This is a genomic window from Flavobacterium yafengii (assembly GCF_030010375.1).
Lineage (GTDB): Bacteria > Bacteroidota > Bacteroidia > Flavobacteriales > Flavobacteriaceae > Flavobacterium > Flavobacterium yafengii.
On the sequence record NZ_JASCRY010000001.1, the window covers coordinates 1 to 115,343 of the forward strand.

A 115,343-nucleotide genomic window follows, 5' to 3' on the forward strand; every position below is an offset into this window, starting at 1 on the left:
GGTATCGTCTGGATGTCTTTTTGAATTCCTCAAAACAACAAAAAGCTCCGCTTTACCGAAGTTCGCATTAGGGATTACTTCACTTTTATTTTAATCCGAGTTCTGTGAATTTCATTTAAAGTGAATAGACCACAGTCCCGTTGAGTCTCAAACTCAACCGGACGAAGACTTCTAGCACATAGCCCGAATCATTATATAAAGAAAGGCGATTATCTTTTTTTGATTCGCCTCTCTTTATATAATAAGGAACGCTCAAAATAAATTTCTAATCGAAACGTATGGCTTTTACCGGTGAAATTTTGGTTATTATATAGGAAGGAATTAATAATACCAAGAAACAAACGGTCACGGTAAGCAGATTCAACAACAGTATGTATCCCCAATTTAAGTATACCGGCGCTTGATTGACGTAATAATTTTCAGGAGGAAGTTGAATTATCCCGAATTGTTGTTGGATTAGTAGTAATGAGATACCAATTAGATTCCCCCAGAAGAGCCCTCTTACTATAAGATAGAAGGCATTGTACAGAAATATTTTTCGAACTGACCAATTATTGGTGCCTAACGCTTTTAGAATTCCTATCATTTGTGTTCGCTCCAGGATAAGCACTAATAGCGCCACTACCATATTGATTGTAGCGACAAGAATCATGACAACTAATATAACGATGATGTTGAAATCGAATAGTTGCAGCCACTCGAATATATAACTGTATTTCTCAATTATAGTTTTGGTGTCTAATGTTGATGCCGTTTGTGCATAGACCTGCTCTCCCGTAGCTTCTATAGTATTAAAATCATCTACAAAAACTTCGAAAGCTCCGATTTGGTCTGGAGCCCATTTATTAATACGTTGCATATGGCGAATATCTCCTATTATATAGGTAGCGTCGAATTCTTGAAAACCAGAATTGAAAATTCCAACAATATCAAAATTCCTCAGGTTATACCCTTTCTCTTTCATGAAGAAAGTATTGAATGCATCACCCACTTTTAAATTCAGTCTGTTTGCAATAAACTGAGAAATCACAACTTCTTCGTTTAAATCCCCATTGACATTTGGAATTCTTCCTTGTATAATGTATTCCTTTATATTATCCCATTTATAATCGTTCCCCACTCCTTTGAAAATAATCCCTTCGAAAGCAGTTTCCGTTCTAATTATTCCAGCTTTACTGGCAATGGCTTGAATATGCTCAACTCCGGGAACAGATGTAAACTTTGGATAAAAATCTTGTTTTTTAGAAATGGGTGTCAGCGTAACTTCGGATTGATTGTTGTCGTAATTCGAAATAATGATATGTCCGTTAAAGGCTGAAACTTTCTCTCGGATTTTTTGTTGCAGTCCAATTCCGGTTGCTACTGAAACAATCATCATAATCATACCAATGGCAATTGCTGAGATTGCAATTTTTATAATTGGCGCAGATATGCTACTTTTATAATCTTTAGCAGTTATAAGTCGTTTGGCGATGAAATATTCTAAATTCAATTTGATTGCTTTTCTAATTTGGATTTGCTTCGCCAGTTTGCGTTGCTAAAGCCAAAAATACAGCTAAAACACGAATTACACTAATTGGCATTAATTTTATTTGAATCTATATATGAACTCATTTTTTAAAATATCGCTTAGTATTATATCCTTAACCATCGTTTCGACTTCCTGTTCTGCCAGAAAAACTGACGCAAGGAAAAATGTAAAATCGGATTTAGAAATAGCTGAAGACAATCCAAAAACAGAAATAAAGACTGGAGCTGATAATTACAACAATTATTTACCATTATTAAAGGATAAGAAAATTGGCGTTGTCACTAATCAAACCGGAATTCTATCTAATAAAACGCATTTAGTAGATTTTCTATTAGAAAAAAACATTGCTATCCAAAAAATATTTGCACCAGAACATGGTTTTCGCGGAACTGCAGATGCAGGCGAACATGTAGTTGATGGGAAAGATTCTAAAACTGGACTTTCAATTATTTCGCTTTATGGCGATAATAAAAAACCGAAACCAGAACAACTAGCCGGAATTGACATTATGGTTTTTGATTTGCAAGATGTAGGCGCACGATTTTATACTTATATTTCTTCGTTACATTATATCATGGAAGCCTGTGCCGAAAATAATATTCCGCTTTTAATTCTAGACCGACCAAATCCTAACGTAAGTATTGTAGACGGGCCAATTCTTGAAACTGCATATACCAGTTTTGTGGGTATGCATCCTATCCCGTTACTTCACGGAATGACAATTGGCGAATATGCGCAAATGATAAACGGTGAAAAATGGTTAAAGAATGAAGTGCAATGCAAATTGACCGTTATTCCTTGTATTAATTACAATAGAAAAATGAATTATAGTTTACCTGTAAAACCTTCACCGAATCTTCCGAACGATCAAGCCGCAAATCTTTATGCGAGTTTGTGTCTTTTTGAAGGTACAAATGTGAGTGTGGGAAGGGGAACTGAAAAACAATTTCAAATATATGGTTCTCCTTATTTACCAAAAAGTGATTTTAGTTTTATTCCTAAACCAAATTTTGGCGCACAAAAACCAGTTTACAATGGTATCGAATGTTACGGAGAAGATTTATCTAAAGCTAAAAAAGTAAATCGATTGGAATTAAAATGGATAATTAAAGCGTATCAAACCACAACAGACAAATCAAAATTCTTTAATCCTTTTTTTACCAAACTTGCAGGAACCAAAAAATTGCAACAGCAAATAGAAGCGGGAACTTCGGAAGATAAAATCAGAGAAAGTTGGAAGAAAGGGTTAATAAAGTTCAAGGAAATGAGATCGAAATATTTGATATACTAGTCGAATGTTTTTAAAGTCAAAAGTCCTAAATTCGCTTCAAAATAGCATTTAACTTTCAAACCCTTCTCTTTATGACTTTAAGAGTTTTGACTTTATGACTAAAAAAGTGGCAATTTCTTCTTCATTTCCTCTACAATATTAAAAGCAGCCGGACAAATAGCTACGTTTTTCAATGTTAAGTCTGTGATTTGTTGAAACTTTTTTCTATCCGTATGTGGAAATTCTCTACATGCTTTTGGACGAACATCATAAATCATACATGCATTTTCATTATCCAGAAAAGTACACGGCACACTTTGTAACACATAATCTCTGTCTTCGTCAATGCGAAGATATTGCTCGATAAACTGTTGTGGTTTTTGTCTAAGATATTTTGAAACACGCTCAATATCCGCATCCGTAAATAACGGACCAGTAGTTTTGCAACAGTTCGCACACTTTAAACAATCCGTTTTCTTGAATTCAGCGTCATGCAAATCCTGCATCACGTAATCCAAATTCTTTGGTGTCTTCTTTTTCAGCTTATCGAAATACTTTTTGTTTTCGATATGCTTATCTTTGGCTTCTTTAGGAAGATTGTTTAAAATAGTGTTCATTCGTAAATTTGTTTTTTCGGTTATTCGATAAAACATTCCGCAAAATTACTTAAAACAAATCAACAAATCACCAAATTAACACATCAACTACAATGAAAGACCTTTTTGGCAAAGCCATACTTGATTTTCAAACTAATAATTCCCCGGAAGATTTAATCACAGAAACCTCCATTTCCGAAGAAGATGAAATGAGTGTTGAATATCTATTTCGTTCTTATAATGAAATGCCAAAACTGGAGCAGAAAGCCTTAGAACTTGCGAAGGGAAAAATTTTGGATGTAGGTTGTGGCGCAGGAAGTCATAGTTTGTGTTTACAAAACGAAAGAAATCTTGATGTTTATTCGATTGACATTTCTCAGAATGCAGTTGAAGCCTGCAAACTTCGTGGATTGAAAAATGTTCAAGTTCAAAATATCCTTGAAATGGATTCTAATAATCCTGAAAATAAATTTGACACCATTTTATTATTGATGAATGGAACCGGTATTTTTGGAACACTAAAAGAAACGACTACATTTTTACAGAAATTAAGGAGTTTGCTAAATCCAAACGGACAAATTCTAATTGATTCTTCAGATATCATTTATATGTTTGATAATGATGAAGATGGTGGGAAATGGATTCCTAGTAAAGGATATTACGGCGAATTGACCTTTACTATACGTTATAAAAATGAAAAAGAAGACCAATTTCCTTGGCTCTACTTGGATTATAACACTTTACAAAATGCGGCTTTCGCCAATGGATTACAAAGCGAGTTAATTCTTGAAGGGGAACATTATGACTATTTAGCTAAACTTTCGATTTAAAAGAACATTATAATATGGAAAACTCAACATTAGAAAAATTACGTTATCCTATCGGAAAATTTATCGCCCCGGAAATTTATTCAAGCGATTATCTCAATACTAAAATAGCAGAAATCGCCAGTTTCCCAGAACGATTAAAAAAAGAAGTACTTCATTTAACCGAGGAACAACTCGAAACACCGTATCGACAAGATGGCTGGACTATTCGTCAAGTAATTCATCATTGTGCCGACAGTCACATGAATTGTTTCATTAGAATCAAATGGGCGCTGACCGAAGATAATCCAACAATAAAATTCTATCATGAAGATCGTTGGGCTGAATTACATGATAATTTGACAATGCCTATTCAACCTACTCTTTCTTTTCTGGAAGGTTTACACTTTCGCTTGGCATATTTAATGAATAGTCTATCTGAAGCAGACTTAGAAAAAACTTTTATTCACCCTGAAAACAACAAGGAATTTAAAATTAAGGAAACAATTGGAACGTATGCTTGGCATGGAAACCACCACTTAGCACATGTCACGGAATTAAAAAAACAAAAAAGTTGGTGATCGAACTTTTAAACTTTTTTCTCCACTAATAAAAAAATTCCAAATACAACTTAGTTTGCATTTGGAATTTTTATTTTTTAAGGAATATTCAAATATTTATGCGTTTGAAGGGAAACACGCCATTTTGGGTTGTTCATCACATAATCTACAATCAGCGGAGTCATTTCTTCCTTTTTACTCCATTCAGGCTGTAGAAATAGAATCGCATTACTATTCACTTTTTCAGCTTGCTCTTCGGCAAAAATAAAATCATGCTTGTTATAAATGATAACTTTCAACTCGTGTGCATTATCATAAACCGTTTCTGTTGGTAATTTGTTTTTCTTTGGAGACAAGCAAATCCAATCCCAAGTTCCTGTAAGCGGATACGCTCCTGAAGTTTCAATATGAACCTTTCTATTCTTTTCTTTTAACTTTTGCGTCAGCAAATTCATATCCCACATTAAAGGTTCTCCACCAGTAACAACGACAGTTTCTGAATATTTGCTTGCATTTGTAACTATTAAATCGATACCTGTTGGAGGATGTAATTCAGCATTCCAGCTTTCTTTAACATCACACCAATGACAACCCACATCACATCCGCCTATTCTAATAAAGTATGCAGCTGTCCCAGTATGAAATCCTTCCCCTTGAATAGTATAAAATTCCTCCATCAATGGAAGCATAGCCCCTTTATTAACCTCTAACTGTATTTCTTTTGATAACATTTATTTTATTTAAAGTGCAAAGATAGTTAATTTGAAAAGGAGTTAATTTGAAAACTTAGACTAAAGTAAACTTTCAAAGGGATAAATAATTTAATAATCCCATTCATGAAAATAAATTTTAAAAAAAACTGTAAATATTAATCATAAAAAAACCGATAGCCAAAAGACTATCGGTTTTTGATATTAAAAAATTTAGTTATTTTAAAATTTTTATAGATTCCAAAGCATAATTATTTGTTGGATCTAAGGCTAATGTTTTTTTAAAATATTCAATCGCTTTAGGTTTATCTGTATTAGCAAAACTTGCTGCCATATTATTATAGCTTTCAATAATTTTAGCTTTTACAGCTGGTTTAGCAAGTTCCTCAGCTCCTAACTCTGTAGTTTTTGCAACATAATCTTCATAGTTCTTAACCATGACATCATCTTTTTCAAGCAATCTGTTTGTTCTTGCTCTGTATAGATAGGCTTCTAGATAAGCTGGAGAAGCTTCCAATACTTTCTCAAAAGCTGCATCTGCTTTTTGTAATGCAACAACATCTACCTTTACATCTTTCCCTTTATTAATATTAGCATAATAATTTGCTAAACCATAATATACATTGTCATCTAGAAAATTTGTTGATTCTTTAGTATTTGCTCCAAATTCAAATATAGCAGCAGATTCATTGTATAATTTTTGTGTAAATAATTTTTTACCAACTTCACTTAAATCCTGTACTGCTAAAGGCTCCATTTCTATGGCCTTTTTGATATCTGCCATACCTGAACTAAAAGCGCTCGGATCTATTGATAATCCATCAGCACTAGTTCCTTTTTTAATTTTAGTCAAACCCAAATATAAATAATCTAAAGCGATAGCTTTATTTCCTGGTGCAGTGATAAAACTTTCCAATGATTTAATAGCCACATCCACATTTCCATTTTTATAAGCAGCATATCCTAAATAACGATATATTCTTGGATTAACCTTATCTAATTCAATCATTTTATTAGCCTCAGCTTCAAGAGCTACATAATCTTCAATCAAGATAAGAAAATCGGCACGACGCATTCTTGAGTGAATAGAATAGTCCGTAAGAGACATGTATTTGTCATAATGACCTATTGCCGTTTTATAATTTGCAGCAGCTTGAGACGGTTTATTACGTGCGATTTTATAATATGTTTCAGCTAACTCTCTGTAAACCGGTCCATAATTAGGATTTATTGCAATTACTTCGTTATATGCTTTTAAAGCTTCATCATACGATTTAGCACCTTTCAACAAAACACCTAATTGCATTTTAGCTCTTAACAAAGTATTATCTGCTTGAAAAGCACTTCTATAAGCAACGTAAGCTTCATTTTGTTTCCCATCCCCATAATAAGCATCTCCTAAAGCAAGTTGCAATTGAGCATCTTGAGAATTATTTATCACAGCACGATTCAAAATTGCAATTGCACTTTTATAATCCGGTTTTGCAGCATTCATGTAAGCTCTAGCGATGTAAACATGCTCTTGCACGTCTTTTTTTCTCATGTCTTTAGTCGCCAAAGCAAATTTAGCTTGTGCACCAGTCACATCATTTTTATCTAAATCCATTTGACCTAAACCAATATAATTCAATTTAGCCTCATCAGATGCATTTAATCCATTTTGAAAATAAATCTTAGCAGAATCTTCCACACTTTGTGTAAGATACACATTCCCTAAAGTAAAGAAAGCAGCACCATTACTTGGTTTTGTTTTGATAATCGATTTTAATATCGTTTTTGCGCTTTCAAATTGCTCTGCATCGATAGCCTTTTTTGCCTGATTAATATCTTGTGCTTGACTCGCAAAAGCGGAAGCCAACAATGCAACACTAAAAAATTTTAATTTATTCATTTTAATTGTAGTTAATTTATTTTTTATCATTTTGGCCTTTTCCTATTATTGTAAACTTCCTTGTAGGAATACGAACAGGTAGCAATCCAGATTTTAAAATTATTCTTTGTCCGACATCTCCAGCAACAAATGAGGCGAAGCCCATTCCTAATCCAGAAAAACCTTGACAATTGATTATATACAAATCACGTGCCAAAGGGTATTTTCCTTCTGCTATATTATTTTGTGATGGAATGTAATAATTATCACCATTAAGCCCTTTTACACTTAAAGTAGCTACATCATCAACGTATTTCTGCATAGCTGGGAGTGGCTGTGAAAGCCAATTAACACCAACTACACCTATCATACCATCATTTTCAGAAACATATTTTATAACTTCATCATTAGATTTAAATGAGAAAACACCTTTTTCAGGGATAGCATTTATACCTGCCAAAGAATTCATGTAACGGACTGTACTTGAGTTTAGGTTATCAAAAACCAATCCTTTGATTGACGCTACTGACTTACCTTGCATAAAACTAATAACATCTTTTAACGCTACTAGAGTATCTTTATTGCTTTTATTAGAGATAAAAGCTACAGCATCGGTAGCAAAAACAGTTATTTTAGGATTAATTTTTCTTTGTTTAAAAATTTTCAATTCTTCAGTAGTCAAATTTCTAGATAAGATAGCTATTGCAGCTTTTTCATTAAATAAAGAGTTAACAGTTTCAGATTCAGATTTAGCAACAAGTTTTACTTTAGCCTCATATTCATTTTCAAATACAGCTACTTGATCTTCAATAATAGGAGCCAAAGTTTCATCTACGTAAATTGTAGTCGATCCTTTCAGTATAGTTTCATTGTCTTTTTTATTAGTAGCTTTATTACAAGCTAACACTAAAATTACCAGTGAAAATAAAATGAAATACGGAAGTTTTGAATGATTTTTCATGATCTAGTTATTATTATCATTAATAATTCGAAAGAATCTAAAAGAAGCATATACAATAAGTAAAGCCCCAAAAGCAATTCTATAAGTAGGTTCCATTGCTAGAGGGAAATTCTTCATAAAGATAATAAATAAACCTAAAACAAGGTAAACCAGAAAAAACAAAATTCCTAAAACAAGAAGAAATCGCTCTTTAAGCGATTTCTTCTTAATATTATTAAGTATGTTATTTAACATTATTCTGCAGATTGAATAGTAATTGGAAGAGAATAAAGTACTCTCACTTTTTTACCATTTTGCTCACCCGGTGTCCATTTAGGACATTTTTTCAAAACACGGATAGCTTCTTTACCTGTTCCATAACCGATATCTCTAATTACTTTAATATCAGTCAAAGAACCGTCTTTTTCAACTACAAAAGTAACATAAACTTTACCTTTTAATCCTTCTTCTTCTGGAGTTTGATAGTTATTACCAACAAATTTGTAAAATTTATCGATTCCTCCTGGAAAATCAGGTTTAACCTCAATACCAGCAGTGTTATAAATTTGGTTATCAACTTCTTCAACTACAGCTGCAGTTCCGGTACCTACCGGCTCAACAGTTAAAACAGCATCTGGATCTCCTTTAATAGTTTCAGCACCTAATTTTTTATCTTTAATTTCGACAGTTTTAGGTGGCTCTTCAGTTACTTCCTCCGCTTTTGCAACCACTGGTTTAACAAATTTTACCTGATCTACTTTTGGTGGCGGTGGTGGCGGTGGTGGAACATCTTTTTTTATTTCTTCTTTAGGTGGTAATTTAATACTAACAATTTTAGTATCTAAAGTCTCATCACCTTCCGAAGAATCTGGTAGTAAGCTTAAAATAAGCGGCATACTAACAGCTAGAGCAAAAACAATTGCACCAAAGATAAGTGCTCTAACAGTAGTCTTGTTATTTGATTTTCTTAGTTCGTAAGCTCCATAAGCTTTATTACGACCTTCGAATACAATATCAAGCCATTGGTTTGTGAATATATCTAATTTCATTTTTCTTAATTATTAGGTTATAGAGTAAATACGAAAATCTTATTTACCTTCTAACAATTTTAGTTCCTCTGGAGAAAAATCATTTACAATTGCATTTGAAGGTACTCCAACAATAGCCATTTCATCTAGTATGTCTACTAAATTACGGTAATTTGATTTTTTACTTGGTTTGATAATTACTATTAAACCTTTGTCTTTGTTCCCAGTGTATTCAACTACTGATTTTTTTCTTTTCAATAATTCTTTACGAATACCCTCTTTACCATAGGAAATATCTTTAGGACCAGCAATTGGAGTTGCTAATAAACCCATATAATAAACCATCTTATCATTGTCTCCTAGTAAAACCGTTAAAGTACGGTTTTCATCAACCTTGATTGGTTTATCAGTAGGATCATCTTCTTTATCAGGCAAACCCAAAGGCATCGATTGCGGTTTAGACAACGTAGTCGTAAGCATAAAGAACGTAATCAATAAGAACGCCAAATCTACCATAGCAGTTAAATCCACTTTTGAGTTTGACTTTTTACTTCTTACTTTTCCACCTTTTTTGCCTCCACCGTCGCCGGTATTTAATTCAGCCATTTTAGTGTATTTTTTTAATTATTTTTCTGTTGCTCTCAAACCTGTAACTAGAAAGAAGTTATTGATTTTCTGGTCTTGTAAAATATCCATAACTTTTTTAATTGCAGGATATTCTTCTTTTGCATCACCTTTTATAGAAAGCTGCAATTCTTTGTCATTAACATCAATATTTGCAATACGAGAATTGTATATCCACTCATGCAATTGATTATCCAATGAATCTTTAGGAATCCCTGGTTGTAAACCCGGTTTACTTCTGTCCGCAGTCTTCATTGCAATCAGTTGCTTAAGATTGGTAATTGGAACTCCAATACCTTCCATTAAAGCAAATTTTGCAGATTCTTCTTCCGTAAATGCAACACCGTATTTTTGACCCATCAACTCAAGTGCCTTTTTTCTAACTTCTCTTCCCTTTAAGTCAAAGAAAACTTTTCCTTTTCCAACAGTTATAGTAGCTAAATTATCATCCGGCAACTTTGATTGAACTGTTGACGCAGGAGTATCAACTGGCAATGCTTCTGGTATCTTAGCTGTTGCTGTCATTACAAAGAACGACAACAAAAGAAAAGCGACATCACACATAGCCGTCATATCAGTAGACCCTGCTTTTTTTTGCATTTTTATAGCCATTAATATTCTTTTTTATACTTACAAGAAAATAGAATCTGTTTTCCAGACCTCTATTTCCCTGTAAATTAAATTATTAATTATTTTTGTGTACTTCTGAAGTGTCTGTAAGTATTTACAATTGTATTACCTGCCTCATCAATAGAGTAAGTCAAAGTATCAATTTTAGAAGTAAAGAAGTTGTAAGCAATAATTGCTAAAGCAGAAGTAGAAATACCTGTAGCAGTATTAATCAAAGCCTCAGAAATACCATTTGCAAGTGCAGCTTGATCCGGAGTACCAGCAGCAGATAAAGCACTAAATGCTTTAATCATACCCGTTACCGTTCCTAACAAACCTGCAAGCGTACCCAATGATACCATTGTAGAAAGTACAGTCATGTGCTTCTCTAACATTGGCATTTCTAATGAAGTAACCTCTTCAATTTCTTTGTGAATAGTTTCAGCAGCAGCTTCGCTATCTAAACCTTCTTTTTTAACTTCTTGGTATTTCAATAAAGCTGATTTTATTGGATTTGCAACAGAACCTTTTTGTTTGTCACATGAAGCTATAGCTCCTTCAATGTTACCTGCTTTAATGTCTTTTTGTACACTTGTCATGAATTGATCAAGATTTCCTGTACCAGCTGCTTTTGAAATTACAGCATAACGCTCAAATGAGAACACAACAACCATTAATAACAATCCTAACAATACCGGTACAATAGGACCTCCTTTATAAACCATTGCTAACATATTTCCTGGTAATGGGTGACCTGTATTAACACCGCCTTCAAAATTAGCGCCATTACCCATTATGAAATTCCAAATTAACCATCCAACAAAAATACATGCTACTATAATGATTCCTGAAATCATTCCTCCTCCGTTTGCACCTTTTTCTTTTTTAACGTTTGCCATTTTTTTTAATTTTAATAGTTTTAAATAAATTATCTTAGTTATATTAAACTTGTAGTAGAGCAAATTTATATTTTTAGTTTAAATAAAAAAACTTTTTTTAATTTTATTATAATTAAATTTATTTCAAAAACACATTTGCAATTTACTGCTTTGCATTTATATCAAAATACTCAAATAAATCTACTCTTTTACAAAAAAAAACGTATTTTTTTATGATATATTAACACAATATTTCAAAAAATAACTCTCTTTTATCAAAACTAATATTTTATATTATTAACAATAAAAAAGCAGGAAAACTGCAGTATGCACTAAAATTTCAGGTTTTGTAAAAAAAATAATACCTTGCAGATGATTTAAATCTAAACTTATTATGAGCAGAAAAGAAGATTTCATACAACAAATTACAGACGGATATAGCTCTAAAGGAGAAAGCATTACTCTTGGCGGAGCAATATTAGACGGTGAAGCATTACCCAATGCACAGGTGAAGATACCCTTAAAAACCTTAAACCGTCATGGATTAATTGCAGGAGCTACCGGAACAGGGAAAACTAAAACTATCCAAGTACTCTCTGAACAATTATCATCCTTTGGAGTACCAGTATTGATGATGGATATAAAAGGTGATTTTAGTGGCATCGCAAAAGAAGGCGAAGAGAAACCATTTATTACTGAACGCCATACTAAAATAAACATACCTTATAATACCGCAAGTTTTCCAGTTGAATTATTGACTTTATCTGAACAAAATGGTGTTCGTCTTAGAGCTACTATCTCTGAGTTTGGACCAGTTTTGTTTTCTCGAATCCTAAATCTAAATGATACTCAAGCTGGCGTTGTTTCTGTTATCTTCAAATATTGTGATGACAATAAAATGCCTTTATTGGATTTAAAAGACATCAAAAAAGTAATCAATTATATCACTGAAGAAGGAAAAGATGAAATTGAGGAAAGCTACGGCAAGATTTCTACTTCAACAACGGGTACCATCCTTAGAAAGATAATAGAATTAGAACAACAAGGTGCCGAACTATTTTTTGGCGAAATGTCTTTTGACGTTGACGATTTAATGCGCATTGACGAAAATGGAAAAGGATACATCAATATCTTAAGATTAACCGACATTCAAGACAAACCAAAACTATTTTCAACATTTATGCTGAGTTTATTAGCTGAAATCTACCAACAAATGCCCGAAAAGGGAGATTCAGACCAACCAGAATTAGTTATTTTTATTGATGAAGCTCATTTAATTTTTAATGAGGCCAGCAAAGCATTATTAGAACAAATAGAAACGATAGTAAAACTTATTCGCTCTAAGGGAATTGGGATTTACTTTATCACACAAAACCCAATGGACATTCCAAGTGGCGTTTTGGCGCAATTGGGTTTAAAAATCCAACATGCTTTGAGAGCTTTTACTGCCAATGATCGAAAAGCTATCAAACAAACTGCAGATAATTACCCCACATCTGAATTTTATAAAACTGATGAAATTTTAACCAGCCTTGGAATTGGAGAAGCGCTCGTTACCGCATTAAACGAAAAAGGAATTCCAACACCACTTGCAGCAACAATGATGCGTGCCCCGATGAGCAGAATGGATATTTTAACTGAAAGTGAGATTCAAGAAATCAACAACAAATCTAAACTGGTAAAAAAATATAGCGAACTTATTGACCGCGAAAGCGCTTATGAAATGCTAAATAAAAAAATTACTGTTATTGAAGAAGCTGCTGCAGAACAAGAACAGGAAAAAGCATCTGAAAAAGAAGAAAGCAAAGGTCCGAGTACTGCGAGCGTAGTAGGCAAATCTGTTTTAAAAGTATTGACAAGTGCTACATTTATAAGAGGTGCTTTTGGTGTTTTGACAAAAATGTTTAAAAAATAAAATTCCACATTACCCTTTTAGAATTAAAACACTAGAAAGGTATTTTAAAAAGTAACAATTAAAAATGAAAAAATATTTTATTCAAAAAGCTCCTTTTATAGTTCCAACAACTGACGGTAAACTAATCGAAGAGCATCACGGAATTGTTACCACAAACAATCCCGAAATTTCGATTGCACACATGATTGCGCCTCCTAAGTGGAGCGAACCTTTTCAAACACCTGAATTTGAAGAATACACCTATGTGATAAAAGGAAGAAAGCAATTCATCATCGAAGATGAAATTGTAATTCTTGAAGCGGGTCAATCAATAAAAATTGAGAAAAATACTCGAGTGCAATATTCCAATCCTTTTGACGAACCTTGTGAATATATTGCTATTTGTAAGCCTGCTTTCGATTTTACTAAAGTTCACCGTGAAGAATAAACAGTGTGGGTAAAATAAATACTATCGTAAATATACAAGCAGTAGTTTAAAAAAATTATTGTAACAACTCTAAAATTTTATTCTCTACCGTTTCGGTATTCCAAATATTCTCGATGTTTTCCATTTTCAAAACTTCTTCCATAATAGCATTTTGATAATCCCCAATAGCCAAAGCTTCTGTATAAGGACGATCACTAAAGGTAACTCTACTATAAAGCGGAATCCATTTTTCAGGATATTTATCTGAAAATGATTTTTCTATTTTCTTTTGCAATAAGAATTTCTCATCAGCCGTTTTAGAACTCATTTCCATAAAATTGCGATAAGAAAGTTCTGCAATGGCATCAGCATTAGGTTTACGGGATTTTTGATATTCAGAGAAAATCGTTTTCCAATCATCCCCGTATTCCTCAATCATATCATAAAGAATCGAAATGTCCTCAAAACCCGCATTCATTCCTTGCCCGTAAAATGGAACAATGGCATGACAAGCGTCACCTATTAAAGCGATTTTATCTTCATATGTCCACGGAAAACACTTCATCGTCACTAAAGTACTTGTTGGGTTTTTGAAAAAATCCTCAGTCAGTTTAGGAATTACATCAATAGTATCCGGTAAGTTTTTCTCAAAAAAAGTTTCTACCTCTTTTTGGTTTTTCAAAGAAGCAAAAGAATTTTCTCCTTCAAAAGGCATAAATAAAGTACATGTAAAACTACCATCTAAATTAGGCAATGCAATCAACATATACTCTCCTCGAGGCCAAATATGAAATGAATTCTTATCTAGTTTATGCGTTGCATCCGAGTTTGCAGGAATGTTTAATTCCTTATATCCAATAGGTAAAAATTCTTGTGAATAATCAAACATGCTTTGACGCTGCATCCGATGACGGATTCTGGAAAAAGCTCCATCGGCACCAAAAACCATATCATATTTCTTTTCTTCCCAAGCACCTCTTTCGGTTTCACCGATGTGCAAAGTAGCATCATCTAAGGTTACATCCCAGATTTTATGTTCAAAAAAGAATTCGGCTCCTGCGGCTTCCGCCAAATCGATCATTTTTCTATTCAAAGTTCCTCTGGAAATCGAGTAAATAGATTCGCCTTCTTGTCCGTAATTTTGAAAATTAAGTTTATCAACAAGATGAATGGCCCTTTTATCCATTGGGATGGCAATTTCTCGCACGGCATCTCCCACTCCTACGCCATCAAGCGCTTTCCAACCTCGGTTAGACATAGCTAGATTGATAGAACGGCCAGAAAATTGAATTTGTCTAATATCTGGGCTTCTATCGAAAACATGAACCGTATGACCAGCTTTGCGAAGGTAAATAGCTAATAAAGATCCAACTAATCCAGAACCTACAACCGCTATTTTTTTGGGAATTTGCATTAATTTTTTATAAAAAGTTAAGCAAAATTACTGATTTTATTAGACTAAGAACTTTAAAACTATTAATTTTTACGTGGAATAAAAACCAATTTTGTTGAAGTTCTAACAATCTCCTCCTTATTCAGCATCATTCTTCTAAATTTTCCAGTATTATAAAGCTCCGCTTGATCACTGTAATGCGCACTTAAAGGGTTTCCTGATTGCCCTGTTGGAAGGATGCTCCAGCTGTTTTCGATATCCGAAAAATCAATAATCCTTCTTGTTGACGGACCTCCTTTTACGATATAATTTCCATCATCGGTAAAATCAAAAAACAAATTATTAATGACTTCTGTAGCACCCGAAACCTCAAAAGGACCTACATTGAAAATCCTTCTTAGCGCAGCCACTTTACCCAATGGATGCTGATGTTCTACCGTATGAACTTTATTCCAAGTCCAATCAGCAACCGAAGTTCCCAATTGTTCTTCTAAAGCTACTATTGATTCTTTAAACGATTGTGATATAATTTTACTTCGGGTTTCTTTTTCATTTTTAGTACTTATATTATCCCACCAAGGCGACGCTGCATTCACAATTTGTTTTGCAATAATTTGCTTCATAATATGTGTTCCTAAAAATTGCTTGAAATGAGCTGCACCAAGTTCATCTTCGAAAGTATTTTTTAAATAATTAAAAATCCATTTATTGTAAATTGTTGGTGCAACATCAGCAAGATTATTCGAACCTTTCCATTCTTTCAAAACAGTCAAAGCTTCTTTCTCGTTTTCAGAAAGTGTTTTCTGATCTATATTTGAGATTAACTGTTTCACCACTTCGGGAGCAACTGATGACGTATTATCAAAAATCATTTCCCCCACAGCAGTTTTATCCCAATTTGATTTTGGTTCTAATAACTGCGTAATTCTTTTTGCTCTGTCTTCAGGAAGGTAATACCCTGGATATAAAAATCCATCTATGGGTTCCGGCTGATTATTCGCAGAATACACATAATTCCATTTCGGATTTACCGCCGATGGATTTTTGGAGAAATCCAGATACTCTTTAATGTCATCTTTTCCACTCGCGCCATCCAAAATAAAATTAGGATTTACGCCCGCATTATGCTTGTATAATTTTCCCGTTGCCCACCAAGCCACATTTCCTTTGGCATCACCATACATCACATTCAATCCTGGCGCCGCTATTAAACTGACCCCTTTCTGGAAATCGGCTTTACTTTTAGCGTGCGAAAGTTGATAAACAGCATCTAGAATTTGTATGGGTTGCTGCGTATAAATCCAAGACATCGCAACAGGTTTATCTTTCATTAAACCATCAATCAAGTCATTAACAACCGGCCCGTGGCGAGTCACTTTTACATTCAAAACCACATCAGCAGAATCTTTTACTTTTATTGTTTTTTTTCGAATTTCATACGCACTGAAACCAGTTGGTGTCTTATAAGCATTTGCATCATTTGGATTATTCTCCTCTTGGTACAAATCAATATCATCATTCTCAAACATAGTCAAACCATACGCATACTCGCGATTGTGCCCCAATAAAGGATACGGAGTTCCAGCCAGATAACAGCCATACAATTCAAAATCTGGCGTTACAAGATGTGCTTCATACCAAGTTCCCGGTTGCGAAAACCCAATGTGTGGATCATTAGCAAAAATGACTTTGCCGTTTTTAGTTTTCTTTGGAGCAATAACCCAACTGTTACTTCCTATAAAAGGAGAAATTGGAGACTGATCTAAAATAGAGGCTACCGACTTTGAAATAGCGCTATATTCTTGAGCAGTTTCTTTTGCATTTTTAATTCGGGTGGTATTAAACGAACCATCAATACCAAAATCTTTGAGATACTCCATTCCGTATTTGTTTCGAATATCAGTCAATAACGGATCTGATTTTTGAGCCATCGCAAAACTAAAAGACATATAACCAAAAATATTATAAACGTCTTTAATTGTAAATTTCTCTTTCTTAACCCCAACTAAACTAAACTCTATTGGCGTTGTTCCTTCCTCTAAGTATTGATTAATTCCATCTAAATAAGCTATAGTCAATTGATAACTTGGGCTGTTTTTATCCAAAGCTGCAATTGCTTTTGCTGAAGCTTCTTCAATTCCAAGTCCTGCAAAGAATTTATCATTTTTTAGTGCCACTGAGCCAAAAATCTCCGATAATCGTCCCGGAGCAATGCGACGCATCAATTCCATTTGCCACAATCGATCTTGCGCATGAACATAACCCAAAGCCATCATTGCATCCTTTGAATTTGTTGCATAAATATGTGGAACGCCAAACTCATCAAAATAAACTGTCGTTTCTTTTTGAATATTTTTAAGTTGCAATTTGCCTTCATATTTTGGCTTTAGATAAAATCCATAAATAATTAAAGCCACAACTAAAACTGCCACTACCGAAAGTAAAACGAGAAGAACTATTTTAAGTTTTTTCATATTTAAATAAATTGATAAACAAATATATACGATTTGAAAGTTATTTAAAATAATTTATTTAAACGAGTGCGGTTCTGGTAAAATCGATTAAATACCATTATTTGTTTAATTTATTTTAAAATTAATTAAACAAAAAGTATATTTGTTCCAAATTAAAAAGATATGAAACACATTTCTAGAGATGATATTTCTCAAATGGAGAAAGTCGAAAGATTGAATTTAATTAATTCTTGCACCGGTTATAAATCAGCTAATCTTCTGGCTACAAAATCCCTTGATGGAAAATCTAATGTAGCAATTTTTAGCAGCGTGACCCATTTAGGAAGCAATCCGGCACTAATAGGATTTATCATGAGACCAACAACCGTTCCCAGAGATACATATAAAAACATAAGAGAAAATGGTTATTTTACCGTAAATCATATTACTGTAGATATGATTGAAGATGCGCACCATACCTCAGCAAATTATGAATTAGGCATTTCTGAATTTGATAAAACTAATTTAGAAGAAGAGTACAAACCTAATATTGAAATCCCTTTTGTGAAAGGAAGCCCAGTTCAATTGTATTGCAAATATGTGAATGAATATTACATCAAGGAAAATGATACGATTCATATAATTGCCTCTATTGAAAATTTATTTTTTGAAGAAGAATTAGAACATAAAGACGGTTGGTTACAAATTGACAAAGGAAATGTTATAGCACTAAATGGTCTTGATGGATATTGTTTACCTAAATTAATAGACCGCTTTCAATACGCAAGAAAAGAACTTCCAACCACTTCCTTTTTTAAAAAATAAAAAATGACAAAACTACGGCTAATCCTTGGTGATCAGTTGAATTTAGAACATTCTTGGTTTCAGGAAAATGATGACAATACTATTTATGTCCTTGCCGAAATGCGTCAGGAAACCGACTATGTAAAACATCATATCCAAAAAGTGGTGGCATTTTTTCTTTCGATGAGAAATTTTCACACCACAATACAAGCACTCGGACACCAAGCGGTCTATCTTCAAATTACCGATACCGATAATCCACAGGATTTAGAAAAAATCATTGCCGTTTGTATCGAAAAATATAAAATAGAAAAATTTGAGTACCAGTTACCTGACGAATATCGGTTAGATCAACAACTAAAAACGATTTGTTCCAATCTAAAAATCGAATCAGAAGCTTTTGACACTGAACATTTTTACACCACGCGTCATGAACTTTCTGATTTTTTTGAGGGAAAGAAATTGTTGTTGATGGAGAATTTTTATCGCAACATGCGAAAAAAACACCACGTTTTAATGAATGGATCAACTCCTGTGGGAAACCAATGGAATTTTGATGCCGATAATCGTAAAAAATACAAAGGTGAAGTTCCAGTGCCATCAGAAAAAAATTTTCACGCCAATGTTTCTGAAGTTGTTTCCCAAATCAAAGAAGCTACTATCGTCACTTTTGGAAATATCGATGTAAATAATTTCAGTTGGCCTACTTCCCGTCAGCAATCTTTAGAGGTATTAGATTATTTCTGCGCTAATCTGCTGAAACATTTTGGGGATTATGAAGATGCAATGCATACCGATGAAAAATTCCTTTTCCATTCTCGTTTGTCTTTTGCTATGAACAGTAAAATGCTTTCGCCAAAAGAGGTAATCGAAACTGTCATTGCTTTTTATCATGCCAATGAAACTGAAATAACCCTTTCACAAGTAGAAGGATTTGTGAGACAAATTCTGGGTTGGCGTGAATATATTCGAGGAATTTATTGGAAAGAAATGCCCAATTACGCCCAAATGAATGTCTTGAAAAACGACAACAAATTACCGAATTTTTTCTGGACGGGTAAAACCAAAATGAATTGCATGAATCACGCTATCAATCAAAGTTTAGACGAAGCTTATGCACATCATATTCAACGGCTCATGGTAATAGGAAATTTTACACTACTGACACAAATTAATCCTGACGAAGTAGATGCTTGGTATCTGGGCATTTACATAGATGCTATTGAATGGGTCGAAATGCCTAACACCCGCGGTATGTCACAATACGCAGATGGCGGAATTATTGCTACAAAACCCTATGTTTCTTCCGGAAGTTACATCAATAAAATGAGTAATAATTGTGCCAAATGCCATTACAATGTCAAAGAAAAATTTGGAGAAAAAGCGTGTCCTTTCAATTCGTTATATTGGAATTTTCTAGATGAGAAAAAAGAGTATTTTAAAGGAAATCAACGCATGGGAATGATGCTGAATTTATTGAATAAAATAAATCCCGAAGAATTATACAAAATCAAAGTTAAAGCCAATGCCATTATCCAAAATATGGATTCTTATTAAACTGAAACATCCATAAATAAAAAGAGTGTATAAATTCGATACGAACTTATACACTCTTTTTTTATTAAAAGAATAAATCTATTCCTTTTTACTTCCGTCTATAATAGCTCCTGTTCCCGCACCAATACCAGCACCGGCAACACCACCAATTATAGCTCCTTGAACTTTTTTCTTACTTATAATTGCCCCTGTTGCTGCTCCAACTCCAGCTCCAATTACGGCACCTTTAGCAGTACTGCTCCAACCTTTCTTTTGTGTGGTTGTTGTAGTGGTAGTTGTAGCCGATGGTTTATTAACAACGATAACTTCTTTTTGAGTCTCAATTTTAGTTTCCTCAATTTTAGCCATTTCAACCTGCATGGAATCAATAACTCTTTGTTTTTCAATTTCTACTTTCATGGAATCGACAGTCGCTAGTTTTGCTTTTTCAATTTCCATTTTCCCTTGATTTTGACAAGAAACAACAACTGCAGCTATTAGTATAAAATATAATGCTTTCATAATTTTAAGTTTTGTAATTAATAACTCTACAAAGAAACATTTAAAACCATCAATAAACTTTATACAATTTAAACTATTTTTTATATAATTCAATGTCTGAATTATTTTTGAATCCCCGATTTCAATATTTGTCCAAAGTGATACATGTCTTCAAAAGAACAATACAATGGAACTGGCGCCAATCGAATAACATTAGGTTCGCGCCAATCCGTGATGACGCCATTTTTCATAAGATAATCAAACAAACTACGCCCTTCCCCATGAAGTAGTACTGATAATTGTGAAGCTCTTTCTGATGGATTTGACGGTGTAATGATTTCGAAAGTACTATCGACTTCTTTGTCTATTTCGTGCAGAATGAATTCTAAATAGGAAGTAATTGCATCTCTTTTTTGAATTAAAGCGTCCATCCCAATTTCATCAAACATTTCTACAGATGCTAAATATGGCGCCAGAGAAAGTACCGGTAAATTACTTATTTGCCAACCATCGGCTCCATGAATTGGATCAAAAGTGGGTTCCATTTTGAAACGACGCTCTTTATTATGTCCCCACCAACCCGCGAATCGTGGCAACTCCGAATTGTTGTGGTATTTCTCATGAATGAAACATCCCGAAGCATTTCCAGGACCTGAATTCATGTATTTGTAACTGCACCAAGCTGCAAAATCCGCATTCCAATCGTGCAATTCCAGTTTTATATTTCCTGCGGCATGCGCTAAATCCCAACCAACATAAGCACCTACTTTATGACCCGCAGCTGTTATGGTTTTCATATCAAAAACTTGTCCTGTGTAATAATTGACACCGCCTATTAAGACCAAAGCCAACTCCTCACCTACTTCTTCAATTTTAGCCAAAACATCTTCTAAGCGAATGTTGTGTTCTCCTTCGCGACGCTTGATTTCAACAATAGCATCTTCCGGTTTGTATCCATGAAAATGAACCTGACTTTGAAACATATATTGATCCGAAGGAAATGCTTTTTCTTCGCAAATAATTTTATATCTGGTTTTTGTAGGTCGGTAAAAAGAAACCATTAACAAATGAAGATTGACCGTAAGCGTATTCATCACGGTAACCTCACTTGGTAAAGCGCCCACAATTTTACTCAAAGGATTTGCAAATCGTTCGTGGTAATCCCACCACGGTTTTTCACTGTAAAAATGACCTTCAACAGCTAAACTTGCCCAATCATTCATCACCTCATCTACATAATTTTTAGTACGTTTGGGCTGCAATCCCAATGAATTTCCCGTAAAATAAATTACTTTTTTTCCATTTACCTGCGGAAAAATAAATTCATCTTGGTATTTATGTAATTGATCTTGCGAATCGAGTTGTTTTGCAAATTCAAGGGTGTTTTCGAATGCCATATTTTGTATTTTGTTTGTAAAAGTAGTAAAAAAAGGCTGATAGAGAAAAGACTTATCTCTGATTGACGAGAGTCAAAATAGTTAAAATTCCGAATAAGAAAAAATAGTTCCCTAATACTATACTGAAATAAAAAACAACTCGTTATTATTAATATTCAATTGAATTTAAAATTCTTACCCATGCTCAAAAACAGTTTGAACGTTATTATTATTGCTATCGCCGTGGTAATCTCCTCGTATTTATTTTCGAATGCTTTCCAGAATCGAAATAAAAGTAATGATACCATAAGTGTTACTGGCTCCGGAAAGAAAGATTTCGTCTCGGATTTGATTGTTTGGAACGGTTCTTTTTCTAAAAAAAGTGCGACTTTGAAAGAAGCCTACGCAGCATTGGATTCTGACAGAGAGAAAATAAAAAGCTATTTATCAGGCAAAGGAATTGCTCCGAATGAAATGGTATTCTCAGCAGTGAATTTTAATAAAGATTTTGAAACGACTTACAACGAAAACGGAACCACAAGGCAGCAAATTTTCACTGGATTTACCTTAACCCAAAGCGTGAGCATCCAATCTAAGGAAGTAAATAAAATTGAAGAATTATCCCGACAATCTAGTGAGTTAATCAATTCTGGAGTGGAATTTTATTCTTCTCCTCCTGAATATTACTACACTAAACTTGCCGAATTAAAAATAAAAATGATTGCCGAAGCCACAAAGGACGCCAGTATCAGAGCAAAAAGTATTGCTGAAAATGCAGATGCGAGTTTAGGAAATCTAAAAAAATCAGATATGGGTGTTTTTCAAATTACGGGTCAAAACTCATCGGAAGATTTTTCTTACGGAGGTTCCTTCAATACGCAATCCAAAAACAAAACGGCTAATATTACGGTACGACTGGTGTATCAAGTGAATTAGGAATTCAAATCAGGAATCATCCCGAAATTGTTTTGTGTGAGGGATGGAAGTGGCATCCTTTATTTTCTTTCTTTAAGAAAATAAAGATACAGCGTACAGCCCGACCCTTGGGGCACACCAAAAAAAAATCTCGCCATTACTGACGAGATTTTGTTATTTAGAATATGATGTAATTCAGATTAGATGATTAACATCGCGTCACCGTAAGAATAGAATTTATACTCTTCTTTGATTGCTTCGGCATAGGCTTTTTTCATTAAATCATGTCCGCAAAATGCTGAAACCATCATTAATAAAGTTGATTTTGGCGTGTGGAAATTAGTAATCATACACGTTGGAATCGTGAAATCATGTGGAGGAAAAACGAATTTATTTGTCCATCCATCAAAAGGATTCAAGGTGTTTTGTGACGACACTGAACTTTCAACGGCACGCATAGAAGTAGTTCCTACGGTACAAATACGTTTCTTTTTAGCTTTGGCTTCATTCACAATATCACATGCTTCTTGAGTAATTTTTAATTCCTCAGAATCCATTTTGTGTTTTGATAAATCTTCAACCTCAACCGGATTAAAAGTTCCCAAACCTACGTGAAGCGTTACTTCGGCAAATTTAATTCCTTTGATTTCCAGTTTTTTCAATAAATGTTTCGAGAAGTGCAATCCTGCAGTTGGCGCTGCAACAGCTCCTTCTTCTTTAGCATAAATGGTTTGGTAACGTTCCGCATCTTCCGGAGTTACGTCTCTAGAAATGTATTTTGGGATTGGAGTTTCTCCAAGTTCTGTTAATTTATTTCTGAATTCTTCATAAGAACCGTCGTAAAGAAAACGTAATGTTCTTCCACGAGAAGTCGTGTTGTCGATAACCTCAGCCACTAACGAATCGTCATCTCCAAAATATAGTTTGTTACCAATTCTGATTTTACGAGCAGGATCAACTAAAACATCCCAAAGTCTTTGCTCAGAGTTTAATTCTCTAAGTAAAAAAACTTCGATTCTTGCTCCTGTTTTTTCCTTGTTTCCATACAAACGCGCTGGAAAAACCTTAGTATTATTCAAAATTAAAACATCGCCGTCATCAAAATAATCGATAACATCTTTGAACATTTTGTGTTCTATAGTTCCTTTCTTACGATCAATAACCATTAGACGCGCTTCGTCTCTGTTTTCAGCTGGATATTCGGCAAGAAGTTCTTTAGGTAAATCGAATTGAAAATGTGATAATTTCATTTGATAAAGTTATGAGTTATAGATTATGAAGTATGAGTTTTGAGGTCATACTTCTAAATCGTGTGCAAATATACGATTGTGAGATAGGCGTTGTCAAGTGTTTTGCTGTTTAATTTAGTTTCGAACTTGCAAAGCAACAAAGCGACAACGGTTTAGCCCCGTAAACATTGAGAATTAAGAAGCGATTTCAGTCACATTAAAATCTAATTTTTTCATGTCTTCCCAAAAATCAGGGTATGATTTAGAAACTACTTCCGCATTTTCGATGATTATTGGCACTTTTAAAGCCAAAGGTGCAAATGCCATCGCCATTCTGTGATCGTTATACGTAGCTATTTTAATATTATGATTGATTTCATTTGAAGCCACAAGTGTCAAGCTATCATTGGTAACTGATATATTTGCTCCAAGTTTTGTCAGCTCAATTCGTAGTGCTTCCAGTCTATCGGTTTCTTTAATTTTCAAGGTGTGAAGTCCTGTAAGATGACAACCAATTCCTAAACCAAGGCAAGTAACTACAATGGTTTGAGCAATATCTGGCGTATTGTTTAATTCTAAGTTTAAAGTTTCAGGCTTAAAATTAGGCAGTTTAACCAAAGTCATTTTGTTTCCATCAAAATGCGTTTCAACACCCATTTGTTTGTAGATTTCAACCAAAGCCGAATCGCCTTGTAAACTAGTTTCTCTATAACTGGTCAATGAAATAGTCGCATTTTCTGCCAAAGCTGCTAAACTAAAAAAGTAAGAAGCAGAACTCCAATCGGATTCTACAGTCATTACTTTCGATGCTACTTCTTGTTTTGGATAGACGGTAATTACATTTTCTTCGAAACTGGTTTTGATATCTAAATCATTCAACAAAGCCAATGTCATTTTGATATATGGAACAGAAGTGATTTCTCCTACCAAGGTGATTTCAATACCGTTTTCCAGTTTTGGCGCCACTAACAACAATGCCGATATGTATTGACTGCTTACATTTGCAGGAATAGTAACTTTAGAGGCTGTGATTTTTTGTCCTTTGATTCGAATAGGCGGATAACCTGCTTCTTTCTCGTAGGATATTTTTGCACCTAATTGTTCCAAGGCTTCCACCAAAACTTTTATTGGACGCTCCGTCATTCGCTGAGAGCCAGTCAAAACTACTTCTCGACCTTCGTTTACAGCAAAATAAGCTGTTAGAAATCGCATCGCCGTTCCAGCATGATGAATATCAACTATTCCCTCGTTTCCTTTCAATGCTTTTTGCATTACTTCACTGTCATCAGAGTTGGAAGTATTAGCCAAAGTAATATTTGGAAAAAGTGCTTGTAACAATAATAGTCGGTTGGTTTCGCTTTTTGAACCGGTAACTGCAATTTGAGCTTGTAAATTAGAATGGGAAGTTTGTAACAGTAAATTCATGTTTTTAATTATGAGTTATGAGTTATAGCTTAAGCTTTCGACTCAAATAATTTAAGGACGCAATTTACCACTACTCATTCACAATTCATAATTTACAATTCACAAATTATTTGAGTTTTTCGTTGTTTTTGTGACGGTCTTTGTCACGAATAGACTTTAAATCCATCTTTTTATCGAAAGCAGCCTGCAAATCGATTCCTGTTTGATTTGCTAAACACAATACCACGAAAACCACATCGGCTAATTCTTCGCCTAGATCTTTATTTTTATCGCTTTCTTTTTCAGATTGTTCGCCGTAACGACGGGCAATGATTCGGGCTACTTCGCCTACTTCTTCTGTAAGTTGCGCCATATTGGTCAATTCGTTAAAGTAACGAACGCCGTGTTCTTTTATCCAAGTATCTACGTCGAGTTGGGAATTTTTTAGGTTCATGATTATAGTTTTTTAAGTACTATTTTTTCGTTTTGTTTATCAATAATTTTTTGAAAGAAATTTTTTAAATTACTATAATATTCTGCTTCCATAATAGCAGTATTTATTTCTTTAGTAACAATGATTTGAATTTTATTCCCTTCTACCTGAGTATTAATTACAAATAAAATTACATTGTCTTCGGAAGCTATCTTTATTGATTTCGTAATAGATTCCACTATATAACCATCTGGAATTTCTATATTTATGTTGTATTTTTCCTGCTTTGGATACCCAAAATAAATTGGCATTTGCCTTTTCTCCTGAATAAATGGATTTTTCTTTAACGTAAAAAACAATAGAGGATTAATAAACATTTTACCTCCTATAATTTCACAATGATTTTCTGAGGTAAAAGTAAAAGTTTCTGTAACAGGTTTTGACATATCAGTATCTCTATTTTCAACACTGTAGTCATTAATCAGTATTCCATCCAAATTATTTTCTGATTTTTCAAGATAATTTTCTTCATTTTGTCTGGCATTTTTTTCTCTAAAACTATATGCTTCATAGTCCATTTTTTGAACTCTAAACTTACCTGTAATGACCCCGAGATTATTAACTTTTGTCATCAAAGTATAATTAACTTTAGATGGCATAGTTGGCACAAGATTAATCTCTTGAGAAGTTCCATCTTGCTTAAGAAGTCGCCCAGTCCAGTTCAATACATTCAAGGGCAAAATATTCTGTGTCGTATATTTATGTGTTGCATCTAACAAAATTTGTTTTCCATCAAGATCAGCTGCTGCAATTACATAATTAAAAACTGTTCTATTGGGAAAAGCAGGAACGCCATATTCTACAGTACTTACCAAAACAGGATTGACATTTATACCCGCTAACTTCAACATTGCTATCAAGATAAAATTTATTTCAGCGACATTTCCTGTTTTGTCCAGATAGGCTTGTTTTACTCCTTTTTCTGTAAAATAACCATTTTCTCTGTTCCAATTCATTTTACTTTGAACAAATTTAAAAATGATGTCTAATTTCTCCTTATCAGAAACAGCATTTTTAAGTATCAATTTAACATCTTTGAGAAGATAGAGTTGTTCATTAAGTTCCTTTCCGAAATTTTTATTTTCAAAAATAGTTTTCGCAACCCCTTCCCAAGTTATTGAATAATCCTTGACGGGTTGTTCAGGAAAACGAGTTCTTTCTAACTCATTTTGAATAGAAGATTTATAATTTCTAATATTATCAACATAATCTTCTTCTTTGATTGCTGGGATATTCTCAGTTATGAAAGTACTATTGATTTGCTTATAACTAAAACCGGCCGTTTGATTGTTTTTATCTTCATAATTTTGTGATCCATTAACAACTTTTTCTTCTGCATTAATTTTTATGAATCCAGTTCGAAGAGTTTTATAAATAAAAAACTCCGGCACTTCTGTATTGTATTCAGAATAGTTGATGGGAATATCATATTGATTCTCAAAAACGGGAAACTTTACAATATTTTCAGATTTTATAGTATATTTAAATTCTATAACAGAGCCAACTTTTACATTTGGCATTGATATCGTTGCTTGGTTCCAATATTCGTTTACATTTTTCTTGAAACTTCCTTCATTATTCAGTTTTGTTTTTACTACAGTACCATTTTCTAGATTATACGTTACCGCATTAGAAAATTTCACAGATTCATCATTCATATCTTTGTACCCTACATAATAAGGCACTTGGAAATTTGCCCAACTCAGTCCTTCTTTTTTATATATTTTGATTCGATACCAATATTCATGATTTACCATAAAACCATTTTTCAAATTATAACTAAAAAAAGTTCTTGCTTTTTTGGTCAAAATGGCAGCATTTGCCGTTGTATCTTCGGGATGAGATTTTTCTAAAAGTTCTTTAGTAGAAACTTTTCCTAATTCAAAATTTTGCGATTTTGCCTTCGTAATGATTATAAAAATAAATATCGAAAGTATAACTTTGATTATTTTCATTTAACTATACTTTTTTAAGCACTATTTTCTCGTTTTGTTTTTCAATCATTTTTTGATAAAACTCTTTTAACATTGGATAATAATCTGCAACAACGATTGGTACGTTTATTTGATGCGTAAGTACTAACTGAATCGAGTTGCCAGATGTATTTATCATAAATTTAAATCCTCCCAAATTATCCTCCATATTTAAAAGTAGCGGAGTAGGAATTGTTTCGACTTTATAACCGTCTGGGATTTTAATTGTAATGTTATATTTATCGATAAAAGGAAATCCATAATCTACAGGATAAGCCCTATTTTCTTGTTTAAAAGGATTTTGTTCTACAGCAAAAAACAGCATTGGATTTATATAAATTGCACCACCAATGTTTTCACTAAAATTTGAACTAGAAAACGAAAAATTCTCCACAATTGGAAACTTTAAATCATTTTCGTTTGTTCTCGAATACTCACTTATCTCTATTTTATTGTTATCATTCTCTAACTTTTCAAGATAAACATCTTCTTTAACATTCTTGATATTTCCTCTGAAAATAATCGCATTATAATCTGTTCTTTGACGTTTCAACTTTCCAGAAACTTGTCCGTTAATATCAATCTCATAGTTCATCATTACTACGTCATTTGATGGGGCCTTCGGCATTAAATCTACTTCTATAGAAGTACCGTCATTGCGTATCAATCTTCCTACCCAATTCAAAGCCCTCAATGGTAAAACATTTGGAGTTGAAAATCGATCCGTAGCATCTAGCAACACCAACCCTTTAGGCGTTTCAACTGCAGCAATAACATAATTAAAAGCAGTTCTATTAGGAAACAGTGCAATTCCGTTAGAGCGAGTACTCACTAAAACAGGATTTGCAGTTAATCCCGCATAACGCAACATGGCTGTAAGCATCAGATTAATTTCGGCTACATTACCCGTTTTGTCTTTATATGCTTTTTTCACCCCATCATTGCAGGAATAACCATAATAATCATTCCATTTCACAGTTTCTTTTACATGATTAAAAATTGCTAAAAACTTTTCTTCAGGTGAAGAAAGCCCTGCAATAACAACTTTTAAATCTTCCTCAAAATACCCTGTTTTATTCAATTCAGGCCCAAAATCATCATAATCATAAATTGTTTTAGTCACTGATGCCCAATCGGTTGACAAAGTCTTGTAAGGTTGATTCGGAAATTTTACAACAGAAAGTTCGTGAGAAACACTTGTAGTGTAGTTTGCAATATTATTCACATAAGCTTCCTCTTTCATAGCAGGAAGATTTTCTGCAACATAAACAGTTCTAGTTTCTAAAAATTCTAACTTTTCTTGGGAAGAAGAACTACCCACACTCTCTCCCGGTCTTGCTTCTGACCTGTAAGAATAACTTAAAGATTTATTACTATTTTCCTTGGTGATTTTCGGAGAAATAAAGCCTTTTATGTTTGGATTATACACAAAATATTCTGGAATAGAGGTTTTAAATTCAGAGTAGTTCACAGGAATACTAGATTGAAAACTCCATTCTGTTAATTCACTAAAACGAGATGAACGTATTCTATATTTAAATTCAACAACTGAGCCTACTTTTATATTTGGCATAGTGATTTTTTTTCGTCCCCAATATTTATTAACTTTTTCATCAAACTCACCATCACTCTTCAGTTTTACCTTCTCAATCTTACCATTTATTAAATTATAAGTAATAGCATCCGAGAAAAAAACCGTTTCTTTCGCATTACTACCAATGTAATAGCTTACTGCTTTATTTGCCCAATCGTATCCTTCTTTTTTATAAATTTTAATACGAGTTGTAACTTCTGTAATCATTATAAAACCATCATTTTGATTATACTCAAAATCAACTGCTCCTTTTTCGAAGAGAATAGCAGCAACGGTGGCAGAATCTGTCGGGTTATTTTTTTCCTGAAGTTCCTCAACTGAAACTTTCCCTAATTTAAATTCTTGTGCATTGCCTTTTAAAAAAAATAAAGTAAAAAAAAGAATAATGAAGAGTTGGTTACATTTCATAGTTTTATTGGTTTTGGGTTAGAATAATTTTGGCATTATCATTTTTTGAAATTTGTTCTATAAAAAGACGATATTCGTCATATTCTTTGTTCGAATACAATCCTTTTTTGACGAATAAGGTTCTTCTATAAACCAAATTAGCGGCATCCGTTTTTATAATCTCAGTTTTATAATTACCGAATTTACTGTTCAGTTCATAATTTTCAGGTAAAAATTCAGTAGAAAAACCAGAAGGAAGAGTTATAGTTATCTCATCTTCGTCCAAAAAACCTCTTTGTATCTCTAAAGGATTTTTACGGTTCCTTATTCTCTTGACATAAGCATTTGTTTTATTAAAGGCATTAACAGCAAATATCAACTTATTTGGGGTAAGACTTCCATAATTCACAGCTTCTATAGCTACATTTTCAGTTAAACGAATCTTATCTTTATCATTAGAAAATGATATTTTATTGATTTTTAAATTATTAATATGTCCCCAATACTCTTTATAATGCGCCTCTTTTTCGGTTGGCTGTCTATTTTCAATAAGCGCTTTTTGATTGTATTGTGATCCTTCCGAAGCAATTGTTATTTTTCCAGAGAAATCTCCATTTGCTGATAAGGCATACTCTCCTTTACTAATTTGAGTGTTTCCATTATCTTCATAAACTTTGGTTCTAACAATCTCGGCTCCATCCGGTTTTATTACTAAAACCTCTCTATCATCTGTAAAAGTACCTTGATATCCAAAGGGATCATCTTGACTGGTACATTCTAACCAAGTGTAATTATTTCTATTTGGAATAGACAAAATAACGTGATTCCCTTGCATAGATACAAAATTAGACTGAATACTTAGTTTTTTCCTATCTCCATAGAGAATAGTATAATAAGATGGCACATTTACCACATCCAGTAAGGCCTTAGTATAATTAGTCAATGCTTTACAATCACCATATCCCAAACGATCTACATCACTGGCAAGCATAGGTTTCCATCCACCAATTCCAACTTGAATACTGATATATCTTACTTTTTGTTGTACAAAATTGTAAATTAATTTTGCTTTTTTAATTGGGTCTTTTTCATCTCCAACAAGGGCCTTTACTTTCATTTTGGTTTCATCTGGTAAATCAGTTGTTCCCAATAAAATTTTATCAGAATACCATTGTCCAAACTCCTTCCAAGTCTTTGCATTTCCGTCAACTCCTTCTAAATGAAACAACTCTAATCCCATCATCACATTTGGAAAAACCGAACTAAAACTAGGGCTGTAGTCTTCTTGTTTTTGAGCCAGAATATTGGTAGCAGTATATGAAAGTTGCGTTGCAGTATCAATCGTTTTATCACTTTTGGAATTAGAAAAATTGAATTCCATTTTCTTAAAACCTAAATTATCAGGATATTTTACATTCAAAATACTTTTTTCGACACTTACAAAATAATCACTTGAAGGATACCATTTCGGAATAAAAGCGGTAGTAGAAGTTTCTATTTCGCTATCGAAAACTACTGTAAAGGGATATTGAACAGGGGTGTAATCTAAATAAAGATAACGATTATCTGAAAAAAGTGTGCCGCCATCAACTGCACTTTGATCCTTGAAATCTTTACGCTTAATTTTTTTTATTTCTTTTCCTAAAATATCATAAACAGTTGCTTCGATATTTCTAATATTGGTTCTTTTATCATAACTTTCAATAGCGTCAATTGTACTCAAGCCTTTTTCATTTAGAACCGTCACCACTCTTTTAGTGGTAATATTCATGCTTCTTTGTGAAGCAATAGCAATGTCTATTTGATTCAAACGAACCACAGCATTGGCATTTTCTTTTAAGCTATCGGAAATGTTCAAAGAGTTATATTCTAGCTTTTGAGCAAAAATGAAAGAAGTAAAAAACAAAAATAGGAAAGAGATATTTTTAAAAATCATAAAATTCTTTTTATCAAAAATATAAGATTTTTTCGATTAAAGAAAACTTAAGCCCTATTTTTACTATCGATGATTATGGTAACGGGACCATCATTCAGCAAAAGCACTTTCATATCCGCACCAAAGTTGCCCGTTTGTACCTTTTTACCTAGTTCTATTTCTATTTTTTTTACAAATTTCTCGTACAATGGGATAGCAACTTCTGGTTTTGAAGCTTTTATGTAGGAAGGACGATTGCCTTTTTTAGTAGAAGCATGTAATGTAAATTGGCTTACCACAATAATATCTCCGTCAATATCTTTAACGGATAAATTCATGACATCGTTTTCATCGCCAAAAATGCGGATGTTAGTAATCTTATTAACCAACCAATCTATATCTTCTTGAGTATCGGCATCTTCAATACCAACTAAAACCAACAGTCCTTTTTGGATATCGGCTACAATTTTATTATCGATAGTTACGGAAGCTGAGGAAACTCTTTGAAGGACTATTTTCATTTTTAAAATTGAAATTGATTTTTGATATTGTTATTCCCTCGTTTTATCACTGATTATTCTATCTTCATTATGAATATCAGTACGATAATGTTCATCATCACCTTCCAGAATTTTAAGATAACTTCTATAACGAGACCAAGCGATTTCGTCTTTTTCCAATGCGGCTTTAATAGCACAATGCGGTTCGTCTTTATGCAAACAATTATTGAATTTACATTGGTCTTTCAATTTGAAAAATTCAGGAAAATAGCCACTAATTTCTTCTTTTTCCATGTCCACAATTCCAAAACCTTTGATACCTGGCGTGTCAATAATTTTAGCATCAAAAGACAAATCATACATTTCGGCAAAAGTAGTTGTGTGTTGTCCTTGCTTGCTTGCTTCAGAAATTGTCTTTGTTTTTAAATGTAAAGAAGGCTCCATTGCATTTACCAAAGTTGATTTGCCTACACCGGAATGTCCAGAAAACATACTCACCTTACCAATCATCATTGCTTTCAATTCCTCAATTCCTTTCATTTCAGTCGAAGAAACGCGCAAACATTTATATCCAATTTCTTGATATACATGTTGCATATACAATTGTTCGTCTAGCGTGGCATCGTCAAAAGTATCAATTTTATTAAAAACCAGTATCGTTTCAATTCCATAGGCTTCTGCAGTAACCAGAAAACGGTCAATAAAATTAAAAGTTGTTGGCGGATTATTAATGGTGACTAACAAGAAAACCCGATCAATATTAGACGCAATAATATGCATCTGATGCGATAAATTCACTGATTTTCGAACAATATAATTCTTCCTGTCGTGAATTTTATAAATGGTTCCCGTAACTGTATCGGATGATTCTTCTAATTCATAATCCACAACATCGCCTACAGCGATAGGATTGGTACTTTTGATTCCTTTAATTCGGAATTTACCTTTCATACGGCATTCAATAAAATCACCTTGTTCGGATTTTACGGTGTACCAACTTCCTGTAGATTTGTATACGAGTCCTGTCATTTAGGATTTTTGATTGAAGATTAACGATTTTAGATTTCTGATTTAAAACCTAAGACTTTGCAAAGATAATTCTTTGTTTTAGGTTTAAAGTTTAAAGTTTAAAGTTTTTCACTTTGAACAACTTTACATACAATTAAAAATAGAAAATCCCCACAACTTTTGACAAAAGCTGTAGGGATTAATATTTAAAAAATACGGACTAAGCGTTCAATACTTTTTCTTGGTGACCAATACTTTCCTGGTGGATCGCTTTGAACATTTTCAGCACAAATTCTTCAGTCAATCCTTTTTTCTCGCCTTCCAAAATCATTTTTCCTAGAATTTCGTTCCAACGATTGTTTTGCAATACAGCAACGTTAGCATCTTTTTTCACTTGACCTATTTCGTCAGCTACTTTCATACGCTTTCCTAATAAATCCAATAAAGTAGCATCTAAAACATCAATATTAGCTCTTAATTTTGCCATTTTTTGAGTAAACTCATCCGATACATCATTTACTTTTCTAACTTTCAAATCAATAAAAATTTGTTTCAAAGCATCTGGCGTAACTTGTTGTGCAGCATCACTCCAAGCATTGTCTGGATCATAATGCGTTTCGATAATCATACCATCATAATTCAAATCCAAAGCTTCTTGAGTTACTTCAAGAATCATTTTGCGATCTCCTGTAATATGAGATGGATCAATAATTAAAGGTAAATCAGGGAATTTATTTTGCAATTCGATAGCAATCTGCCATTCTGGAATGTTTCTGTATTTTGTTTTTTCGTAAGTCGAAAAACCTCTGTGAATTACTCCTAATTTTTCAATTCCTGCCATGTATAAACGCTCAACACCACCCAACCATAAAGACAAATCTGGATTTACCGGATTCTTAACCAATACGATTTTTTTAGTTCCTGCTAAAGCATCTGCAATTTCTTGCATTGCAAATGGATTTACGGTCGTTCTGGCACCAATCCACAATACATCAATATCATATTCCAAAGCTAATTTTACGTGAGCAGCATTTGCCACTTCCGTTCCCATTAGCAATCCTGTTTGCTCTTTAGCCTTTTTCAACCATTTCAATCCTATCTCACCAACACCTTCAAATCCTCCCGGACGTGTTCTAGGTTTCCAAATTCCTGCTCTAAAAACACTTACATCTGAATCTTTCAATTCATGCGCAATTTTCAATACTTGCTCTTCTGTTTCAGCACTACAAGGTCCTGCGATCACAAATGGATGAGTCAAATTGAATTCATTCAACCAATTTCTCATTTCTTTCTTGTTTTCCATTTTTTTTAAATTTTATTTTATTATTTTATTGTGTGTTGTTATTTTTGACTGTAACCGGCAACTGAATGCTGATTACTTTTTAACATTCATTCCGTTTAATATTTCTTTTATTTTATTGACACTTAGCATTTCATTGTAAATCGCATCGTAATCTTCCTTTTCTAATAATTCTTTAAATTTTGATAAATTCGAAATGTATTCATCCAATGTTTTTACAACCTGTTTCCTGTTTTGTTTAAAAATAGGCGTCCACATTGCTGGGGAACTTTTGGCCAAACGAACCGTGCTTTCAAAACCGGAACCTGCCATGTCAAAAATATCCTGTTCATCTTTCTCTTTATTGATTACCGTTTTTCCAAGCATAAAGGCGCTGATGTGTGATAAATGCGACACATAAGCAATATGTTTGTCATGTGATTTCGGATCCATATAACGGATTCTCATTCCCATCGCCGTAAAAAGCTCCAACGCCTTTTCCTGTAATTTGAAAGTTGTTTTCTCTACTTCACAAATAATATTCGTTTTACCTTGAAACAATCCTTTTATCGCTGCCGAAGGTCCTGAAAACTCCGTTCCTGCAATAGGATGCGTAGCAATAAAATTTCTCCTTTTAGGATGATGGGCAACCACTTCACAAATAGGTGTTTTTGTAGAACCTACTTCAAAAACAATCGTATTATCCCCAACAACATCCAATACTTTTGGCAAAACAACTAGCGCCACATCAACAGGAACCGAAACGATAACAAAGTCTGCATCCACTAAATCTTCAAATGCAGCACCAGAATCCACAACTCCTAAAGCTATGGCTTCCGCCAAATGACTTTCGTTGTTATCAATTCCATAAATTTTGGCTTCCGGATGCAGCGTTTTAATGTCCAATACCATCGAACCGCCTATTAATCCTATTCCAATTACGTATATTTTCATGTATTAAAATCTATCAATTGCTTCCTGTACTTTTTCTTCTTTTACACAAAGTGCAAATCGAATGTATCCTTCACCATTACTTCCAAAAATGGTTCCCGGTGTAATGAAAACAGATTTGTCATATAAAATATCATCAATAAATTTCTCTGCTGATGTAATTCCGTCTGGCAATTTTGCCCAAACAAATAATCCAACTCCTTCTTTATATACTTTACAACCCAACTTCTCAGCTAGTTGTTCGGTAAGAATTCTGCGTTTTCTATAAATCGCATTCATCGATTCAAACCAAGTCTTGTCACTTTTCAAAGCTTCAATTGCTCCTTTTTGAATCCCGTAAAACATTCCGCTATCCATGTTGCTTTTTACTTTTAGAACAGCATCAATACAAGCTGCATTTCCTAAAACCATTCCAACTCTCCAGCCTGCCATGTTAAAAGTCTTACTCAAAGAATTCAATTCTAAAGCCACGTCTTTGGCGCCTTCTACTTGTAACAAACTCATCGGATTGTCATTTAAAACAAAACTATACGGATTGTCATTGACTAATAATATCTGATGTTTTTTGGCGAAAGCCACTAACTTTTCGAACAACTCCAAACTTCCTCTTGCTCCTGTTGGCATGTGCGGATAACCAATCCACATGATTTTCACTTTTGATAAATCTAATTTCTCCAAAGCTTCAAAATCTGGTTCCCAGTTATTATTTTCTTTTAAATCATAATAAACTGGAATTGCTCCCACTAAATTCGTCACCGATGTGTACGTTGGATAGCCTGGATTTGGAATCAGAACCTGATCTCCTTCATTCAAAAAAGCCAGTGAAATATGCATAATTCCTTCTTTGGAACCCATCAAAGGCAAAATTTCGTTAGCAGGATTCAACGCTACTTGAAAGTTGTTCTGATAAAAATCAGCCATACCTTGTCTCAACTCCGGCACCCCTTGATAACTCTGATATTGATGCGCATTTTCATCTTTCATTGCCAATACCACTGCATCAATCACCGCTTGTGAAGGCTGTAAATCAGGGCTTCCAATTCCCATATTGATAATTGGTTTCCCCTCAGAAGCCAATTGTCTTACTTCTCTCAGTTTTGAGGAGAAATAGTATTCTTCAATTGTACCGAGACGTTTTGCTGTAGTAATCATCATTTTATTTTTTATTATATCCTAAATTCCTATCAGAATTTCTCCCTTGGAGATTTATAGTTTTGTGTTTTTATATTCGCCTAATACTTTGAAATACTCCGCCATGATAATCAATAGTGACTTTGCTTTTGCATAATCTTCGTATCTTTCAAAAGTAACATCCACAAAAAAGGAATATTTCCAAGGTGTTTCTATTTTTGGCAACGACTGAATTTTAGTTAAATTCAATTTACAGTCGCTCATTACATTCAGCACTGCAGCTAAACTTCCGCGTTTGTGATCCAATTCAAATTTGATGGACGCTCTGTTGATTTCGTTTTCCGGCACAAATGAATTTTCCTTTTTTATAATCACAAAACGAGTCATGTTGTTTTTAATCGTTTGAATCTCCGGAGCCAAAATTTCTAAATCGTACATTTCCGAAGCCGTTTTACTGGCAATTGCAGCAATCCCTTTTAATTGCTTTTCCTGAATTCTGCGAGCCGTTTCAGCAGTATCTTTATCTTCAACTAATTTTATGTTTGGATATTTTTTCAAGAATTCCATACATTGTAAAATAGCCATAGGATGCGAATGTACTTCCAGAATATCTTCCATTTTCTGACCTTTTAAAGCCATTAAATTTTGATGAATTCTTAAATAATGTTCTCCTATTATGTGCAAATTATTTTTATCAATCAACGCATAATTAGGAATAATTGGTCCTGCAATAGAATTTTCTATCGCCATAACTGCCTGATCTGATTTACCTGAAAGTAGATTATCCACCAACTCTTCAAAGGACAAACATTCGTCAACAACAACAGCTTGATTAAAATATTCCTGTGCCACCTGATGGTGAAAAGAACCCGTTATGCCTTGTATTCCAATTATTTCATTCATTTTACACGCTTTTAAGCAAAAAAAAAATCCCGATTTTCATCGGGATTGTATATTTATAGTATCAATTTAATTTTATAATCAAATAACCATACAACAATCCCTTTCCACTTTCCAGAAGAAATAATAAGAGTTGCTAAAATAAAATCGGTTATTCAACATGCTGTCGCTTTTTTGTATTAATTTCTATGCAAATGTAGGACATATTTTAACCCAACCAAAAAAAACGTTTGATTATATGTAACAAAAAAAGAATTCTTTGTGAAAACTACTTTTTATTACAAAATACCTAAAAAAGAGACTTCTAACCTACCGCTTATTACCGATTTCTAAATGCTTTTTTCAACTAATTCTAGCTCAAAAAGCATTTAAGCGGTTAAATTCGCCGAAAGCCATTTTTTTCCTTCAGAAATTCGGGTTACTACCATCGCCGAAACCAAATCGCCATTCGCATTCAATAATGTCGCCATAGGATCAACCAAAGTCCCCACAATCATTGCCGCTGGAAGTGCCTGCTCCATTGGAAATCCATAAACGGTTATCGCAAGAATTTCTCCTATATAACCTCCATTTGGAATTCCGCCCTCGACTACCGAAACAATTACAGTAATTCCTAACGCCATCAGCAACGTATTTGGATCTGTGAAATCTTTACCAAACATGGCAAAAATAACCGCAATTTTTATAATGGACGACATACTCGAACCATCTTTATGCAAAGGTGCACCAAGTGGAATAACAACATTCCTGATATGACTTGGGATATTCATTTGTTCAGCTCCTTCCAAATTGGCAGGAATTGTTGCAATGCTGCTGCAAGTTCCCAATGCCGTTAATGAAGGCGTAATATTATTTTTCCAAAATACTTTAAATCCTAATTTTCCTCCAGCGATAAAAGCGTACAAACTAAAAAATACGACAAAGTAAAAAGCGCAAACTGCATAATAAAGTCCCAAAGGTTTCGCATAAGCGCCAAATAATTGCGGTCCAAAAATTCCAACTTGATACGCAAAATAAGCACCCAAACCTATTGGAGCCGTTTTCATGATTATGTGCAACAATTGTTTCATCACTTCATTCCCTGAATTCAGGAACCTACTAAAATCCTTTCCTTTTTCTCCTGAGCGTAAAGCTGCAAATCCTATTAGAAATGAAAAAATAATTAATGCCAACATACTTTTTCGAGAAAGCAGTTCATAAAAATCCCCTGCTGTGAGCAATTGGGTAATTTGTGATCCTGCAGTACCACTTTGAATACTTTCCAAAGGAAATTTAGAAATGATGATATCTTGATGAATAGGAAAAAGTAATACTCCAACAATCATTAATAGTGCCGAAATAAGCACAGTGCTTAAAAACACACCAATAACAATTACAAATAATTTCCCGAGTTTCTCTGATTTTTCTAAATTGGCAATCGAAGATGCAATCGTAAAAAATATCAACGGTATAATTGCTGTAAACAATAAATTCAGAAATATATCGCCCAAAGGCTTAATCACTTCTACTCCTTTTCCAAAAACTAAACCCAATATACTTCCTGCCAGAATTCCGCCAAGTAGCAATAAAATACTTTTGTAGTTTTTCAAGAAACTGCCCGATTGTGTATTTTTCAAATTCATATCTATATAGTTTATGGTAAATATATAAATCTAAAATAGAATATCATCCCGCTTTGTAAAACTTTGACAAAGGTCTTTTTAGCTATTGGCTACAAAAAACAATAAATCAATACTTTTTCTGTTTACTTTTGCAACAAATAAAATTCCATGTCAATAGAAGTTACTAATATATCCAAAAGCTACGGTGCCCAAAAAGCACTGGATAACATTTCATTCTCGATTAATAAAGGAGAAATTGTTGGTTTTTTAGGTCCAAATGGAGCCGGAAAATCGACTTTAATGAAAATATTGACCACGTATATTAATGCTGATGAAGGTTCTGCAATTGTAAATGGAAACGATGTAAACACCCAACAAAAAGCCGTTCAGCTTTCCATTGGCTATTTACCGGAACACAATCCGTTGTACTTGGATTTATATGTACGTGAATATTTAGCTTTTAACGCTGACGTGTATAAAGTAGCTAAATCTAGAATTGAAGAAGTAATCCAATTGACTGGTTTAAGTGCCGAAAGTCATAAAAAAATAAGTCAATTGTCCAAAGGATATCGTCAACGCGTGGGACTTGCCAATGCTTTATTACACAATCCTGATGTTTTGATTCTCGATGAACCAACAACTGGTTTAGATCCAAACCAATTGATGGAAATTCGTAATGTGATTAAAAACGTAGGGAAAGACAAAACCGTTTTCCTTTCTACACACATTATGCAGGAAGTCGAAGCCATTTGTGACCGCGTTATTATCATCAATAACGGTAAAATTGTTACCGACAAAAAACTAAACAACTTAATTTCCGAAGACAAGGAACAAGTTATCGAAGTAGAATTTGATTTTAAAATAGAGGAACAAGCCATTGCCAAAATCGAAAATCTTGTTTCTTATAAAAATACGCACGATATGATTTGGGAATTGACTTTCAAAGCCGATAAAGACATGCGTCCGGCAGTTTTTGATTTTGCCAATGCCAATGGTTTAAAAACATTGCAGCTCAATCAGAAAAATAAAAACTTAGAGGCCGTATTTAGAGAGATTACGAAGTAGTTTAAAACTAAAAAAAGCTCGTTTAAAATCAATTTTAAACGAGCTTTTTTATGAAATACGATTGGGGAATTAAAAAACCTTACTCGCTATTTGTCGAATATTTTCTGATTTTCCCATAGAATAATAATGTAACACAGGAACTCCGGCTGCTTTCAATTCTAATGATTGTTGAATCGCCCACTCTATCCCCACTTGTCTGATGTCAGCATTATTTTTACAATGATCAACCGCATGAATTAAATCTTCTGGCAAATCGATTCTGAAAATTTGCGGTAATACTTGCAAATGTCTTTTTACGGCAATGGGCTTAATCCCTGGAATAATAGGAACCGTAATTCCCATTTCTCTTGCTTTGGCAACAAACTCAAAGTATTTAGCATTATCAAAAAACATTTGTGTCACCACGTAATCAGCACCGGCATCCACTTTTTCTTTCAATCTTTTTAAATCGGATTGTAAGGACGGAGACTCCAAATGTTTCTCTGGATATCCCGCAACTCCAATACAAAAATTGGCTTTATTATCAACATCCATTACATCGTGCAGGTATTTTCCACAATTCAATTGATTGATTTGTTTCACCAAATCAACTGCAAAATCATTCCCTCCCTGTTTCGGAATAAAATATTGCTCGTCTTTCATCGCATCACCACGCAAAGCCATCACATTATCAATTCCTAAATAATGACAATCAACTAATAAATATTCGGTTTCTTCTTTGGTAAAACCACCGCAAAGCACATGAGGAACTGTATCTACATTATATTTATGTTTTATGGAAGCACAAATCCCAAGTGTTCCAGGTCGCATTCTAGTCAGTTTCTTATCTAGTAAGCCATTGCCTTTATCCACATAAATATACTCTTCGCGAGAAGTAGTTACGTCTATAAATGGCGGTTTGAACTCCATCAACGGATCAATATTATCGTATAATTCCTGAATGCTTTTCCCTTTTTGAGGCGGAATAATTTCGAAGGAGAATAAAGTTTCTCCTTTTGCGTGTTCTATATGTTGTGTTACTTTCATTTTAAGTCTTAAGGTTTGAATGTCAAAAGACGAAAGTCACGTCCTTTGGACTTTATGACTTTTGACTTTATGACTGTGTTTTTAATCTGCAATATTTGGGTTCAGCCATTTCATGGCTACTTCGGTCGAAACACTTCTTCGTTTGGCATAATCAATAACTTGGTCTTCTTTTATTTTTCCAAGTCCAAAATACTTGCTTTCCGGATTCCCAAAATAATAACCTGATACCGATGAAGCTGGCCACATCGCCATACTTTCCGTTAAAGTCACTCCTATTTCTTGTTCTACATTAAGTAATTTCCAAATCGTAGGTTTTTCTAAATGGTCTGGACAAGCGGGATATCCTGGTGCCGGACGAATTCCTTTATAAACCTCTTCAATCATTGCCTCTGTACTTAAATTTTCATCAGCAGCATAACCCCAAATTTCCTTACGGATTCTTTCGTGAAGGTATTCGGCAAAAGCTTCTGCAAAACGATCTGCCAATGCTTTCACCATAATCGAATTATAATCATCCAAATCTCTTTCAAATTCAGCTGCCCATTCGTCAACACCAAAACCGGTCGTTACACAAAACGCACCCATATAATCCTTTTTACCACTGTCTTTCGGAGCAATAAAATCCGACAATGCAATATTTGGAGCACCTTTGGTTTTTTGTGATTGCTGACGCAAAGTCAAGAATTTCTCTAATACTTTTCCACTTTCATCACTCAATTCAATATCATCATCATTCACTTGATTCGCAGGAAAAATTCCGTAAATTCCTTTGGCAGTCAATTTCTTTTCTTTCAAAATAACGTCCAACATTTCTTTGGCATCCGCAAAAACAGAAGTAGCTTGTTCTCCAACAACATTATCAGTAAGAATCGCCGGATATTTTCCGAACAATTCCCATGTTCTAAAAAACGGTGTCCAGTCAATATACGGAACCAAAACATCCAAATTGACTTCGATTGTTTTTGTTCCAATAAAATTAGGTTTCATTGGATTGTAATTTTCCCAATCTAATTTCAGTTTATTGACACGAGCTTGCTCAATAGTCAAGAAATTTTTGTCGCGTGAACGATTCAAAAATGTCTCTCTAAAAGCATCATATTCTGCTCTGATGTCACTTGCATATATTTTTTTCTCACTGTTCAACAAATTTCCGGCAACCGTTACGGCTCTCGAAGCATCATTTACGTGAATAACAGTTTCTCTATATTGTGGTGCAATTTTTACGGCAGTGTGCGCTCGTGAAGTGGTTGCTCCACCAATCATCACTGGAATTTTTATGTTTCTTTTATCTAATTCCTTAGCCAAATACACCATTTCATCAAGTGACGGTGTTATCAATCCGCTTAATCCAATAATATCAACGTTGTGTTCTATAGCTGCAGCGATAATTTTCTCAGGCGCAACCATGACACCTAAATCAATGATTTCATAATTGTTACAAGCCAAAACAACTGAAACAATATTTTTTCCAATATCGTGTACGTCGCCTTTTACCGTTGCCATTAATATACGACCTGCAAAACTCGAAACACCATCTTTTTCGGCTTCAATAAATGGCAATAAATAAGCTACTGCCTTTTTCATTACACGCGCTGATTTCACCACTTGTGGTAAAAACATTTTTCCCGAACCAAATAAATCTCCAACGACATTCATTCCTGCCATTAGGTTGATTTCGATTACTTCGATAGGTTTTGTTGCTGCCTGTCTCGCTTCTTCTACATCAATTTCTATAAATTCATCGACTCCTTTTACTAACGAGTGTGTCAATCGTTCCTGAATAGTTCCTGAACGCCATTCTTGAACTGCTTTTTCATTACTCTTGACATCTCCTTTTACATTTTCAGCAAAGTCCAACAATCTTTCGGTTGCATCATCGCGACGGTTTAGAATTACATCTTCAACTCGTTCTAAAAGATCTTTTGGAATTTCGTCGTAAATGGAAAGCATTTCCGGATTCACGATTCCCATTGTCATACCATGTTGAATCGCATGGTACAAAAACACCGAGTGCATCGCTTCTCGAACCGTGTCATTTCCCCTAAACGAAAAAGAAACATTACTTACACCACCACTAATGTGTGCATGAGGAAGATTTTCACGAACCCATTTGGTTCCTCTAAAGAAATCCAATGCGTTCAAGCGGTGTTCTTCCATACCTGTTGCCACTGGGAATATATTTAAATCGAAAATGATGTCTTGCGGAGGAAAACCCACTTTGTTTACCAAAATATCATACGAACGTTGGCAAATTTCTATTCGGCGTTCGTAATTATCAGCTTGTCCAGTTTCATCAAAAGCCATAATAATTGCCGCAGCTCCGTAGCGTTTAATCAATTTAGCATGATGAATGAATTGCTCTTCTCCTTCTTTCAAAGAAATAGAATTTACGACACTCTTTCCTTGAACTACTTTTAGTCCCGCTTCAATAATATCCCACTTCGAGCTGTCAATCATGATTGGAACTCTTGAAATATCTGGTTCAGCAGCGATCAAATTCAGGAATTTTGTCATGGCATATTCGCCATCGAGCATTCCTTCATCCATATTAATATCGATGATTTGTGCGCCACCTTCCACTTGCTCTTTAGCAATGCTAAGTGCCTCTTCGTATTTTTCTTCCTTGATTAATCGAAGGAATTTTCTAGAACCTGTTACATTCGTACGTTCACCAATATTCACAAAAACGCTTTCCGGCGTAATGATTAAAGGCTCTAATCCCGATAATACAAGGTTTCTTCTAGTTTCTGCTTGTGCCATTTTTATTTTGTTTGATCCTTCACGATTTCAGCAAACGTTCAGGTTTCGTATATCTTATTATTATTTTGGGCGTGACCCAAAAAGGGTCGGGCTATTCGCTGCAAGTCCTCGCTCTTCCTTCGTCAGGCTGTTGGCTTTTCGCTGCTATCCCTCACGCGGGCATCCTTGGTTACATTGTTGCTGTTGATGCTCTAGGTTTATAATCCTTGGCAATATCAGCAATCAACTTGATGTGCTCTGGCGTTGTTCCGCAACAACCACCTATGATATTGACTAAATTATCGTCTAAATAGCTTTTAATTTGTGCTTGCATTTCTTGCGGTGTTTCATCGTATTCTCCAAAAGCATTTGGCAATCCTGCATTAGGATGTGCCGATACATTGAACGAAGTATTTTGTGACAAAGTTTGCAAATAAGGCTTCAGCAAATCAGCTCCTAAAGCACAATTGAAACCTACACTCAACAACGGAATATGCGAAACTGAAACTAAAAAAGCCTCAACAGTTTGACCTGAAAGTGTTCTTCCTGATGCATCTGTAATGGTTCCGGAAACCATGATTGGAATATCGATATTGCGTTCGTCTTTGACTTCTTCAATGGCGAAAAGTGCGGCCTTTGCATTTAACGTGTCGAAAATAGTTTCTACTAAAAGTAAATCACTTCCTCCGTCTATCAACGCTTCTACTTGTTGTTTGTAAGCAATGCGCAAATCATCGAAAGTTACGGCTCTGTAACCCGGATCATTTACATCTGGAGACATGCTCGCCGTTCTGTTTGTTGGCCCTATTGAACCTGCTACAAAACGAGGTTTATCAGGATTTTTAGCTGTAAATTCATCGGCTACTTCACGGGCGATTCTTGCCGATTCGTAGTTGAGTTCGTACACCAAATCTTCAAGATGGTAATCAGCCATTCCGATAGTAGTTCCAGAAAAAGTATTGGTTTCAACAATATCCGCTCCTGCTTCAAAATAAGCTGCGTGAACGGCACGAATCGCTTGTGGTTGCGTTAATGACAATAAATCGTTGTTCCCTTTTAAGGAATGTGGAAAATCTTTGAAACGTTCTCCTCGAAAATCTTCTTCAGAAAAATTGTAGCGTTGCAACATGGTTCCCATTGCTCCATCGAGAATGAGTATGTTTTTTTTGATGGCTTCTTGAATACTTGACATTTTATTTTTTTTGAATTGTTGTGTTTTAATGGTTAAAATGAAACCAAAAAATCACAAATTTTTACTCTTTAGCCCCGATTGAAGTGGAAATCCTTTTTGTTTTTTTCTTTAAAAAACAAAAAGATTGCAACGCAAAGCGGGAACGTTAATGGCAGAAAAAAGCCAATTATTCGCTCTAAAAAAATATCGATATGTTGTCAAGAAAAGGTTTGAGAAATACTAAGTGAGTATTCGTGTGTTATCTATCTTAGATACTGAAACTGGTTCTGTATAAAGTAGAATGTAGCACCTTCTTTAAAGATAAAGGGTTGCTAAGGTTTCATTGGGTCTTTCCCTCCGCCTTTCGTGATAACTTTCAATAAATATATGAACAGTGCAAAGTAAAGACATAGCGCTAATACTTGCAAGTATTAGCGCTATATTTTTTAACTAGTTTTTATTAAGTTGTTAAACTATGGCTTTCACCACGGCTTTTGGAGCTTCTTTACGAGTTCCGTCAAATCCGTCAACACCAGAAACTGTAGTATATTTCAATACGTATTTCTTACCTGGATTGATGATTTGGTAGGCTGCCTGACACATTAATGTTGCTTCGTGGAAACCACAAAGAATCAATTTCAGTTTTCCCGGATAGGTATTTACGTCACCAATGGCAAAAATCCCTGGAATGTTCGTTTGGTAATCCAAAGCATTATTTACTTTGATGGCATTTTTTTCAATGTCTAATCCCCAGTCTCCGATAGGACCTAATTTTGGTGTTAATCCAAAAAGTGGAATAAAATAATCCGTCGCAATGGTTCTATGTGCGCCATTTTCCTCAATATCAATTGACTCTAAATGTTCAGCTCCATTCAAACCAACTACTTCTGCCGGCGTAATCATTTTTATTTTTCCTGAGTTCTTCAATTCTTGTACTTTTTCTACAGAATCTAAAGCGCCTCTAAATTCGTTTCTACGGTGAATCAAAGTCACCTCAGAAGCAACATTCGACAAGAAAATACTCCAGTCCAAAGCAGAATCTCCTCCTCCGGCGATTACTACTTTTTTGTCTCTGAATTTTTCCGGGTTTTTGATGAAGTATTTGATTCCTTTATCTTCGTAAAATTCGATGTCTTCGATTAATGGTTTTCTTGGTTCAAAACTTCCTAAACCACCTGCAATTGCTACCACAGGAGCATGGAATTTTTTCCCTTTATTAGAAGTCACAATAAAACTTCCGTCTTCTTGTTTTTCAATCGTTTCAGCACGTTCTCCCAGCGTGAATCCCGGTTCGAACTGCTTGATTTGTTCCATTAGATTATCTACCAAATCTCCGGCTAATACTTCCGGGAAACCTGGGATATCATAAATAGGTTTTTTGGGATATAATTCAGATAATTGCCCGCCTGCTTGTGGCAAAGCATCCAGAATATGACATTTCAGTTTTAACAATCCTGCTTCAAAAACTGCAAATAAACCTGTTGGTCCGGCTCCTATTATAAGTATGTCTGTTTTAATCATTTTTTTATTCTTTATGTAATGTAATTGTGCTAAACTATTTAATTGCAAATTAACGATTGATTTTTACGACTTTAAATGATAAATATCATTCGTTATTTTGCTCTGCTTTTATTCTTTATTTTTTAATGCTTCGGTGATTTCATTCATTTTTTGTACTTTTTCTTCGAAATTTCCTTTTAGTGTCTTGCGATATTCATTTAGGTTTTCGACCATTTTATTGATATCGTCTGGAATGATTTCTTCAAAAAACTCCCGTAATCTTTTGGCAGTTGTCGGTGATTTTCCGTTGGTCGAAATAGCGATTTTGACATTCCCTTTGGTTACAATTCCGCCCAAATAATAATCACATAAATCTGGTGTATCAGCAATGTTACAAATCAAATATCTTTTTCGAGACAAATCAAATACGCGTTTATTGACTTTCAAATCATCGGTACAAGCTATAACCATGTGGCGTTTTTTCAACATTTTTTTCTTGAACTTGACTTTAGTCAATTTCACCGAAGGATGTCTTTCCACCAACTCTTCCAGTTCTGGCAAAAACCTTGGCGCCACCACCTCAACATTCGCGTTTGGACTCGATTTCAACATGAAAGATAATTTTTCTAAACCCACATTTCCTCCACCTACAATCAACACATTCAGGTTTTGTAGTTTTAAAAAAACAGGATATAATTCATTTCTTTCCATTCTTATCTTATTTCAGATGCTATAAATTCTTCGTAAAATCCTTTCAACTTATTACTTTCTTTGACCACTTCGCCAATGACAATTATTGCTGGCGAACTTAATTTGTTTTCCACAACCACTGCTTGGATTGTGTTAATCGTTCCAACTCCAATTTTTTCCTGTGGAGTAGTTCCGTTTTGAATAATCGCAACGGGAGTTTCTCCTTTGGATTCCTTTTGGAATAAAGAAACAATTTGTGATAATTTACTCATTCCCATCAAAATCACAACTGTTGCCGATGATTGCGCTGCTAACGCTACATCATTTGACAAATTCCTGTCGGAAGTCGTACCTGTAATTACCCAAAAACTTTCCGAAACACCTCTTTTTGTCAAAGAAATTCCTTGATAAGCGGGAACTGCAATCGAAGATGAAATTCCGGGTACTACAAATGTAGGGATTCCAAAACTTTCTGCGAATTCTATTTCTTCGCTTCCACGTCCAAAAATAAATGGATCTCCACCTTTTAATCGAACGACATTTCCGTACGTAAGCGCATTATCAACAATCAACTGATTGATTTGGTCTTGGGTATATTCATGACAGCCTTTTCGTTTGCCCACAAATATTTTGATGGCATTTTTTGGTGCATGAATCATTATTTCATCATTGGCCAGCGCATCATACAAAACCACATTTGCTTCAGCAAGTGCTTTTACTCCTTTCAGAGTAAGCAAATCTGGGTCACCGGGACCAGCGCCTACTAAAGTTACTTTGGGTTGTATTGTATTATGCATCAGCTAAATCTTTTGCTCTGTATTTTTCTATTTTTTCAAAAAAGGCAACTCCTTCTTGAATGTATTTTTGTGCAAATTCTGCAGAAGGCTCATTCGCTTTAATTTGATAAACCAAATCTTTGAAGCTTGAATCCAACTCGATTTTATTACTTTCGATAAAAACAGTATCAAATAAATTGATAATTCCAGCGTGGTGATTTGTTTTTTCGTTTTCGGCCAGTAAAATTGCTTTGGCACCGTTGACAAAACCTGCGTAGGCTAAATAAATCGCATCCGACCATTTTTTATCTTCGAAAGCTTCTTGTGCGAAAGTCAATTTATCTTTGGCTTCCAATAGTAAAGTAGCCACTAAATCAATTACTACACCTGCGCATTCTCCTACTCCAACTGCTTTTACGTAGTTATCGGCATTTCCCCAATCTACAAAATCAGCCTCGGTAAGGTTTGTTATATCTGCTAATGGTTTCAAAAACTCATAGAAATATTTCTCTCCTTTTGCATCGTAATAATTCAAGAATGATTGTCCATTTCCATTGGCATCAAAATCATTTAAGATAAAACGCAACGCATCGGGTCCTCTTCTACTTGGAATTTTAATCACTTTATCCGAAAATCTTCCGTTTCCGTTTCCTAAATTTCCTCCACCTAACAATACCTGAAGTGCTGGAGCAACCAGTTTTCCTGCATTGATTGACATTCCTTGAAAACCAATTTCGGACATATTGTGCTGTCCACAAGCATTCATACAACCGCTAATTTTTATGGCGATTTGTTGATTGTTGCTGTATTGTGGGTATTCTGTTTTTAATACTCTTTCTAATTCATCCGCAATACCAGTGCTACTTGCAATACCTAAATTACACGTATCCGTTCCCGGACAAGCCGTGATATCTCCGATAGTATCATATCCTAAAGCAACAAAATCTAATTTGGCTAATTCTTGATAAAAGAACGCTAGATTTTCTTCTTTAATATTACGTAAAACGATGTTTTGTCGTAATGAAAAACGCAATTCATTAGCACCATAATTTTTAATCAAATCGGCTAATAATCTTGCTTTGTCTGTATAAAAATCTCCTAAAAGCACTTTAATACCAATAGCAACATATCCTGCTTGTTTTTGTGCAATCACATTTGATTTTTTCCAAGCTTCAAAAGCTTCAACATCACCAATCGTTACTGATGGCACTGCCAACAAAGGTTCTGTAATTGGTCCTTCAAAAGCAGTAGTATCTATTTCGTATGTATGAAACGGCAAGGCTTTTTTCTCTTCGTCAACCAAACGCAAAAACTCTTCACGACCTAAATCTTTGATTAAAAACTTCATACGTGCTTTCAAACGTTTTGCTCTTTCTCCGTAACGGTCAAAAACCCTAATTATACCTTCGGCAGTTGGAATGATTTGGTTCACCGGTACAAATTCTGAAAGTAATTCAGCGTGACTTGGTTGAGAACCTAAACCTCCGGCAAACATTATTTTGAACCCTTTTTCGCCATTTACAATTTTTGGAATAAATCCTAAATCGTGCAAATAACTCAGCGCCGTATCTTTATCAGAAGAGGAGAATGATATTTTGAACTTACGTCCCATTTCTTGACAAATTGGGTTACGCAATAAATATTGAAACAAACCATGCGCATAAGGCGAAACGTCAAAAGGTTCGTCAACATCTACACCAGCTAATTCGCTTCCAGTAATATTACGCACTGTATTTCCACAAGCTTCTCTCAAAGTGATATCATCTTTGGCCAACTCAGACCAAAGTTCAGGTGTTCTATCTAAACTAACATAGTGAATTTGAATATCCTGACGGGTTGTAATGTGTAAACGTCCCGTGGAATATTTATCTGACACTTCAGTAATACGCTTCAATTGCTCGCTAGTCACTTTTCCGTATGGCAATTTAATACGAATCATTTGCACGCCTTCTTGACGTTGACCGTAAATACCACGTGCCAAACGAAGACTGCGAAAACGCTCATCGTCAATTTGTCCACTTCGGAATGAATGAATTTTTTTCTCTAAATCTATAATCTCTTTTTGGACAATCGGGTCTTCTATTTCGGTTCTAAAACTTTGCATCTTTTTTAGCTTTGGGCTATTGGCTTTGGGCTTTTAGCTGTTAATCTATATCTTTTAACTTATTTATTTTTTTAGCAAAAGCTAAAATTATTTTATAAAACCAACGCCAGCTGTTGTATTGGTTGTAGCATCTATTAAGATGAAAGCTCCGTTAGATTTATTATCCGTGTAAGCATCAAAATAAATGGCTTTGCTCAATTTAATGGTTACTTCTCCAATTTCATTTATCGCTAATTGAGTCGCTGGAGTTGTTCCAGAATAATCGGTTGCGATTACGTTTTTTACACTATCAATCTTTGCCAAAACTCTATTGCTATTGTGTTGTACATAATATTTTGCACCTGCCACTAATTTTTTACTGTCCATCCAACAAACAGTTGTTGTGATGTCTTTTTCAATTTTAGGAAGTTCATTAGATTTTACAATCATATCACCTCTGGTTACATTGATGTCATTATCTAATTCGATAGTGATAGAAGAACCAGCCGTAGCTTCATCAAATTGTTTATCAAAAAAGTGAATATTCGTTACTGTAGATTCCGTTAAAGAAGGAAGCACCGTTACGGCATCTCCTACTTTAATATTGTTCCCGTATAATTTCCCGGCATACCCTCTAAAATCGTGATATTCCTCTGTTTTTGGTCGGATTACTGTTTGAACAGGGAAACGTGCGATCCCGTTTTCGTAGATATCGTTTGGTTCCAAAGATTCCAAATGTTCCAAAACCGTCTGTCCTGTGTACCAAGGCATATTCTCCGATTTATCGGCAACATTACCGCCATTGATTGCACTTAACGGAATGTAACTTACATTTTGTTCTTTGAAAGCACTTTTTGCATTTAATGCCTGAAAGTCTGCTTTGATTTTGTTGTATACTTCTTCTGAATAATCAACTAAATCCATCTTGTTTACCGCAACAATAACATCTTTTACTCTCAATAAATTATTGATAAAAAAGTGACGGTAGGTTTGCTCAATAACCCCTTTGCGAGCATCAATCAAAATAATTGAAACTTGTGAAGTTGAAGCTCCTGTAACCATGTTACGTGTATATTCAACGTGACCTGGAGTATCGGCAATAATGTAACTTTTCTTTGCAGTCGAAAAATAAATGTGAGCCACATCAATCGTGATTCCTTGTTCTCTTTCAGCAACCAAACCATCTGTAGCCAATGAGAAATCTAAATAATCGTATCCTTTTTGCTTGCTGCTTTTTTCTATTGCTTCAATCTTATCTGTAGTCAACGATTTTGTATCGTATAATAATCTCCCAATTAATGTACTTTTTCCGTCATCTACACTTCCTGCTGTTGCTATTTTTAAAACTTCCATTCCTTGTTTTTTGTTTGAAGTTTAAAAGTTTAAGGTTTTCAAAACACCTTGTACAAACTTCTAAATTTGATTTTTTTATTTTAAATGTTGAATTTTAAATGTCTCGGAACAATTTATAATTCATACCTTATAATTATTTTCTAAAAGTACCCTTGTTGTTTTCTTTTTTCCATCGCAGCTTCAGAACGTTTGTCATCAATTCTAGCTCCTCTTTCAGAAATAGTTGAAGATCTAATTTCGCCAACCACTTCCTGAATAGTTGCTGCATAAGAATCAACAGCAGCAGTACAACTCATATCACCTACAGTTCTAAAACGAACAATTCTTTCTTCGATTTCTTCATCTTCTTCTTGGTATACAAAAGGAGAATGAGACCAAATCATACCGTCTCTCAAGAATACTTTACGTTTGTGCGAAAAGTAAATTGATGGAATTTCGATTTGTTCTTGTTCTATATAACTCCAAACATCTAGTTCCGTCCAGTTCGAAATTGGGAAAACACGAACGTTTTGACCATTTTCAATTTTTCCGTTCAAAAGATCAAATAATTCTGGACGTTGGTTTTTTTCATCCCATTGACCAAAATCATCACGAACAGAAAAAATACGTTCTTTAGCTCTTGCTTTTTCTTCATCACGACGCGCGCCACCAATACAGGCATCAAATTTAAATTCTTCGATTGCATCCAAAAGTGTCGTCGTTTGCAAACTGTTTCTGCTAGAATATTTTCCAGACTCTTCTACAACTTTCCCTTCATCTATAGCGTCCTGCACATTACGAACGATTAATTTCAATCCTAATTCAGCTACCAATTTATCTCTAAAGGCAATCGTTTCCGGAAAGTTATGCCCTGTATCTACGTGTAACAATGGAAAAGGAATTTTAGCAGGAAAAAAAGCTTTCTGTGCTAAACGTACCAATGTAATTGAATCTTTTCCACCAGAAAAAAGCAATACTGGTTTGTCAAATTGAGAAATTACTTCTCTGAAAATGTATATCGCTTCGCTTTCTAAAGCGTTTGTTTTTAATATCGTACTCATTTTTTTAATTTAAAGATTTAAATGATTTGAAAAATTGCAACAATCATTTATAATTTATAATTCATAATTTAAAATTACTTCTGGTGCAAACCGCATTCTTTATGACTGGATTCCCACCACCATCTGCCCGCTCGTATATCTTCATCAGGAGTAATTGCTCTGGTACATGGCGCACATCCTATACTTACAAATCCTTGTTTGTGCAATGCATTTTGTGGTACATTATTTTTTTCTAAATAATCTTCTACTTCTTTCAAAGTCCATTTTAACAATGGATTGAATTTTATAATATCGAACTTCTCATCGTATTCAAAAACTTCTAAATCATTTCTGTTTTCTGATTGCTCTGCTCTCAGACCGGTAATCCAAATTTCATTTCCTTTTAACGCTTTGGTCAACGGCGCCACTTTTCGAATAAAACAACATTCCTTTCTATTCTCCACCGATTCGTAAAAGCTGTTTGGGCCTTTTTGATTTAACAAATTTTCTACTTCAGAAGCTTCCGGGAAACAAACCTTAATTTCTTTTTTATACTTTTTCAATGTCTTATGAAAAACATCATAGGTTTCTTGAAACAGTCTTCCTGTATCTAAAGTAAAAATGGTAATTGGTAAATCGTTTTGACCAATTAAAGCTGTAATCACCTGATCTTCCTGTCCAAAAGAAGTCGAAAAAACAACTTTATCTTTGAATTCATTAGCCAAAAAAGCAAGCGTTTCCTCGATGGATAAGCTTCTTGTTTTTTCTAATAAAGTGTTTGTTATCGCTATGCTCATAATTTCGTTTCTCTTTATAATAATTTAGACAGTGTTTTTAAACTCAAAACAATAATTAAAACGCCAACTAAAATCATCATAGGCTTTCTCTTTATTCTATTAACTAAAATAGCGGCAATTGGAGCAGCTATCACACCACCTAAAATCAATCCTATAATCACTTGCCATCCTTGAATCCCTCCAAAAAGCATGAATGTTACACCGCTGGCAAAAGCTACTGCAAACTCCGCTGCATTTACAGAACCAATAGTATATCTGGGATTTCTACCGCGTCCTAATAAGGTAGAAGTAACAATAGGTCCCCAGCCACCACCGCCAACAGCATCCATAAAACCTCCAAAAGAAGCTAGAATATTTAATCGTTTGGTTTTCTTTTTAATAATATTTTTTTGCATTGCTTTTCTGATAATTATAACTGCCAGCGCTATCATATACACCGCAATAAAAGGCTTTATCGCATCCCCGTCAATTACATCCGACAATAAATAAGCACCTGCAATAGAACCTAAAACACCCGGAATCAACAAATGTCTCACTAATTTTTTATTGATATTCCCAAAGCGATGATGAGAAATAGCAGAAGCTCCTGTCGTAAACATTTCAGCAACGTGAACACCTGTACTGCTGATTGCCGGAGGAATTCCATACGCCAATAAAAAAGAAGTAGAAGTTGCTCCATAACCCATTCCTAAAGTTCCATCCACTAATTGCGCAAATATCCCGATGCAGAAAAAGATTAGGAATTCCTGATTGAAACCTGCCAAAAAGCCATTCCAGGAAAACTCAGCATAATGATTGTAGACTAATGTAGAAAACAACCCTACCAACAAAACAACAGGGATTATAACCCACAAACGCTCGGCGAAAGTAGTTCCCGATTTTGCATTGATATTAATCTCTTTCAATTCTTTGCTCATGCTTTTAAAATTCAACTGTTTTAATTATTTAAATCCATTACCCTATCGGAATAGTAGATTACTGTGCAAAAGTAAAACTTTTAACTTAACTACAAAAAATTTTTTTGATTTATTCTCTAAAATGCGATATCCGCGAGTGTATTGTTTTCCAATATCATAAGTGTATTGTCACGAACTTCTGTCATTAGTTTATGAACAGAGCAATTGGCTTCGTCAACACAATCGTCACATTTTTCATAAAAATTATGGCTAACGCAAGGCAGCAAAGCGATTGGCCCTTCAAGAATGCGATATACATGAGCCATATTAATGTCTTTTGGGTCTTTTATCAGATAGTATCCTCCACCTTTACCTTTTTTGGCTCCCAAAAAACCAGAATAACGCAAGAGTAATAAAATACTTTCCAAAAACTTAATCGAAATGTTTTCACTTTTTGCAATATCCGCAATTGGAACCGGGATTTGATTCTCTTGACGAGCCAAAAATGACAAAGCTTTTATTCCGTATTTTGTTTTTTTTGAAAGCATTTAAAAGATATAAAATTGAAGATTAACGATTTTTGATTGCAGATTTCAAAGCTATCTGAAATCAACATTCTTTTTATATTGTAACAACAAAAATATACTTTTTGATTTAAGAATAGTGAATGGAGATTAACGATTTTTAATTTGTAGTTAATCTGCAATCAAAAATCGTTAATCTGCAATCAAAAATCCTTACGAAAGAGCCTGCTCCAAATCAGCAATTACATCTTTCACGGTTTCTAATCCTACTGAAACGCGTACTAAACCATCCGTAATACTTACCGCTAATCTTTCTTCAACAGTTAATTTACTGTGAGTTGTAGATGCTGGATGCGTAACAATTGTTCTGGTATCTCCCAAATTTGGTGACAAGGAACATAATTTTATTTTATCCAAAAAGGCTCTTCCCGCTTCAATTCCGCCTTTTATCTCAAATGCAACGATGTTACCTCCTAATTTCATTTGCTTTTGAGCAATTTCGTATTGCGGATGCGATTTCAAGAAAGGATACTTCACTTTATTAACCTGAGGATGGCTTTCCAAAAACTCAGCTACTTTCAAGGCATTTTCACAATGTCTATCTAAACGAATCGCTAAAGTTTCTAAACTTTTTGATAATACCCAAGCGTTGAATGGGGATAAAGAAGGACCGGTAAGTCTCGAAAATAAATAGATTTTTTGAATCAATTCGGCATTTCCAACTGTTATACCCCCCAAAACTCTCCCTTGACCATCAATTAATTTTGTAGCTGAATGTACCACTAAATGTGCACCCCATTTTATCGGTTGCTGTAAATAAGGTGTAGCAAAACAGTTGTCAATAATCAAAATCAAATTATGCTTTTTGGCAATAGTCCCTAACAGTTCCAAATCGATAATATCTACCGCTGGATTGGTTGGAGATTCTGCAAAAAGAATCTTTGTATTTGGTTTTATAAAACTTTCAATGGTCTCTGGCTTATCAATATCAAAATACGATGTTTCAATTCCCCATTTTGGAAAATAATTGATAAACAATGAATGTGTCGCTCCAAAAACACTGCTTGCCGAAACAATATGGTCTCCTGAGTTCAACAAAGCCGCTAAAGTTGAATACACGGCTGCCATTCCAGAAGCAAAAGCAAAACCCGATTCAGCACCTTCCATTTTACAAATTTTCTCTATAAATTCGTTGGTATTTGGATTGCTGTATCGGCTATAAATATTTCGATCTTTCTCCTCAGCAAAAGAAGCACGCATATCTTCGGCATCCTCAAATACAAAACTTGATGTTAAGTATAAAGGAACCGAGTGTTCTTGAAATTGCGTTCTTTCTAATTGGGTACGTATGGCTTGCGTTTCAAAACCAAATTCTTGTTCGTTCATTTTATTTTTAGTTTAAAGTTTAAGGTTTAAAGTTGTTTGGATATTCAAATCCAATCTTTAATTAAACTATAATGGTTTATTGTTCAAAACCACTTTATAATGTATCGTTGCGGTTGGCTCTAATGTTTTAGAAACCGAACAGTATTTTTCGAAAGAAAGTTGTGCGGCTCTTGCTGCTTTTTCTTCATTAATAGGCCCTTCCAAAAAGAATACTACTGTAATATCCTTGAATGGTTTTGCGTCTCCTACTTGTACACGTTCCCCTTCAACCTCTGCTTTGAAAGAAGTGATTTCCTGACGTTGTTTTTTCAAAATCGAAATCATATCAATAGCGCTGCAACCCGCAACACCCATCAATACTAATTCCATTGGACTTGGACCTCTATCGTCTCCGCCAAATTCTGGTCGGCTATCTACATTTACAATGTGTCCTCTTTCATTTTTTAATTCAAAGTGGAAATTGTCGTTTACTCTGTTTAGTGTAATTTTCATTGTTATCTTTTTCCTCTCCCCGGCCCTCTCTCCAAAGAAGAGAGAGCCGAAACTGGAGAATTTTTACTGTTTATTTTTTTCAATCTTAAATCAAAAATCGTTACCAGAGAGCTTGCTCGAACTGGCGAAGCAATCTGCAATCTTAAATCATTATCCTTTATCTGATAATCTCAAAATATCTCCAAAGACACCTCTTGCCGTTACTGCTGATCCTGCTCCTGCGCCTTGAATCACGATAGGTCGGTCTCCATACGATTCTGTGTAAATTTCGAAGAAAGAATCAGAACCTTTCAATCCGCCTAAAGCCGTATCTGATGGCACAGAAACTAATTTCACTTCCAGATTTCCTTTGTCATTTTGCAAATCGCCTGACAATTCGCCTATGTATCGCAACACGTGATTTGGTTTTTGTTCAGCTTTTATTTTAGCATAAATTGGATCAAACTCCGTCAGTTTATTTAGAAAATCAGAAACATCACCTTCCCGTAAATGTTCTGGGATTAAATTTTCAATATCAATTTCTTCAAACTCATTTTGCAAGTCTAATTCTCTTGCCAAAATCAATAATTTTCGACCTACATCATTTCCACACAAATCTTCTCTTGGATCTGGCTCGGTATATCCATTATCAATTGCTTCTTTCAATATTTCGCTGAACGGCGCGTCTTTAGCAGAAAAATTATTGAACAAATAACTCAATGTTCCAGAGAAAACACCTTTAATCTTCGTGATATTTTCTCCTGAAAGGTGTAATAATTTAATCGTATCAATCAACGGCAATCCGGCTCCAACATTGGTTTCATAAAGATAACTCTTTTGATTATCCGCAAGTACTTTTCGTAGTTTTTTATAAAAACTATAACTTAACGTATTGGCCACTTTATTAGACGATATCAAATCGAAACTGCTTTCTGCCAGAGGAATGTAATTTTCAACAAATGTGGCACTTGCCGTGTTATCAATCGCAATCAAATTCTCTAAGTGATGCTCATTCGCGTAAGCAATTACATCATCGATAGTATAAGAAAATCCATTGTTTTGAATTTCATTTTTCCAGTTTGGAGTAACGCCGTTTTTATTCAACAATACATTACTTGAATTGGCAATAGCAAAAACATTCAGTTTGATGTCTTTTCTTTTCTCGATAGTTGCCGCCGATTCCAATATTTGGTTAATCAACGTTCCGCCCACTAATCCATGTCCGAAAATAGCAATATTGATTTTCTTTGAAACACCAAAAATCTCCCCGTGAATCACGTTTAAGGCTTTGTTCAGTTGCGATTTTTTCACAACCAAACTCACGTTTTTACCCGTAACGGTATTATTGAAAAGAATCGGGACAATTTTATTTTTTATCAAAGCCGTATAAGGCTTGTGAAACGTACTCAAATCCTGGCCAATGATAGAAATTACCGAAACATTATCAGTAACCGTGATTTTATTCACATCTTTTGAATAGAAATCATTTTCGAATTCTTTCTCTAATTCAATCATTGCTTTAGTCGCTTTATCAGCAGCAACTACCAAACCTATTCCTCTTTCTGAAGAACCTTGAGAAATGATGCTTACGCTAATATCATTGTCTCCCATCACTCTAAAAATACGGGCATCAACACCAGTTTTCCCTAGCAATCCTCTTCCTTCCAGATTTACTAATGATACATTTTCTAGTACCGAAAGTGTTTTAATTCCTTCTTTGCTAGAATTGGATGTGATTAATGTTCCTTTGTTTTCGTGATTGAATGTGTTCAAAATACGAAGCGGAATGTTTTTTTCCAACAAAGGAATAATGGTCTTTGCATGAAGAATTGTCGCGCCAAAATTAGCCAACTCATTCGCCTCGTTAAAAGTCAAATGGTCAATTTTTTTAGCATCAAGTACTAAATCCGGATTCGCGGTATAAATTCCGTCTACGTGTGTATAATTCTGTAATTCGTCCGCATTTAAGTAATTCGCGATCAAAGAAGCCGTGTAATTACTGCCATTTCTTCCTAAAGTCGTCGTATCATTATTGTTATTAGAACCGATAAAACCCGTAACAATGTTCACGGTTGTTCCGTTATTTTGTTTGAAATAATTGATGACATTTTTCTTCGAAATTTGTTCTAAAGGTTGCGCATCACCAAATTTTGAATCGGTTTTTATCAATTCTCGAGTATCCGCAAAACGGGCATTTATTCCATTTTCAACCAAAATAGCTGTCAGTAATTTTGCAGAAAGCAATTCCCCTTTTGATAAAATTTGATCTTTAATTTTGTTGCTGTAATCGCCAATTAAACTTACACCTTCGAATAATTTTTCCAAGACATTGAATTCCTCAGACAAATCTACGTCTTGATAATCGTCTTGTTGGTACTTTTTGAAATCCTCAAAAAGCGGTTTGTAATCTCCGTTTTTAGAAGCAATGCCTAAAATTTCTTCTAATTCATCTGTAGCATTTCCTCTTGCTGATACTACAATTGCAATTTCTTCTCCTTGATTTACTTTATCGGTAATAATCGCAATCACTTTATTTATTCCGTCGCCATTCGATAAAGATTTACCTCCAAATTTTAATATTTTCATTGTGTTGTGTTTTTTTTGGCTTAGAATATATCCTGAAGCAAATTGTCTAATTGTTTGTATTCTATCAAAAAAGCGTCGTGTCCGTGAATGGAAACTATTTCCTGATAGGTGACATTATTTTTATATTTTTTTAATTCCTCGTAAGTGGCTTTATTTTCATTAGCCGTAAAAAACAAATCTGAATTGATTCCGATAATATGAATATCAGCTTCAATTTTTGATGTTATTTCTTCGAATGAATTGCTGTTTCTGGTAATATCTATCGTTTTCAACAATTGATTCATCATTTTATAAGACGAAATTTGAAAACGTTTTTGAAGCTTTTTACCATGATGACTCAGCCAGCTTTCTACATTGAAAATGGCTAATTCCTCATTAGTGGTTCTCTGAAATTTTGCAGTAAAAGATTCTGGAGTTCGGTAGCAAAGCATCGCATGAATTCGAGCATCTTCAATAGGTTTTGAAGAATTATTCAAAATTTGCTCCTGCAAAAAGCAATTGGCAATTAACCAGTCTGTCGATTTCCAATCGGTTGCAATAGGAATTAAATGCTGCGTGATTTTTGGTTCTAAAGCAACCAGTTCCCAAGCAATTCCTCCGCCAACAGAACCGCCAATAATAGCATAAAGCTGTTTGATTTTAAGAAAACGAATGCCTTCAATAAAAATTCTGGCAATGTCTCTGGTAGTAAAATCCGAATAATTTTCAATGATGACATCATCAAAACCATTTCCGGGAACATTAAAAGCCAGTATCGTATATGTATTGGTATCGATGGTTTTGTGTGCTCCAATCAAATCATTCCACCAACCGTTATCTCCCACAACTTGGGAATTTCCAGTCAATGCATGATTTACCAAAACGATTGGAGCTGTATGTAAAACTGGTCCAAAAACTTGAAAACTTAAGTTTAAGGTAGCATAAAAAGCCCCACTTTCGGTGGTGAAATTTTGTAATGTAATAGATGTTGGTTTATTTTCCAATTTCAAATCTTTTATGATTTTTGATTTGTGTCTGGAAATATTAGAAAGAAAGCTAGAAGTGAACTAGAAGAATTCTTTGTGTTATCTTTCCTTTAGATTCTGAAATAATTCAGAATAAAGGTAGAATGCAGCACCTTCTTCGATAAATCGAAGGGTTGCTAAGGCTTCATCGGGTCTAATCCCTCTGCCTTTCTTTATAACATTTCAATACGTTTTTGAACTTAAAGGCACAAATTAACCACTATTTTTTTAAACAACCAAATTTTTATCAAATTGGTTCTAATTGATTTATTGCAAATTGACTTGAAAAAATCGTACGCAATCATCATCCCGACAAAAGATAAAAACAAAATAGCATGGTTTTATCTTTCATCGAAATCATAATTTGAGATTTACTATCGAAGATTCAAAAGCTAAAATAAAGATCATTTTTTTAAATAAAAAGTTCTTCATTTTCTTTTGAATACATTTGAAACAGTAATGAACTCGGCACTATTTTTTGTGCCAAAGGATCATTTTTTGATATTTCAAATCTTGGATTGGTCAATTCATTTTTTGAATCGTTTTCCTTTTCTGTTTTGGTTCTGAAACCAAAGCCTTTTAATAACCGTAATGTCTTCGGGAAATGTTTTAATGTGCTCATACTATTTGAATTTACGATGTTAGTTTTGTTTTAAATTATTTTTTGATTTCTGAAATGTTTCTATACTTCCAAACTAATCTGAATGAAAAAAACCCTTTTAGATACGTATCCAAAAGGGTTTTTAAGTTGTGCTATAAACTTATACTTTTGGAATCAACAGACACGAATGCACATAATGGCATTGGCGCAAATCATATTTTTGACTTTAAAATTATTTGTATTCTGGATTTTCAGGTTATTCATTCTATGATTAATATTGTTTTATTTTCAGCTAAATAGAGTTCAAAAAAAAAGCCTCCCATTTTCTTGGGAGGCTTTTGCTATATAAATTTTAATTTAAATTTAAGCAATAGACAACCCACAGGACTTTTCCTGAATGGCTTTTGACATATTACACACATTAAATTTCATCTTTCGTTTTTTATTATAACAAATATGCTAACTATTTCTGAATTTTCCAAATAAGTTTTAAAAAAAATACAAAGAAAATCCAGCCTCGCATTCCCTTTTGTATTTATATATGTAGAGGAAAAGATTTATCAGCAAAAAAAAGTTAAGATTAATTTGCAATTCAAAATGGTTTCATACATTTGCACCCGAATACAAGAGGAAAAATTTGAACTGATTGCAACCTCTTCATAATGAAATCAATTCATTATGAATACTGAAATTTTTTCAGTAGAAAAAATGCTAAAGCAGAAACTCTTCTTTAGTCTTTTTCAGCAATTATTTTTTCTCGCTTAATTTTAAAATAATAATAATTATGGCCTATTTATTTACGTCAGAATCTGTAAGCGAAGGACATCCAGACAAAATTGCAGATCAAATTTCGGATGCATTAATTGATAATTTTTTGGCATTTGATGCTGACTCAAAAGTAGCTTGCGAAACTTTAGTAACTACTGGCCAGGTAATTTTGGCTGGTGAAGTAAAATCAAATACCTATTTAGACGTACAACAAATCGCTCGTGACGTAATCAGAAAAATTGGTTACACAAAAAGCGAATATATGTTTGAAGCCAATTCTTGTGGAATTCTTTCTGCTATCCACGAACAATCTGCTGACATTAATCAAGGTGTTGATAGAGCAAATCCAGAAGAGCAAGGTGCTGGAGACCAAGGAATGATGTTTGGTTACGCTACCAATGAAACGGAAAATTATATGCCATTGGCACTTGATTTATCTCATAAATTATTGCAGGAATTAGCTATTTTAAGACGTGAAAATAACGAAATTACATATTTGCGTCCTGATGCTAAATCACAAGTAACTTTAGAATATAGCGATGACAATAAGCCAACTCGTATTGACGCTATTGTAATCTCAACACAACATGATGATTTTGACGAAGAAGCTACAATGCTTGCGAAAATCAAAAAAGACATCATCGAAATATTGATTCCAAGGATTATTGCAAAAAATCCTGCTAGCGCGCATTTATTCAATGATGCTATTCAATACCATATTAACCCAACCGGAAAATTCGTAATTGGAGGACCGCATGGAGATACTGGATTGACAGGAAGAAAAATTATCGTTGATACTTACGGTGGAAAAGGTGCTCACGGTGGTGGTGCATTCTCTGGAAAAGATCCAAGTAAAGTAGATAGAAGCGCGGCTTATGCTACACGTCATATCGCTAAAAACTTAGTTGCAGCGGGTGTTGCTGACGAGATTTTAGTTCAGGTTTCGTATGCAATTGGTGTGGCTAAACCAATGGGTATTTTTATTGATACCTACGGAACATCAAAAGTAAACTTGACCAATGGTGAAATTGCCAAAAAAGTAGAGGCTATTTTTGATATGCGTCCGTACTTTATTGAGCAACGTTTGAAATTAAGAAACCCAATCTATAGCGAAACTGCTGCTTACGGGCACATGGGACGTACTCCAGAAACGGTTACTAAAACTTTTTCTGCTCCAGGTGGAAACGAAAAAACAGTTACTGTTGAATTGTTTACTTGGGAAAAATTAGATTTTGTTGACCAAGTTAAAACTGCTTTTGGATTGTAACTTTGGCTTTAAAACCTTAGAAATTTAAATCTAATTATATATCAAACCCCGAATTCTGCTACTGCAGACTTCGGGGTTTTTGTTTGGCTATATGCGGTATTTTTCTTTACTTAGTAAAAAATAACTTACCAAAATAATGGCTAAATTCCCTTCTTTCCAAAGCGTATTGCAAGCTTCACAAAAAACCATTTCCAGATTCCCGCTAGAAACCATACTAACGATTTTAGGGACGGTATTCGCAATTTTACTCTCAGAAGAAAGAAATGATACAATGGAGAATTTTTATACTAAAAGCATCATGTGTTGCTCGCTGTGTTTGGTTTTATTTCTTTCCGTTAGCTTATATTTCTCAGCGATTCACAAAAACAGTTGGATTCGATTTTTGATCAGTTTGATACTTGGTGGATTAGTAACTGCTTTTATATTTAGCTTTTCGGAAAAAATTACAGATGTAGAAGCATTACAATTTTTAGTACTCAATATTGCTTTGCATCTATTGGTCTCATTTTCCGGTTTTATATCAAAAATCTACAACCAAGAAGAGTTTTGGGAATTCAACAAGCAGCTTTTTCTTCATATTCTAACCGCTGGTTTGTATAGCGTTGTGTTGTATTCCGGATTATCCTTGGCTATTTTAGCGGTACACCATTTATTCAATGTGGATTTTTATGACAGAATATATCTTCACTTATTTTTCATCATCGCAGGGATATTTAATACGGTTTTCTTTTTATCTGGCGTTCCTGAAACCAACAACGAATCGTCTCCACTTATTTTAAAGTATCCAAAAGGTCTTAAAAATTTCACTCAATATGTTTTGCTTCCATTAATCAGCATTTACTTGGTGATTTTGATTTGTTATGAAACTAAAATCTTAGTCACACTTTCTTTACCTGTGGGCTGGGTTTCTAATCTCGTTTTGGTTTTTGCCATCTTTGGAATACTTTCTTTTTTACTCGTACATCCTATTGCCGAAGAAACTGGAAATCTTTGGATGCGAACCTTTAACCGTTGGTTTTATTATTTATTAGTCCCGTTATTGGGATTGTTGTTTTGGGCTATTTTATATAGAATCCACTTATACGGATTCACACATGAGCGTTATTATGTATTGGCATTGTCAATTTGGTTAACCATTGTAGTAGCTTATTTTATAATCAAAAAAGAGCCTAAAATAAAGTTCATTCCTATCACGATGTGCATAACAGCTTTACTTACTATTCTTGGACCGCAAAGTGCAGATTCAACATCCAAAAACAGTCAGCTTTCTAGATTTGAGTCCTATTTGCAAAAAATAGAAAAGGAAAAACTCACTTTCGAACAAGAGCAAGATTTAAGCAGTATTGTAGATTTCTTAGAAGAAAACTATGGCTCAGAAGTACTTCTTCCATTTACAAAAGACAAACTAACTGCTCTGATTAAAAAGGACAAAAAACCAAATTCTTCCCAAATCATGGAAGCATTGGGGCTCTATTATCGCTCTCCATACGACCAAAAAGAAAAAAACAACAAAGAATATTTTTATAATTTTTACGAAAACAACAATCAAAATATTGAAAACATTCAAGGGTATGATGTGTCTTTTTCCATTTTGAATAATAAAGATTTAGAATGTAACGAATGTGTAAAAATCGACAATAAGTCTTACTCCATTATTTCTACTAAAAAAGAATACGGAGTAGACTTACAAATCAATCAGGACATTGTTCCGTTGAAAATTGTGGATTTTGTGAACCAAACTCCTGCTTTCGACAAAAATGAAAACTGGAACCAAAAGATTACACAAAAAATTGAAACTCCTAAATACACGATTTTAATATACTATATAAACGTAAGTGGAGATAGAAAAGGAAATAAAAAAACGGTAGATCAGTTCCAAATCAAAGTGTTATTGGGGATTAAAAACTAAAAAAAAGCCTTTGAAGAATAAACTTCAAAGGCTTTTTATCTTCTGGCAAATCTACTACAAGTTATACTTTAAAGAAAAAATCACATAGCGCGGTTGTACGGTATACTGTGAGGTTCTGGTGGCAAACTGGCTAAAGTTATCATCATTTAATGAGGTTGTGTTCAATAAATTAGTTCCGCTTACTTTATATTCTAACTTGCTGCCTTTCTTTTGATAAATTAAACTGGCGGTCAAGAAATCGTATTCATTATTGACCGTTTTAGTGTTGTTGTAGTAATGATAAAACTCATACTCCGCTACAAAAGAGAAACTGTTCAAGAAGAAATAATCCAGTTTAGCAAAGGGTTTTTCGGTGTAAAAAGTAGTATTGTTGTAATCGTTGGTTACAATATTATACCCCAGCTCCAGGTTAGGCATGTTTTTAAAATTCGTAGACGCTTTCAAAGTATAGTTTTGGGTAAAACTCTCGTTTGTTGACAGCACATTATTCTGGATGTTATTGAATTTAGACCAATTGAGAGAAGCTCCCAAAGAGGCTTTGTAATTCTTCAAAAAAGAACGTCCGTAAGAACCATTTCCTGACAGTGTTTCATCTGCAAAATCAGAATTAAAAGGAGATGACGTTTGATTGACTCCGTCGAATACGGCACGAGTTTTTATCGCATCGACTCTTTTCGAATACGTGGCAAAAGCAGTAATGTTCTCAAAATTGAACATGTTGTATTTAAAGTAACGCAATGAATGTACTTGTGCGGTGGCATTTTCTAAAAGTCGGTTTCCTCTGGTCAGGCTGTTATAATTTGACAAAATAAATCCTTCAGCCAGCTGATTAATATCGGTGAAATTATTGGTATATGAAAAATTATAGGTTAATGTTTCTGCTTTTTTGATTTGATAAATCGCTAAGAAATCAGGCAACGCTCTGAAGAAATTTTGGCTGTTACTGGTTCCTAATTGCTCATTTGTCATGTTGTAACTGTGTAAACTCACTCCTGGTGTAAACGTAAATTTTCCGCTTAAAATCTTATAATGCAATCCTAAAAACGTGTCATTAAAATTATAATTCACATCATTCGTATTCGTTACATCATTTAAATTATTGACTATTTCATTGTCTAAAATTTGGAAAATACTGGAATTGAAATTTTGATGGGAATACGTATTTCCTAACGTCACATTGATGTTACTTTTTGGGGTGACCATGTAATAATAATCCAGTTTAGCGTCTATCTTATTGGTTTTTACAAAGCGACTTTGATTGATACTATTTCTGTTTTGTCCAGTAACATATCCGGCCAAACTAAAAGGTTGAAATTTCAGATTCGCATTGTAAAAAGGATCCTCCTCTTGGTACAAATGTTGCATTTCGAAAGCAAAAATATTTTTATCGCTTTGCGTATAATACAAACTCAAGTTTTGATTCACTGAAATTGGCTCTTGTTTCTTTACCGTATTGATGTTTTCAAGTGCTACATTATTCCCTACAATAGATTCTCTTAAAAGTGAATTATTCTCATCTTGCTTGGACAATTTAGTCAAAATATCATAATCAAATTGAAGCCGCGCACTTGGTTTATAGCTGGAACTCAATTTGAATAATCCCAAATTGCTTTTTTGAGTTGCGGTTTCCTGACGATTTTCTGTAGAAAGAATTTCAGAAGAATTAGGCTGTAAAATATTCGTTTGTGACTTTGTTTCTAAATCCGTTAGTGAAGAGGACAGAATTCCAAAACCGCTTAAAGTCCACGCTTTATTTACATTGTAGGAGAAATTTGTAGCTCCAAATTTAGTCTCAATTTCCTTGGCTCTATTATTTCTTAAAAGCGAAATTCCTAAATCATTCGAAGACACATTAAAACTAGAACCGCCTTTTTGCATCATGCCTCTAAAACCGCCGGTGAATTTAAAATAATCCTGAACTGTCAATGGCAATTCCCCAATATTATTGAAATTCGTAATTAAATTGATGCTGTATTTTGGACTGTAATAAAACAATTTTGGGTTGATCAAATACCGACTTTCCTCGTGTGCAACTCCTATTCCTGCGGTCATATCTCCAAACCAGAAATTTTTCTTTCCTGATTTTAGTTTGATATTCATCGCAACATTATCCTGATTGTTCTCTACTCCTTTGAGCGCACCAATTTCGCTGTAGTTTCTCAATACTTGGATTTTATCAATGGCATCCGCCGGAATATTTTTGACGCCCAACTTCGTGTCGCCATCAAAAAAGTCTTTTCCTTCCACCATTAATTTGGACACTTTTTTTCCTTCGACTTCAATTTCGCCATCAGCGTTGACCTCAACTCCGGGTAATTTCTTGAGAATATCTTCCAGTTTCCGTTCTGTTCCGGATTTAAAAGAATCGGCATTATAAACAATAGTATCCCCTTTTATTGATACTGGCATTTCCCGAACAATTTCGACACCATCCAATTCAATTCCGCCTTCTTCCAATGCAATGTTTTTAATGCTATTTTCTGAAGTAGTGGTAATTTCCAGCTCTTTATTCTGCATTCCCAAATAACTAATTTTTAAGCTATACGCTGTATTTGGTTTTAGATTAAGAAGAAATTTTCCTTTGTCATTTGTTATGGCATAGGCATCCATTGCCTTTGTAGCTTTATTTACCGCCATTACATTGGCCATTTCGAGACCTGCAGCTTTTGAATCGGTGATGAGACCTTCAAATTTAATGGATTGAGCAAAGGAAAATGAAGTAATAAGAAAAAATAAAAAAAAATATTGTTTTTTCATTGATTGGGTTTATGGAATGGATAAAAAATACATTTTTTTAATGACTTGTTTGAAAAATGACATTTCCATCTTTGTCTTTCATACTGTCTAATTTTGCCTTTTCGATGGCATCAAATTCAGCCTGAGTGACTTTTTTGCTAGTATTCGGAACTTTAATTTTAGCAACTTCTTTGTTGCTCAAAGTTACTTTAGAACAAAGAATAATCACATCTTCTTCATTGATTTCTAAAATCAATCCTGGCAAACCCCAGTAGTTCAGAGGGCCAAGACTTACTGGTATTTCAGGAGCATACCATGCTGTTATTACTTTGTCTTTGGGTTCTTCCATAGGAAAAAGACTTATTTTATTCTCTTGTTTTTTTAGAAAATCTTGATATTCCTGCTTTTGTTTTTCAGTTACAGGAACAGTAACTTCTGCTTTATAACAAGAATAATCACCAATTTTTTTGGTTTCATTTACTAATATCCAATTTAACTTTTCAAGCGTATCAACGATTAGAAATTCTTTACCAAAAATCTCATCCTCTACAACTTTTGATTTGTCCTTGAGGTTTATGTATTTTTTTCCAACGCCTGAAAAAGTAACCTTAATAGACATTGTCGCATTCCCAACCTCAGGTTTTTCTAATTCTTCCATTTGTTCATATAGTCCTTCTTGTTTATTAAAAATAAATAAGTATTTTTTTTCAGAAGATTTTTTTAAAGCTTCCTGAATCATCTTATCAAATTCAACATCTTTTTCAATCTTACTATCGGAGTTTTTAACTTTTTGCTTTATGATTGTTTTCGAAAAATACTCCGCTTTACCCTGGAATTCTTGTGCGCTTACACCAAGTACTGCCAATAAACAAAACAAAACAATTGTAGATTTTTTCATGATTTTTATTTAAACCTTTATTATCCTCCAATTCTCATTCTCATTCCGCCATTTCCACCACGTCCTTGGTTCATGTCTCTGAACTCTTCCATTTTCTTCAATACGATTTCATCAAATTCTTTTTGAGTCGTTACTTTTCCTTTCGTTGCCGCTTTTATTTCGGTTTTAACTTTAGGATTCAGAACCACTTTCGAACATAAAATGACCGTTTTACCGTCATTTACTTCCAATATTAAACCTGGCAATCCCCAGTAATTTTCCGGCCCTTGATTCACTGGAATTTCCGGAGTATACCAAGCTGTAATTGTAACTTCTTTCGGCATATCCAACTCATCCAAAAGACTCGTTTTCTTGGCTGCATCCGCTGGTTTGGTGGTTGTGGCATCTTCTTTTTTGGGTCTAAAATTTCTAAAATCCGTTTTACTTGCAGGACGTACAGCAGTGGCTTTGAAACAATTGTAGCCACCAATAACACGGGTTTCACTTTCCATTTTCCATTGTAAATTAGGCAACGAATCTTTTACAAGAAACTCTTTTCCCATGAATTCTTTATCAACGGTATAGGATTTATCTTTTACATTTTTATAATACGTCCCGCCACTGCCAGTCATAGACATCATCATTCGCATTCCGCCACCACCTTGACCTGGAGTATCCAATTTTTCTTCTTCTTTATATATCGATGCCGATTTATCAAAATTAAGGATGAATGTCTTTTCGAACATCTTCTTCATTCTTTCCTCGATCATTTTTTGCATATCCGGAGTCATCTCCTTATTACCTTCCATTCGCGTTTTAAAATCGGAAGTACTTGTTTTCGATTCGTAAACTGCCATTCCTTGAAATTCCTGAGCGTGAAGTCCCATAAATGATGCAACTGCTAATACTAATGTGAAAATTACTTTATACATACTTTTGGATTTTAGTAAATAAGACTGAAAAATACTATTTTTGTTACAAGTATTCTGTTAAAATAATAGTAAGACACCCATAATTATAGAAGGTTTAATTGTAATTTCGCTTTCATGAAGAAAGTAATGCTATTGCTGTTTATCGCCTCGTTTTCAGTAATATTTGGTCAAGACCAAAAACTGACTCCCTTTAAAATTGACTTCATTCGTTTTGATGGAGATGCGTTTTTAGGATACGATTCTTTTGGTTTTTATTACACCATTAAAAACAATGTTTTTTCTAAAATTAATACGCGAGATACCTTAGAATATAAAAATATTTCTTTGGGAAAAATCACCAAAGTTGACTTGCAAAACCCGCTTAAAATTGTATTATTTTACGAAAATTTCAACACTGTTATCATTTTGGACAATCAATTGAATGAAACCCAAAAAATCAATTTTTCAGAAAGTATAATTCCTATTGTGGTTTCAGCAATTGGGATTGCTTCTCAAAATCAGTTGTGGATTTACAATAGCATGAATCAGCAACTGGGACTTTATGATTATTTAAACAATGACTACAAGACCATTTCAGTTCCTTTTACAGAAAGCATCAGGAATTATTCTTCAGATTTCAATGTCTTTCATTGGGTTGACAATAAAAACAACTGGTACGTATGTGACATTTTTGGAAAAATAAAAAGTAAGGGGATAATTCCTGATTTTGATTCCATTGTAATTATCAATGAGAGTCAGCTTATTTATTCCAAGGACGCTGTTTTGATTTTATATGATTTAGAAAAAGGAAAAAAAACTGAAATTGAAATTTCAGAAAAAACGTTTAAAAAATTCTATTACAAGGACCAAATTTTATCTATTTTTACATCAGCAGGAATTACAAATTATAAAATCACAATACCGTAATGCACATAGCAATAGCAGGAAATATAGGTTCCGGAAAAACAACTTTAACTCGATTACTAGCGAAACATTTTAAGTGGGAACCACATTTTGAAGATGTAGTTGACAATCCATACTTGGATGATTTTTACCATCAAATGGAACGTTGGTCGTTTAATTTACAAATTTATTTCTTGAATAGTCGTTTCCGTCAGGTGATGCAAATCCGCGAAAGCGGTAAAAAAATCATTCAGGACCGAACTATTTATGAAGATGCGCATATTTTTGCTCCTAACTTATATGCAATGGGCTTAATGACCAATCGCGATTTCCAGAATTATTCTTCTCTTTTTGAATTAATGGAATCTACGGTTAAAGCACCCGATTTATTGATTTATTTAAGAAGTTCTATCCCTAATTTAGTCGGACAAATACACAAACGCGGTCGTGAATACGAAAACTCAATTTCTATTGATTATTTGAGTCGCTTGAACGAAAGATATGAAGGCTGGATTCAAACCTACGACAAAGGAAAATTAATGATTATTGATGTTGATAACATCAATTTTGTTGACAATCCAGAAGATTTAGGAAGTATTTTTAACCGTATCGACGCAGAATTGAACGGATTATTTTAGAATCCTCTCCCCAACCCTTTCCGAAGGAAACTAAACATAAAAACAAAAATGCCTCACAATTGCGAGGCATTTTTTATTACAAAGATTTCCAAAAATCTACATCTGTTTTATTAAGCTTATTGCCTTCTCTAAATTATAAGCGCCATAAATTGCGTTTTTATCAAAAACCATCATATAATTATAATTAGATCCAGAAAGACGAGCCCAAGATTTCCCCAGCCTTAACTTTGCTGCGGTATCCGGATTATTTAAATGAGAACCTTTGGTTTCAACAACGATTACTTTATTAGTTTTAGTTACCAAAATAAAATCAGGATAATGATTCGATTTATAACCATTCAAAGAGAATCCTTTACCTCTTCCTAAATTACGATGCCAAAAAGCAATATTTGATGAACTGGAAATTTCCAAAATAAATTGTTCTTCTAATCCGTTCATATCTCCTTCGTGAACATACAATGAATTACCAATGTCATTCCCAATTCTTGGCGGAATTATGGCTGTTTCAAATTTCCAAGTGGGTTGCGTTTTAATTTTAGGGATTTCGAGCCAATCATTAAACTTCTCTTCTGCATAAATATCGGCTAATTGATTAATTTTTTCCTTAATCGAATCAGAATAAGTTAGTTTATATTGATTGAAATCTATCAACTCTTGTGCGGACATATTCTCTAAAATTCTATTAACGTATTTCTTAATTTCATTATCGGCAATAGGTGGTAATTTATCAATTTGCTTGACTGTAAAATGTGCTAAATCTTTAATTTGTCCTTCCTTAGGTTTAGCTAAAATGTATTCCGTCATTTTTTCCTGAACTACACTTTCTATTTTGAACGAAACCATTTTATAACCGCCATCATTCGTTTTTTCAGTATCAATTTTATATAAATCCGAAGAAATACTTTTAAAAGGAATTTGAATATCTTTATCTGAAAGCTTAAAGTCTTTCAAAAGATTCACCCTGTCTAACAATTGTGTGTCACCTTGTTCCATTAAGAGAAATTCATTTTGAGGAACTTCAACTACAAATTTTGGCAATACAATTGCTGAAGCTTGTTCAGCCACACTTTCCCGCATTTTATATTGTTTCACTTTCATACCAACCTCTGAATATATTTGTTGAACGGTGTTTGAGTTTTCTTGATTGGCAATTTGAATCTCCATTTTTAGACTATCTTCAATTGCCATTTTTTCCATTTCAAATACAGCAATATTAGGAGAGTTGATAATTTCATTGGGATTGAAATGAATTTTTTGAACATCAATCACACCTTCTTCTACAACTTCTATCTGCTCAGGAAAAAAGAAATTATCTAATGTTTCTTGCTTCACTTCTTCTTTTACAAATTCTGGCATTATATCTTTTTCACGATAATCTTTTTCGCTAAAACCTGATTGCTGCAAACCTTTGATGATATTTTGCAAAGTGTTTTGAAACTTTACCGAAGCCGTAATTACATACGATAAATTTAGCATCGTGCTGTTATGTTTCATCACGTAAGGCTGACGTAAAACACGACCCAAAATCTGTGTAACATCAACTTCCGAAGATTTATCAGCCAAAGAAGCCAAGATATAAGCAAACGGACAATCCCATCCTTCTTTCAACGCATTGATCGTAATGATGTAACGAACAGGACAATCCGCACTCATTAAATCTACGTTTTTCAACTCGTCTTTATTGGCAGTTTTGATTTTTATCTGTTCTTCAGGAATTCCAACAGCAATCAATTGGGCTTTCAATTTGTCAAAAGTCGTATTATCTTCTTTTCCTTTGGGTTGTGCCTGAAACAAAACTATTGGACGAATGTACTTTCCTCCATTTTCTTCCAAAATTTTAGCTTCTGTTTCTAATTTGTTTTGCAAATGCAACGCACTTTCTATAACGCCTTCAATGTTTTGATGATTGTAAACAATAACCGGCAACTTTACCATGTGTTCTTTTTTGAGTTCAATAGCAGAAACTAAACTCACAATATTGGCATTCTGTTTAGGAGTTGCTGTCAAATCCAAAATAAAACTCGGGTTGAGATTATTCAACATTTCAACACTCAAATCACTTTCGGCATTGTGACTTTCATCGACGACCAAAATTGGATTTAAACTTCTAATAACATTAATTAACGCTTCTTTTTCAGTACCTTCTAAAACAATTTCATCATCAATCAAATCTGAAAAACTGGATAAATTAGAATTTTGCTCATTAAATTTTCTGTCCTCTTTATTCTTGGCTCTTATGGATGCAAAATTCACCACCATTATGCTCAATTGTTCTTGAACCGATGATGGATTGAAATTAGCTCCTTGCAATAAATCTCGTTTTTCATACACTTGAACTCGGTGATTGAACAATGAGTTCAGTTTCTGACAATACGGATGATCGGGATTAGAAAGATTTCGTACCGTTTGATCTAATAAATTGCTCCAAGGTACCAACCAAACAACTGCTCTTGCCTTAGTTTCTGGCATTGCATCAAAAACAGTTTTCAATGCATTGCAGGCAATAAAGGTTTTTCCTCCAGCGGTTGGCACTTTTATGCTCAAATGAACGGCATTTGGAACGGTATTTTGATACGGACGCATTCCTTCACCAGTTAATGGATTGAAGAAACCCACTTTTTCCTGCCAAAAAGAATTGAAAGCTTTATCTGCTTTTTTATAGTTTTGCAAATACTCGAAATACTGTTGCAAATCGTCTATAACTTGCTTTTGATAGGTTTTTAGTTCCATAGTTAAAAACGAGTTATATCTCTCGGAATTTTCTTGAATTCAATATTTTTGGCTCTCATAAAAGTTTCCGGCAACAAGCAATTATCGGCATAAATAATATAGCGCTCTGCTTTTTGTTGAACGTAATCTGCTAAAGATTCATAATCCAATGTTGTCAGACTGTCTTTTTCATAGATAAAATAGTAAGCAGTGTCGTTGTGAATACCTAAGTAAACCTTTCCCGTTCTGGCTCCCTCCCCTTCGGGGAGGGCTGGGGTGGGGATTCGAGTTTCAGTAAACCAAACATATTCCCTAATTTTCTCTATGCCAACCGTTTCGTTTAGATTGTTATGTTCGTCAAATAAAGGTTCTCCCAAAGTATAATAATCAAAACTGCCACCTGTTCCTTCTTTATCGGCATAACCATTGATGACTCTTTTGACACGCTCGGCAGTAATAGTTTCAGCATAATCCTCCATTTCTATCAAAATAAACTTGCGATAGCCTCCGTCTTGTTTGTTAAGGCTTAAAACGGCATGGGCTGTCGTTCCTGAACCTGCGAAACTGTCTAGGATTATTGAGTTTTTATTAGTTGAAAATGATAATAGATATTTTATTAGAGTGTACGGCTTAGGGAAATCAAAAATTCTTTTTCCAAAAATATTTGTAATATTTACTGAAGCTTGTTGATTCGAACCTACTTCAATCCCTAAATTATCATTTGGTATTTGGCCTTCGGTGCTTTCTAAATAAAGTTTTCCATAAGGAGTTTCCATTTTACCAGATGCCCAATAAAGTTTGTCTTCTTCTTCAAGTTTTCTAAACTTTTCCTCTTTTATCATCCATGGACCATTGAGTATATTCCCATTAGGAGTAATAACATTAAAATAATTTTTCCCTCTTGTTTTGTGAAATAAAATATCTCGTCTAAAATTCCCTTTGTTGTCAATATATCTATACTCTTTCTTTGCTTTATCTGTTAAAGAAACCTTACTAAAACTAATTGAGTTCTTATTTCTTGCATAAGTTATTATATACTCTTTAACGTTAGCTATTTGCCCTATATTTGCTTGATTATCTGTTTTTCTCCATGAAATTTGAGAAATGAAATTACCTCCACCAAAAATCTCATCCATTATTAATTTAAGATTAGCCTGTTCATTATCATCGATAGAAATAAAAATGGCTCCATCTTTTGCCAATAATTTATGAAGTAGTTTCAACCGTGGATACATCATACACAACCATTTATCATGTCGAGTTAAATCTTCACTTTCCTTACCAACAACTTTCCCTAACCATTTTTTAATCTTCGGAGAATTCACATTGTCATTATATACCCAGCTTTCGTTTCCTGTATTGTATGGTGGATCGATGTAAATGCAGTTTACTTTTCCTTCGTATTTGGGTAATAAAGATTTCAACGCTTCAAGGTTATCCCCATTGATAATAAGGTTTCCAGAATCGGTTATAGTATTGGTTTTTTCATTTTCAGAGAAACCATATTCGTGATCAAGGACTTTATAGGGAACTTCTTGATGATGATTGATAATTTTGTCTTTACCAATCCAGTTTAGTGTAGGCATTCTTAATTAATTTTTTCAAATATAATTAAATAATCGGTCGTAAACAATCTGATTTTTGCAATCACTTTTATTTAATCGGACGAAAGTAACTTTCCAATTATGGAAAAAAGAGTTCGGAAATCGGAAATGAAACAAGAAATTTTTCTTTTAGGGAATCGTATAGAGGAAATTATCAAAGAAAAAGGTTTGAAGACTAGGGAAGTTGCCCACGATGCTGATATGGACGTGGAGAATTTAAGAAAGTACATTAAAGGAAAACAAGAAATGAAAGTGGGAACTATGCTAAAGATTGCATTCGCATTAAATGTTGATCCTGTCGAATTAATCAAAGATTTAAAAATCAGCAAATAAACCGTACATTTGCAGTCCCTTAACAAAGAATATTGAAATATTTCTTTATATTTACGTATGTTTAGAAGAATAAATAACGATAAAATCAGCAATGTTTTAAATTATTTTGCGTCACAGATAGACTATTTATCTATGACCAAAACGTTGAAACTATTGTACATTCTGGACGAAACTTCCATTAAGGAAACTGGTACTCCTGTAACTTGGTTAGATTATAAAGTTTGGGAAAACGGTCCAGTTGCCATAGATGTTTATAATGAAATCAAACATCAAGAAGTCTTTTGTTATCAGGGAAAAGAATTGTCATTACTACATTCCATTCAACTAGAAAAAAAATTCAATACTGATCGAAACTCTGAAGAGGTTTTTTTAAAACCTAAGGGTAATTTTGACGAAACCATTTTTAATAGATATGAATTAAATCTATTAGAAACCATAGTTTTTAAATATGGAAATTGGAATGCAACAGAGTTGATTAACTTTCTACACGAAGAAGGTTCACTTTGGCACAAAATGGTTTCCGAACATAATTTAATCAATCATTTTCAGCAAATAGGAAAAAGAACCAATCACTCGATTGAATTTAATGATTTATTGGAAGACAATCCTGTTTTACAAATGGCTGCGAAATCTTCTTTTGAAGCTTTATCTTTTCAGGAAAGCATAAGCTAGATTTGATATGCTTGACGAAATTTTACAACAAGGACATTTAGTTTTGATTGAAGACTATCAATTTCAGGATGGTAATGGCAGTAAAGACAAATTTCTGATTGTATTAAATCGTAATGATGAGTTTGCTTATATCATTCATACTTTAACAACATCACAAAACAAATTAAGTTTACCTTCTGATAATTTTGGCTGTTTAGTTACTGAAAACATTCCTTACTTTTTTATTCAAAAAAACACTGCATTAGGAGAAAATCAATTTAGTTTTGATAAAGACACATTTATATTTTTCAGAAATAATGTCCGCAAAGAAAATTTAGCTTCTTTCCTGAAATATGACGAAAGTAACATCGTTTTAAAAGAAAAATTACCAAAACAATTTTTAAAAAGACTTTTAAAATGCATGCTAAAATCTAACTTTATCGACCTAAATATTGAAAAAGAATTAATCAAAATTAAGGATCAACTTTAAAATTAAAAATGCCCCGCAATCGCGAGGCATTTTTAATTTATAGTTTTCAGCTGATTATTTCAAAGAGTCTATTTGAGTTTGAACTTCTTCATCAGTTCCTTCAAATTTTTGAATAGTAACTTTCCCGTTAATACTTGTTTTAATAGTAGCTTTTACTTTTCCATCAACATTTGTTTTTTCAATAGAAACTTCTTTGGAAACCATTTCAGTTACTGTTCCAGAAGTATTCATAAATTTACATGTTTTACTGTCACATCCTTTTGCGAGACATTCTTCTTTAGACATTGAAGCACACATTTCAGTCGAAGCACAACAAGCTGCTTTACCAGAAATTGTATGACTTCCGTTTCCTAAAATTGGAGCAATTACCAAACCTATCAAACACGTCAATTTAATCAAAATATTCATTGATGGTCCAGATGTATCTTTGAACGGATCACCAACAGTATCTCCAGTTACCGCCGCTTTGTGCGCATCAGAACCTTTATATGTCATTTCACCATTAATCATAACCCCTGCTTCAAAAGATTTCTTAGCATTGTCCCAAGCACCTCCGGCATTGTTTTGAAAAACAGCCCAAAGTACACCAGAAACGGTAACTCCAGCCATATACCCTCCCAGCATTTCGGCAATTAATTGATTGTTATCCGCGTACACTAATTTCCCTAATAAAACAATCGCAATTGGAAAACCAATAGTCAAAATACCCGGCAACATCATTTCGCGCAAAGCAGCTTTGGTAGAAATATCGACACATTTTGCATATTCCGGTTTTCCGGTTCCTTCCATAATTCCAGGAATTTCCCTGAACTGACGGCGTACTTCATACACCATATCCATCGCGGCTTTCCCAACAGAATTCATGGCCAAAGCAGAGAAAACTACCGGTATCATTCCGCCTACAAATAACATTGCTAAAACAGGCGCTTTGAAAATATTGATTCCGTCAATTCCCGTAAACGTTACATAAGCAGCGAATAAAGCCAGTGACGTTAATGCCGCCGAAGCGATAGCAAATCCTTTTCCAGTTGCTGCAGTTGTATTTCCTACAGAATCCAAAATATCGGTTCTCGTACGTACTTCTTTTGGTAACTCACTCATTTCGGCAATTCCACCGGCATTATCCGATATGGGTCCGAAGGCATCGATTGCCAGTTGCATTGCCGTTGTTGCCATCATCGCTGAAGCTGCCAACGCCACACCATAAAATCCAGCAAAAGCATACGAAGTCCAAATCGCAGCAGCAAATAACAATACCGTTGGAAATGTAGAAATCATCCCTGTTGCTAATCCTGCAATTACGTTTGTTCCAGCTCCCGTACTTGATTTTTGTACAATTGCCATAACTGGTTTTGTCCCCAATCCTGTGTAATATTCCGTAACAGATGAGATAACGGCTCCAACCACTAATCCGACGATTGTAGCATAGAAAACGCGCATTGATGAAATTTCTTTAGTCCCTTCGCCGAAGAAATCCATTTTCATCGTTTCTGGCAACATATATTGTACTAAAAAGAAACAAGCGATAGCTGTTAAAATAATTGAAACCCAGTTTCCTATATTCAATGCTTTTTGAACTTGTGCTTCTTTTGCATTATCATCTGTAATTTTTACTAACATCGTCCCGATAATAGAGAATAAAATTCCAAAACCTGCGATTGCCATTGGTAATAAAATAGGTCCTATTCCGCCAAAAGCATCTTGAATATTTCCGCCCATGTCTTTGATTACATAATTCCCAAGAACCATCGCCGCTAAAACAGTCGCTACATAAGAACCAAATAAATCGGCTCCCATTCCGGCAACATCTCCCACATTATCCCCTACGTTATCTGCAATTGTAGCCGGATTACGAGGATCATCCTCTGGAATTCCAGCTTCTACTTTTCCCACTAAATCAGCACCAACATCGGCAGCTTTTGTATAAATTCCACCACCAACTCTGGCAAACAAAGCGATAGATTCTGCTCCAAGAGAAAATCCGGCTAATGTTTCTAGTACAATGGTCATGTCTTCTGTTGAAGTCCAAACTCCATTCATAAAAAAGTGAAAGAAGAAAATAAAGAAAGTAGTCAATCCTAAAACGGCTAAACCCGCAACTCCTAATCCCATTACGGTTCCGCCACCAAAAGAAACTTTCAAGGCTTGCGGCAAACTAGTACGTGCGGCCTGTGTGGTTCTTACATTTGTTTTTGTTGCTATTTTCATTCCCATATTTCCCGCTAAAGCAGAGAAGAAAGCTCCAAAAATAAAAGCAACTACTATTAATATATGTGTAGTAGGAACGATAAATGAAATTCCTGCTAAAACAACACTTGCTCCAATTACAAAGAAAGTCAATAACCTATATTCTGCTTTCAAGAAAGCCAAGGCTCCTTCGTAGATGTAATCTGAAATCTCTTTCATCTTACCGTCACCCGGATCTTGTTTTAAAACCCATGCACGTTTTGTAAACATAAATGCCAGTCCAATAAATGCCATGGCTATTGGCAAATAAATCATTATTGTATTCATAATTTTGGTTTGGTTTTTGGTTAAAATTAATAATGTAACAAAACGAATTTAAACAAAAAAGCAACACTCTTAACAGAATGTTGCTTTTTTTATAAAAATTATAGAAGTTATTTAATACTAAATAATCCTTCTGGCTTGTTCTCAATTTGATTAAAACGATCCGTACACTCTTTAATAATAGCATACGCTTCATTTACATCTCCCCAACCTTCAACATCCACTTGTTTGTTTTCAAGATCTTTGTACACTTGAAAGAAATGTTCAATCTCTTTTAATAAGTGTGGATTAATATCTGACAGGTTTTCCAATGAATTCCAGATTGGATCTGAAACCGGTACACAGATTACTTTTTCATCCGGTCCTTTATCATCTGCCATGTGGAAAACACCAATAGGTTTTACTTCCATTACACATCCAGGAAAAGTTGGTTCAGTTACCAAAACCAAAACATCTAATGGATCTCCATCTAATGCTAATGTTTCCGGGATAAATCCGTAATCAGCCGGATACATCATCGAAGAGAATAACATTCTGTCAAAACGCATTCTTTTTATTTCGAAATCATATTCGTATTTATTTCTACTTCCTCTTGGTATTTCGATTAAGACATCGAAAGTTGTTAATTTGTCTGCAGTCATTTTAGTTTTTTCTTTTCTATATTTATGGGTGCAAAAGTAAGGAAAGTATCCCTTTTTACAATAAAAAATTCATGTTATCTCTTGATTAAATTTTAACAGTGAGTACTTTAGTAAACCACTGTCCTATTTCGTTTCTTTAAATAATGATGCCACAAAAGATAGGTTGCATAAGAACGATACGGACTCCATTGTATTGCATGAATTTCCATGGCGTCTTTATCGTGAATATCCAGCAATTCCTTTATGGTATTTACGACCGCAATATCTCCTAATGGCAATAAATCTGGGGATTGCAAACAAAACATTAAGTAAATATCGATGGTCCAGTTTCCTATTCCTTTGATTTTGATGAGTTCTTCGCGCACTTGCTGAGCCGTTTTCGTTGGCAAACTTTCTAAATCAAGATCTTTATTTAATAGCGCTGTCGCCAAAGCTTTGATATAAGACGTTTTTTGTCGGCTTACGCCAAGATTCCTAAATTCCTCGTCTGATACGTGAAGAAGAATTTCCGGTGCTATGGCTTTTTGACTGCCTTTTATTTTTAAAAAAGTGGCTTTGGCGGAATCTATAGATACTTGTTGTTCCAAAATCAACAATACCAAAGTCTCAAAACCTTGTGGTCGTTTGGGAATGGTTGGCATTCCGTATTGTTCAATAATAGCTTTGAAAATAGTGTCTTTTTCTAAAAGATAGTCGATGGCTTCTTGCATAATCTAATATTTTTTTAGCCCGGATGGAAACGGCATCCTTTTTATAAGGCGATTTTTATTCGCCTTATAAAAAGATATAGTGAACAGCCGGAATAGCTCCTAAAAATTAAACCCAAACGATCCTTTTACAGTAAAACGATTTGTATCCGGCGTGTTGAGATAATTGCCTCGCCAAGCGAAATCGATACGGAATACTTTGAAGATATTCCCAATTCCGGCGCTATATTCCCAATACACTTTTTCGGGCGCATTATAAATTAAACCCGAGGCATTAATTGCTCTATTTTCATCAGAAATGGTTCCATAAACCCCTTTCACGGATACAATTTCCCTCCAATTGAGTTTGCGCATAAACGGAATTCTAGAAAAAAGACGACCATTGAAATTGTGATTCCATTGCAAAGTAGCATACTGGTCTGACACAAATTCATAGAAATTAAGATTACTGAACGTGTTTTCGATGGTGAAATAGGTTTGATTCCCAGGAATAACACTCAGTAATCCTAACGGCACTTTCCCGAAGGTTTTCCCCACTTCCATAATAATATTCGTTCTTCCTAAAGGTCCAATTATTATAGGTTGTTTGTAATACAATTGAAATTTGTCATATTTGAAATCGCTGTTTAATAGCCCTTTGAATCCATGACTGTAATTTACAAAAAAGCGACTGAACGGACTGTCAACATTGCTTCTTTCTACTCCAAAACCTATGGTTTTTCGCTTGGGCGAATATTCGATCTGAAAGTTCGCTTCGGATTGCTTCACATCACTTTTAGTAACTAAATTGGCTATATCCGTATAATAATCCAAGCTAAAAGTAGGCGATGCCGACGCCAGTGTACGGTACGAAATACCGGCCTGAAACGTTACGTTTTTTATGGGTTCTATTTCTATGGCCATATTGGTCAAATTGATATTGGTCAATTTCCCATTGCTGCCAGATGAAAACACAGAGGACGAAGCAAAACTTCGGCCTAAAACATCATTTGTGGTAGTCAAACTAGCGCCTATTTGTTCTATGTCACGCCTATTTCCTCCGGATAAAATGATGCGATTTTTCTTGTCGACCATCCATTTCCCGGAAATTCCATATTTGAATTTATCATCGTCAAATCCATACGCCGTGTAGGCTTGAATACGCCAAGGATCATTAGGTCCAAAATAGGTTCTTCCTCCTACTCGCAACCGCACACCTTCTACCTCATTGTACCCAAATGTGGAAAAAACAGGCCCATAATCGAAGTTTTTAAACTCAACATAACCGCTTCCAAGTATGGAAACCAAGCTATACAATTGTTTGAATTTATTTACGGTTTGCAACGTATCCAGCATTTTATAAACGCCCAATTCATCCTTGCTTAGGTTTTCGAAACGGTTTTCATTCCAATATTCATCCGATTTATTGTAGACTTCGTCATCCATATAATTGACCTCATCTTTATAAAAAGCTACTGGTAGCTCTTTATTGAATTGATGATTTCTATAAAAACTGGTTCGTTTCCCGTAAACTCCTTTAGAATTTTCTTTTTTGTTTAAAGCAAAGTCAGACATTAGATAATCCTTGGTCAATAAGAAAACAGAATCACTGACCACTTCAAATTCCTGCTCTAAGTAAATATCTTTTACCCAGTTGATATTGGCGCTTTTCGTAACTGCCATATTGATTTTCTTGATGGCAAATGTGGAATCATTCACCCAAAAATCTCCTTTGAAAGTCAATTCGTTTTTTCGCCTTGGATAAAAAACAATATTATAACACCATTTTTTATCTATATACGCACTGTCTTTCAACACATAATTATAGACATCAATCCCCGTTTTAGATAATGGACTGGTAAAGCTTTTGTCAAAAAAAGTCAAGTAATTGTTGTAGATATTGTAATCCGAATACAAGTCTTTTACAAAAGTTAAAATTTGTTGATTCCCATTGAAACCAGACGTTTTATTGGCTTTTATTTTCTCTTTTACCTTCTTTAATTTATTATCTCCATAAACATCATTTAGTGATTCATTTATAAAAATAGGCAAATAGGTTTTCCCAGTTACTCTGGAAGTATCCATTTGATCGAATATAAACTCCATTCCTTTGAAAAGCTTGCTTTTCATGAAAGCGCTGTCAATAGAATTCATGTCAAATTCTATTTTTTCATACTTTTCCATCTGGTATTGGTCAAACAAATAGAGTCCGTTTTTGCGTTTTCTTTCCCAAATTTTTCTGAGAATGTCTAGTGCAGGATTATTTTTTTTAGACGTTTTACCGGCAAAAACAACTACTTCACTCAAACTTTCGGCTTCGCTTAACTGAATTTTGAAATTATAATTTACAAGTTTGTCCAAAATAATTTCTTTCTCAGAAAAACCTACTGAAGATATCAGCAAAATGGAGTATGATTTTTGGGATTCGAGGTAAAACTTACCGTCTTCATTAGTCACAATCCCTTCACTGGAGCCTTTAAAAACCACATTTGCAAAAGGAATAGGCTGATTTGATTTGTCTACCACAATACCGCTCACTTTAGTTTGTGCAAAAACTGCGCTTGCAGAAACCAATAGAAAAAACAAGAGAAATAAGAGATTCTTTTTCATAATCATTCAAAAAAAAAACTTCATCAAATAAATAATTGATGAAGTTTCAAATATAGGTATTTAGACATCTCGATTATTTGAAATTTAGACCGTCGACTGTTAAAGTTTATCTAAAAATCAAAATCTAAAAAAATCTATTTTTTATACATTACTTTTTTAACCGCTTTTACCACATCACCTGCATTTGGCAACCATTCTTTCAGTAATACTGGAGAGTAAGGCGCTGGAGTATCTGCAGTTGTGATACGTTGAATAGGCGCATCCAAGAAATCAAAAGCACGTTCTTGAACAATATAGGTAATTTCAGAAGCAACACTTGCAAAAGGCCAAGCTTCTTCAAGAACCACCAACCTGTTTGTTTTTTTAACCGATGTTAAAATCGTCTCATAATCCATAGGACGTACGGTTCTCAAATCGATAATTTCACAAGAAATTCCTTCTTTGGCTAATTCGTCAGCAGCAATATGCGCTTCTTTGATAATTTTTCCAAAAGAAACGATAGTCACATCAGTACCTTCACGTTTGATATCAGCAACTCCAAGTGGTATTGTATATTCACCATCTGGCACTTCCCCTTTATCACCATACATTTGTTCTGATTCCATGAAAATCACAGGATCATTATCACGAATGGCTGCTTTCAACAATCCTTTTGCATCATAAACCGTAGATGGAACTACCACTTTAAGACCCGGAGTGTTCGCAAACCAGTTTTCTAATGCTTGTGAGTGAGTCGCTCCTAATTGTCCTGCCGAAGCTGTTGGACCACGAAAAACGATTGGCACATTAAATTGTCCACCAGTCATCTGACGCATTTTGGCAGCGTTATTTATAATTTGGTCAATCCCTACTAAACAGAAATTGAATGTCATATATTCTACAATCGGTCTGCATCCGTTCATTGCTGATCCTACTGCAATACCAGTAAAACCAAGCTCTGCAATAGGAGTATCTATAACTCTTTTCTCGCCAAATTCAGCAAGCATTCCTTTAGATGCTTTGTAGGCACCATTGTATTCTGCAACTTCTTCACCCATTAAGTATATGGACTCATCGTGACGCATTTCTTCGCTCATCGCTTCGCAAATGGCCTCTCTAAATTGTATCGTTCTCATATTATATGTTGTATGTGTCTAATTTTCGAAAAGCAAAAATAAATATTTTATATCACTTAAAAGCATAAATTACTTTAAATTAATCAGGATTTATAGTGATAATTTTCAGGAGCTATTTCCGGCTATCCGCTGTATCTTCCTGTGGCTAAAGGAACCACAGGAAGGATGCCGCTGCTATCCGGGCTACGAAATCGTAATAGTATTGAAAAATATTATGCATGCATAGTATATTATTCGAATTATTATTTTAAATTTGTCAAAGCTTTTTAGAAAAATCAAAATATATACTTATGAAAATATTAGTTTGCATCAGTCACGTTCCTGATACTACTTCAAAAATTAACTTTGTCAACGGTGATTCTGAATTTGACACCAATGGAGTACAATACGTAATCAATCCAAATGACGAATTTGGTTTGACACGTGCCATTTGGTTTCAAGAACAACAAGGCGCAACTGTAACTGTTGTAAATGTTGGAGGACCAGAAACCGAACCTACTTTAAGAAAAGCATTAGCAATAGGTGCTAACGAAGCTATTCGTGTCAATGCAACTCCTACTGACGGATTTTTCGTTGCCAAACAACTTGCTGAAGTAATCAAAAACGGAGGGTATGATGTAATTATCGCCGGAAAAGAATCTTTAGACTACAATGGCGGAATGGTTCCTGGAATGATAGCAGGAATTTTAGGATACAACTTCCTTAATTCTTGTACCAACCTGACAGTTGACGGAACAAACGTAAAAGCAGTTCGTGAAATTGATGGTGGAAAAGAAACCGTTACTACTACTTTACCATTAATCATTGGTGGACAAAAAGGACTAGTGGAAGAAAAAGACTTGCGTATTCCAAACATGAGAGGGATTATGACTGCAAGAACTAAAGCCTTGACAATTCTGGAGCCAGTTGACGCTACTGTAAATACAAAAGCAGTAAAATTTGAAAAACCAGCTCCTAAATCAGCAGTAAAATTAATCTCTGCTGACAATCTAGATGAATTAATCAATTTATTACACAACGAAGCGAAAGTAATCTAACTGTCATAAAGTCGAATGTCGAATGTCAAAAAGATAGAAGTTTACACTAATTTCCCTTTATGACTTTAAACTTTAAAACTTTAAGACTAAAATAAAAAATCATGTCAATATTAATATACGCGGAATACGCAGAAGGAAAATTTAAAAAAGTTGCATTCGAATTAGCTTCTTACGCAAAAAAAGTAGCAGAAACTTTAGGAACAACCGTTACCGCAGTAACCGTAAATGCCGGAGATGTTTCTGAATTATCGAAATACGGAGTAGACAAAGTATTGAAAGTAAACAACGATAAATTATCAGGTTTTACAGCAAAAGCATACGCCGATGTTATCAAACAAGCTGCTCAAAAAGAAAACGTAAAATTAGTTTTACTTTCATCAACTACAGACAGTATTTATCTTTCCTCACTTGTTGCAGTAGCTTTAGAAGCTGGTTATGCATCAAATGTTGTTGGGTTACCAGTGAGTACTTCGCCTTTTCAAGTAAAAAGAAATGCTTTTTCAAACAAAGCGTTCAATATCACTGAAATTGCAACTGATGTAAAAGTGCTTGGACTTGCTAAAAATTCTTATGGTGTTTTTGAAAATGCTTCTACATTGACTCAAGAAGATTTTAACCCAACTATTGGAGACAATGATTTTGGTGTAAAAGTAGAATCAGTAGAAAAAGGTTCTGGAAAAGTTTCCATTGCTGATGCTGACATAGTAGTTTCTGCTGGTCGTGGATTAAAAGGTCCTGAAAACTGGGGAATGGTAGAGGAATTAGCTACAGTTCTTGGAGCTGCAACTGCTTGTTCAAAACCAGTTTCTGATTTAGGATGGAGACCTCACGGAGAGCACGTAGGACAAACAGGCAAACCGGTTGCTACCAACTTATATATAGCGATTGGAATTTCGGGAGCAATACAACACATTGCAGGAATCAACTCTTCTAAAGTTAAAGTTGTAATCAACAGCGATCCGGAAGCACCATTTTTCAAAGTAGCTGACTACGGAGTTGTTGGAGATGCTTTTGAAATTGTACCAAAATTAATAGAGAAATTTAAAGCTTTCAAAGCTCAGAATTCCTAAATTATAGAAAATCATTAAATCGATTTAATTGCTACTTGAAAACAAGATATTTGTATCTTTGCTTTTAAGTAGCATTTTTTTTAACAAAAAATGAAACTTGATTTTCATCAAAAATTAAGTACGTTGTACTTACCCATTTAAGAATTATGAGCTTAGTTAAATTATCCATAAAAGGAATTTCATACAGTCAAACTCAAAACGGAGCGTATGCTTTGATATTGAATGAGGTTGATGGCGAAAGAAAATTACCCATTGTAATTGGTGCTTTTGAAGCCCAATCGATTGCTATTGCATTAGAAAAAGAAATAAAACCACCACGTCCTCTGACTCATGATTTATTTAAAAATTTTGCAGAACGTTTTGATATTGTGGTAAAACAAGTCATTATTCATAAGCTAGTTGATGGTGTTTTTTATTCGAGTATCATTTGCGAAAGAGATAAAATAGAGGAAATTATCGATGCCAGAACATCCGATGCAATTGCGTTAGCGTTGCGTTTTAATGCCCCTATTTTTACCTACAAAAACATCTTGGACAAAGCAGGAATATACTTGAAAGCGAATCCGTTGGAAGCCAATAAAGACTCTCAAGAAATTGACGATGTGCTTTCTAATCCAGAAACTTTTGGTCATGAGGAAGAAAGCAATCAATCTGGAGAAACCTATTCTAAACACAGTTTACAGGAATTGAATGAGCTGTTGGATCAAGCGGTTTCACATGAAGATTACGAAAAAGCAGCAAAAATTAGAGACGAAATCTCAAAAAGATAACTTTAATCTTGATTTTCATTGATGTATTGTTTCATAAAAAAAACGATTAACCACATAAAAAATGCAGTTGCATTTAATGCTGCACTTGTTATAAATTTTTAGTAACAGCTGTTATAAAACTAATCTATGAAAACAAAATTTGTCTTAATTACCGCAACCTTATTTATTTCTACAATTGTATTTTCTCAAGACTATTATTTACACTGCGGAAAAATTCTGAATACCCAATCTGGCAAAGAGTTATCCAACCAAACCATAGTTGTTTCTAAAAACAAAATCATAAAAATACAAGATGGGTTTGTATCTAAATCTAAACCCGAAGACATTGAAATCGACCTAAAAAACAAATACGTTTTACCTGGTCTTATCGATTTACACGTACATATTGAAGGAGAACACGACACCAAAAGTTACATGTCAAAATATTTAGACAACGAGGCTGACGTTGCATTTCAAGCGGTTCGTTGTGCAGAAATCACGCTTCTGGCCGGATTCACCACCGTACGTGATTTAGGAGGAACCGGAGTTAATATTTCCATAAGAAATGCTATTAATAAAGGAATCGTAAAAGGTCCAAGAATATATACTGCAGGAAAATCGATTGCCACAACAGGTGGACATGCTGACCCAACCAACGGAAGCAACCGAAAACTTGTAGGTGACCCAGGTCCACATGAAGGCGTAATCAATTCTCCTGAAGAAGCAGTAAAAGCGGTAAGAGAACGCTATAAAGAAGGAGCCGATGTTATTAAAATTACAGCTACAGGCGGCGTTTTAAGTGTTGCTAAAAGTGGTAAAAATCCCCAATTTACTTTAGACGAAATTAAAGCTATTACTACAACTGCCAAAGATTATAATATGCTTACTGCCGCTCATGCCCACGGTGATGAAGGAATGCAAAGAGCCATATTAGGCGGTATAAAAACCATTGAACACGGCACCTTTATGAGTGAAGAGACAATGGAATTGATGAAAAAATATGATGCTTATTTAGTTCCTACCTTGACTGCTGGAAAAGAAGTTGAAAAAAATGCAGAAATTACTGGTTTTTATCTTGACATAGTAGTTCCAAAGGCCAGAGAAGTTGGTCCACAATTGAAAGCTACTTTTGCAAAAGCATATAAAAAAGGAGTCAAAATTGCTTTTGGAACCGATGCCGGAGTTTTTGCTCATGGTACAAATGCAAAAGAATTTGGCTATATGGTTGAAGCCGGAATGCCTGCACTAGCTGCTATACAATCTGCAACAATAACAAATGCCATGTTATTAGGTATTGGAAATGAAGTAGGTCAAATCAAAGAAAACTTTTTGGCAGATATTATTGCAGTTGATGAAAATCCCTTAAATACTATCAAAACATTGGAAAAGGTCATATTTGTAATGAAAGACGGAAAAATATATAAAAACTAAACTTGCTACCGCAAAATAGAATAAAGATACAATGAAGCAATATTTAGACTTAGTACAACACGTAATGGAAAACGGTTGTCAAAAAGGAGATCGTACGGGAACAGGAACAAAAAGTGTCTTTGGTTACCAAATGCGTTTTGATTTAAACGAAGGTTTTCCAATGGTTACTACTAAAAAACTACACCTAAAATCTATTATCTACGAATTGCTTTGGTTTTTAAAAGGCGATACAAATATTAAGTACCTTCAAGAAAACGGCGTTAAAATTTGGGATGCTTGGGCTGATGCCAATGGAGATTTAGGCCCCGTTTACGGACACCAATGGCGCAACTGGAATAGTGAAGAAATTGACCAAATCTCAGAATTGATTAAAGAATTAAAAACCAATCCTAACAGTCGCAGAATGTTGGTTTCGGCATGGAATCCTTCGGTTCTTCCTGACACTACAAAATCATTTGACGAAAATGTAGCCAATAATAAAGCCGCTTTGCCTCCTTGTCACGCTTTCTTTCAGTTTTATGTTTCTGACGGCAAGCTATCGTGTCAATTATACCAGCGAAGTGCTGATATTTTCTTAGGCGTACCTTTTAATATCGCTTCTTACGCATTACTCACGATGATGATTGCACAGGTTTGCGACTTGGAGCCAGGGGAATTCATTCACACTTTTGGCGACGCACACATTTACAACAATCATTTCGAACAACTCGAATTGCAATTGTCCCGTGAGCCAAAACCATTACCAAAAATGATTTTGAATCCCAATATAAAAGACATCTTCGCATTCGATTTTGATGATTTCACACTCGAAGGCTACGAACCGCATGCCTTGATAAAAGGCAGTGTTGCGGTATAGCGTAATAAAAAAACGGTGTTTTAGTTAAACTACTAAAACACCGTTTTCATTTCCTGCAAATTCATTCCATTTGAAAGAATCTGCTTCTGGATCATTCACAAATGTACCGTCAATAACGTATTTGAATTCATAGGCTGCATCTTTGTTTAAATCGAATACTCCTTTGAAAGTACCATTTTTTAATTTGCTTAAAGCACCTTCAGCAACACTCCAATTATTGAAATCTCCTACAACGGAAGCTTGACTTGCCTCTTTTGCCGTAACAGAAAAAGTAACTTTACAAACTGGTTTTGTTTTAACGAATTGTTTCTTGATTGCCATAACTATTTCATTTATAGATTTATAAGGCAAAGGAAATAAAAGAATTTGAACTTCCAACAGACACCCTAAGATTTAACAGAATAGATCAAACTATGTTAATTTACGAATAATTCAATAATTATAGGCAGGGTAAATTTGTTATTCAAAAATCAGAAAACGTTTTCATTCTAAATAATCTACAAGCAAAATAGTGACTTTCCAAAATAAATTTTACCTTTATAAACTAAATTTTGATCAATGGAAAAAGAACTACACGAACAGTACGAATATGCAAGGAGAAGAATTAAACAAAAAAAAAGACTGTATTTTCATTTTGTTCTTTTCGTTTTAGGGAGTTTGCTTTTATTTATTGCTAATAAATTTTTCGAAATTGCCGTAGATTCTCACTGGTCAATTTGGGTAATTACCATATGGTTGTTCCTCTTTATTTTACATTTTATAAAAATTTTCATTACGGATCGTTTTATGAATAAAAATTGGGAAAGAGAACAAATAGACCGACTAGTTGCTTTACAACAAAAAAAACTGGATCAATTACAAACACAGGTCAACAACGACGACCTTAAATAACAGTAAATCAATTATGATAATAATGATTGCGGCCGTTGCCGAAAATAATGCTCTAGGTAAAGACAATGAACTGGTTTGGCATTTGCCAAATGATTTCAAAAGATTTAAATCCCTTACCTCCGGACATCATATTATAATGGGCAGAAAAACATTTGAAAGTTTTCCAAAACCATTACCAAACAGAACCCACGTTATAATCACCAGACAGAAAGACTATCAAGCCGAAGGCTGTATCATAGTAGACAGTATGGACAAAGCATTAGCCATTTGTCCCAAAGACGAAGACACATTTATAATTGGTGGTGGCGAAATTTACACTTTAGGGTTTCCTTTTACCGACAAAATAGAAATTACACGAGTGCATCACAACTTTGAAGGCGATGCGCATTTCCCTGAGATTAATGATGATGAATGGAAAATAATTATTTCGGAATTTAATGAGAAGGACGAAAAACATCTCTACGATTATTCCTATCAGACATTCATTAGAAAATAAAACAAAAAAACATCCTTTTTACGGGATGTTTTTTTTAACCATTAATTAAAGAGATGACCTACTCTTGAAAGAGTATTTGATAACATAAAATAAAAATTACAAATATTAGTAATACTCCAGAAATGAAGATTATAACATTTGATGTTTTCTGAGAATACATCTCAAAAAAGCCTTTAATACCAAATACCACGAAGGTACTAAAGACGAAAAAAATTAAAATTTCCAAAAACAAATTTAATCCTAAGAACGTATGTTGCGCTTTAACTACAACACTGCTATGTAAAACAGTGTTTTCAAAACAGCTAACAAGAACAAATGAGATAAAAAACGCTAAAATTATCCACTTGATTTGGTTGATCGATTCTCTTTTAATCATTTAATATGGTTATTTTCCTGAATAACAAATTTGTACAATAAAATCTTTAGTTGCAATACCCACTTTTAGTGATATTTCAAATAAAGTGAATTTTGGTTTTTAGCCTATTTTAAAAACTAAAATAAAACTTGTTTCTAATTTTTGAAACTCATTTTAAGTTCGTCAAGTTTGTATTATATTTGTACAAACTAAAAAAATGTCAGAAAAAATAACGCCCTATAAAGATTCAACTCTAGGTAAAAAAGAACAAGTTGCTAAAATGTTTGACACCATTTCTGGAAATTATGACAATCTGAATCGTGTCATTTCTTTCGGCATTGATATAAAATGGCGTAAAAAAGTGTTGCAAATAGTTTCAAAATCAAACCCGAAGGTTATTCTGGATATTGCAACAGGAACTGGTGATTTGGCAATTTTGATGACACAAACAAATGCTGAAAAAATCATTGGATTAGATATCTCTGCAGGAATGCTGGAAGTAGGAGTGAAAAAAATTGCTGCAAAAAATCTTTCCAATACTATCGAAATGATTTTAGCTGACTCAGAAAACATGCCTTTTGAAGACAATTATTTTGATGCGATAACGGTTGCTTTTGGAGTACGTAATTTTGAAAATTTAGAAAAAGGCCTAGCTGAAATTTTAAGAGTTTTAAAACCTAACGGAGTGTTTGTAATTCTAGAAACTTCGGTGCCAGATAAAACGCCTTACAAACAAGGTTATAATTTTTACACTAAAAATATTCTTCCATTAATAGGCAAAGTCTTCTCTAAAGATGATGTTGCTTATGGTTATTTATCTGAATCTGCCGCTGCATTTCCTTATGGAGAAGCATTAAACAATATTTTGAGAAAAATTGGGTTTATAGATGTTGTAGCCTTACCACAAACTTTTGGCGTAGCTACCATTTACTCAGCTTCTAAAAAATAATACTGAAGATTTCAGCATAAACATGAGAAAAATAATTGTCTTACTATTTTTTGCTTTTATTATAAAAGGATACGCTCAAAAGTCTAAAAATATATTTAGCAGAGACCCTATTATTAATTTGGAAAATTTTCAAAAAAAGAGAATGTATTATGGGTTTTATCTGGGATTCAACTCGTATGATTTCAAAATAGATTATAAAACGGTAGGACCTGATATTCTTATAAAAAGAACTACTGGATTTAATGTGGGGATTGTCGCTGATTTGAAACTTCAGGAATATATTGACTTGCGATTTGAGCCAGGTCTTTATTATACCAAAAGAGACTTATATTATCCAAATTTCACAAACAGTGGAGATGCGCTTAGGGAAGTGAATAGTACTTACATCCATTTTCCGTTATTAGTGAAATTCTCCTCCCTTAGAACAGGAAATATCCGTCCCTATTTAGTTGGAGGTGTGTCTGCAACATTAAACTTATCAAGCAATTCTAAATTAATTGATGACAATTTAGAACAACGTTTTAGAGTAAAAGCATGGACAACTAATTATGAATTGGGTTTCGGAATTGATCTTTTTTCGGAATATTTTATATTTTCCCCTTCCATAAGAGGTGTTTTTGGCATGAATGACGAATTAATCAGAGACAAAGACCCAAACAGTCCTTGGACAAGCAACATAGAATCTTTGAAAACCAGAGCAGTCTTCATCAATTTTACTTTCCATTAAAAACTTATCCTCTACAAAACTCGCTTAATACTATAGCGGTAGCGGTAGCAACATTAAGGCTTTCTGTTTTTTGAAGATCTCCAAAACGAGGAATAGTGAGTCTGTTTTTGGCTAATTTTTCAAGTGCTGCTGAAACTCCATTAGCCTCATTACCCATAATAATAATGCCTTCTTTAGGTAAAACCGATTTGTAAATATTCTCTCCGTCCATAAAAGTACCAAAAACGGGTAGTTTTGTTTCTGCAACAAAAGCAGCAAGATCAATATAATTTACGTTGACTCTGGCGATTGAACCCATGGTTGCCTGAACTACTTTTGGATTATAAATATCAACTGTTTCCTTAGAACACAACAACTGCTTAACACCAAACCAATCACACAAACGCAATATAGTCCCTAAATTTCCCGGATCACGAATAGCATCTAGCGCTATAATTAAACCGGTTTCAATAATTGGTTTTTCCAATGGCATTTTAAAAACTCCCAAACAGGTATTTGGGGTTGCCAATGCACTGATTTTTTTCAAATCATTTTCTTGAATAATCGTTTTTCTAGCTACAGGAACTTCCTCAAAATCATTTTGAGTAGTATACAAATGTTCCAATTCAAAATTAGACTCCAGCAGCTCGTGAATCCCTTTTACGCCTTCGGCAAAAAATAATTTATTGGCAATTCTATATTTTTTTTGCTGCAAACTCGTTATAAGCTTTATTTGGTTTTTACTAACCATAAAATAATGTACTTTTGAATTAAATATTTTAGAACACTTGAAAAAAACTTCCACAAAAATAACTGCATTTATTCTAATTGCAATACTAATTTGCGCTTGTAACGCTGTAAAAAGAGTTCCGGACGGAAAACTTCTGCTTACAAAAAACGAAATTACTGTAAATGACAAAACAATTAAGGATGAAAATGTTTTTAATCAACTGTATCAAAAACCAAACAGCACCTTACTTGGATACCGTTTAAGATTGAATCTTTACAATCTTGCCAACCTAAATCCAGATTCAACCTATCAAGCCAAGTTTACAAATAATCCGGAAAAATTTCAACGAAAATCAAAATGGCTGTCTGAAAAACAAGTTAATCGACTTGGAAAATCGTTCTGGTATCACGGAATCCATGATTTCTTAAAAAAAACTGGCGAACCACCCGTAATTATTGATAAAGAAAGAGCTGATAAATCATTGTTGCGCTTGAAATACTATTATTTCAACAATGGCTTTTTTAATGTCAATGCTGCCTACAAAATAGACACTTTGAGTATCAAAAAAGCCAAGATAAAATACGCTATTACTCCCGGAAACGCCTATTTTCTAGATTCCTTGAGAACTACTATTTTAACGCCAGTTTTAGATTCTTTGTATGAGACTAACAAGTCAAATACATTTATAAAATCAGGAAATCAATATAAAACCGAAGATTTTGAGAATGAGAAAAACCGGATCACCACTCATTTTAGAAACAACGGAGTGTATTATTTCCAACCTAATTATGTGACTTTTGATATAGACACCATTAAAAAAGTCAATCAGGCAAATATAAACTTGATGATTAATAATTATTCTTATCAAGAGCAAGATTCGAGCAGAACCGAACCTTTTAAAATTTACAAAATAAGCGATGTAAATATTTATACTGACTATTCTCCAAACAATAACAGTATAAAAATTACGGACAGCACAACCTACAATAACTTTAATTTATACAGTCAGAACAAATTACGATACAAACCACGGGCCATCACTAATGCTATCTTTATTACAAAAGGAGGATTATTTGCAGATTATAAAACCATTTTGACAACACGCTATTTAAACAATCTTAAAATTTTCAACTATCCGTCAATACAATATGAAGTGGATCCTAGGGACTCAACAGCACAGTCATTGATTGCAAAAGTATATTTAACACCTAGAAAAAAATATAGTTTCGGAACGACGCTAGATGTAACTCATTCTAACATACAGGATTTTGGTATAGGCTTAAGTGTTTCTGAAACGATACGAAATGTTTTCAATGGAGCCGAAACGCTGGAATTAGCTGCACGTGGCAATATTGGATCTTCAAAGGATTTAGCGAATCCAAAGAATAATTTCTTCAATGTTTCTGAATATGGTTTGGATTTAAAGCTTAACATCCCAAGGATTTTCATGCCTTTCAGCACTGAAAAAATAATTCCAAAGAGCATGATTCCGTCTACTTTGATTACAGTGGGTTTTGCAAAACAACGAAATATTGGTTTAGATAAAGAGAATTTTACAGGAGCACTATCCTACAATTGGACTCCAAAAAGAAACAATACTGCCAGATTTGATTTGTTCAACACTCAGTTTGTAAGAAACCTAAATCCACAAAATTACTTTAATGTTTACGGTTCTTCTTATAATGCATTGAATGAAATCAGTAAAGAATACAACACAAATCCTTCCTATTATAACAATGACATTGATAAAGATTTACTTATTGAAGAAGGAACCGCTGGATTTACTGATGATGTGCTCACAGGAAACGCTAACTTTTTAAAACCTTTAGAACCCGCAGATTTTCAGTCTGTAAAAAGCATTGAAGAGCGAAGACTGAGACTTACGGAGAATGACTTTATTTTGGCAACCAGTTTTACTTTTTCTAAAACAACCAAAAAGGATTTAACAGACAATACTTTTTATCTTTTTAAAACAAAAATAGAATCGGCAGGAACCATTTTATCCGCTTTTGCAGCAACAACAAATCAGAAGAAAAACTCAACTGGTAATTATGAAATATTCAATTTAGAATATTCAGAATACATAAAAACAGAATTTGACTACATTAAGCATTGGGATTTATCCAAAGAAAAAATATTTGCCTTTAGATCGTTTTTTGGAATAGCCATCCCATTTGGAAATTCAGACTACATTCCCTTTTCAAGAAGTTATTTTTCAGGAGGATCAAATGACAACAGAGCATGGCAACCGTATGGTTTAGGACCTGGCAGCAGTGGTGCATTGGATGATTTCAATGAAGCCAATATGAAAATTGCGATTAGTGGAGAGTATCGATTTAAGGTATTAGGCAGTTTAAAAGGTGCTCTTTTTGCCGATGCAGGGAACATCTGGAATGTATTGGATAACGTGGTAGATAAAAAATCTACATTTACACAATTTAAAGATTTAAAAGATATCGCATTAGGCACTGGATTTGGGCTTAGATATGACCTAAGTTTTTTTGTAATTCGTTTTGATTTAGGATTTAAAACCTACAATCCAGCCAATGAAACCAACAAAAGATGGTTTAGAGAATACAATTTTGCTAACTCCGTTTTAAATTTTGGAATAAATTATCCGTTCTAATGCTAATTAATTCTTATTTTTGCAAACTAAAAACTAAATAAAATAACTAAAAAAATTACAATGGCACACAACATAAAACCAGGCGTAGCTACAGGAGATCAGGTTCAGGAAATTTTTAATTATGCTAAAGAAAAAGGTTTTGCACTTCCGGCAGTAAATGTTACGGGATCAAATACGATCAATGGTGTACTTGAAACTGCAGCAAAACTTAATGCTCCGGTTATCATTCAATTCTCTAATGGAGGAGCACAATTTAATGCAGGAAAAGGACTTTCTAATGCAGGTGAAAAAGCAGCAATCGCTGGTGGAATTGCTGGTGCATTACACATTCATACTTTGGCGGAAGCTTACGGAGCAACCGTAATATTACATACTGACCACTGTGCAAAAAAATTATTGCCTTGGATTGACGGTTTATTAGATGCTTCAGAAAAACATTTTGCTGAAACTGGAAAACCATTATTTTCTTCTCACATGATTGACTTATCTGAGGAGCCTATCGAAGAAAACATCGAAATTTGCAAAGGATATTTAGAAAGAATGAGCAAAATGGGAATGACACTTGAAATCGAACTTGGTATTACAGGTGGGGAAGAAGATGGTGTTGATAACTCTGATGTTGACAGTTCTAAATTATATACACAACCTGAAGAAGTTGCTTACGCATACGAAGAACTTTCTAAAGTAAGCCCAAGATTTACAATCGCTGCAGCTTTTGGAAACGTACACGGAGTTTACAAACCAGGAAATGTAAAATTGACTCCAAAAATCTTAAAAAATTCTCAAGATTTTGTTCAAAATAAATTTAACACAGGACACAACCCGGTAGACTTCGTTTTCCACGGTGGTTCAGGTTCTACATTAGAAGAAATTAGAGAAGGTATTAGCTACGGAGTTATAAAAATGAATATCGATACTGATTTACAATTTGCTTTTACGGAAGGTATCCGTGATTATATGGTAAAAAACATCGACTATTTGAAAACTCAAATTGGGAACCCAGAAGGTTCTGATGCTCCAAACAAAAAATATTACGATCCAAGAAAATGGTTGCGTGAAAGCGAAGTTACTTTCAACACAAGACTTGAGCAAGCATTTGCTGACTTGAACAACGTAAATACTCTATAATAGATTAAGTTTAATTTTAAATCCCGATGTAACTATCGGGATTTGAAATCTAAACCATAAATTACAGAAACTGATTACTGAACACTGAATACTAGAAAAATGGCTTGGTTTAAAAGAAAAGAAAAAGGGATTACTACTGCTACCGAAGACAAAATGGATATTCCAAAAGGACTTTGGTACAAATCTCCAACTGGAAAAATTATTGATGCCGATGAACTAGCTCGTAACTTATTTGTAAGTCCCGAAGATGGTTTTCACGTTAGAATTGGAAGTACAGAATATTTTCAAATTTTATTTGACAACAATGAATTTGTTGAATTAGATAAAAACATGACTTCTAAAGATCCTTTGCATTTTGTTGACACAAAAAAATATGCAGATCGTTTGAAAGATGTTATGGAAAAAACCAAACTAAAGGATGCAGTGCGCACCGGAGTTGGAAAATCAAAAGGGAAAGATGTTGTTATCTGCTGTATGGATTTTGCCTTTATTGGTGGTTCTATGGGAGCTGTAGTGGGAGAGAAAATCGCAAGAGGAATCGATCACGCTATCAAAAACAAGTTGCCATTTGTAATGATTTCAAAATCAGGTGGAGCAAGAATGATGGAAGCTGCATATTCTTTGATGCAATTAGCTAAAACATCCGTAAAACTAGCTCAACTTGCCGAAGCAAAATTACCTTATATTTCGTTATGTACGGATCCAACAACTGGAGGAACGACAGCTTCTTACGCCATGTTAGGAGATATTAATATTTCTGAACCAGGCGCATTAATTGGCTTTGCCGGACCAAGAGTTGTAAGAGACACAACAGGTAAAGATTTACCGGAAGGTTTCCAGACTGCTGAGTTCTTACTTGAACATGGTTTCTTAGACTTTATTACACCTAGAAAAGAATTGAAAGACAAGATTAACTTGTATATCGATTTGATTCAAAACAATACTATTAGATAAATAAAAAATCCCGAGCAATCGGGATTTTTTATTTATCAACTATTTCACTACAAATAAAAACAGCTTTCAAAATTATCTGAAAGCTGTTTTTTTATTTATTTAAATTGGCTGACTCGTCTTGAACTTACATTCCCGTTCTAATCGCTTCTACAGGATCTAGTTTTGAAGCAGAGATCGCTGGAAGTATTCCTGAAATTACACCCACAATAATTGACAATCCTGATCCAATAAGTATATTCCAAAAACTCAAAACAAATTCAAAATCTAATACACTGGTTAAAAGCATTGACAGCAACCAAACTATCAATAAACCAATAGCTCCGCCAATAACACATAGAATAACCGCTTCGAATAGAAACTGGAAAAGTATAAATCTATTTTTTGCACCCAACGATTTTTGAATCCCAATTAAATTGGTACGCTCTTTTACAGAAACAAACATTATGTTGGCTACTCCAAATCCTCCAACTAAAAATGAAAAAACACTAATCAAAATTCCTCCACCACGCATGGCACTAATAATCCCATCTAATAAATCCGTAAATCCAGAAAGAACATTGATGAAAAAATTATCAGTTTCATCGATTTTCATACCTCGATAATTCCTGAGTTTTTGAGCCAGTTCCGCTTTAAATGCATCCATATCAACTCCTTTTTGAGGCTTTACAAGAATTACTGGTGTCAATGAATCATTATTATCACCATACAACCTTCTTAAAAAATTAACCGGAATATAAGCTGAAGTATCATTATTATTGCCAAACATACCTGCTCCTTGCTTTTTCAATACGCCAATAACTGTGAAGCGCTGCCCATACAGACGTAGATTTTTCCCTGTAGGATCACTTTCACCAAAAAGACCCTTCGCAATTTCATAACCCAAAACGATTACAGGAGCTCCAGAATTAGATTCAGATTCATTATAAAACCTTCCTTTTGCAAACTCAAGTCCTTGAATTTCTATAAATTCGTGAGATACCGGAACAATATTTACGCCGCTCACTGATTCCGATTCGAATTTGAGGGACTCTCTACCTACAAAAAATTGATAAGCCATTTCATCTAAACCGTTCATTGAACTTTTCAAGTATTCATATTCATCATATTTAACATCCGGAAATTGTTCCCTTTTCCATAGCGGAATTTCGGAAGGCCCAAAAGAAAATCGCATTAAATAAATGGTGTTTTTATCCAAACTGCTCAAATCTTTTTTTATTTTTCTGTCTAAAGAATCAACAGCCGCAAGTACAGCTATAATCGAAAAAATTCCAATAGTAACTCCTAACAAAGAAAGCAACGTTCTTAACTTATTGTTTCGCAATGCATTCATTGCAAAACCAAAACTCTCTTTTAATAATCGAAGGTAAACTAGCATAAAATCTTTTTTGTATTAAAGTAAAATTCCATAAATATTATTCAAAAACCTAATGAAAAATGTATTCGTTGCCGTGTGAATCAATTATTTTATCTTTGCCAATGAAATAGGAGTAAAAATTACACATTATCTCATTTTCAAATGGCTTAATTTTCACATTAAAAAACTATTTTTGCACTTTATAACTATAACTACATAATGAACACAACAAAAAAAATTCAATCTGCATTAATCTCTGTCTTTTCAAAAGAAGGATTAGAACCTATAGTAAGACAACTAAACAGTCAAAACGTTACACTTTATTCTACTGGAGGAACTGAGGATTTTATAAAAAATTTAGGAATTCCTGTAATTCCTGTTGAAGATGTTACTTCTTACCCTTCTATTCTGGGTGGTAGAGTAAAAACATTACACCCAAAAGTTTTTGGAGGAATCTTAAACCGCCAGGACAACGAGAGTGATGTACAACAAATGATAGAGTTCAACATTCCACAAATAGATTTAGTAATTGTTGACTTATATCCTTTTGAAAAAACAGTAGCTTCTGGAGCTAGTGAATCAGATATTATTGAAAAAATAGATATTGGTGGTATTTCTTTGATACGCGCTGCCGCAAAAAACTTCAAAGACACTGTAATTGTAGCATCGGTTGACCAATATGGTTTGCTTTTGGATTTGATTACTGATCAAAACGGAGCTACAACATTGGAAGACAGAAAATTATTGGCTACAAAAGCATTTCATGTTTCATCCCATTATGACACTGCGATATTCAATTATTTCAACACTGACGAAACTATATACAAACAAAGTATTGCTAACGGTCAAGTTTTAAGATATGGTGAAAACCCACATCAAAAAGGATTTTTCTTTGGCGATTTTGATGCTATTTTCAAAAAAGTTCACGGAAAAGAATTGTCTTATAATAACTTATTAGATGTTGATGCTGCAGTAAACTTGATAAATGAATTCAAAAATGACGGCCCAACATTTGCTATCCTAAAACACAATAATGCCTGTGGTTTAGCAACTAGAACTACCATTAGCGAAGCCTATCTTACGGCTTTGGCCTGCGATCCAACTTCAGCTTTTGGTGGTGTTTTAATTTCGAATACAAAAATTGATGTTGCTACTGCTTCAGAAATAAACAAATTGTTTTGCGAAGTTGTAATTGCCCCAGAATATGATACTGAAGCCATTGCCATTTTACAAGAAAAGAAAAACCGAATTATATTAGTTCAAAACGAAGTAGAATTACCACAAAAACAAGTTCGTACTTGCTTAAACGGAATTTTAGTTCAGGAAAGAAACAACATAACCGACAATAAAGAAGACTTAAGAACCGTTACTATAACTGAACCTACTGAACAAGAAATTCAGGATCTAATTTTTGCTTCTAAAATTTGTAAAAACACAAAATCAAATACGATTGTTTTTGCAAAAAACGGTACACTTATTGCGTCAGGTACAGGACAGACATCAAGAGTTGATGCCTTACAACAAGCAATCGAAAAAGCGAATAATTTTCACTTTGATTTGCATGGAGCTGTGATGGCAAGCGACGCATTTTTTCCTTTTCCAGATTGTGTAGAAATAGCTAAAGAAGCTGGAATAACTGCTGTAATTCAGCCAGGAGGATCTATAAAAGACGAATTGAGTATTAATTATTGTAATGAAAATAAAGTTGCAATGGTATTTACAGGAACTCGTCATTTTAAACATTAATTTGTTTAACTTTGCCCGTCACAAATTTATAACTTTTAACCCTTAAAAAACTTATGGGATTTTTTGATTTCATGACCGAGGATATTGCGATAGACCTTGGTACCGCCAACACTTTAATCATACATAATGATAAAGTTGTCATAGACAGCCCTTCGATAGTTGCTCGTGATAGAGTTTCAGGCAAAATCATCGCTGTTGGTAAAGAAGCCAACATGATGCAGGGAAAAACACATGAAAACATTAAAACGATAAGACCTTTGAAAGATGGTGTAATTGCTGATTTTGATGCTTCAGAAAAAATGATCAGTATGTTTATAAAAAGCATCCCGGCATTGAAAAAAAGAATGTTTACTCCCGCATTAAGAATGGTTGTTTGTATTCCTTCAGGAATTACTGAAGTGGAAATGAGAGCTGTAAAAGAATCATGCGAAAGAGTAAATGGTAAAGAAGTTTATTTGATACATGAGCCTATGGCAGCAGCAATAGGTATTGGAATAGACATCATGCAACCTAAAGGAAACATGATTGTTGATATAGGTGGTGGAACAACTGAAATTGCAGTTATTGCATTAGGCGGAATTGTATGTGATAAATCAGTAAAAATTGCTGGTGATGTATTTACAAATGACATCGTTTATTACATGCGTACGCAACACAATCTTTTTGTTGGAGAAAGTACAGCTGAAAAAATCAAAATTCAAATTGGTGCAGCTATCGAAGACTTAGAAACTCCTCCAGAAGACATGTCAGTTCAAGGTAGAGATTTACTTACCGGTAAACCAAAACAAGTAGAAGTTTCTTATAGAGAAATTGCTAAAGCGTTAGACAAATCAATCCAAAGAATTGAAGATGCTGTAATGGAAACTTTATCACAAACACCTCCTGAATTAGCAGCTGATATTTACAACACAGGAATTTACCTGGCGGGTGGAGGATCTATGTTAAGAGGTCTTGATAAAAGGATTTCACAAAAAACAGATTTACCTGTCTACATTGCTGAAGATCCATTAAGAGCAGTTGTTAGAGGAACTGGTATGGCACTTAAAAACATTACAAAATTTAAAAGCATTTTGATTAAGTAATCCGTTTTTGTTGCACTTACCAGCCTTCAAGCTCAAGTCAATTTAAAGCAATTAGATTACAAAACAAGACATACAGTTATTTACATTATACCGTTAAGAAATGCAGCAAATATTTAATTTTATTTTTAAAAACAGTAATAGATTACTGTTTTTGCTGCTTTTGGGTATCTCGTTATCACTCACCATTCAATCCCATTCTTTCCACAGAAGCAAAATAATTAGCTCTGCAAACTTTTTAAGTGGCGGAGTCTATGAAAAGGTGAACAATCTTAACGAATACTTGAATTTAAAAACTCAAAATGATGCGCTTGCTCTTGAAAATGCAAAGCTGAAAAGTATTTTATTTAATCGTAAAGACACTACTGCAATAAAAAAACTGGATAGTATTAAAGGGGTAAAACCAGACGATATTGTTGTTTCCAAAGTGATACATAATTCATACAATGTACATGAAAATTACTTAACCTTAAATTCAGGGGAATTACAAGGTGTAAAACCGGATATGGGTGTAATTAACAGTTTAGGAATTGTTGGAATCATAGAAAACACATCTCCAAATTATTCGACCGTAATCAGTATTCTGAATAAAAAATCTCAAATCAATGCTAAAATCAAAAAGTCAAATCACTTTGGTTCTTTGATTTGGAATGGAAAAAGCACTGGATTTGTTCAACTGGTCGATGTTCCTAGATTAGCGGCGATAAGAAAAGGAGACACAATCGTAACTGGTGGACAATCAGTTATATTTCCTGAAAATATTAACATTGGAACTATTGACAAAATAGAAAAAGACAATCAAACTAATTATTATACAATAACTGTTAAGCTTTTCAATGACATGACAAATTTAGGCCATGTCTATATCATAAAAAGGAAAGATCGTGAAGAAATCACTAATTTAGAAAAAAGAGAAAAGGATGAATAGCGCATTGTTAGTCAATATTTTTCGATTTATTCTGTTATTGGCAGTTCAAATTATCATATTCAACAATATGAATTTTTTGGGTTACATAAGCCCTTTTCCATACATATTGTTCATAATACTTTATCCTGTAAATGGAAACAAGTCAGGCCTTGTGGTTGCGAGTTTCTTACTTGGACTTATTATGGATATGTTTAGCAATTCAGGTGGAATACATGCTACAGCCTGTTTAGTTCTAGCCTATTTTAGACCATCTATTTTTAAATTTGCTTTTGGTTTAAGTTATGAATATCAAACTGTAAAATTAAATGACGTTTTGACACCTGAAAGATTCTCGTTTATATTACTTTCTGTTGTAATACACCATTTTACATTATTTATACTGGAAGCATTCCAGTTTAGCTTTATTTTTGATATACTAATCAGAACTTTATTAAGTACTGTATTCACAATCATTATTTGTATTATCATAATATACCTTATTAAGCCCAACAAAAGATGAGAAAAGTCTTGTTGCCTTCTTTAATCATTATAGCTACCTCTTTGCTTGTAATGCGAATCTTTTATTTGCAGATTGTTGACGATACTTTAAAACTAAAGTCTGAAAACAATGCCATTAAAAAAAAGTATGAATATCCTGAAAGAGGATACATGTATGATAGAAAAGGAAAGTTATTAGTTGCCAACCAAGCATCTTATGACATCATGGTCATTCCTAGAGAGGTAAAAAAAACTGATACTTTAGAATTTTGTCAATTGTTGAAAATTACAAAAGAAGATTTCATAAAAAAAATTGAAAAAGCAAAAGTATACAGTCCGCGTTTGCCATCTGTTTTTTTATCTCAGTTGAACAAAAGTGAATTTGCTGCGTTTCAAGAAAAAATAAGAAAATATGAAGGGTTTTATTTTCAAAAACGTTCCCTTCGAGATTATGAAGTAGATTTTGGAGCCAATATTTTTGGATTCATCACTCAAGTAAATGAAAAATTAGTCGCTAAAAACCCATATTACAATAGCGGTGATTTAATTGGACGACAAGGAGTTGAAGAAAGCTATGAAGATCTTTTACGTGGAGTAAAAGGCGTAAAATACATTCAAAAAGACAAATACAACAGGGAAATAGGTTCTTATAAAGATGGAAAATACGACACTATCGCTGTTCAAGGAGAAGACATCAATCTTACCATAGATGCTGAAATTCAAAAATATGGAGAGGAGTTAATGATTAATAAACGAGGTGGAATTGTTGCTATTGAACCTAGCACCGGCGAAATATTAGCACTTGTAACTGCTCCATCTTATGACCCGGGGATATTGGTAGGAAGACAACGATCTAAAAACTATACCGAATTATACCGAGACTCTATAGCAAAACCACTTTACGACAGAGGTTTGCTGGCTGAGTATCCCCCAGGATCACCATTCAAAATCTTAACTGGACTTGTAGCGCTACAAGAGGGTGTTATTGATGCTAATACTACTGTGTTTTGTAATCGTGGTTTTAGTTATGCCAGAGGACGTTTTATGGGATGCCATTGTCATGGAGGCGCGCTTCAATTGCACCGAGGTATCTTTGAATCTTGCAATTCATATTTTGCAACGGCTTACATGAAGACCATAAATAAATATTCAAAACCTGCACAAGCGGTTGATATTTGGAGCAAACACATGAAAAGTTTTGGTCTTGGACAATTCATGGGATATGATTTACCAACTGGTAAAAAAGGAAACGTACCCGATTCAAAAACATACAAACGCATTTATCCTAACGGCGGCTGGAGAAGCACTACTATTGTTTCTAATTCTATTGGACAAGGTGAAGTTCTGATGACTCCAATTCAATTGGCAAATATGATGGCAACCATCGCTAACGAAGGTCATTATTACACGCCTCATATCATTAAGAAAATTGAAGGTCACAAAATTGATGAAAAATTTACCACTAAACATGTAACTACAATTGATAAAAAACATTTTAAACCAATTATCAGCGGTCTATTTGATGTTTACAACTTAGGAACAGCCAGGTCACTACGAGTTGAAGGAATTGATATTTGCGGTAAAACTGGAACAGCAGAAAATTTTGCGAAAATTGGTGGAGTACGAGTAAAAATGGAAGATCACTCTATATTTGTAGCTTTTGCACCAAAAGACAATCCAAAAATTGCAATTGCAGTTATGGTTGAAAATGGTGGATATGGAGCAACTATAGCAGGACCTATTGCCAGTTTGATGATAGAAAAATACCTTAGACAAAAAATTACCAGAGTTGATCTAGAAAAAAGAATTTTAGCAACAAGTTTACAAAGTCGATATGCTAAATTGGGCGGACTGTCTGAAGCAGTGAAATTACAATTACGAATTAGCGATTCTCTTCTAAAAAAGAAAACAACAATTCCAACTGTTAAAGTAAAAACAGACACCACTAAATCGAATAAACAAGCTATTTAATCCAGATGAAAAACCAAAGTATAACAAACAACATTGACTGGATAAGCATAATAATTTATGCTTCATTAGTTATTTTGGGTTGGCTAAATATCTATTCGTCTTCTCTTTCGTCAATGGAAAACACTCATGAAAAACAGCTTATCTTCATTATATTAACTATTCCTTTAATTTTTATTGTACTTTCTGTTGACGGTAAATTTTATGAAAAATACGCAAGTATCATTTTTGGAATTTCCTTACTTACATTAGCAGGATTGTTTTTATTTGGTAAAACCATAGCAGGTCAACGTTGTTGGTATGCAATAGGTAGTTTTACAATCCAGCCTTCTGAATTTGCAAAAGCAGCTACTGCTTTGGCATTAGCAAAATATTTAAGTGACACCCAAATCAATTTAAAAGAAGTTAACCGGCAGATACAAGCTCTTGCAATAATCCTTCTTCCAGTAATCCTTATACTTCCGCAACCCGACCCTGGAAGTGCTTTAATTTACAGTGTATTCATCATCGTTTTATACCGCGAAGGATTACCATCATGGTACGTTTGGACAGGATTTATTACCATACTATTATTTGTATTAACACTGGTATTAGAGCCGCAATATGTAATTTTAATAGCATTAGCAACACTAATATTAGTTCATTTCAAATCAAGATTAGCCGACAGAAATATTGTATTGAGCACTATCCTTTTTGCAATTATTTCTGGGTTTGTCTTATCAGTAAACTATGTTTTCGAAAATGTCTTTAAACAACATCACAGGGATCGTTTTAATATACTTTTAGGCAAAACTGTCGATCTAAAAGGAATTGGTTATAACACCAATCAATCAGAAATAGCCATTGGTTCAGGAGGTTGGTTTGGAAAAGGATTTCTTGAAGGGACACAAACTAAAGGAGGATTCGTTCCGGAGCAACATACCGATTATATATTTACTACAGTTGGTGAAGAATGGGGATTTGTAGGTTCCTTATTAGTTATCGCTCTTTTTTCAGGTTTATTTCTTAGAATAATATACTTAGCAGAAAGACAAAAAACAAAATTCAGCAGAGTATATGGCTATTGTGTTGCTGGGATCTTATTTACTCATTTCTTTGTAAATATCGCCATGGTAGTTGGTATTTTCCCAACTATAGGTGTACCACTTCCCTTCTTCTCTTATGGAGGTTCTGGCCTTTGGGGATTTACTATATTATTATTTATATTTATAAAAATGGACGCCAATAAAGTAAATGAGTGGTAATTAAATAGGTTTTAAGTGTATAAGGCTAACTCTGTTTATGTTTTTTTGTCTCTTTAAATTTTAATTATTTCTCCTCATATAAGCTGTAGAAGTTAGAAGCAAAAGAGAATCTATCAAGAAGTTTAACTATTTCTAATTATATAAAAATTAGTTAGGATTCTTCTGTTTTAAAATCAAAACTAAGCGATTTCAATTGCCTAATAAATGAACCTGAAGGCTATTTTCTAAATCATCGTATCTAAAAAATTCAGCAAAAGAAATAAAGTTCCACAAACTAAAAACGCTCCAAAAATTCGTATTGAATTTTTGGAGCGTTTAGTAATTATGATAAATATTTTACAAATTCCTATTTAAGATTTCGCTAGTTTATCTTTTTTCATTTTAACCGGAATATCTTTTTTTGAAATTGATTTAGGTTGTAAATCGTCCAAAACATTAATTGCCTCTTCCACGTAAATATCTTTAGATAAAGATTCGTGCCATATTTCTCTTTTTTCTTTCAAAGAAGCATCTTTACTCATTACCTCAGTTTCATAAGGCAAAGAAGTAAATGACAATGTGTTTTTGTAATTTACGATAGGCTTATATTTTTTAGCTTTTTCTTCAATATCAGCTTGAGCAATTTTAAATTTGTCAATGTTCAAACTATAAACGTTCTCTTCGCTTCTACTATCAATCCATTTTGCATTTTCCTCAATTAATTGAAACTGTGGATTTTTACCAATTCTGTTTTTACTATTGGCAATTGCTTGATTAAAGTTAGCATTATTATTCCAAACACTATAAACTGCCTGATCAATTTTATCCCAAGGCATCGCATTATCAATATCACGTTCACCCATTTTTAAATAAGCGTATCTGTCCGGCATAACAATATCGCTACGTACACCTTCTAATTGAGTAGACCCACCATTAATTCTATAAAATTTTTGTGTAGTGGTTTTAATAGCTCCTAAATCACCCACAGAACTGCTTCTTACAAACTGATTTAAGTCAATTACATTTTGAACGGTCCCTTTACCATAGGTTTGCTTACTTCCAATGATAATTCCTCTCTTATAATCCTGAATTGCTGCAGCAAGAATCTCTGAAGCCGAAGCCGAGAAACTATTTACCATAATTACTAAAGGACCATCCCATTCAATTTTTTTATCTCTATCATAAAGAACCTCTTTTTGTCTACCAGCTGATTTAATCTGAACTATTGGGCCTTGTTCAATAAACAAACCGGCAATATCAACAACCGTTGACAAAGATCCTCCTCCGTCATCACGAACGTCAAGAATAATCCCGTTCACACCTGATTTCTTTAATCGGTCAACTTCTAGTGCAATATCTTTTCCAGCATCTCTACCGTCTTTATTTTCAAAATCAATGTAGAATTTTGGCAAATAAATCACGCCGTATTTCAATCCATTTTTATTTACAATACTGGACTTAGCATACGTTTCTTCAATTTCAACAATATCTCTGATGATAGAAATAATCTTAATTGTACCATCTACTTTTTTCACTGTAAGACGAACTTCTGAACCTTTGGGTCCTTTTATTTTTTTGACAACATCATCCAAACGCATTCCAACGACATCTACAGCTTCCCCATTTCCTTGAGCCACTTTCATGATCAAATCCCCAGCTTCAAGCTGCTTTCCTCTCCAAGCTGGACCGCCGGAAATAAGTTCAGAAATTTCAGTAAGATCATTTTTCTTTTGTAAACGAGCACCAATTCCTTCTAACTTACCGCTGATGTCTTGATCAAAACGTGCTTTATCATCTGCTGCCAAATAATTAGTATGCGGATCAAAACGTGCCGTAATAGAATTTATATAAACGGAAAACCAATCATTTCTATCTAATTCCTTGATGAAACCAAAATATTCGTCTAATGATTTTACAGAACTTTCTCTAGTTTCTTTCTCTAAAGCCTCAAAAGGTTTAATTTGATAGGTGGCATCATTTTTCTTTTTATCTTCTTCTAACTTTTGTTTGTCAACAAGAGATGAAAGAGTAGATAATTTGATTTGCTTACGCCATTTGTCCCTAAGTTCAGCAACGTTTTTAGAGTAAGGTGCTTTTTCATAATCAATATTGAAGCTTTCATCAACTGAATAGTCAAAAGGCTTGCTCAAAACATCTTTGTAAATCTTTTTGCTTTCTTCCATACGCTTAATTAAACGCTCGTATGTCAAATTGAAAAAAGTCAAATCCTTATTCAATAACTGATCGTCTAATTGCAATTCAAATTTTGAAAATTCATCAATATCTGATTGCAAAAAGAATCGTTTAGAAGGATCTAATGCTTCAATATAATTTTTATATATTCCTTTAGAGAACGCATCATCAATTGTAGCTGGGTTATAATGCCCTTTTTCTATAACAAATGTCAACAACTCTAAAAGCAATTTATCTTTTTCGGGATCGGATGGTTTTGTCGCGTTCATTTTGAACGCAAACAATGTTACCGAAAGACATACAACAACAAGAAGTATTTTATAATTTCTTTTCATAAAGTTAATAATAGTATTCATGAATCTTTTAATCTAAGTTACGGTAAAAACTATGCCAACAGTAGCAGGGCCTCCATAAATTTTTGTTAAAGATATAAAAATGTTCTTTTGTTTTAAGTTAAATGAATCAACATAACATATTTTTATCTTTTGTTTACACATTTCATTCTGTGTTATTACATTTGTCTTCAAAAGTATCAATAATCAATCCCTTTTTGCAACATAAAACAATGAAAAAAGATAGACCTTTAATTTTAATAACAAATGATGACGGTATTTCGGCACCCGGACTTAAAGCACTAATTGCCGTTATGACAGAAATAGGCGAAATCGTTGTGGTCGCCCCTGACAATCCTCAAAGTGCCATGGGTCATGCCATTACCATAAACAGCACCTTATATTTGAATAAAATTTCTAAAGAAAACGATCCCTTTATAGAATACAGCTGTTCTGGTACACCAGTAGATTGTGTAAAACTTGCCGTAAATGAAATTCTGAAACGAAAACCGGATTTATGTGTTTCAGGTGTGAATCACGGATCAAATTCTTCTATAAATGTAATTTACTCCGGAACGATGAGTGCCGCTGTAGAAGCCGGTATAGAAGGAATTCCAGCCATTGGTTTCTCTTTATTGGATTATGATTGGAATGCCAATTTTGACACTATAAAATCTTTTATTCGAAAAATATCATTAGAAGTTTTAGAAAACGGACTGCCAGAAGGAGTAGTTTTGAATGTGAATTTCCCAAAATTAGAAGAAAAAGACATTAAAGGAATTCGAATTTGTCGTCAAGCGAAAGCACTTTGGGTAGAGAAATTTGACAAAAGAAAAACACCTCAAGGAAGAGATTACTACTGGCTTGCCGGAGAATTTGTAAACCAAGATAAAGGCGAGGATACTGATGAATGGGCTTTGCAAAATGGATACATATCTGTAGTTCCTGTTCAATTTGACTTGACGGCTCATCATGCGATACAACAACTTAATACCTGGAAATGGAATGAATAAAACAGACTTGTTTATTGGATTTTTAATTGGATTTGCCACTACCCTTTTTGGAAGTTATATTTTTATAACTTTTTTTACTGAATTTAATTTCATTACAGGAATTGAAATTATGAAATCACAAGGGAATTTAGGCAAAATTATAACGTTGGGTTCTATTCTTACGCTAATCGCATTTGGTGTTTTACTAAAAATGAACAAAGAAACAATGGCTCGCGGAGTGGTTTTAGCCGTAATAATAATGGCAATTATCACTATGTTTATCTAAGAAATGTTATTAGTTTATCTTTGCAAATAGAAAAACAAATTATTAAAAATAAATATGATTTTATACGTTTGAAATCCAAATTTATAAACTCCTAATCAAGAAAGCATGAAATATTATATTATAGCGGGTGAAGCTTCAGGCGATTTGCATGGTTCAAATTTGATAAAAGAACTGTATAAAAAAGATCCAAATGCTGACATCCGATTTTGGGGTGGCGATTTGATGAAAAATGTTGGCGGTACTTTAGTAAAACACTATCGGGAATTAGCGTTTATGGGTTTCATCGAAGTGATTTTTAACTTAAAAACCATTTTGAATAACATCAAAATATGCAAAAAAGACATTCTTGAATTTCAGCCCGATGTACTTATTTTTATAGATTATCCAGGTTTTAATTTGCGTATTGCAAAATGGGCCAAATCATTAGGCATGAAAACACACTATTATATTTCTCCTCAAATCTGGGCTTGGAAAGAAAGTAGAATTACCGATATCAAACACGACATAGATAAAATGTATGTGATTTTACCTTTCGAAAAACAATTCTACGAAGACAAACATCATTTCTCTGTTGAGTTTGTTGGGCATCCGCTGATTGACGCTATTCACAACCAACCCGCAGTTGATCCAATCCTTTTTAGAAAAGAAAATCAATTAGACGAAAAACCAATTATCGCTATTTTACCGGGTAGCAGGAAACAGGAAATCACTAAAATGTTATCTGTAATGCTCAGCGTTGTAAATGATTTTCCTGATTATCAATTTGTAATTGCTGGTGCTCCAAGTCAAGAATTTTCTTTTTATAAAAATTTCATTTCTCATGAAAATATAAAATTCATCTCTAATAAAACCTATGATTTATTGCGAAACTCAATAGCCGCATTAGTTACTTCAGGAACTGCGACTCTGGAAACGGCACTTTTTAAAGTTCCGGAAGTGGTGTGTTACAAAGGCAGCTGGGCTTCCTACCAAATTGCGAAACGAATCATTACGCTCAAGTACATCTCGTTAGTAAACCTGATAATGGATGAAGAAGTAGTCACTGAATTAATTCAAGAGCAATGCAACACAAAACGCATTCGAGAAGAACTTAAAAAAATCCTGGAATCCAATCATCGCAATACTCTTTTGGAAAAATATGCGTTATTAGAAGACAAATTAGGTGGCATTGGTGCCAGTGAAAAAACCGCTAAATTCATTGTCTCTGATTTACAATAGTTTACAACTAATTTGTGGCAGTTTATATTAATCAAAAAAATATTCTTTTGAAACATTTCGCATTCCTATTATTGATTCTTGTTTTTTTTACGGCTTGTAAATCGACTTCTCCCATAGTCACTTCTAAAAAATCAGACACAAAAAAAGAGAAACTAACAAAATCCGATAAAAGAAAAACGAATCGTCTTGCAGAAGAACTGATTGATGCTGCAGCTGAAAATCTTGGGATAAAATATAAATATGGAGGCACTACAAAAGCAGGTTTTGATTGTTCCGGTTTGATGTACACTATTTTTGATTCACACAATATAACCATTCCTCGCAACTCTTATAAACAGTCAAAAATAGGTGACGTTATAGATAACAAGCGCGAAGAGGCGCAAAAAGGAGATTTAATATTTTTTAAAACCAACAAAAATTTACAGATAAATCATGTAGGAATCGTCATTGAAGTCAATGATGATGAGATAAAATTTATTCATTCTTCGACTTCAAAAGGAGTAATTATTTCCTCTACAAAAGAACCATATTATAAAAAGACCTTTGTACAATTGAATCGAGTGCTATAGACAAACGAAAACACTTTGTTTATCTATAAAACAAAGTTGTTTCTTACTAAAAATGCGTACTTTAGATACATGAAAGTACTCCATTTTCCTTTAGCGAGAATAACGATTGGATTTATTTCAGGAATTCTTTTTGCCTATTACCTTCATCCAACAATCTCATTAGTCTTTATTTCCCTTTCAATATCCATTAGTATTTTCGGCGTATTGTATTTTTTATTCAAAAACAAAAGCAAGAATGTTTTCTATTTTGGATTAACCGCTTATCTACTGTCTTTTCTTATCGGAATTTCAACTCAAGTAATTCACATTGATCATTTTCAAAAAAGTAATTACACTCACATCGCAACTATTTTTGATCAACCGCATTCTATTTCCATAATCATTCGCGAAAAACTAAAAAGCTCTCCGTTTAGTGACCGCTACATTGCCATTATAAACCGTGTGAATGAAAAAGAACAAACAGGAAGAATCATTTTGAACATTCAAAAAGACAGTTTGCATCATAAGTTGGAGATTGGAACACCTTTACTCATTAAAGGGATTTTATCAAAAAACAGACCTCCTAATAATCCGAACCAATTTGATTACAGCAAATACCTCGAGAACAAACAAATCTACGCGCAACTCTATGCGGATGTTGACGAAATCAAAATTGGAACTGAAATAGAGAAAAACATCTGGTATTATTCTTCTAAATTAAGAACACGAATTATTCGTAATTTAGAAAAAAATAATTTCCATAAAACTGAATTAAATGTTGCTATTGCTTTAATAATGGGACAACAGCAGGATATTTCACCAGAAATTATTCGGGATTATCAATATGCCGGAGCAGTACATATTTTATCGGTATCAGGACTGCATATTGGATTTATTTTGATTTTTGTCACCTTTATTCTAAAGCCAATTCCTAACACAAAACGCGGTTCATTCTTAAAGTTACTCCTCATTCTTGCCTCTTTATTCACTTTCGGAATCATTGCTGGTTTGGCGCCTTCGGTTGTGCGTTCCGTAACTATGTTTTCGTTCGTTGCCATCGGAAATCATTTAAGGAGAAGCGTCAATATTTACCACACTTTATTAGTTTCCATATTACTGATTCTGCTTTTTGAACCGTCCTTTCTATTTGACGTTGGTTTCCAGTTAAGCTATTTAGCCGTATTTTTCATTATTTGGTTGCAACCGCTTCTAGCCTCTATTTGGTTACCCAAAAATAAGGTTTCTAAATACATTTGGGACATCCTCACTATTTCGTTTGCTGCACAAATAGGGACTTTACCGTTGAGTATTTATTATTTCCATCAGTTTCCGGGATTGTTTTTTGTTACCAATTTAATTATCATTCCGTTATTGAGTATCATTATGGTTTTAGGGGTTTTAGTAATGCTTTTAGCCGCATTTAACAGCATTCCAATCTTTCTTTCGCAACTATTAGAATGGAGTATTTATTACTTGAATAAAATCATCAATGCAATTGCGTCATTGGAACAGTTTATACTACAAGATATTCCGTTGCATTTTTATCTGTTGTTTAGTAGTTATTTGCTATTATTTACTGCAATTATTTGGCTCAAGAAACCAAATTTCAACAAATTAGTAATGGTATTGATTTCAATTATAATTGCACAAATTTCGTATTTGAGTATCCAATGGAACATTCAAAACGAACAGGAATGGATTGTTTTCAACATCAAAAAAAACACATTGTTAGCAGAACGAAAAGGAGCAGATATTACGGTCTACGCCAATGATAGTATCTTGAAAACCGTTCAAAAAAACAACACAATAAAATCCTATAGAACAGGAAATTTAAGTAGTCTTAAGGAGAAAAAAAAGATACAAAACCTTTTTTATTTTAATGGAAAAAAAATTTTTATTTTAGACAGTTCCGGTGTTTTTCCAAAAAATATAAATCCGGATATCATCATACTAACACAATCTCCCAAAATAAATTTTGAACGCTTCTTACAAACTATAAAACCAAAGATAATCGTAGCAGATGCATCTAATTACAAAACCATTCAAAAACAATGGAAAGCGACTTGCTTGAAACAAAAAATCCCTTTTCACGCTACGAGTGAAAAGGGATATTATAAATTGAATGACTAATTATTTTTTATGCAGAAATCCATTTGCAACAGCTAACCATGCAGATGGTCCACCAGCAACATATCCTGTACTTCCAAGACCTTCAAAATTAACTTTGCCATCTACCGTTGTAACATTAGCAAAATGAATCGTTGGAAATCCTTGAATAGCAAAAACTTGTTGTAATTCGTCATTTTGCTTTTTTATCTCAGGAGTCTGTGGCGTTCTTCTAGGATAATCTAATTCCACTAGCACCACATTTTCTTTGGCCCAAGCAGCAAATTCAGGTGTTTTCAAAACCTCTTTTTGTAACCTGATACACCAACCACACCAATCGCTACCGGTAAAAAACAATAACATTGGTTTTTTAGTTTTATTAGAAACTTCCATAGCCTTAATGACATTGGTTTCCCAAACTAATTCTTGTGCTTCAGCGGCAAATGAACCCGCAAACAATAATAAAGCAACTATTATTTTCTTCATATTTTATAATTTTTAATTATTGACAAATCAAAAACGATGCCTAAAAATTATCGAACACCATGCATTAATTTCTTAATTACCGGCCCCATCAAAATTGAGAATAAAGCCACCACTATAGATATTATTGCTAACATCCAGAAGAAATAACTCAATCCGTGCTCATTGGCAATTTTATCAATATTTTCTCCGAACATCCCTGCTCCTTTCATTCCTATTGCAACTGCAAGATACCAAACTCCAAACATAAATGCAATCATTCTTGCAGGAACTAATTTACTCACATAAGACAATCCTACC

99 protein-coding genes and 2 riboswitches (1 of these 101 running past the window's edge) are annotated in these 115,343 nt (G+C 34.0%); of the genes, 40 read left to right on the forward strand and 59 right to left on the reverse strand.

The features are described from left to right. Positions 1 to 265: 265 nt before the first annotated feature. Positions 266 to 1,492, reverse strand: coding sequence for an ABC transporter permease (locus QLS97_RS00005; protein WP_282713660.1), 1,227 nt, complete (start codon positions 1,490 to 1,492; stop codon positions 266 to 268). Between the two features lie 112 nt (positions 1,493 to 1,604). Here QLS97_RS00005 and QLS97_RS00010 point away from each other — a divergent pair, with 112 nt between their 5' ends. Continuing rightward, positions 1,605 to 2,822, forward strand: a complete 1,218-nt coding sequence (locus tag QLS97_RS00010; protein ID WP_282713661.1) for an exo-beta-N-acetylmuramidase NamZ family protein — start codon at positions 1,605 to 1,607, stop codon at positions 2,820 to 2,822. A 98-nt stretch (positions 2,823 to 2,920) separates the two neighbouring features. On the opposite strand, the gene QLS97_RS00015 is transcribed toward QLS97_RS00010, so the two are convergent. Beyond that, complete coding sequence (locus QLS97_RS00015; RefSeq protein ID WP_282713662.1) at positions 2,921 to 3,418, reverse strand: YkgJ family cysteine cluster protein; 498 nt, start codon at positions 3,416 to 3,418, stop codon at positions 2,921 to 2,923. A 92-nt stretch (positions 3,419 to 3,510) separates the two neighbouring features. On the opposite strand from QLS97_RS00015, the gene QLS97_RS00020 reads away from it, so the two are divergent. Together QLS97_RS00020 and QLS97_RS00025 are read left to right on the forward strand one after the other, a co-directional pair. Further along, a complete protein-coding gene (locus QLS97_RS00020; RefSeq protein WP_282713663.1) occupies positions 3,511 to 4,227 on the forward strand; it encodes a class I SAM-dependent methyltransferase in 717 nt (238 codons plus the stop codon). A 14-nt stretch (positions 4,228 to 4,241) separates the two neighbouring features. Further along, positions 4,242 to 4,784: a YfiT family bacillithiol transferase gene (locus tag QLS97_RS00025; protein ID WP_282713664.1), complete on the forward strand. Its 543-nt coding sequence runs from the start codon at positions 4,242 to 4,244 to the stop codon at positions 4,782 to 4,784. A 77-nt stretch (positions 4,785 to 4,861) separates the two neighbouring features. Here the strand turns inward: QLS97_RS00025 and QLS97_RS00030 are convergent, their stop codons facing one another. From QLS97_RS00030 to QLS97_RS00065, 7 genes are all read right to left on the reverse strand, one after another. Further along, positions 4,862 to 5,494, reverse strand: a complete 633-nt coding sequence (locus QLS97_RS00030; RefSeq protein ID WP_282713665.1) for a 7-carboxy-7-deazaguanine synthase QueE — start codon at positions 5,492 to 5,494, stop codon at positions 4,862 to 4,864. A 196-nt stretch (positions 5,495 to 5,690) separates the two neighbouring features. Next, positions 5,691 to 7,364, reverse strand: a complete 1,674-nt coding sequence (locus tag QLS97_RS00035; RefSeq protein WP_282713666.1) for a tetratricopeptide repeat protein — start codon at positions 7,362 to 7,364, stop codon at positions 5,691 to 5,693. A 16-nt stretch (positions 7,365 to 7,380) separates the two neighbouring features. After that, positions 7,381 to 8,304, reverse strand: coding sequence for a PstS family phosphate ABC transporter substrate-binding protein (locus tag QLS97_RS00040; protein WP_282713667.1), 924 nt, complete (start codon positions 8,302 to 8,304; stop codon positions 7,381 to 7,383). A 233-nt stretch (positions 8,305 to 8,537) separates the two neighbouring features. Beyond that, positions 8,538 to 9,332, reverse strand: a complete 795-nt coding sequence (locus tag QLS97_RS00050; RefSeq protein ID WP_282713669.1) for an energy transducer TonB — start codon at positions 9,330 to 9,332, stop codon at positions 8,538 to 8,540. A 39-nt stretch (positions 9,333 to 9,371) separates the two neighbouring features. Beyond that, a complete protein-coding gene (locus tag QLS97_RS00055) occupies positions 9,372 to 9,917 on the reverse strand; it encodes an ExbD/TolR family protein (RefSeq protein ID WP_282713670.1) in 546 nt (181 codons plus the stop codon). An 18-nt stretch (positions 9,918 to 9,935) separates the two neighbouring features. Further along, complete coding sequence (locus QLS97_RS00060; RefSeq protein ID WP_282713671.1) at positions 9,936 to 10,547, reverse strand: ExbD/TolR family protein; 612 nt, start codon at positions 10,545 to 10,547, stop codon at positions 9,936 to 9,938. Positions 10,548 to 10,624: 77 nt separating this feature from the next. After that, positions 10,625 to 11,443 carry a MotA/TolQ/ExbB proton channel family protein gene (locus tag QLS97_RS00065; RefSeq protein ID WP_282713091.1) on the reverse strand — a complete coding sequence of 273 codons (819 nt, stop codon included), beginning with the start codon at positions 11,441 to 11,443 and terminating at the stop codon, positions 10,625 to 10,627. A 373-nt stretch (positions 11,444 to 11,816) separates the two neighbouring features. Between QLS97_RS00065 and QLS97_RS00070 the strand changes: the two genes are divergently transcribed. After that, the gene (locus QLS97_RS00070) at positions 11,817 to 13,337 is read left to right on the forward strand and encodes a helicase HerA-like domain-containing protein (RefSeq protein WP_282713672.1); all 1,521 of its coding nucleotides are present in this window, start codon (positions 11,817 to 11,819) and stop codon (positions 13,335 to 13,337) included. Positions 13,338 to 13,401: 64 nt separating this feature from the next. Then, a complete protein-coding gene (locus tag QLS97_RS00075) occupies positions 13,402 to 13,764 on the forward strand; it encodes a cupin domain-containing protein (protein WP_282713673.1) in 363 nt (120 codons plus the stop codon). Between the two features lie 55 nt (positions 13,765 to 13,819). On the opposite strand, the gene QLS97_RS00080 is transcribed toward QLS97_RS00075, so the two are convergent. Further along, on the reverse strand, positions 13,820 to 15,157 hold the full coding sequence (locus QLS97_RS00080; protein WP_282713674.1) for an FAD-dependent oxidoreductase: 1,338 nt from the start codon (positions 15,155 to 15,157) through the stop codon (positions 13,820 to 13,822). Positions 15,158 to 15,219: 62 nt separating this feature from the next. Continuing rightward, on the reverse strand, positions 15,220 to 17,610 hold the full coding sequence (locus QLS97_RS00085) for a penicillin acylase family protein (RefSeq protein ID WP_282713675.1): 2,391 nt from the start codon (positions 17,608 to 17,610) through the stop codon (positions 15,220 to 15,222). Positions 17,611 to 17,772: 162 nt separating this feature from the next. Here QLS97_RS00085 and QLS97_RS00090 point away from each other — a divergent pair, with 162 nt between their 5' ends. Beyond that, positions 17,773 to 18,414 (forward strand): flavin reductase family protein, encoded by a 642-nt coding sequence (locus tag QLS97_RS00090; RefSeq protein ID WP_121340897.1) that lies wholly within the window; start codon positions 17,773 to 17,775, stop codon positions 18,412 to 18,414. Positions 18,415 to 18,417: 3 nt separating this feature from the next. Continuing rightward, positions 18,418 to 19,950 (forward strand): cryptochrome/photolyase family protein, encoded by a 1,533-nt coding sequence (locus QLS97_RS00095; RefSeq protein WP_282713676.1) that lies wholly within the window; start codon positions 18,418 to 18,420, stop codon positions 19,948 to 19,950. A 78-nt stretch (positions 19,951 to 20,028) separates the two neighbouring features. Here QLS97_RS00095 and QLS97_RS00100 read toward each other — a convergent pair whose 3' ends face one another. Together QLS97_RS00100 and kynU are read right to left on the reverse strand one after the other, a co-directional pair. Continuing rightward, a complete protein-coding gene (locus tag QLS97_RS00100; RefSeq protein WP_282713677.1) occupies positions 20,029 to 20,451 on the reverse strand; it encodes a YMGG-like glycine zipper-containing protein in 423 nt (140 codons plus the stop codon). Between the two features lie 101 nt (positions 20,452 to 20,552). Then, complete coding sequence (gene kynU, locus QLS97_RS00105; protein WP_282713678.1) at positions 20,553 to 21,827, reverse strand: kynureninase; 1,275 nt, start codon at positions 21,825 to 21,827, stop codon at positions 20,553 to 20,555. Between the two features lie 180 nt (positions 21,828 to 22,007). Here kynU and QLS97_RS00110 point away from each other — a divergent pair, with 180 nt between their 5' ends. Then, complete coding sequence (locus QLS97_RS00110; RefSeq protein ID WP_099713565.1) at positions 22,008 to 22,742, forward strand: SIMPL domain-containing protein; 735 nt, start codon at positions 22,008 to 22,010, stop codon at positions 22,740 to 22,742. 179 nt (positions 22,743 to 22,921) lie between these two features. On the opposite strand, the gene queA is transcribed toward QLS97_RS00110, so the two are convergent. The 13 genes from queA to QLS97_RS00175 all read right to left on the reverse strand — a co-directional run bounded on the left by queA (position 22,922) and on the right by QLS97_RS00175 (position 39,107). After that, positions 22,922 to 23,971: a tRNA preQ1(34) S-adenosylmethionine ribosyltransferase-isomerase QueA gene (gene queA / locus QLS97_RS00115; RefSeq protein WP_282713097.1), complete on the reverse strand. Its 1,050-nt coding sequence runs from the start codon at positions 23,969 to 23,971 to the stop codon at positions 22,922 to 22,924. Between the two features lie 174 nt (positions 23,972 to 24,145). Further along, positions 24,146 to 25,375, reverse strand: a complete 1,230-nt coding sequence (gene aroA, locus QLS97_RS00120) for a 3-phosphoshikimate 1-carboxyvinyltransferase (protein ID WP_282713679.1) — start codon at positions 25,373 to 25,375, stop codon at positions 24,146 to 24,148. A gap of 106 nt (positions 25,376 to 25,481) precedes the next feature. Then, on the reverse strand, positions 25,482 to 25,808 hold the full coding sequence (locus QLS97_RS00125; protein WP_035668323.1) for a nucleotide pyrophosphohydrolase: 327 nt from the start codon (positions 25,806 to 25,808) through the stop codon (positions 25,482 to 25,484). Between the two features lie 2 nt (positions 25,809 to 25,810). Beyond that, entirely contained in the window at positions 25,811 to 27,802 is a 1,992-nt protein-coding gene (locus tag QLS97_RS00130) for a DUF3857 domain-containing protein (protein WP_282713680.1), read from the reverse strand. A 4-nt stretch (positions 27,803 to 27,806) separates the two neighbouring features. Continuing rightward, positions 27,807 to 29,822, reverse strand: a complete 2,016-nt coding sequence (locus QLS97_RS00135; protein ID WP_282713681.1) for a DUF3857 domain-containing protein — start codon at positions 29,820 to 29,822, stop codon at positions 27,807 to 27,809. A 4-nt stretch (positions 29,823 to 29,826) separates the two neighbouring features. Next, positions 29,827 to 31,659, reverse strand: a complete 1,833-nt coding sequence (locus QLS97_RS00140) for a DUF3857 domain-containing protein (protein WP_345956931.1) — start codon at positions 31,657 to 31,659, stop codon at positions 29,827 to 29,829. Between the two features lie 125 nt (positions 31,660 to 31,784). Further along, positions 31,785 to 32,237: a D-aminoacyl-tRNA deacylase gene (gene dtd / locus QLS97_RS00145; protein WP_282713683.1), complete on the reverse strand. Its 453-nt coding sequence runs from the start codon at positions 32,235 to 32,237 to the stop codon at positions 31,785 to 31,787. Between the two features lie 30 nt (positions 32,238 to 32,267). After that, a complete protein-coding gene (gene rsgA / locus QLS97_RS00150; protein ID WP_282713684.1) occupies positions 32,268 to 33,245 on the reverse strand; it encodes a ribosome small subunit-dependent GTPase A in 978 nt (325 codons plus the stop codon). 199 nt (positions 33,246 to 33,444) lie between these two features. Next, positions 33,445 to 34,527 carry a bifunctional 3-deoxy-7-phosphoheptulonate synthase/chorismate mutase type II gene (locus QLS97_RS00155; RefSeq protein WP_282713685.1) on the reverse strand — a complete coding sequence of 361 codons (1,083 nt, stop codon included), beginning with the start codon at positions 34,525 to 34,527 and terminating at the stop codon, positions 33,445 to 33,447. Between the two features lie 72 nt (positions 34,528 to 34,599). Further along, positions 34,600 to 35,457, reverse strand: a complete 858-nt coding sequence (locus QLS97_RS00160; protein ID WP_282713686.1) for a prephenate dehydrogenase — start codon at positions 35,455 to 35,457, stop codon at positions 34,600 to 34,602. A 3-nt stretch (positions 35,458 to 35,460) separates the two neighbouring features. After that, a complete protein-coding gene (locus QLS97_RS00165; protein WP_282713687.1) occupies positions 35,461 to 36,606 on the reverse strand; it encodes a pyridoxal phosphate-dependent aminotransferase in 1,146 nt (381 codons plus the stop codon). Between the two features lie 54 nt (positions 36,607 to 36,660). Next, entirely contained in the window at positions 36,661 to 37,488 is an 828-nt protein-coding gene (locus QLS97_RS00170) for a prephenate dehydratase (RefSeq protein ID WP_282713688.1), read from the reverse strand. Positions 37,489 to 37,853: 365 nt separating this feature from the next. Then, positions 37,854 to 39,107, reverse strand: coding sequence for a dicarboxylate/amino acid:cation symporter (locus QLS97_RS00175; protein WP_282713689.1), 1,254 nt, complete (start codon positions 39,105 to 39,107; stop codon positions 37,854 to 37,856). Between the two features lie 147 nt (positions 39,108 to 39,254). Between QLS97_RS00175 and gldA the strand changes: the two genes are divergently transcribed. Beyond that, on the forward strand, positions 39,255 to 40,151 hold the full coding sequence (gene gldA, locus QLS97_RS00180) for a gliding motility-associated ABC transporter ATP-binding subunit GldA (protein WP_282713690.1): 897 nt from the start codon (positions 39,255 to 39,257) through the stop codon (positions 40,149 to 40,151). A 69-nt stretch (positions 40,152 to 40,220) separates the two neighbouring features. On the opposite strand, the gene metF is transcribed toward gldA, so the two are convergent. The 17 genes from metF to QLS97_RS00260 all read right to left on the reverse strand — a co-directional run bounded on the left by metF (position 40,221) and on the right by QLS97_RS00260 (position 60,794). Then, a complete protein-coding gene (metF, locus tag QLS97_RS00185) occupies positions 40,221 to 41,177 on the reverse strand; it encodes a methylenetetrahydrofolate reductase [NAD(P)H] (RefSeq protein WP_282713691.1) in 957 nt (318 codons plus the stop codon). Positions 41,178 to 41,258: 81 nt separating this feature from the next. Beyond that, on the reverse strand, positions 41,259 to 43,937 hold the full coding sequence (gene metH, locus QLS97_RS00190) for a methionine synthase (protein WP_282713692.1): 2,679 nt from the start codon (positions 43,935 to 43,937) through the stop codon (positions 41,259 to 41,261). A 169-nt stretch (positions 43,938 to 44,106) separates the two neighbouring features. Continuing rightward, positions 44,107 to 45,108, reverse strand: a complete 1,002-nt coding sequence (locus QLS97_RS00195; RefSeq protein ID WP_282713693.1) for a homocysteine S-methyltransferase family protein — start codon at positions 45,106 to 45,108, stop codon at positions 44,107 to 44,109. A gap of 235 nt (positions 45,109 to 45,343) precedes the next feature. Further along, a riboswitch (SAM riboswitch) is annotated at positions 45,344 to 45,463 on the reverse strand. Between the two features lie 92 nt (positions 45,464 to 45,555). After that, a complete protein-coding gene (locus QLS97_RS00200; protein WP_282713106.1) occupies positions 45,556 to 46,608 on the reverse strand; it encodes an NAD(P)/FAD-dependent oxidoreductase in 1,053 nt (350 codons plus the stop codon). A gap of 108 nt (positions 46,609 to 46,716) precedes the next feature. After that, positions 46,717 to 47,298: a precorrin-2 dehydrogenase/sirohydrochlorin ferrochelatase family protein gene (locus QLS97_RS00205; RefSeq protein ID WP_282713694.1), complete on the reverse strand. Its 582-nt coding sequence runs from the start codon at positions 47,296 to 47,298 to the stop codon at positions 46,717 to 46,719. Positions 47,299 to 47,300: 2 nt separating this feature from the next. Further along, entirely contained in the window at positions 47,301 to 48,074 is a 774-nt protein-coding gene (cobA, locus tag QLS97_RS00210) for a uroporphyrinogen-III C-methyltransferase (RefSeq protein ID WP_282713695.1), read from the reverse strand. Next, complete coding sequence (locus QLS97_RS00215) at positions 48,067 to 50,157, reverse strand: nitrite reductase (protein WP_282713696.1); 2,091 nt, start codon at positions 50,155 to 50,157, stop codon at positions 48,067 to 48,069. The genes cobA and QLS97_RS00215 overlap by 8 nt, the downstream gene beginning before the upstream one ends. A gap of 87 nt (positions 50,158 to 50,244) precedes the next feature. Next, positions 50,245 to 51,489 (reverse strand): sulfate adenylyltransferase subunit 1, encoded by a 1,245-nt coding sequence (locus QLS97_RS00220; protein ID WP_282713697.1) that lies wholly within the window; start codon positions 51,487 to 51,489, stop codon positions 50,245 to 50,247. Between the two features lie 140 nt (positions 51,490 to 51,629). Beyond that, positions 51,630 to 52,529 carry a sulfate adenylyltransferase subunit CysD gene (gene cysD, locus QLS97_RS00225; RefSeq protein WP_282713698.1) on the reverse strand — a complete coding sequence of 300 codons (900 nt, stop codon included), beginning with the start codon at positions 52,527 to 52,529 and terminating at the stop codon, positions 51,630 to 51,632. Between the two features lie 74 nt (positions 52,530 to 52,603). Next, positions 52,604 to 53,305, reverse strand: a complete 702-nt coding sequence (locus QLS97_RS00230; RefSeq protein WP_282713699.1) for a phosphoadenylyl-sulfate reductase — start codon at positions 53,303 to 53,305, stop codon at positions 52,604 to 52,606. Between the two features lie 14 nt (positions 53,306 to 53,319). Then, the gene (locus QLS97_RS00235; protein WP_282713700.1) at positions 53,320 to 54,222 is read right to left on the reverse strand and encodes a sulfite exporter TauE/SafE family protein; all 903 of its coding nucleotides are present in this window, start codon (positions 54,220 to 54,222) and stop codon (positions 53,320 to 53,322) included. A gap of 116 nt (positions 54,223 to 54,338) precedes the next feature. After that, complete coding sequence (locus QLS97_RS00240) at positions 54,339 to 54,749, reverse strand: RrF2 family transcriptional regulator (protein WP_131991491.1); 411 nt, start codon at positions 54,747 to 54,749, stop codon at positions 54,339 to 54,341. Between the two features lie 189 nt (positions 54,750 to 54,938). Then, the gene (locus QLS97_RS00245; RefSeq protein ID WP_282713701.1) at positions 54,939 to 56,111 is read right to left on the reverse strand and encodes a trans-sulfuration enzyme family protein; all 1,173 of its coding nucleotides are present in this window, start codon (positions 56,109 to 56,111) and stop codon (positions 54,939 to 54,941) included. A 66-nt stretch (positions 56,112 to 56,177) separates the two neighbouring features. Then, complete coding sequence (locus QLS97_RS00250) at positions 56,178 to 56,603, reverse strand: OsmC family protein (protein WP_282713702.1); 426 nt, start codon at positions 56,601 to 56,603, stop codon at positions 56,178 to 56,180. 150 nt (positions 56,604 to 56,753) lie between these two features. After that, complete coding sequence (gene thrA, locus QLS97_RS00255; protein ID WP_345956932.1) at positions 56,754 to 59,168, reverse strand: bifunctional aspartate kinase/homoserine dehydrogenase I; 2,415 nt, start codon at positions 59,166 to 59,168, stop codon at positions 56,754 to 56,756. A gap of 20 nt (positions 59,169 to 59,188) precedes the next feature. After that, positions 59,189 to 60,151, reverse strand: a complete 963-nt coding sequence (locus QLS97_RS16890; RefSeq protein ID WP_345956933.1) for an alpha/beta fold hydrolase — start codon at positions 60,149 to 60,151, stop codon at positions 59,189 to 59,191. 78 nt (positions 60,152 to 60,229) lie between these two features. Further along, positions 60,230 to 60,354, reverse strand: a riboswitch (SAM riboswitch). A gap of 230 nt (positions 60,355 to 60,584) precedes the next feature. Further along, positions 60,585 to 60,794, reverse strand: coding sequence for a hypothetical protein (locus QLS97_RS00260; protein ID WP_282713703.1), 210 nt, complete (start codon positions 60,792 to 60,794; stop codon positions 60,585 to 60,587). 147 nt (positions 60,795 to 60,941) lie between these two features. On the opposite strand from QLS97_RS00260, the gene QLS97_RS00265 reads away from it, so the two are divergent. From QLS97_RS00265 to QLS97_RS00275, 3 genes are all read left to right on the forward strand, one after another. Then, positions 60,942 to 61,073 carry a hypothetical protein gene (locus QLS97_RS00265; protein WP_282713704.1) on the forward strand — a complete coding sequence of 44 codons (132 nt, stop codon included), beginning with the start codon at positions 60,942 to 60,944 and terminating at the stop codon, positions 61,071 to 61,073. Positions 61,074 to 61,557: 484 nt separating this feature from the next. Continuing rightward, complete coding sequence (metK, locus tag QLS97_RS00270) at positions 61,558 to 62,808, forward strand: methionine adenosyltransferase (protein WP_282713705.1); 1,251 nt, start codon at positions 61,558 to 61,560, stop codon at positions 62,806 to 62,808. Positions 62,809 to 62,944: 136 nt separating this feature from the next. Next, positions 62,945 to 64,717: a DUF4153 domain-containing protein gene (locus QLS97_RS00275; RefSeq protein WP_282713706.1), complete on the forward strand. Its 1,773-nt coding sequence runs from the start codon at positions 62,945 to 62,947 to the stop codon at positions 64,715 to 64,717. Positions 64,718 to 64,771: 54 nt separating this feature from the next. On the opposite strand, the gene QLS97_RS00280 is transcribed toward QLS97_RS00275, so the two are convergent. Genes QLS97_RS00280 through QLS97_RS00290 form a run of 3 tightly spaced genes read right to left on the reverse strand, consistent with a single transcriptional unit; the run spans position 64,772 to position 69,262 of the window. Further along, positions 64,772 to 67,474 carry a carboxypeptidase-like regulatory domain-containing protein gene (locus QLS97_RS00280; protein ID WP_282713707.1) on the reverse strand — a complete coding sequence of 901 codons (2,703 nt, stop codon included), beginning with the start codon at positions 67,472 to 67,474 and terminating at the stop codon, positions 64,772 to 64,774. 37 nt (positions 67,475 to 67,511) lie between these two features. Beyond that, positions 67,512 to 68,351, reverse strand: a complete 840-nt coding sequence (locus QLS97_RS00285) for a GLPGLI family protein (protein WP_282713708.1) — start codon at positions 68,349 to 68,351, stop codon at positions 67,512 to 67,514. A gap of 20 nt (positions 68,352 to 68,371) precedes the next feature. Continuing rightward, positions 68,372 to 69,262, reverse strand: coding sequence for a GLPGLI family protein (locus QLS97_RS00290; protein ID WP_282713709.1), 891 nt, complete (start codon positions 69,260 to 69,262; stop codon positions 68,372 to 68,374). Positions 69,263 to 69,376: 114 nt separating this feature from the next. On the opposite strand from QLS97_RS00290, the gene QLS97_RS00295 reads away from it, so the two are divergent. Together QLS97_RS00295 and QLS97_RS00300 are read left to right on the forward strand one after the other, a co-directional pair. After that, positions 69,377 to 70,168 carry a hypothetical protein gene (locus QLS97_RS00295; protein WP_282713710.1) on the forward strand — a complete coding sequence of 264 codons (792 nt, stop codon included), beginning with the start codon at positions 69,377 to 69,379 and terminating at the stop codon, positions 70,166 to 70,168. Further along, positions 70,168 to 70,782 (forward strand): deoxynucleoside kinase, encoded by a 615-nt coding sequence (locus QLS97_RS00300; protein ID WP_282713711.1) that lies wholly within the window; start codon positions 70,168 to 70,170, stop codon positions 70,780 to 70,782. The genes QLS97_RS00295 and QLS97_RS00300 overlap by 1 nt, the downstream gene beginning before the upstream one ends. Before the next feature lie 96 nt (positions 70,783 to 70,878). Here QLS97_RS00300 and QLS97_RS00305 read toward each other — a convergent pair whose 3' ends face one another. Both QLS97_RS00305 and QLS97_RS00310 read right to left on the reverse strand, forming a co-directional pair. Next, positions 70,879 to 73,512: a DEAD/DEAH box helicase gene (locus QLS97_RS00305; protein ID WP_282713712.1), complete on the reverse strand. Its 2,634-nt coding sequence runs from the start codon at positions 73,510 to 73,512 to the stop codon at positions 70,879 to 70,881. A 2-nt stretch (positions 73,513 to 73,514) separates the two neighbouring features. Continuing rightward, on the reverse strand, positions 73,515 to 75,077 hold the full coding sequence (locus tag QLS97_RS00310; protein ID WP_282713713.1) for a site-specific DNA-methyltransferase: 1,563 nt from the start codon (positions 75,075 to 75,077) through the stop codon (positions 73,515 to 73,517). Positions 75,078 to 75,203: 126 nt separating this feature from the next. Between QLS97_RS00310 and QLS97_RS00315 the strand changes: the two genes are divergently transcribed. The 3 genes from QLS97_RS00315 to QLS97_RS00325 are packed head-to-tail and all read left to right on the forward strand — an operon-like array spanning position 75,204 to position 76,569. Continuing rightward, positions 75,204 to 75,428 carry a helix-turn-helix domain-containing protein gene (locus QLS97_RS00315; RefSeq protein WP_282713714.1) on the forward strand — a complete coding sequence of 75 codons (225 nt, stop codon included), beginning with the start codon at positions 75,204 to 75,206 and terminating at the stop codon, positions 75,426 to 75,428. Between the two features lie 57 nt (positions 75,429 to 75,485). Beyond that, on the forward strand, positions 75,486 to 76,100 hold the full coding sequence (locus QLS97_RS00320) for a Panacea domain-containing protein (protein WP_282713715.1): 615 nt from the start codon (positions 75,486 to 75,488) through the stop codon (positions 76,098 to 76,100). 7 nt (positions 76,101 to 76,107) lie between these two features. Continuing rightward, positions 76,108 to 76,569, forward strand: coding sequence for a hypothetical protein (locus QLS97_RS00325; RefSeq protein WP_282713716.1), 462 nt, complete (start codon positions 76,108 to 76,110; stop codon positions 76,567 to 76,569). Positions 76,570 to 76,623: 54 nt separating this feature from the next. Here the strand turns inward: QLS97_RS00325 and QLS97_RS00330 are convergent, their stop codons facing one another. From QLS97_RS00330 to QLS97_RS00350, 5 genes are all read right to left on the reverse strand, one after another. Then, entirely contained in the window at positions 76,624 to 79,083 is a 2,460-nt protein-coding gene (locus tag QLS97_RS00330; RefSeq protein ID WP_282713717.1) for a sodium-translocating pyrophosphatase, read from the reverse strand. Positions 79,084 to 79,190: 107 nt separating this feature from the next. After that, positions 79,191 to 79,721, reverse strand: coding sequence for an inorganic diphosphatase (locus tag QLS97_RS00335; protein ID WP_282713718.1), 531 nt, complete (start codon positions 79,719 to 79,721; stop codon positions 79,191 to 79,193). Between the two features lie 107 nt (positions 79,722 to 79,828). After that, positions 79,829 to 80,431 carry a DNA-3-methyladenine glycosylase family protein gene (locus QLS97_RS00340; protein WP_282713719.1) on the reverse strand — a complete coding sequence of 201 codons (603 nt, stop codon included), beginning with the start codon at positions 80,429 to 80,431 and terminating at the stop codon, positions 79,829 to 79,831. A 99-nt stretch (positions 80,432 to 80,530) separates the two neighbouring features. Further along, a complete protein-coding gene (locus QLS97_RS00345; protein ID WP_282713720.1) occupies positions 80,531 to 83,017 on the reverse strand; it encodes a DUF5686 and carboxypeptidase-like regulatory domain-containing protein in 2,487 nt (828 codons plus the stop codon). Between the two features lie 134 nt (positions 83,018 to 83,151). Then, a complete protein-coding gene (locus tag QLS97_RS00350) occupies positions 83,152 to 84,132 on the reverse strand; it encodes a pyruvate dehydrogenase complex E1 component subunit beta (RefSeq protein ID WP_091204253.1) in 981 nt (326 codons plus the stop codon). Positions 84,133 to 84,422: 290 nt separating this feature from the next. Between QLS97_RS00350 and QLS97_RS00355 the strand changes: the two genes are divergently transcribed. From QLS97_RS00355 to QLS97_RS00375, 5 genes are all read left to right on the forward strand, one after another. Next, complete coding sequence (locus QLS97_RS00355; protein WP_282713721.1) at positions 84,423 to 85,169, forward strand: electron transfer flavoprotein subunit beta/FixA family protein; 747 nt, start codon at positions 84,423 to 84,425, stop codon at positions 85,167 to 85,169. Between the two features lie 101 nt (positions 85,170 to 85,270). Beyond that, positions 85,271 to 86,239 carry an electron transfer flavoprotein subunit alpha/FixB family protein gene (locus tag QLS97_RS00360; protein WP_099713606.1) on the forward strand — a complete coding sequence of 323 codons (969 nt, stop codon included), beginning with the start codon at positions 85,271 to 85,273 and terminating at the stop codon, positions 86,237 to 86,239. A 146-nt stretch (positions 86,240 to 86,385) separates the two neighbouring features. Beyond that, positions 86,386 to 87,009, forward strand: a complete 624-nt coding sequence (locus tag QLS97_RS00365; protein WP_121343254.1) for a bifunctional nuclease family protein — start codon at positions 86,386 to 86,388, stop codon at positions 87,007 to 87,009. Between the two features lie 126 nt (positions 87,010 to 87,135). Then, on the forward strand, positions 87,136 to 88,419 hold the full coding sequence (locus QLS97_RS00370; RefSeq protein WP_282713722.1) for a metal-dependent hydrolase family protein: 1,284 nt from the start codon (positions 87,136 to 87,138) through the stop codon (positions 88,417 to 88,419). Between the two features lie 31 nt (positions 88,420 to 88,450). Next, complete coding sequence (locus tag QLS97_RS00375; RefSeq protein WP_113637509.1) at positions 88,451 to 89,275, forward strand: thymidylate synthase; 825 nt, start codon at positions 88,451 to 88,453, stop codon at positions 89,273 to 89,275. Positions 89,276 to 89,299: 24 nt separating this feature from the next. On the opposite strand, the gene QLS97_RS00380 is transcribed toward QLS97_RS00375, so the two are convergent. Then, a complete protein-coding gene (locus QLS97_RS00380; protein WP_282713723.1) occupies positions 89,300 to 89,596 on the reverse strand; it encodes an isoamylase early set domain-containing protein in 297 nt (98 codons plus the stop codon). 237 nt (positions 89,597 to 89,833) lie between these two features. On the opposite strand from QLS97_RS00380, the gene QLS97_RS00385 reads away from it, so the two are divergent. The 4 genes from QLS97_RS00385 (at position 89,834) to porT (ending at position 92,693) form a co-directional block, all read left to right on the forward strand. Next, positions 89,834 to 90,166 carry a 2TM domain-containing protein gene (locus tag QLS97_RS00385; RefSeq protein ID WP_121340865.1) on the forward strand — a complete coding sequence of 111 codons (333 nt, stop codon included), beginning with the start codon at positions 89,834 to 89,836 and terminating at the stop codon, positions 90,164 to 90,166. Between the two features lie 13 nt (positions 90,167 to 90,179). Beyond that, positions 90,180 to 90,662, forward strand: coding sequence for a dihydrofolate reductase (locus QLS97_RS00390; RefSeq protein ID WP_282713724.1), 483 nt, complete (start codon positions 90,180 to 90,182; stop codon positions 90,660 to 90,662). A gap of 572 nt (positions 90,663 to 91,234) precedes the next feature. Next, positions 91,235 to 91,966: a bifunctional demethylmenaquinone methyltransferase/2-methoxy-6-polyprenyl-1,4-benzoquinol methylase UbiE gene (gene ubiE, locus QLS97_RS00395; protein ID WP_282713725.1), complete on the forward strand. Its 732-nt coding sequence runs from the start codon at positions 91,235 to 91,237 to the stop codon at positions 91,964 to 91,966. Between the two features lie 22 nt (positions 91,967 to 91,988). Then, positions 91,989 to 92,693 (forward strand): type IX secretion/gliding motility protein PorT/SprT, encoded by a 705-nt coding sequence (gene porT / locus QLS97_RS00400; RefSeq protein ID WP_099713611.1) that lies wholly within the window; start codon positions 91,989 to 91,991, stop codon positions 92,691 to 92,693. Between the two features lie 4 nt (positions 92,694 to 92,697). On the opposite strand, the gene QLS97_RS00405 is transcribed toward porT, so the two are convergent. Then, positions 92,698 to 93,423 carry an RNA methyltransferase gene (locus QLS97_RS00405; RefSeq protein ID WP_282713726.1) on the reverse strand — a complete coding sequence of 242 codons (726 nt, stop codon included), beginning with the start codon at positions 93,421 to 93,423 and terminating at the stop codon, positions 92,698 to 92,700. A 37-nt stretch (positions 93,424 to 93,460) separates the two neighbouring features. Between QLS97_RS00405 and tamL the strand changes: the two genes are divergently transcribed. The 3 genes from tamL (at position 93,461) to accD (ending at position 98,110) form a co-directional block, all read left to right on the forward strand. Next, entirely contained in the window at positions 93,461 to 96,028 is a 2,568-nt protein-coding gene (tamL, locus tag QLS97_RS00410) for a translocation and assembly module lipoprotein TamL (protein WP_282713727.1), read from the forward strand. Between the two features lie 60 nt (positions 96,029 to 96,088). Beyond that, positions 96,089 to 97,156: a class II fructose-bisphosphate aldolase gene (gene fbaA, locus QLS97_RS00415; protein WP_282713728.1), complete on the forward strand. Its 1,068-nt coding sequence runs from the start codon at positions 96,089 to 96,091 to the stop codon at positions 97,154 to 97,156. 99 nt (positions 97,157 to 97,255) lie between these two features. Further along, entirely contained in the window at positions 97,256 to 98,110 is an 855-nt protein-coding gene (gene accD, locus QLS97_RS00420) for an acetyl-CoA carboxylase, carboxyltransferase subunit beta (RefSeq protein ID WP_099713614.1), read from the forward strand. Positions 98,111 to 98,234: 124 nt separating this feature from the next. Here accD and QLS97_RS00425 read toward each other — a convergent pair whose 3' ends face one another. Next, on the reverse strand, positions 98,235 to 99,485 hold the full coding sequence (locus tag QLS97_RS00425) for an ABC transporter permease (RefSeq protein WP_282713729.1): 1,251 nt from the start codon (positions 99,483 to 99,485) through the stop codon (positions 98,235 to 98,237). Between the two features lie 198 nt (positions 99,486 to 99,683). Between QLS97_RS00425 and purH the strand changes: the two genes are divergently transcribed. The 6 genes from purH to rodA all read left to right on the forward strand — a co-directional run bounded on the left by purH (position 99,684) and on the right by rodA (position 106,906). Then, the gene (gene purH, locus QLS97_RS00430) at positions 99,684 to 101,210 is read left to right on the forward strand and encodes a bifunctional phosphoribosylaminoimidazolecarboxamide formyltransferase/IMP cyclohydrolase (RefSeq protein ID WP_282713730.1); all 1,527 of its coding nucleotides are present in this window, start codon (positions 99,684 to 99,686) and stop codon (positions 101,208 to 101,210) included. A gap of 53 nt (positions 101,211 to 101,263) precedes the next feature. Further along, entirely contained in the window at positions 101,264 to 102,292 is a 1,029-nt protein-coding gene (locus QLS97_RS00435) for a rod shape-determining protein (RefSeq protein ID WP_035668436.1), read from the forward strand. A gap of 100 nt (positions 102,293 to 102,392) precedes the next feature. Then, positions 102,393 to 103,217, forward strand: coding sequence for a rod shape-determining protein MreC (gene mreC, locus QLS97_RS00440; protein WP_282713731.1), 825 nt, complete (start codon positions 102,393 to 102,395; stop codon positions 103,215 to 103,217). Continuing rightward, positions 103,210 to 103,716, forward strand: coding sequence for a rod shape-determining protein MreD (locus QLS97_RS00445; protein WP_282713732.1), 507 nt, complete (start codon positions 103,210 to 103,212; stop codon positions 103,714 to 103,716). The genes mreC and QLS97_RS00445 overlap by 8 nt, the downstream gene beginning before the upstream one ends. After that, entirely contained in the window at positions 103,713 to 105,665 is a 1,953-nt protein-coding gene (mrdA, locus tag QLS97_RS00450; protein WP_282713733.1) for a penicillin-binding protein 2, read from the forward strand. Before QLS97_RS00445 ends, mrdA begins: the two co-directional genes overlap by 4 nt. 5 nt (positions 105,666 to 105,670) lie before the next feature. Next, positions 105,671 to 106,906: a rod shape-determining protein RodA gene (gene rodA, locus QLS97_RS00455; protein ID WP_282713734.1), complete on the forward strand. Its 1,236-nt coding sequence runs from the start codon at positions 105,671 to 105,673 to the stop codon at positions 106,904 to 106,906. Between the two features lie 350 nt (positions 106,907 to 107,256). Here the strand turns inward: rodA and QLS97_RS00460 are convergent, their stop codons facing one another. After that, positions 107,257 to 109,434, reverse strand: coding sequence for a carboxy terminal-processing peptidase (locus QLS97_RS00460; RefSeq protein WP_282713735.1), 2,178 nt, complete (start codon positions 109,432 to 109,434; stop codon positions 107,257 to 107,259). 209 nt (positions 109,435 to 109,643) lie between these two features. Here QLS97_RS00460 and surE point away from each other — a divergent pair, with 209 nt between their 5' ends. The 5 genes from surE (at position 109,644) to QLS97_RS00485 (ending at position 114,584) form a co-directional block, all read left to right on the forward strand. After that, a complete protein-coding gene (gene surE / locus QLS97_RS00465; protein WP_282713736.1) occupies positions 109,644 to 110,423 on the forward strand; it encodes a 5'/3'-nucleotidase SurE in 780 nt (259 codons plus the stop codon). Further along, positions 110,416 to 110,688 (forward strand): hypothetical protein, encoded by a 273-nt coding sequence (locus QLS97_RS00470; protein WP_282713737.1) that lies wholly within the window; start codon positions 110,416 to 110,418, stop codon positions 110,686 to 110,688. The genes surE and QLS97_RS00470 overlap by 8 nt, the downstream gene beginning before the upstream one ends. 105 nt (positions 110,689 to 110,793) lie before the next feature. Further along, entirely contained in the window at positions 110,794 to 111,906 is a 1,113-nt protein-coding gene (gene lpxB, locus QLS97_RS00475; protein WP_282713738.1) for a lipid-A-disaccharide synthase, read from the forward strand. Positions 111,907 to 111,953: 47 nt separating this feature from the next. Then, on the forward strand, positions 111,954 to 112,475 hold the full coding sequence (locus tag QLS97_RS00480) for a C40 family peptidase (protein WP_282713739.1): 522 nt from the start codon (positions 111,954 to 111,956) through the stop codon (positions 112,473 to 112,475). A 69-nt stretch (positions 112,476 to 112,544) separates the two neighbouring features. Next, on the forward strand, positions 112,545 to 114,584 hold the full coding sequence (locus QLS97_RS00485) for a ComEC/Rec2 family competence protein (RefSeq protein ID WP_282713740.1): 2,040 nt from the start codon (positions 112,545 to 112,547) through the stop codon (positions 114,582 to 114,584). On the opposite strand, the gene QLS97_RS00490 is transcribed toward QLS97_RS00485, so the two are convergent. Both QLS97_RS00490 and QLS97_RS00495 read right to left on the reverse strand, forming a co-directional pair. Then, positions 114,585 to 115,046, reverse strand: coding sequence for a thioredoxin family protein (locus tag QLS97_RS00490; RefSeq protein ID WP_282713741.1), 462 nt, complete (start codon positions 115,044 to 115,046; stop codon positions 114,585 to 114,587). 47 nt (positions 115,047 to 115,093) lie between these two features. Beyond that, a protein-coding gene (locus tag QLS97_RS00495; RefSeq protein ID WP_282713742.1) for a peptide MFS transporter crosses the window boundary here: on the reverse strand, positions 115,094 to 115,343 show its 3' end. It continues 1,556 nt past the right edge of the window; the window shows 250 of its 1,806 coding nt (coding positions 1,557-1,806); its start codon lies off the right edge, out of view; it ends in the stop codon at positions 115,094 to 115,096.

Bases quoted from the DNA above. Each gene is read 5' to 3' on its own strand.
- QLS97_RS00010 (WP_282713661.1), top strand. From the start codon at position 1,605: ATGAACTCATTTTTTAAAATATCGCTTAGTATTATATCCTTAACCATC.
- QLS97_RS00015 (WP_282713662.1), bottom strand. From the start codon at position 3,418: ATGAACACTATTTTAAACAATCTTCCTAAAGAAGCCAAAGATAAGCAT.
- QLS97_RS00020 (WP_282713663.1), top strand. From the start codon at position 3,511: ATGAAAGACCTTTTTGGCAAAGCCATACTTGATTTTCAAACTAATAAT.
- QLS97_RS00025 (WP_282713664.1), top strand. From the start codon at position 4,242: ATGGAAAACTCAACATTAGAAAAATTACGTTATCCTATCGGAAAATTT.
- QLS97_RS00030 (WP_282713665.1), bottom strand. From the start codon at position 5,494: ATGTTATCAAAAGAAATACAGTTAGAGGTTAATAAAGGGGCTATGCTT.
- QLS97_RS00035 (WP_282713666.1), bottom strand. From the start codon at position 7,364: ATGAATAAATTAAAATTTTTTAGTGTTGCATTGTTGGCTTCCGCTTTT.
- QLS97_RS00040 (WP_282713667.1), bottom strand. From the start codon at position 8,304: ATGAAAAATCATTCAAAACTTCCGTATTTCATTTTATTTTCACTGGTA.
- QLS97_RS00050 (WP_282713669.1), bottom strand. From the start codon at position 9,332: ATGAAATTAGATATATTCACAAACCAATGGCTTGATATTGTATTCGAA.
- QLS97_RS00055 (WP_282713670.1), bottom strand. From the start codon at position 9,917: ATGGCTGAATTAAATACCGGCGACGGTGGAGGCAAAAAAGGTGGAAAA.
- QLS97_RS00060 (WP_282713671.1), bottom strand. From the start codon at position 10,547: ATGGCTATAAAAATGCAAAAAAAAGCAGGGTCTACTGATATGACGGCT.
- QLS97_RS00065 (WP_282713091.1), bottom strand. From the start codon at position 11,443: ATGGCAAACGTTAAAAAAGAAAAAGGTGCAAACGGAGGAGGAATGATT.
- QLS97_RS00070 (WP_282713672.1), top strand. From the start codon at position 11,817: ATGAGCAGAAAAGAAGATTTCATACAACAAATTACAGACGGATATAGC.
- QLS97_RS00075 (WP_282713673.1), top strand. From the start codon at position 13,402: ATGAAAAAATATTTTATTCAAAAAGCTCCTTTTATAGTTCCAACAACT.
- QLS97_RS00080 (WP_282713674.1), bottom strand. From the start codon at position 15,157: ATGCAAATTCCCAAAAAAATAGCGGTTGTAGGTTCTGGATTAGTTGGA.
- QLS97_RS00085 (WP_282713675.1), bottom strand. From the start codon at position 17,610: ATGAAAAAACTTAAAATAGTTCTTCTCGTTTTACTTTCGGTAGTGGCA.
- QLS97_RS00090 (WP_121340897.1), top strand. From the start codon at position 17,773: ATGAAACACATTTCTAGAGATGATATTTCTCAAATGGAGAAAGTCGAA.
- QLS97_RS00095 (WP_282713676.1), top strand. From the start codon at position 18,418: ATGACAAAACTACGGCTAATCCTTGGTGATCAGTTGAATTTAGAACAT.
- QLS97_RS00100 (WP_282713677.1), bottom strand. From the start codon at position 20,451: ATGAAAGCATTATATTTTATACTAATAGCTGCAGTTGTTGTTTCTTGT.
- kynU (WP_282713678.1), bottom strand. From the start codon at position 21,827: ATGGCATTCGAAAACACCCTTGAATTTGCAAAACAACTCGATTCGCAA.
- QLS97_RS00110 (WP_099713565.1), top strand. From the start codon at position 22,008: ATGCTCAAAAACAGTTTGAACGTTATTATTATTGCTATCGCCGTGGTA.
- queA (WP_282713097.1), bottom strand. From the start codon at position 23,971: ATGAAATTATCACATTTTCAATTCGATTTACCTAAAGAACTTCTTGCC.
- aroA (WP_282713679.1), bottom strand. From the start codon at position 25,375: ATGAATTTACTGTTACAAACTTCCCATTCTAATTTACAAGCTCAAATT.
- QLS97_RS00125 (WP_035668323.1), bottom strand. From the start codon at position 25,808: ATGAACCTAAAAAATTCCCAACTCGACGTAGATACTTGGATAAAAGAA.
- QLS97_RS00130 (WP_282713680.1), bottom strand. From the start codon at position 27,802: ATGAAAATAATCAAAGTTATACTTTCGATATTTATTTTTATAATCATT.
- QLS97_RS00135 (WP_282713681.1), bottom strand. From the start codon at position 29,822: ATGAAATGTAACCAACTCTTCATTATTCTTTTTTTTACTTTATTTTTT.
- dtd (WP_282713683.1), bottom strand. From the start codon at position 32,237: ATGAAAATAGTCCTTCAAAGAGTTTCCTCAGCTTCCGTAACTATCGAT.
- rsgA (WP_282713684.1), bottom strand. From the start codon at position 33,245: ATGACAGGACTCGTATACAAATCTACAGGAAGTTGGTACACCGTAAAA.
- QLS97_RS00155 (WP_282713685.1), bottom strand. From the start codon at position 34,527: ATGGAAAACAAGAAAGAAATGAGAAATTGGTTGAATGAATTCAATTTG.
- QLS97_RS00160 (WP_282713686.1), bottom strand. From the start codon at position 35,457: ATGAAAATATACGTAATTGGAATAGGATTAATAGGCGGTTCGATGGTA.
- QLS97_RS00165 (WP_282713687.1), bottom strand. From the start codon at position 36,606: ATGATTACTACAGCAAAACGTCTCGGTACAATTGAAGAATACTATTTC.
- QLS97_RS00170 (WP_282713688.1), bottom strand. From the start codon at position 37,488: ATGAATGAAATAATTGGAATACAAGGCATAACGGGTTCTTTTCACCAT.
- QLS97_RS00175 (WP_282713689.1), bottom strand. From the start codon at position 39,107: ATGAATTTGAAAAATACACAATCGGGCAGTTTCTTGAAAAACTACAAA.
- gldA (WP_282713690.1), top strand. From the start codon at position 39,255: ATGTCAATAGAAGTTACTAATATATCCAAAAGCTACGGTGCCCAAAAA.
- metF (WP_282713691.1), bottom strand. From the start codon at position 41,177: ATGAAAGTAACACAACATATAGAACACGCAAAAGGAGAAACTTTATTC.
- metH (WP_282713692.1), bottom strand. From the start codon at position 43,937: ATGGCACAAGCAGAAACTAGAAGAAACCTTGTATTATCGGGATTAGAG.
- QLS97_RS00195 (WP_282713693.1), bottom strand. From the start codon at position 45,108: ATGTCAAGTATTCAAGAAGCCATCAAAAAAAACATACTCATTCTCGAT.
- QLS97_RS00200 (WP_282713106.1), bottom strand. From the start codon at position 46,608: ATGATTAAAACAGACATACTTATAATAGGAGCCGGACCAACAGGTTTA.
- QLS97_RS00205 (WP_282713694.1), bottom strand. From the start codon at position 47,298: ATGGAAAGAAATGAATTATATCCTGTTTTTTTAAAACTACAAAACCTG.
- cobA (WP_282713695.1), bottom strand. From the start codon at position 48,074: ATGCATAATACAATACAACCCAAAGTAACTTTAGTAGGCGCTGGTCCC.
- QLS97_RS00215 (WP_282713696.1), bottom strand. From the start codon at position 50,157: ATGCAAAGTTTTAGAACCGAAATAGAAGACCCGATTGTCCAAAAAGAG.
- QLS97_RS00220 (WP_282713697.1), bottom strand. From the start codon at position 51,489: ATGGAAGTTTTAAAAATAGCAACAGCAGGAAGTGTAGATGACGGAAAA.
- cysD (WP_282713698.1), bottom strand. From the start codon at position 52,529: ATGAGTACGATATTAAAAACAAACGCTTTAGAAAGCGAAGCGATATAC.
- QLS97_RS00230 (WP_282713699.1), bottom strand. From the start codon at position 53,305: ATGAGCATAGCGATAACAAACACTTTATTAGAAAAAACAAGAAGCTTA.
- QLS97_RS00235 (WP_282713700.1), bottom strand. From the start codon at position 54,222: ATGAGCAAAGAATTGAAAGAGATTAATATCAATGCAAAATCGGGAACT.
- QLS97_RS00240 (WP_131991491.1), bottom strand. From the start codon at position 54,749: ATGCTTTCAAAAAAAACAAAATACGGAATAAAAGCTTTGTCATTTTTG.
- QLS97_RS00245 (WP_282713701.1), bottom strand. From the start codon at position 56,111: ATGAACGAACAAGAATTTGGTTTTGAAACGCAAGCCATACGTACCCAA.
- QLS97_RS00250 (WP_282713702.1), bottom strand. From the start codon at position 56,603: ATGAAAATTACACTAAACAGAGTAAACGACAATTTCCACTTTGAATTA.
- thrA (WP_345956932.1), bottom strand. From the start codon at position 59,168: ATGAAAATATTAAAATTTGGAGGTAAATCTTTATCGAATGGCGACGGA.
- QLS97_RS00260 (WP_282713703.1), bottom strand. From the start codon at position 60,794: ATGAGCACATTAAAACATTTCCCGAAGACATTACGGTTATTAAAAGGC.
- metK (WP_282713705.1), top strand. From the start codon at position 61,558: ATGGCCTATTTATTTACGTCAGAATCTGTAAGCGAAGGACATCCAGAC.
- QLS97_RS00275 (WP_282713706.1), top strand. From the start codon at position 62,945: ATGGCTAAATTCCCTTCTTTCCAAAGCGTATTGCAAGCTTCACAAAAA.
- QLS97_RS00280 (WP_282713707.1), bottom strand. From the start codon at position 67,474: ATGAAAAAACAATATTTTTTTTTATTTTTTCTTATTACTTCATTTTCC.
- QLS97_RS00285 (WP_282713708.1), bottom strand. From the start codon at position 68,351: ATGAAAAAATCTACAATTGTTTTGTTTTGTTTATTGGCAGTACTTGGT.
- QLS97_RS00290 (WP_282713709.1), bottom strand. From the start codon at position 69,262: ATGTATAAAGTAATTTTCACATTAGTATTAGCAGTTGCATCATTTATG.
- QLS97_RS00295 (WP_282713710.1), top strand. From the start codon at position 69,377: ATGAAGAAAGTAATGCTATTGCTGTTTATCGCCTCGTTTTCAGTAATA.
- QLS97_RS00300 (WP_282713711.1), top strand. From the start codon at position 70,168: ATGCACATAGCAATAGCAGGAAATATAGGTTCCGGAAAAACAACTTTA.
- QLS97_RS00305 (WP_282713712.1), bottom strand. From the start codon at position 73,512: ATGGAACTAAAAACCTATCAAAAGCAAGTTATAGACGATTTGCAACAG.
- QLS97_RS00310 (WP_282713713.1), bottom strand. From the start codon at position 75,077: ATGCCTACACTAAACTGGATTGGTAAAGACAAAATTATCAATCATCAT.
- QLS97_RS00315 (WP_282713714.1), top strand. From the start codon at position 75,204: ATGAAACAAGAAATTTTTCTTTTAGGGAATCGTATAGAGGAAATTATC.
- QLS97_RS00320 (WP_282713715.1), top strand. From the start codon at position 75,486: ATGTTTAGAAGAATAAATAACGATAAAATCAGCAATGTTTTAAATTAT.
- QLS97_RS00325 (WP_282713716.1), top strand. From the start codon at position 76,108: ATGCTTGACGAAATTTTACAACAAGGACATTTAGTTTTGATTGAAGAC.
- QLS97_RS00330 (WP_282713717.1), bottom strand. From the start codon at position 79,083: ATGAATACAATAATGATTTATTTGCCAATAGCCATGGCATTTATTGGA.
- QLS97_RS00335 (WP_282713718.1), bottom strand. From the start codon at position 79,721: ATGACTGCAGACAAATTAACAACTTTCGATGTCTTAATCGAAATACCA.
- QLS97_RS00340 (WP_282713719.1), bottom strand. From the start codon at position 80,431: ATGCAAGAAGCCATCGACTATCTTTTAGAAAAAGACACTATTTTCAAA.
- QLS97_RS00345 (WP_282713720.1), bottom strand. From the start codon at position 83,017: ATGAAAAAGAATCTCTTATTTCTCTTGTTTTTTCTATTGGTTTCTGCA.
- QLS97_RS00350 (WP_091204253.1), bottom strand. From the start codon at position 84,132: ATGAGAACGATACAATTTAGAGAGGCCATTTGCGAAGCGATGAGCGAA.
- QLS97_RS00355 (WP_282713721.1), top strand. From the start codon at position 84,423: ATGAAAATATTAGTTTGCATCAGTCACGTTCCTGATACTACTTCAAAA.
- QLS97_RS00360 (WP_099713606.1), top strand. From the start codon at position 85,271: ATGTCAATATTAATATACGCGGAATACGCAGAAGGAAAATTTAAAAAA.
- QLS97_RS00365 (WP_121343254.1), top strand. From the start codon at position 86,386: ATGAGCTTAGTTAAATTATCCATAAAAGGAATTTCATACAGTCAAACT.
- QLS97_RS00370 (WP_282713722.1), top strand. From the start codon at position 87,136: ATGAAAACAAAATTTGTCTTAATTACCGCAACCTTATTTATTTCTACA.
- QLS97_RS00375 (WP_113637509.1), top strand. From the start codon at position 88,451: ATGAAGCAATATTTAGACTTAGTACAACACGTAATGGAAAACGGTTGT.
- QLS97_RS00380 (WP_282713723.1), bottom strand. From the start codon at position 89,596: ATGGCAATCAAGAAACAATTCGTTAAAACAAAACCAGTTTGTAAAGTT.
- QLS97_RS00385 (WP_121340865.1), top strand. From the start codon at position 89,834: ATGGAAAAAGAACTACACGAACAGTACGAATATGCAAGGAGAAGAATT.
- QLS97_RS00390 (WP_282713724.1), top strand. From the start codon at position 90,180: ATGATAATAATGATTGCGGCCGTTGCCGAAAATAATGCTCTAGGTAAA.
- ubiE (WP_282713725.1), top strand. From the start codon at position 91,235: ATGTCAGAAAAAATAACGCCCTATAAAGATTCAACTCTAGGTAAAAAA.
- porT (WP_099713611.1), top strand. From the start codon at position 91,989: ATGAGAAAAATAATTGTCTTACTATTTTTTGCTTTTATTATAAAAGGA.
- QLS97_RS00405 (WP_282713726.1), bottom strand. From the start codon at position 93,423: ATGGTTAGTAAAAACCAAATAAAGCTTATAACGAGTTTGCAGCAAAAA.
- fbaA (WP_282713728.1), top strand. From the start codon at position 96,089: ATGGCACACAACATAAAACCAGGCGTAGCTACAGGAGATCAGGTTCAG.
- accD (WP_099713614.1), top strand. From the start codon at position 97,256: ATGGCTTGGTTTAAAAGAAAAGAAAAAGGGATTACTACTGCTACCGAA.
- QLS97_RS00425 (WP_282713729.1), bottom strand. From the start codon at position 99,485: ATGCTAGTTTACCTTCGATTATTAAAAGAGAGTTTTGGTTTTGCAATG.
- purH (WP_282713730.1), top strand. From the start codon at position 99,684: ATGAACACAACAAAAAAAATTCAATCTGCATTAATCTCTGTCTTTTCA.
- QLS97_RS00435 (WP_035668436.1), top strand. From the start codon at position 101,264: ATGGGATTTTTTGATTTCATGACCGAGGATATTGCGATAGACCTTGGT.
- mreC (WP_282713731.1), top strand. From the start codon at position 102,393: ATGCAGCAAATATTTAATTTTATTTTTAAAAACAGTAATAGATTACTG.
- QLS97_RS00445 (WP_282713732.1), top strand. From the start codon at position 103,210: ATGAATAGCGCATTGTTAGTCAATATTTTTCGATTTATTCTGTTATTG.
- mrdA (WP_282713733.1), top strand. From the start codon at position 103,713: ATGAGAAAAGTCTTGTTGCCTTCTTTAATCATTATAGCTACCTCTTTG.
- rodA (WP_282713734.1), top strand. From the start codon at position 105,671: ATGAAAAACCAAAGTATAACAAACAACATTGACTGGATAAGCATAATA.
- QLS97_RS00460 (WP_282713735.1), bottom strand. From the start codon at position 109,434: ATGAATACTATTATTAACTTTATGAAAAGAAATTATAAAATACTTCTT.
- surE (WP_282713736.1), top strand. From the start codon at position 109,644: ATGAAAAAAGATAGACCTTTAATTTTAATAACAAATGATGACGGTATT.
- QLS97_RS00470 (WP_282713737.1), top strand. From the start codon at position 110,416: ATGAATAAAACAGACTTGTTTATTGGATTTTTAATTGGATTTGCCACT.
- lpxB (WP_282713738.1), top strand. From the start codon at position 110,794: ATGAAATATTATATTATAGCGGGTGAAGCTTCAGGCGATTTGCATGGT.
- QLS97_RS00485 (WP_282713740.1), top strand. From the start codon at position 112,545: ATGAAAGTACTCCATTTTCCTTTAGCGAGAATAACGATTGGATTTATT.
- QLS97_RS00490 (WP_282713741.1), bottom strand. From the start codon at position 115,046: ATGAAGAAAATAATAGTTGCTTTATTATTGTTTGCGGGTTCATTTGCC.